This window comes from Synechococcus sp. CBW1108, assembly GCF_015840335.1.
GTDB lineage: Bacteria > Cyanobacteriota > Cyanobacteriia > PCC-6307 > Cyanobiaceae > Cyanobium_A.
The window spans coordinates 2,071,542-2,183,421 of record NZ_CP060395.1 but is presented as its reverse complement, the minus strand read 5'-3'; the positions used below and the strand labels follow the sequence as shown (position 1 = coordinate 2,183,421).

Sequence of the window (111,880 nt, the reverse complement as noted above, 5' to 3'; positions counted from 1 at the left end):
GCTGGCGGCAGAAAAACGGCCATTTGACCGCGATGCTCACCATCACGCAACAAATCGGCTACAATATGAAAAATTAAAGCGCCATGATCACTGGTTTCCTGGGAGTTCTGTTCGCAATGCTTTCCTTTGTTCAGGTGCCGCAATGGAGCAACGATTGGACCAAGTGTTCTGTAGCCGTGCCTGACACCGCCTGTCACTGGTATGTAGTGAATCCCGACAACACTTTTGGCAAGGGATTTAGCTGGATCACCGCCCCTGAATATGATGTCACCGCTCTGCGAGATATCGGCATTCAGCACGAGGTAACCGTGGCCCAGGGATACCAAACGACAGTGGAATTGATGAACTCCAAATCAGACCTAAAATACGGTGACGACTACTAAGTTTAAAACTCCTTTCTAGCTAAATTTTTCCTATATTTGCCAAAATGTTATCCACACTAGGGCTGATATTCTCTTCAGGTTGTGTATTTCAAGGTAAGCGTAATATTTGCACTCCTTCTGCTAACTAAAGCACCGAAACCTTGAGCACATAGTTTCCCCAGGTTATTTCGTTCTTAGTATTTTCATGAGGGAAGCGCGAAATCTTTCCCCATATTTGCGGAGATCAGAGACTGAGGCAAGTTCTACGAATGTTGGATCTGCGCCGTCATGGATCTCAACTTTTTTACTGCCACCAAAAAAGTGAAATCTCACAATAGTTTTCAGCCCGTCTTGGTCCACTAAAATATCAAAGTGGGTTTTCGTATCCCTGCCGATGAGTGTAGCTGGATCAATAACGCTCCAACATATTTCTCTCACGATGCGCAAGCCTTCAACCTCGTCTGAAGTGGTATCTACCCTTAGATCCATAATCGTCAAAGCCAATACAGAAACATTATCAGTCCATGCGGTGTCAGAGGGCGCAGAAGTCTAGGCAGCAATCTACTGACAACTACCTGAAAGCAAACCAGTCCAGTCTTTGACTTGCTCCATCCTCGGCATTCTGAACCAACTCCACGCCCTTGACGCCTCCATCTTGTTGATACCAAGGATCACAGCAGACTGCGGAGAAAACCTGTTGCGCCTCGCCCAGGGTCGTAAATGAAGCAACCTTGACGACGCCCCAGGAGTCGTGGGTGTAGATCGCAAAGGGCATTCCATCCACCAAAAGGGACTGCTAATTTATCATTTTTGTGTTCCAGCTGGGGTTCCTCTAAGGGGTTGGATCATTCATTGGCAAAGCACAGAAATACAACGAGCAGACTGACAACGAACAGGTCACCACCTCAGATGTTATTGATTTTCTTCCCTGAATTGTGAATTGAAGGCAATGCCTGGATGGATCTGAGCATTCGTCAGAAGTTTGTAAGCATCATGGAAGCAAATCTCCCAAAAATTATCTGCGGCCAATCGGCACATCGAGGGCCTCCCTGAGGCAAGGAAGGCCCTGAAATTCCCAGCTACAGGAACGATTCATAACAGTCTGAACCGTCTCAAGATTTGTCAAAAGCGGAGAGGGTGGGATTCGACTTGAAAACAAGAAGGTTCTTGCCGGAATGATTTGGGACAGTTTCGGTTCAGTCTCACAATGATATCTCACATAATATCTCACACAATGCATCGAGATTCAATGAAACCGCAAGGGATAAGCAGGGACATCTGATCCAGACCAACGGATGTTAAATCGAAAACAATTTCGGATCCGTCGGTATGGCATGTGGTCTGTCACCCACCCTCAGGACACCACCCCTGGCGAACCTCCCGCCGTGCCACCCACTGAGCGCATCGCTTGGTCAGGTGCTCGCCTTGAGGAATCAGACCCTGGTGAATCGGACAGGTCAGCAAGGTGACGCAGTGCCTTCCCACCTCGTAACGGAAGTGCTGACAGGTGATGCAGACGCTTGAGGAGCGGGATGGTTTGAGGACATCCCACTCCAGGAACTCCCACTCCTCAGCGGGGGTCGCAGGTGGCACAGGGCGGACAGCAGGCATCACACAAGAGCGGATACACCTGTACTACTCGCAATGTGGCGGGATGGTCAAGGAGTCCATTGAGACCCTTGGCGCCCCAGTTCGCTTCAACACCTTTTTGCCGTATCGCTTCTGAACCGCAGGCAAAAGCGACTGCTGGACCTGCCACATAAATGCATCCACACGCTCCCGCCGTTCAGCAGAAGAGGCGATGTGCTCAGAGAAGGCACCTGCGTGGCACAGATCAACCAGCAGTCCTACCTCTTCATCGCTGAGGCAGAGGAGGTGGTTGGTGCCGACTGATGAAACCCGCATGGTTCTTGCTTCAGTTGAACTCAGGCGTCCTGCCGCGGCGCAGTGACGGCAGTAGACACCTTGAGTCCTTCAAAGAGTTCTCCCAGCACAGTTGCCATCCTTGGTGGCAGTGCTGCCCCAGGAACGGACTGGGAAGCGACCACCAGAAGAGCAGTCGCATCAACAAGCGCTGACGCTTCTGCGTCACTCAACATAACCAGATGCTCACCGTCAGAATGCGAAATCCTCATCCCGTTGCGTTGGCGCGGGGATGACAATAGAGGGAGATGCCAATTTTTTGACACGTCCCAGTCCAATTAGGGCAGTGGCATAGACACCTCACGCAGAGAACTGGTGGGTGAGCGACCTGCCAACTGGGATAAAGAAGTGCCTATAACGGTCTGTGAGCACTGCGGAATAGTCGTGAAGGGCACCCAGTGTGCACTGAAGCAGCACCAGCAGGGCAAGGAATGCCAAGGGGCACAAAGCGCCCTGAGGTGCCCAAGCAGATAGAAGCAGTAGACCAAAGAGGAGATCGGAACTGGCGACACAGCAGGGGTTTCAACTCGTTGTGTTCACAGAGAGCAGTTTCACCATTTCTTCACAAGAAAAATGTCCACGAGGACAACTGGCGCCAAGTCAAATTGGTTAGATTTGTGAAACTCAAGCATCATGCCTCAAGGAAAGGCAGACTTTCAGTATCGTGTCTTCGTCAATTCTGTTTTCACTCAACTGGAACCAAACAGGTGATCTGGAGAGCGAAGATCTTGAATACGTGCTGTCGGCATTGACGAATGAGGCAGAAGCGGGAAGCGATGAATTGTCTTCCCTCCTGAAAAGACAGACTTCGCGCCAGTAGAATTAACGACGCGGATCAAGTTGCTTTACCCAGGCAATATAAGTTGATTGAATATCTGAACTCTGGATACATCCAACTGGGACTGGTCGCCCTTGTCTTTGGCGGTCTTCAGGTCTGGTGGATCAGTAGCGTTACTCTGGATACATCTTTAGTAGGCGAGACCTGGCACGACCCTTGAGCGAGGGCGAGTTCCGCAAGACCCTGGAGCGGATTTGGAGGAAGAAACGCTGATCAGGCAGGACCGCTCGCATTCGGTTACAGAACTTCATAGAATGTCGCTATGGTCATCGAGTGGTCCTGGACGGGTCCGCTTTTTTTTGGCAAAACGGTTGTGACCGCATAGAGGCGCAACCGTTGCGCTGCTATGAGAATTGAGATGGACTATGCGAGAACCGCATAACGGGCAAAACCCAGTCCAGCAGGCGAGAATGGGCGGAAGTGACCAGACCGAGTGACCGACTCAGCGAACTTCACGACACCCGAAGCAGACGGCGAGGATCTGAGTGACCTGCTCCTGGAGGTGCTCCCTGGTGATGGCAGCACGATGGGCAACCAGTCAGCACGGGAGGCGCTGAGTGGGGCAGCAGAGCGCCAGATCAGCGAAGAGGAATATTCAGCAGTCAAAGACCGCCTGGTGGGTCTGGGTCTGATCCTCAAGGGGCAGGGGCGTGGTGGATCCGTGCGCCTGGCAGAAGGCATCGAGGGCGGCAGTCGCTACGAGGCACCCTCAGCACCCAGCACCAATGGCAACGGTCGAGGTAGAGCGAAGAAGGAAGCACCCGCCAAGGATTTCAAGGCAGTGCTCTGGGCGAGTGCCGACAAACTTCGTGCCCAGATGGATGCGGCGGAATACAAGCATCTGGTTCTGGGTCTGATCTTCCTCAAATACATCTCAGACACCTTTGCCGCCCAACAAGGCAAGGTGCTGCTGATGGTCAGCGACCCTGCCTCTGACAACTATGTGGGCGATGACGCTGCCGACCATCAGGCGGCACTGGAAGACCGTGACTACTACACCCAGGAGAACGTGTTCTGGGTTCCTGCTGATGCTCGTTGGGAATCGCTGCGGGCACGGGCAAAGCAACCTGATATTGGTCAACTGATCGATAAGGCACTGGTTGCCATCGAGAACGAGAACCTTCCCTTGAGGGGCAAGTTGGATAAACGGTTTGGCGGTGCCCAACTGGAACCAGGGCGACTGGGTGAACTGGTGGATCTGATCTCCACTATTGGATTTGCTGACGACCAGCGATCAGGTGATGTGCTGGGTGAGGTCTACGAATACTTCCTGGGTCAGTTCGCCAGCGCAGAAGGCAAGAAGGGCGGTCAGTTCTATACACCTGCTCACGTCGTCAAAACGCTGGTTGCTGTGCTGGCACCCCATAAGGGTCGGATCTATGACCCCTGCTGTGGTTCAGGTGGGATGTTCGTTCAGAGCGAGAAGTTCATTCAGGCGCACGGGGGCAAGCGGGATGATGCTTCGATTTACGGGCAGGAGAGCAATCCAACCACCTGGCGGTTGGCAGCGATGAACCTGGCGATTCGTGGTTTTGCTGCTGATCTGGGTCAGGAACCTGCTGACACCTTTGCCAGAGACCAGTTCCCAGATCAGAAGTTTGACTACATCCTTGCTAACCCACCGTTCAACATTTCGGATTGGGGTGGTGAGAAATACGAAAGTGATCCACGCTGGGTTTATGGGAGACCACCTGTAGGCAATGCGAACTATGCCTGGTTACAACATATGCTCTGGAAACTACGCCCTGGTGGTGAAGCAGGTGTAGTGCTGGCAAACGGATCAATGAGTTCCAACCAAAGTGGTGAGGGGCAGATCCGTGAGGCGATGGTGCGTGGTGATGTGGTTGAGGTGATGGTTGCTCTGCCTGGGCAGTTGTTCCTCAACACTCAGATTCCTGTCTGCCTTTGGTTCCTGACGAATGACAAGACCCAGCGTGGTCGAGATCGCCGTGGAGAGACGCTGTTCATTGATGCCCGCCAGATGGGCACGATGAAGACACGGGTTGAGCGAGTGTTGACGAATGAGGATATTGCCAAGATTGGAGACACCGTTCACGCCTGGCGTGGTGATGGTGAGGTGTCTGATGCTTATGAGGATGTCGCTGGTTTCTGCTACAACGCCAAGTTAGAAGAGATCGAGAAGAATGGTTTTGTGCTCACGCCTGGTCGTTATGTGGGTGCAGCGGATGTTGAAGACGATGGTGAGGCATTTGATGAGAAGATGAAGCGCCTAACTGGGTTGCTCAAGCAGCAACAGGAAGAAGGAGCAAGGTTGGATCAGCAGATTTCTGAGAATCTGAGGAGGTTGGGATATGAGTGAACTTAGACAGATTGAGAAGATTGCCCAGATCAAACAAGGTCGCTATACATCACCAAATGAACTCAGCGAAAGACCGACTGAGCACTCAAAAGTGCCCGTCTGGGGTGCCAATGGAATCTTAGGGTATACCCAGAATGCTACATACGAAGAAGCACAACCGCTGGTGACCTGTAGAGGCAATGGATGCGGTCTTGTTCAGTGGTCTGGTGGCAGGGCGCATATTTCAAATAACGCAATGGCGATAGTTCTCCCCAGTCAGAGTCAACAGTCAAGCAAGTATCTCTATTACTCGCTACTTAATACAGATTTTACTGATGTAACGACTGGTTCAGCGCAACCCCAGATAACGATGGGGCACTTGAACAAGAAGGAAATATTTTGGCACTCAAATCCTGAAGAGCGCACGGCAATCGCCCATATCCTCGGCACCCTTGACGGCAAGATCGAACTCAACCGCAAGACCAACGAAACCTTGGAGGCGATGGCAAAGGCGCTCTTCAAGTCGTGGTTTGTGGATTTCGATTCAGTCAGAGCAAAGGCAGAAGGTCGATCCACTGGATTGCCAGCAGAAATCAGCGATCTATTCCCTGATTCATTTGAAGATTCAGAACTGGGTGAGATACCGAGTGGATGGAGAACTGGTTCACTTGACGAGGTCGCACTAAATCCCAGAGAAACAGCGAAACCAGGCGAGATGGATTCAACTGATCGCTATATAGGATTAGAGCATATGCCCCGAGGCAGCATTTGCCTTGGCGAGTCAGGGGAAGCAGAGGAACTGGAGAGTAACAAGAATAGATTCAGAGAAGGCGATATTCTCTACGGGAAACTGCGACCATATTTCAAAAAGACAGGTTACGCTCAGTTTGATGGAGTGTGCTCCACAGACATCGTTGTCACAAGGAAGAAGGGAGACAGTGGCACTGGTTTTATCTGTTGCTTATTGGCAAGTGACCCATTTATTGATTTCACGGTCGCAGCATCCACAGGAACCAGGATGCCGAGAACAAGTTGGGGGGATATGTGCGAGTTCCCAATCGCCATACCTACGCCACGCTTGCTGAAGGAGTTTGACATTCAGTTTTATTCACTCATTGAACGTATAAAGATGGGTTGCGAATATTCGGTTCGTCTCTCTTCCATACGAGACGCCCTCCTCCCCAAACTCATCTCAGGTGAAATCCGAATCCCCGATGCCCAGCGGATGATTGAGGAGGTTGGGGTCTGATGGCACTTATCACAGAAGACCATCTGGAGCAGCAGTGCTGTGAGTGGTTCACGGAACTGGGATACACCCACGTCTTCGCCCCCCAACTCGATAGCGACGGCACCTCCCCAGAACGCACCGACTTCAGGCAGGTCATCCTCACTGGGCGACTCCGTTCAGCACTCCAGCGCCTGAACCCAGAAGTTCCAGAGAGCACCATCGAGTCAGCGGTGCTCCAACTGGCGAATCCCAACGTGCCTGGTCTGCTGGCATCCAACCGTCAGTTCCACCGCTGGATGACCCAGGGTTTGCCCATCACCTATATGGATGGGAACCAGCAGGTTGGCATCCGTCTCAAGGTCATCGGATTCGACGACTCTGCCTCCAACGACTGGTTGGTGGTGAACCAGTTGGCGATCCAGGGCAGCAAGCACAACCGCCGCCCTGATGTGGTGGTCTACCTGAACGGTTTGCCCCTGGCAGTGATCGAACTGAAGAACCCTGCCGATGAGAAAGCAGACATCTGGGCGGCGTTCAACCAACTCCAGACCTACAAGCAAGACATCCCAGACCTCTTCACGCCCAATGTGCTGCTGGTGATCAGCGATGGCATCCAGGCACGGGTCGGTTCGCTGACTGCTGATCGAGAGCGATTCCTGCGGTGGCGCACGATCTCAGGGGAGAACGACCTCGATCCACTGGGTGCTCACCGTGATCTGGAGACCTTGGTGCGAGGGATGTTCGACAAGGGGCGTCTTCTGGATTTCATCCGCTCCTTCTGTCTGTTTGAGGAAGACGGGCAGATCATCAAAAAGATCGCTGCCTACCACCAGTTCCACGCCGTTCAAGCAGCAGTGGAGCGGGTGGTGGAAGCAAGCAAACCTGACGGCGATAAGAAGGGCGGGGTGGTCTGGCACACCCAAGGTGCTGGCAAGAGCATTGAGATGGCGTGTCTGGCGGGCAAGTTGCTCACCGATCCACGCCTGGAGAATCCGACCCTGGTGATGGTCACAGACCGCCAAGACCTGGATGGTCAACTGTTCGGGGTCTTTGCTGGGGCGGGTGACCTATTGGGTGAACCCCCTAAGCAGGCAGACAGTCGCCAAGAACTCAGGGAACTACTGGGCAACCGACCCAGTGGCGGCATCATCTTCACCACCATTCAGAAGTTCGCCACCGACCCTGAAGAAGACAAGTTCCCTGCCCTCACCGACCGCCACAACGTCGTGGTGATCTGCGACGAAGCGCACCGCACCCAATACGGGTTCAAGGGTCGCTTCGACACCAAGACAGGGGAGATCAAATACGGGTTGGCAAAGGCACTCAGAGATGCCCTGCCCCAGGCGACCTTCCTTGCGTTCACGGGAACACCTATCTCCCAAGACGACCGTGACACCCAGGCGGTCTTCGGGCACTACGTCTCCGTCTACGACATTCAGCAGGCAGTGGAAGACGGTGCCACGGTGCCGATCTACTACGAATCCCGCCTGGCAAAACTGGCGCTCAAGGAACCACTGCTCCCCCAGGTGGATGAGCAGGTGAATGAACTCTTCTCAGATGAAGACGACATTCCTGCTGCTGAACGGGCAAAGAGCAGGTGGGCAGCACTGGAAGCACTGGTGGGCGCTGAACCACGCCTACAGCAAGTGGCAGCAGATTTGATTGCCCACTTTGAGCAACGCTCACGCACCCAACCAGGCAAGGCGATGGTGGTGGCGATGAGCAGAGATATCTGTGCCCGCCTCTATGAGGCAATCGTTGCCCTGCGCCCTGACTGGCACGATGACGACCCCAAAAAAGGTGCCATCAAGGTGGTGATGACGGCATCGGCATCGGATGAGCAATATCTCCAACCCCACCACACCACCAAGCAGCAGAAGAAAGATCTGGAGAAACGGTTCAAGGATCCTGCCGACCCGCTCAAGATCGTGCTGGTGCGGGATATGTGGTTGACGGGGTTTGACGCTCCCTGTCTGGCGACGATGTATGTGGATAAACCGATGAAGGGGGCAAACCTGGCGCAGGCGATTGCCCGAGTCAACAGGGTCTTCAAAGACAAACCCGGCGGTCTGGTGGTCGATTACATCGGCATCGCACCTCAACTCAAGGAAGCACTGGCGACCTACACCGCATCGAAGGGCAAAGGTCTTCCGACCATCGACACCAGTGAGGCGGTGCGGATCCTCAAAGAGAAACTCCAGGTTGCCCGTGACCTGCTCCACCCGATTGATTGGAGTGGGTTCAGGGATCCCAAGACAGCAATGGCACTTCTGCCCAACTGCCTGGATCACATCCTTGAACTACCAGATGGCAAGCAGCGGTATTGCGACACCGTGCTGGCGATGACCAAAGCATTTGCCCTGTGCGGAACGCTTGATGAAGCGATGGCGCTCAATGATGAGGTGACTTTCCTTCAGGCGATCCGAGCACCACTGGTCAAAGGTGATGGCACAGATGGCGGTGATGGTGGTGCCCCCAAGAATGTTGATTTTCAGTTGCGGCAACTAATGTCTGATGCCCTGGTGGCAGATGGAATCACTGATGTCTTCAAGGTCGCAGGTCTACAAAAACCTGATCTCAGCATCCTGTCGGATCAGTTTTTGGCAGAGGTCAGCAAGATCCCCCAGAAGAACCTGGCGGTTGAACTGCTCCAGCGGTTCCCCCGGTTTCAGGAAAGATGTCACCCCTTTGATCCATCCATCCGGGGGCTTGAGGACATGACCAATGCGCCGATACAGCGAGGCCGTTAAGGCTGATGTGAGGAGACGGATGCACCCGCCCCACAGGCAGAGCGTTGCCCGGATTTCAGAGGAGCTGGGCATCCACGTGATGACCCTCTACAAATGGAGGAAGGCCTGGCGGTTGCAGGGAGAGGTGGTGCCGGCATCCGAGAAGGAACCAGAGGGCTGGAACGCCGCCGACAAGTTCACGGTGGTGCTGGAAAGCGCCGGGCTCAATGCCACCGAACTCAGCGCCTACTGCCGCGAGCGGGGCCTGTTCCCTGAGCAGGTGAGCCGTTGGCGGCAGGCGGCCCAGGATGCCAACGCCAAGCCGGTGCTGACGATGGCCGAACAGAAGGAGCTCGAGAAGCTCCGCGCCCAGGACCAGCGGGAGATCAAAGCCCTAAAAAAGGAGCTGCAGCGCAAGGAGAAGGCCATGGCGGAGATGGCGGCTTTGCTGGTGCTGCAAAAAAAGTGGGATGCCTTCTGTTCGGAGGACGCGGAAGGCTGACCAGCGCCGTGCACCGGCGGAAGGTGATCGAGCTGATCGGGGAGGCCAATGCTGCGGGCGCCGGCCTGGTGAGGGCCTGTGGTGTGATCGGCATCTGCCTGCGCACCCTCAAACGCTGGCGGAAAGCCTTCCTGGGTGATGGGGACGGCGTGGATCGCCGTAAAGGCAGTGCTCGCCTGGTGGGTCACCGCCTGAGCGAGGAAGAGCGCCAGCGAATCCTGCTGACGTGCAACCAGCCGGAGTACGCCGCGCTGCCGCCAGGGCAGATCGTGCCGGCACTGTCCGATCAAAAGCTCTTTATTGCTTCAGAGAGCAGCTTCTATCGGGTGCTGCACCAGGCGGGTCAGTGCCACCGCCGGGGGAGGGCCAGGCTGCCTCAAGAACCGCGCTCGGTGCCGCGCCTCAGGGCGGATGGCCCGAACCAGGTTTGGAGCTGGGACATCACCTTTCTGCCGACCACGGTGCGAGGTGTGTGGCTCTACCTCTATTTGGTGGTCGATGTCTGGAGCCGCAAAGTGGTGGCATGGGATGTGGCCGAGGTGGAATCGGCCCAGATCGCAGCGGATCTGGTGCAGCGGGCCTGCCTCAAGGAGCGCTACCACCGCCCCAGCGGCTTTGGCAGCCGCCAGTGCCAGCAGCAGCCCCTAATACTCCACGCCGACAACGGCAATGCAATGCGTGGGGCCACGCTGGAATCACGGCTCGAGGAGATGGGCGTGCTCAGATCCTTCTCCCGGCCAAGGGTCTCAAACGACAACCCGTACTCGGAATCCCTGTTCCGTACGGTCAAATACCGGCCTGATTACCCGAGCCGGCCCTTTGCCAGCAAGGGCGAGGCCTGTGAATGGGTGGCAGCATTTGTGGATTGGTACAACCACCGGCACCACCACAGCGCGATCAAATTCGTGACGCCCCACCAGCGCCACAGTGGGGCTGCCGCGGCAATTTGCCAGCAGCGCACTGATGTCTACGAGGCCGCCCGCCGTGCCAATCCAACGCGCTGGAGCGGTGCCACCCGCTGCTGGAATCAACCGGCAGAAGTGTGGATAAACAAGCCAACAGAAGAGCCCGATCCGGTCCTGGCGCTACCCTTAATCAAGGCCGCCTGAATGGCAGCCAAGGAGTGACAACTTTCCTGAAAGTCACCGTTGCTGAGGGAAGAGGTTCAGACCCGCTTCAAGACCAATGTGGTGAAGCAGAAGCGATTTAGTGAACTGCTCCAGGCATCCCTGAACAAATACGCCAACCGTTCGATTGAAGCGGCACAGGTGATTGAGGAACTGATTGCGATGGCAAAGCAGTTCCGTGATGAAGCAGAAAAAGTGGCGGCGATGGGGTTGTCGGTTGCTGAGGTTGCCTTCTACGACGCCCTGGCGAACAACCAGTCAGCACACGATCTGATGGGCGATAAGGTGCTGATGAAGATGGCACGGGAACTGGCAGAAAAACTCAGGGGCAACCTCAGCATCGACTGGCAATACAAAGAGAACGTTCGGGCACGACTGCGAACGACGATTAAGGCACTGCTCAAACGCTACAAGTATCCGCCTGATCAGGAGGCAGCAGCGATTGACTTGGTGCTCCAGCAGACCGAGATGATTTCTGAGGAGTGGTCGAAAGAGGATTTGGGGAACAAGATTCAGGCGGTTGTTGCCGATGCTTTGGAAAAGCAATTCTGAACGGGCACTACGCCTCTACAACTTCCAATAAATCCTCAATCCCACAATCCAGCACCGTCACGATCTTCCCCGCCAAATCCAAGGAAAGTGCTGATGCCGCCTTGTGATCGTTCCGTGCCAGTCGGGTGATGGTGGTCGCTGCCACGCCTGCCGCCACTGCCAGCGAGTTCATTGTGATTGCCTTCTCACCTGCCTCCGCACGGTGCAGATTTGCCTTGGCGAGTGCTTTGGCGAGTGTCAGACGAACTTGCTTTGCCATAAGGTGCACAATACCTCAAGCACCATGAAAGGGCAAAGCAGTGCTTGCTGCCTATGCTCTCGTGCCTGACACAGAGAGCAGAGCGTTAGGCGCCAAACATAAGCACTGCTTCCACCACGACAAACCCCACCAGAGCGACCAAGGCAAGAAGCGATGGAAAACCAGTTGTAACCATAACGACTCCGCTTAACACCCCATTTCTAAAGCAAACCTAAAGAGAGGCGTGAGGCAGGAAGCACAGCAGAACCAAATGGAACATTCCGCAATCTAAAAGCACTTGGCACACTATGCTCAGTCCCCTGTGCTATGATTTCAGTGCTGAGGGCAAGAGGTTCATTAGAAACCCGCCCTCTCAACCCACTCCAGAAACCCACAGAGGTTCCAAATGCCGACCGACTTCTCCGCCATTGACCTGGGCACCATCAACGCCGCTCACGAGGTCATCGTTGCCTCCATCCGCCACAAGGTATGTGAGTGGGAGCAAAAATCTTCTGATCTCGCTACCGACGGCAACCTCACCAATGCTGTGATGGTCAAGCACTGGGCGTTTGCTGCTGACCTGCTTTCCACCACGATCAGCACCGAGTTCACGAATCTGTTCTCCAAGGCACTCAATGCCCGCTTTGGCGACCTGACCCACACCACTCACCGCTCAGTTGCCGATCAGGTGCTGGATGCGGTTGCTCTGGAGGTGGCGGCAGCACAGGAGGTGCCTGAACTGGTTGCGGTTTGATGACTTTTCAGCACTTGGCACCACATCCTGCTGCTTTGGCGCTATAATTCCAGTGTTGAGGGGCAAGAAACTCATAGCAGTTCGCCCCTCCAACCCTTTTCCCAGAAACCCACAGAGGTTCAATCCGATGCGCTTCCTTGTTCCTGCTGGTGCTGGCGGAATCCCCTGCCACACTCAAACCACTCGCTTCAGCAGCAATGAACGACCATCCCGATGCTCCAAAGCAGTTCGGCATCCGCCTCAGTGAAGAGACGATGAAACTGGTTTCCCATATCCAGCATTTCCGCCAGCGCACCAATCAACCCATCACCCTCTCCTCAATCGTGGAGGACGCCATCCAGTGTCACTACAACCGATTGGTGAATGAGGGCGCAATCAAAAATGACTGATGACTCAACCAATCTCCCCATCTGATCTTCAGCGGGTTCTCAAGACCCTGCCACCAGAGGCACCAGACCCTGTCCCGCGTCAACCCCCTTGGCCGATTGGCGTCAATCAAGTTGGCCGGTGAGGGGAACTGATCGCCCCCCAGTTGTCGCCGGCGACAACTGGGGGGCGATGACGCTGGAGGCGACACGAAAACTGAGCCACACATCAGTCCGAGCCATTGCCAGCACTGACTTCCTCTGATCGGCACCAGGCGACAACCACGTTGGCCGGTTAGGCGCCGAGACCTCTGCTGAGCCTTGCCCTGGAGCGCACGAGCCGGCGGACCGCACAGTCCGCCGGCAGCGCGGAGCTCCCCGCCGGGGTCTGGCACCATCGGCACCAGGTTGTCGCCGGACGACAATCTCCCGGGCTGTTCTCCGCTTCTCTACGGCTGCTGTGGCTATTTGCTGCCGCTGCGCCGGCTTGCTTGGGCGCGGCGGTGGCTGTCGCCGCTGATCTCGACGATGTGGCAGTGGTGCACCAGCCGGTCCACCGCCGCCACGGTCATTGAGCTGCTGGGGAAGATCTCATCCCAGGCGGTGAACGGCTGATTGGCGGTGATCAGCAGCGATCGGCGCTCGTAGCGGTGGCAGATCAGCTCAAACAGCACGCTGCTCTCCTGTTCATCCCGCCGCACATAGCCAATGTCATCGATCAGCAGCAGCGGGTAGCGATCCAGCCGCTCCAGCGCTGCCGGCAGGTTGTATTCGGCGCGGGCCTTCTGCAGCTCCTGCACCAGGCTCGTGGCGGGATAGAAGCGGCAGGCCTGATCCAGGCCGATCTGCGCCAAGGCGATGCCGACCGCCAGGTGCGTCTTGCCCACACCGCTGGGGCCGAACAGCAGCACGTTCTCGCCCCGCTGCAGCCACTCGCTCTGGCGGCTCAAGGCCTCCAGTTCCTGCCATCGGTGCGCCTCGATCCGGCCGCCATGGTCGTAGTCCGCCAGCGCTTTGCTCCAGGGCAGCTGGGCCGCGCGCAGCAGCCGGTGCTGGCGGGCCTGCTGGCGTTGCTCCATTTCCTGCTCGCACAGGGCATAGAGAAACTGACTGGGGCTCCAGCCCTCGCCCTCAGCCTGCGAGGCGATGCTCTGCCAGTGGCAGCGGATCCATGCCAACCGCAGCTGTCGCAGCAGGATCGGCAGGGCGGCTTCCGCCGCCTGGGGCCGCGGGATGGAGGGCAAGGAGGTCGTCATAGCTCTGCAGCGTGTGTTGGGAAATGCGTTGCGGCGGGTGGGGGCGATGGGGCGGCAGCCGGAAGCGTTGCTGCAGCGCCGCCAGCGACAGCCCCTGCCGTTGATGGGCCTTCTCGAGCCAAACCAGCACTGGCTCGTAGCCCGCCAGGCGGCAGCCCACATACAGCGCCTCGACCATCAATCGGGCGGCGGCGTCACGGTCACCGCCATTGCGCAGCTGCTGCCACAGCTGCCACCAGCGCTCATCGGGGAACAGCTCCCGCTGGTAACTGCAGTGCAGCAATGCCCGGGGTTTTCGCCTGAGCGCATCGATCAGGTGCTCCAGATCGATGCTCCACGCCCGCCCATGACGCTCGACACCGCCGTGGCGCCGCTCCAGTTCGCAGGCGATCTGCCGGCCCAGAAGCAGCTGCAGCCGGTCGTGGAAGATCCGCACCGTCAGCCGCTGGTCGATCAGCCGCGGCGGCACCGAATACACGACTCTGCGTACCTCGATCGTGCTGGTGCGCCGCACCGTGAGCTGTTCAATGTCGTAGTCGGCAAAACGAAACCGCGGTAGTGGCCGCAGCGCCGCCTGCTCCTGCTCCAGCCGGATCAGGCGCGGCCTGTTGTACTGGTCAATCACCGCGGCCAGAAAAGCCTGGTATTCAGCCAGCGACTCGAAATCACTGCTGCCGCGCAGCAGCAACGCCTGCTCGATCCGCCGCTTGAGATGGCCATGGGGACTCTCCACACGGCCGTTCTCATGCGCCACCCCCAGGTTGTTGCGGCTGTAGGCCAGGCTGTAGTGGCTGCAGAGGGCGTGATAACGGCGGGTGATGTCGGAGCTGAAACTGCCGTTGCGGTTACGGCACGCTGCTGATAACCGGTCGGTGCGCAGTTCACCTGGCACCCCGCCGCAGGCAGCCAGAGCGTTCTGCAGACCCTCGGAGAGGGCTGCAAAACTCTCGCCGCCCTGGACCACCTGCGCATAGCTCCAGCCGCTCCAGGCCAGGCGGTAGTGGAACAGCAGATGGGGGAACACCTGGCCGGCGATCGTCACCTCCACCCCCTTGAGCTGGGTGAAGTCACAGAAGGCAATTTCGCCAGGCTCATAGCTCAAAGGGAAGATCACCTCCGGCGCCGGGCCGTGCAGTGCCTTCCACTCCCGCACCCGGCGCTGCAGGGTGCGCTGTAGCGGAATCCAGTCCACATCAGGTTTCTGCTGCTGCAGATGCTCCAGGAGCGTGATCGGCGTCAGCGCGGGTGAGCGCTGCAGCAACGGCACCAGCTCCTCCTCCCATACCCCTACCAGCGGATCGGGGCGGGTGCGGCCACGGGGCTGGTTCGCCCGCGGCTGCAGCTGATTGCATTCAATCCGGCGAGCACTGCGCACTGAGATGCCCGCCGCCGCGGCAGCAGCCTCCTGGCTGCTGCCGCCTCGTCGTTTCGTCATGAACAGATTGCGTTGGTGGCTTGTCAGTGGTGCCGGCATCACCTGGTCCCTGCGCATCGGCACCAGGGTCTCCAGCACTCACCCCACCGGCCAACGAGCTTGTCGCCGACCGGCCAACTTCATTGTCGGCGGACAAGACCCATACCCGCATCTGGCAGACCTCAATGCCGACCAACTGATTCAGCGGCGGGTGGAGGTCACAGGCACCATCAAGACCCTGGAGCAGGAAAGGCAGGTAATTGACGCCGAACTACTGACCACCTTTGGCGATGCTGAACTACGCTTTGGTGTTCGTGCCCCTGGTGGTTGGGTCCTCAAGCAACGATCAAGAACTAGTTGGGAATACAACCCAGAAGTTCGTGATGCCATCAAGGGTCTTCAGGGTCAGGCACAACGGGATGGGAGAGCACAACCACTGGTGAGCACATATCTGTGTTTGACACAGGAGACCTGATACTCCCCCTCCAGCATCAGACGCTAAAGACCTGCTGTAGGTGGGCGATGGGATTGGCACTCTCCTCACCACGAACCAACCAAAACTCAGTGCTGCCGCTTCTCAGCAGAGCACGGAAATCATCTGCGTCAATCAAGATGCCGCCATCCACTGCCAGGGTGACCATCTCATCAGGCGTTGAGGCGGCATAGAACTCCTTCTCAAACTCTGGATCACCTTCTACCAAGTGACAGAGGTGATCCAGAGCATCCAGGAGTGGCGGCGAGGAGTTCTCCAGGCAGAGCGACCAAGCGGAACCAAACCTACTCAAGCGTCAGGGCGCAGAGCACATAACTTCACACCAGCAGCATTAAGCACTATAATTTACTCACTGAACTCCACAGAGGGTCAATCAAATGCTCAAGACATCCAACAACGGCACTCAGGCAACCACTGCCATCAAGTTTTCCTTGCGACCTACTGCCGAAACGCTGGCAGATCTGTCTCGTCCCATTGACCCTCGGCACCTCAAGACCAGGAAGCAGGGAACCGCGACCCTGACCTACTGCCCTTGGAACACCATTGCCCGTCACCTTCACCACCGTGCCCCTGGTTGGTGTTGGGAGGTTCAGTCGGTTCAGGAGGTTGGCGGTGCCGTTGTAGTCACGGGGCGTTTGACCATCCCTACCGCAGATGGAGACCTGCTCCACTACTCAGCGGTGGCATCAGAACCGCTGGAGTCGGCATCCAAGGCACCTGCTGCTGAGGTTGCCGCTTCCTCTTGCTTGAGGAGGGCGGCAGCGTTGGCAGGTCTTGGGTTGGAGTTGTGGGGATGATCCGATGACCATCAACATTGAATGGCAAGACCAAAACGGCAACTGGCATCACTACCAGAGCAAGCAGAATCAGGCAGACGCCTATCGGGTTGCTCAGCGTCGTGCTGAGTCAACAAAAAAGCGCCACCGCCTGGTAGGTGACAATGGAAATCTGATGGATATCCTGAACCCATAAGACCTCTGTCCTGCTGATGCCCGAACCACTTCCAGAGAAACGAGAGAACTATTACACCATTGGTGGCAGCGGCAAACTTGAGGACTACACCGCAATCGCTCTCTTTGAAGGAAAAGACGGCAAGCGGGAAGCAGTGATCGGAATCACACTCAAAAACATTCCAGAGGTCTCAGGGTTCGTTGCGTTCATCGCTGAAAAGTTCGGAACCGAGCATCAATACAAACCAGCGATGCTGGAATTGCCGATGATTTACTGGAAGGGCAGCACCCTAGAAATAGAAGCACTGGTGATTGAGGCAGTCAACAAGTGGATAGACACCGATGAAGATCCCTGCGAGGTCTTCTATGACACCCTTGAGGATCTTGAGTATCTGTCGTTTTATTCAGACTATGAGGATTCGCTGATCCATAATAGACCTATTATCAAATACAATCCACGTGGCACAAATAGAAGTGGCAAAGGATTTGGTTGAGTCAGTCAATATCGTGATAGTTGCCCTGTGCATCCGTATATCCTCTGAATCTGCGACCCTTTGATGGGTTGTAGTGCCTGGCATAATCCACCCTGCCACTCTGACCAGAAGTATTGGTGAAGGTTTTGCCATCTTGATTCACCCCAAACCGCTTCTTGGATGCTGCTGCTGTTGACCCACCAGACTCGCCACTGCTTTGGTTCCCACGCTCTGATTTGAACTTCACCTGGTCCCATTTCAATCCATATTGCTTACGCAAATCATTTGCCCTTGTCTTCGCTGCTTCATAACCATCAATGCCCCGAGCGAGGACCGCATTAGTATCAGTGCGGTAGACATAAAAAGAGAGGTTCTCAAGCAGATTTAAGCGAACTCGAAAACGCTGCTCCCTGAGCACTCTTTGTATGGTATTCCAGATATGGCGGTTCTTGCTGTATGTCAAATTGGCAATAGATGGATACTCCAGAATTATTTATTGAGTCTCTTGAGAACCCAAATCACGCTGTGGCATCTTTATTCTCCCTACCCCAGAATAACCCTTAGATAGTGCTGTAATCCCCTGTGGTGCCCTACAGTTATGTCCTTTCCCAGTGGTGCCCGAATGGTATCTCTCCTGCCTGTATGCCTCTCCAAGAGCAGGATTAAGAGCACTGATGAGATTGCTAAAGTTCATTACTGAACTACACTGGGCAGACTTCTTTCTGGCACAGGAGAATAACCAGGAGTTCTGAGTGGTATTCCAAAGAAGTGCTGCCTTACGATGCTTCTTCTTATATTCCTTGCTGGTGATAGATCCACAGAATGGGCAAATAAACTGCCACTTTGGACTGCCATTACCAGAGATACCATAGAGCGGATTCCGTAGATAATACGCAAATAATCTCAACCTGTATCTCTCGTCAATTGGTGACTCTGAAATATTCATACAATCGCTATTGATAAACCTACAGGTGTAATTATAAGGCATATCTGCGTATAAGTCAACTTGACAGAATGGTAGAATAGGAGTAGAATAACTACGACAGTGTTTCAGAGACTGGTTTAAGTGTAAATATTGAATCTTATAAATAACTACGTAGGGCTTGCTGAGGAACCGATATCCATTGCGCCGCAGTTGATTCCAGGGATGGTCTCACGTTAAAATGAGCCAAATGGAGCCATTCCTGGCTTAGAATAATCTGCTGACACGCCAATGTACGTTTTTCAGCACGCAGGTCAGCTATCGATCGAGGAGTTTTACACGCCCTTCGGCGGCAAACTAGATCCTAATAATCGCTGGGTTCTGCTTCGTAACCTGATTCCATGGATGCCGCTGGAAAGCCAGTATGCACCCCAATTCAGTGCCAAGACAGGAGCACCGGCCAAGCCGTTTCAGATAGCGTTCGGTGCGCTGTACATCCAGCAACGCCTGGGAGTGACAGACCGCGAAACAGTTCAGCTGATCACGGAATCACCGTATCTACAATTTTTCATTGGCTTGAGTGCATACCAGGCAATGCCCCCGTTTGATCCATCGATGATGGTGCATTTTCGTAAGCGCATTGGCCCTGATCTGATCAAGATCTGCAATGACATGACCAAGGCCAATGGCATTGCGATGATTAAAGAGATGCTGGTTTCGGCGGAGGAGGATGATAGCGAACAAGAAGAGGAGCAACAGCTTGCTGCCATCGACGAAGCGCTAGGGGTGAAGCCTGCAACGTTGGATCCTGAAAGTAACTGGGGTACTCTGATTCTTGATGCAACCTGCGTGCCTGATGACATTCCCTACCCAGTAGATCTGAGGTTGCTCAACGAAGCGAGAGAGGCCACTGAGAAGATCATCGACGAACTGTTCAAGCAGTTGCAGGGAAAGATCAATCGTAAACCCCGCTGCAACCGGGATAAAGCTCGGAATCGGTTTCTGGCGATCATCAAGAAGAAAAAGCCCAAATGCGCCGAGATCCGTGAGGTCAAGCGCTTTAAGCTCAACGAGATTCGGAGAAACCTCAGAGCAATTGATCAGATGATCCACTGCGGTGCCATGCTTTTGGAGCTTGGAACCCAGCTCTACCGCAAGCTGCTGATCACCAGTGAACTGTACCGGAAGCAGCAGGAGATGTATGACGCTGATAGCCGGCGCATCGACGATCGGATTGTCAATTTGTCAAAACCACACGTGCGGCCGATCGTGAGGGGCAAGGCGGGAAGGCGAACAGAGTTCGGTGCGAAGATCTCAATATCAGATGATAATGGCTTTGTCGATGTGGATCGAATCAGCTGGGACAACTACAATGAAGCCAACGACCTGATCGCACGTGCCAAGCAATACAAGGAAGAGCGAGGGTACTATCCAGCACGAATCTGTGCCGATTCAATCTATATGACATTAGGCAACAAGAAGTTCTGCGCAGAAAATAACATCAGACTCAGTGGCCGTCCACGCAAGAAGCAGGTAGAGGCCGAGGTGCAGACAGCAGAGCAACAAGAGCTTTTTAAATCAGACTTGAGAAAGCGTTCCGTGATCGAGGGAAGAATCGGAACGAGCAAACGGAAATATGGACTGGATCGGATCATGACCAAGCTGATTGAAACATCAAGAACGGTGATCACGATGGCGTTCTTTGTGATGAATGCCGAGAAGGTTCTCAGGCTACTGCGCCTCTTATTCTCTATTCTTGTCTCTGTGTACATCCTGATGCTCTATTTGCTCGCCTCCTGGCGCCGTCCAGCGCTTCTGTGGGCTGCTTAGTCAGCTTCTAGGAGAAAATTGAGGTCACCAGCGCTTGGCGCTGCAGGCTGAGATCGCGGCCCTTGGCGCGGACGAAAAACCCGCGAATGAAATTCAGCAAGCCCTACGTAGTAGTTTCAACCAAGGTTTAAGGTTCTATAAGACTCCACTAACGCAAACCAGATTCACAATTCCCAGACACAAGAGTTGCCGCAGGCAATGTCCGAAGGACATTCCACCTGAAACTGATCTGAAACTTAATTAGAAACATCTAAAGAAACATATATGAGACCTCTATTGAACCCACCTAAGGCAGCACATCATAAGAACCCCAACAAGATCACCAGCATTCATCTACACCACTAAATACCAATAGCAATACAGAGAACCCAATGAGAGATCAATCCAACTCAATTCGTGAACAGGTCTCCTTTAAGCAACGCGAAGGTCACATTCGGGAATCCTGGAACTTCCTATGTACTCACTACAACCTCAATAAGTCTGATCTGGTAAAGTTCCTGATTAAAAAGGAAGAATACTTTCTAAGAAAACCAGAAACTATTCCCGCTGCCTTCGTCAAGGACTGGTTATGAGCACTCAATGGCAGATTCAGCAACGCATCAACTTTCTCCAGAAGGAACTGGATTCACTGGAGCACTACCTGCCTGATACCTACCAGTTCCTGATGGCAGAGATGGATAATCAACAAAGAGAACTGGTCGCAAGTAAGATTCAAGACTTTTATCAGGAACTAAACAATGAACACCAAAACCAGAACCCTCCTGCGGGAAATCCAACTTAAAATCAAAAGTCCCATTACCGGTCAAAAGGAGTTTATCAATGAGAATGCCGTCATAGATTATGCGGTAAAGACCGTATATGATCTGATGAAGCAGCAGAAAATAATTTAATACACCAAAATGAAGAAACAGAATGCGGATATTGTCAAAACCAAGTTCTCGATTGAGCACCAATACGAGGATGCCCTTGTATACCTTACATTAGAAGAACTTATCGCCTCCCTGAATTGCCTGGATGGGATTCAGGCAGCACTGGAGCGCCAAATCAGTGACTATGCCTTGGACCTGGTTCACGACCTCCTCGATGATGAGACCCCACAGATCATCAGAACTTTTTGGTTCAGTAAGGGAATGGCAGATTTCTATCTCTGCGTTGATGGTCGCGGTTTGATTCGCTTGCTGGATGACGAGATGCCAGAGCAACTCCTGGACCAGGTGCTGGGTGCTCTGATGCGTGAGTATCCCGGCAGTTAAAAACCATTGGGTCCCCCATAATCTATAAAGTGTTACCCTTGCCCACAAAAAAATCCGCCAGATATTCAGGCAGTCATATAGGTCGCAAGAACGTCTTCAATAAGTTCCTTAAGGTCAGGTTGCTTTTCTGCGAGATCACGTAAGCGCCGTTTGCAATTGAAACGCTGAGACCTCGAATCAGTCACCTGGAACTGTAGGGCAAGTTTATAAACATATGGGGGTGTATATGGACGACCCTTTCCTATCTTTGTTTTCGAGTCGGGACGCGTTACCCAACCAAATGTCGTTATGTCCAGATGAAGCAGGTTTTCCAATTGGATCACGCCCGCTTGCTGCTTTTCCTCATCTGACATCCGATCATAAAAAGGTCTGGAGATTTCAAGAATCTTCTTTTCCAATTCAGAAATTACTTGCTGCTTGCTTTCGTCACTGGCAGAATCATTCTTTATATAGTCCCATTCACTCATCAAAGATGCTCCATATTCCCTGGCAATCTCATTGAGTCGAAAGCGCATTATTGAAAACTCTTTCTTCTCAATCTCCCTATCAAACACCAGCAGGCAGCGCCATGGTGGAACACCATTACCAGAACGTTGTCGGTTTTGCTTTGACCACGACAAGATCGCGTGACTGGATGCTTTGAGGTGAATGACGCCCTGTTGGACTGCTGCGTCAATCTCCTCATCGCTCATTCGATGAATGGCATACAGCGTTGTATAGGAAGCAGGTAGATGCTCCAGGCACTTCCGTAATCGCTCATCACGGTGAAGAGCGAGAAGACGCAACCACACCTGTGGGTTGATCTCGACCTTCTCCTGAAATGCCTTGACCTGATCGGGCGTGTGCTCCTGCGCGTACTGCGCCACCAGGGCACAGGTCTCCAGAACCTCCTTGGCAGAGGACCCATACCGTGCCGCCTTGAGGGAGGACTCCAGTCGTTGAAAGCGCGTGTCCTTATCCATTTGCCTACTATACGACACTGGATGCGTATGGCGCTTTGCGAACTGGCACAGCAGGGGACGACAGGATGCGTACAGCGTCGTATTCTGCATTTGTCGAACGGAAGCGCATCGTCGCCAAGTCGTCCATAAAACCGAATACACATAATGCGGTCCAGCGAAATGTCCGCAATTGCTTAACTCTATTTCTTTTAACCCATTATTACAGGAGAATCACAATGCTCAAGGATCAAACAAACCCAACAACGACCGACATAAGCGATTTATTAATTTCTTGGCGTGAAGCAATTGATTTGCTTGAAAACTACAACAAGAGTGCCTTTGAGCACTTCTATGATTTTCATTCGATTCACGGGATTAGAGACAAAAATCTTTCGCCCTTCGAACGCCTTGCTGACATTAGCGATAACTGCGAATCTACCGCGGAGAATCTAACATGTGACTTCATTTCGGCGATTATCAATGCAAGTAAACGCGATGAAGAAGACTTTGATTCCTACACAATAGACGAAGAGGGATTTCACTTTTGAGGAGTTACATTAATGAGCGATACCTAGATCAAGTCTCATTTGCACCCTTTAGCGTGATAAACCGCGTCGCTTCGGCGAATAAATGAACGCCTGAGTCCAAGCACTTTATTAAAAATCTCTTATTTTATTATGTCTTCCACTTTTTCGAAAACATTTTCTCGTATTTCCATTCCTAACAAGATCTCTGCAGAAAATAAGTACGCAGAAATTATTGAACGCATCACAACTGAGTCCTTGAAAACCTGGTTCTCTGGGCATCACCATTTAGATGGAGATTGCAACTGGGACGATATCGCAGATACGTACGGTAACGAAGACCAAACTGCTTTCGCTGATTCTGATGGTGCCAAAGGTGCGATTCAATCCATGATTGAAGAGTGCCTTTCTATTCGACTTGGTATCAACGAAGGTCTTGATTTCCAGGTCTACCGTGATTCAGATACATATGGCGACGAAGTTCATGATCTCATCCTCATTGACCTCCTCCAAGATCAAGACTTTGACTTGAAGACTATCCAGACATACCGAGTCGTCGAGGACTCTCGTGAAGGAATTAGTGCCGACTGGTATCTAAATTATCTGAGCAACGATGGGGAACTTAAGTTTCAATTCGCCGAATGATAGTGATGTACCTCTTCAATCTTGAGGCGCTTCTTTAATCTCTATTTTCTGAGGTTTATTTCCGAATGAGAGGGGTTAACGTCCCTCTTTTATTATGTCTTCAGACCTATCTGCTGAACCATCGACCAATCGCCTGGGCGAATCTGTGCCCGTGCCCGCTTGGCAGTTGCTTCTTCTTCGATGAAGCGCAGGCAGGTTCGCTGGAGCATCTCTGCTGAGGGTCTCAAGAATCACTCTATAGCAAGGAGAAGATTATGATCCTCACGAAATTAAGGATTGCTTGGATTGCAGGAAGTGCAGCATCGGAAGGAAAAGCGCCTCAATAAGTAGTTATCCCAGCGACATCCATACCCTTGACTATCATCCAATTCCGTCCTATAATATCAAAGCAATTATCGTTACAACCTATACATGGAACCAATGCTACTAAGGATCTGCGATGTCGTCAAACTGACATCACTTTCGCGCTCCTCTATCTATCGGATGATAAATGATGGCGGATTTCCCAAGCAACTCACTATCGGCAATCGTCAAGCACGATGGTCACGCATCGAAATTGAAGAGTGGTATCAAGAGCAGGTTTTGGCAAATCAATCTGCCTGAACAATTTGCTGGGACGAGGCAAGAGACTCGCATCACGGTATAGCGAGTCCTTGCTTAATACACCAGTTTGACCAATCTTCCATAAACTCCCGCCTCTTATCCAGCAGTTCAGAATTATCGTAGTGACCGCGAACACCTTTCTTGTGATGAAGGTGACCTAACTGTCGATCAGGAACTTCCCACTGATACCCCAATAAATCCTGTCCCACTGTTTGCACAACCGCTCTCCAACCCTGTGCTGTCAGGATCCCGCCCATTTGCAGTTGATCCTTCAAGAAATTATTCAATGCAGAAGGAGTGATGTGAGATTCCTTTCTACCTCTTGGACTATGAAGCAGGTGCTTTCTTTTGCCATTGACTTTTTTGAGTAGATCAAAGATTTCTTTAGCGGCATCAGAGATTGGAATCAGATGATCAACATGTTTCTGGTCGGATGGACGCTTTAGACCTGGGGTAGCACCAGGGATCGTAATCAGAGAATCCGTTTCGTCTATCCAAGACCATTCCAGAGCGACGAGTGCTCCAGGTCGTGTGCATAGCAGCAGATGCAACTTCAGTGCCGTAGGAACAAGATCAAACTGACCATCCCCATACCCACATAATTTCTGAAAAAATCCTGGAACCTCTTCGGCAGTAATTGTCGGATTTCCTTTGGGGACATGCTGAGCGCGATCATCAGGTGAAATCGTGCAGGGATTTTGCCCCCTCCGCATCCAACCCTTTTCAATGGCATAGTCGCAAACTTGCCCCAAAGTCCTGATGACACGATTCGCCATGTCATGAGACTTCCTTGCGTCAATGATTTTGCGCACCTTCTCAACGAATTGTCTTCCACCAGTGCCATCGCCTGAATCCCATTCCAACTCCTTGATGGGAAGATCAGGAGAAAGAACTGGAAAGACATGATTTTCAAGATGGCGCTGGCACTCTTTCTGAGTGCTCGGCGCTTTTTTTTGTCGTGAGGGTGACGTCAACCAGGCATCGCAAACTTGCTTGAGAGTCGGAGCAGAAAGCGTGTCTTTTGGACGGTTCAGCGCCAACCACTGATCGTGGTGGGCATCCAGTCCAATTCCTTTGCGCCATTCCTTGAACGCTTGCACCTTCTGACGCGCTTGTACCAGCGTCAGACGCCCTCCTCCTTTGCCGTAGGTGCCGAGGGGCAGTTCCTGTTGCTTGCGGACGCCATTCGGTAGTTTTTGGGAGTATGGGTGGACGAATCGCCTGCAAGGGACGTTGCCGACCACTGGTTCGTTGACGATACGCAAACCGTTTCCGCAGGGATCCGAGGTTTTTTTACCTCCCTTGGGAATGGCAGGCAAAGCGCGGATTTGAGCGTCAGTCAGCGGTTTGGACATCCCCAAGACCCATCTCACATAACGATTCTATCTCACATAAAACCGCTTTTCATCTCACATAATCTCTCCCATAAAAAATCTGGATCTGATGGCATCGGTGGCGCCCTCATGAGACAGCGACCAACCCAGAAACCCAGTCAATGAGACAATTGCGGACGATCTGAACCGTCTCAAGATTTGTCAAAAGCGGAGAGGGTGGGATTCGAACCCACGGAAGGTTTCCCTTCAAACGATTTCGAGTCGTTCGCTTTCGACCACTCAGCCACCTCTCCAGCGGCCCCTCGGGCCTTGTGCACTTTAAGGATCGATTATCCCCGCACGGCCTGGAGGGATCCACTGGGGCCGCTGGCCGCCCAGGTTTCTGGCCAGCCCGAGGGGAAGGCTCCGCTCAACCAGATCCGCTTGGCCCCAAGCCGCTGCAGCTGGGTGCGCTCCCGCTGCGAAGGGCGAAAACCCAGCCACAGGCCATCAAAACCGCCGCGGCCAGGGCCGTAGCGCTCCTGCCAGGCCCAGAGCGCCTGGCGATCGGGCAACAGCAACCAGCGCCAGCGCCCCAACTGCAACTCCATCGCCCGGCTTTCGATCGCCACGGGCGCAGCACTCAGCCCCTCGCTGGCCAGCCGTTGACCCGGCTGAAGGGGCAGGCTGCCATCGGCGCTGGCGAGCACCAGGCCTGCCTGGGCCCGCCAGCAGTCGGGCTGCTCGGGCGCCAGCGGATCCAGCAGCAGGGCCCAGTCGAAGCGCTGCACCCCCAGACCCCGGGCTAGCTGGCTGGCCTGACTGCAACTGAAGCCATCGGCGGAGCTACTCACCAGTGCCGCCCGGCCCCGGTGCCGTGCCACCAGCAGGTCGAGCCGCCCCTGGTGCACCAGCAGCAGCTGGTCCGCACCCAGCAGGCTGAGGTGGACGGCCACGGCCACTACCAGCAAGCCAAGCCCCAGCAGGCGCCAGCGCCGGCCCAGGGCCGGCAGAACCAAGGCCAACAGGGCCAGGCTGAGCAGCAGCACCAAAACGGGCGTCGGCCGGCCCAGTTGCCACTGGGCCATGGGCAGCTCAGCAAAGGCCTGCACCACCAGCACCAACAGCCGGCACAGCCAGTCGACGGGCACGGTGGCCAAGGGCAGCAGCGGCGGCAGCAGCACCGCCAGACAGGCCAGGGCCATGGCCCCCAGGGTGAGGGGTGTCAGCAGCGGCGCCACCACCAGGTTGGCGGGCACCGCATAGAGGGGCACCACGCCGAAGTGCAACAGCTGCAGCGGCAGGGTGTACAGCGAGGCCGCCAGGGGCACCGCGGTGGCCGCTGCCAACCAACCTGGAAGCCAGCCGGGCAGCCAGCGGCGCAGGCCCAGCTCCAGCGGCCGGGCCGAAAGCACCAGGGCTGCGGTGGCCACCACACTCAGCTGAAAGCCAACGTCCAACAGCCAATCGGGCCGTGCCAGCAACAGGACCAGGGCACTGGCGGCCAGGATTCCCAGGGGCCGACTGCGGTGGCCACTCTCGAGCACCGCCAGGGCCAGCGCCCCCATCAGCACCGCCCGCACCACCGATGGCTGGGGCCCGGCCAGCAACACGAACAGGCCCATCGCTGCTGCGGCCAGGCCCAGCCGCGCCGGCTGGGGCAAGCGGGCGCCAAGGGGCAGCACCACACCCAGCAACACCGAGAGATGGAAGCCCGAGGCCGCCAGGGCATGGGAGAGGCCCGACGCCCGGAAGGCCTCGCGCAGCTCGGCCGGCACCGGCACCACCGCACTGCCCAGCACCAGGGCCGCCAGCACCCCGCCGCGCTCGGGGCCTGCCTGCCGCACCAGGGCCTGGGCCATGCGACGACGCAGATCGGCCACCGGCGTGGCGGGCCGCTCCAGCACATTGAAGTCCTGCACCTGCAGCTGGCTGAAGGCGCCCTGGCGGGCCAGCCGTTCGGCGGGGGCTGCCAGCAGCGGATGGGGCGAGGCCAGCGGCCGGCGCAGGCGGCCCCGCACCCGCAGGCGCCAGCCCTCCTGTAGGGGCGGACAGTCGCCAAAGCGCAGCTCGGTGCGCCCCACCGGCAACTGCAGCAGGGCCCGGCAACTGCCGGTGCCAACGCTTGAGCGCGGATCGCCCAGCAGGGTGCCCGTGAGCTCGAGCGGCAACTCTGCGCTGCTGGCGGCCGCCAGCAGCAGCACCGGGTCAGCCCCAGCGGGCTGGAGCGGCATGCAGGCAACCAGCACCACCCGCATCAGCAGCAGGGCCAGCAGCAGGCCCCACACCAGCGGTTTCAGCCTGCCCCCGCTGCCGCTCGCCACCACTGCCCCCTGCCGGTTAGTTAGGGAGCCAGGGTTCCCACACCCCTACAGGCTGGGGATCTTGAGCAGCAGGTCACAGGCCTGGCGGCTGGGTATCTGCTGACCCAGCAGCGGTGCCACCAGCGCCGCCACCGGCCGCAGCCGGCAGGGCCACACCGCCCGCTCACTCAGGCGCCCCAACTGGAAGCTGCCGCCAGCCAGCACCAGCAGCAACAGGCCTCGCTGCAGCGCAAGCTTCATGGCGCCACGGCCGCAGGCTGGCGCCTGGCCGAATCCAGCAGCGGAAAGCCCAGCGCTTCCCGCTCGGCCAGCCAGGCCTCAGCCACCTGGCGGGCCAGGGTGCGGATGCGGCCGATGGTGGCGGTGCGCTCAGTCACCGAGATCACACCGCGGGCCTCGAGCAAATTGAAGGTGTGGCTGCACTTGAGCACGAAGTCGAGGGCTGGGGCCGGCAGCTTGGCCGCCACCAGATCGGCGGCCTCAGCTTCATAGATGGCAAACAGCTGCTTGAGCCGCTCCGGGTTGGAGGCCTCGAAGTTGTAGGTGCAGTGGCCCTTCTCAAAGGGCAGCCAGATATCCCCGTAGGAGCGGTTGCCGTCCCAGGCGAGATCCCAGATGCTCTCCACATCCTGCAGATACATGGCCAGGCGTTCGAGGCCATAGGTGATCTCGATCGACACGGGCCGGCAGTCGAGGCCGCCGCACTGCTGGAAGTAGGTGAACTGGGTCACCTCCATGCCGTCGAGCCACACCTCCCAGCCCACGCCCCAGGCCCCCAGCGTCGGCGATTCCCAGTTGTCTTCTACGAAGCGAATGTCGTGGTCTTTGGCGCAGATGCCCAGGGCCTCCAGGGAGGCCAGGTAGGTCTCCTGGATGCCATCGGGCGACGGCTTGATCAGCACCTGGTACTGGAAGTAGTGCTGGGCCCGGTTGGGGTTGTCGCCGTAGCGGCCGTCGGTGGGGCGGCGACAGGGTTCGGGGTAGGCCACGGCCCAGGGCTCCGGCCCGATTGCCCTAAGCACCGTGTGGGGGCTCATGGTGCCGGCGCCCTTCTCGGTGTCGTAGGGCTGCAGGATCAGGCAGCCCCGCTCAGCCCAGAATTTGTTCAGGGTCGCGGTGATGTCCTGGAAGTGCACGGGCTGGGCTGGGGGTGGGTGGGTGGATGAGTTGAGGTAGCTACCGATACGGCCTGCGGGGGCAAACCAAATAATGTTGCTGAAACAACGGCAAATTTTGGCGCTTTTTCAGTGGATCGTCGAAGCGGATCATACAGATCTACTGGCGCGCATGAATTTCCTGGTTGACTGCCTGGGCCTTCAAATAGACCAGAAGTATTCAAGCGGTGTGATGATCTTTGCGAGGGACAAAGAAAAGGCCAGGCTCCCCTTACCCGCCCGAGTCACCGTAATCATATCTGCCAACAATGGTTCAGATAATGAGTTCCAGGTAGAGGTCAGAAGCTCCGAGCCCATGCTGCGCAGCGAGACCAGATGCGAGCTAATAGCAGGAGAATTACAAAAAGCCCTTAGCCGAGCTGAATAGAAAATCGCGCACCCCGTATACAAAGATTTACCCCCGCCCAAATTCAACTATTCCCAAGTCAACTGCCCAATACAACCACCGGCAACCTTCAGCCCAGCTTGGAACCTTTGGCACCTGAGCTGACCGCAAGCAGATCCTCAAACTCCCCAGCGGGCATGGCCCTGCTCCAGAGCCAGCCCTGGCCCTGGTTAACCCCGCTGCGGCGCAGGAAAGTGGCCTCCGATTCCGTTTCCACTCCCTCAGCGATGACCTCAACATCAATGGCATGGCAGCCCGCCACCAGCCACTTGACAAACCGCTGACGGAAGCAATCAGCATCCACGCCAGAAACAATCGAACGATCCAGCTTCACCTTGCTGAAGTCGAGATTAAGCATGTGGGAGAGGGGCGCATCTCCGCTGCCGAAATCATCTACTGCGATGGTGTGAATGGAGGTGAGCTCATGAATGAAGGCCAACTCATGTTCGCCGGCCACCTTGGCCTCGGTGACTTCCACCACCAGGCGGCGGCCCACCCTGCGCCTGAGGCATTCGAGATCCAGCACCTGCTTGGAGATGGGCCTGAAAAACATCTTGCCCGAACCGATGTATTGGCAGGAGAGATTTACAGACAACCACAGATTCGCCGGGATTCGGTCCAGGGCCCGCAGGGCAAAAACAAATGAATCCTGGGTAACGGAGATATTCAGAACCGGATCTTCCTCCAGGGCCTGGATCTCTTCAGCGGTGGGCAGGTCGTCGTTGGGACGCCAGAGCACCTCGCCACCGCAGATGCGCCCGGAAGCCAGATCAAGGATGGGCTGGATGTGGAAGCTTTCCAAAGCCCTCAGGAGTGATACCCCTTTGCTGAGTCAAGCCTAATCACCGCTCCAGGCAAGCCGCAGCAGAGGCACAGCAAAGCCGCAGCAAAACCCCATCCCGGGCCCTTCAAGCCACCAGTTCCAGCAGGCCCATCAGGCCGCCGGCGAGGCTGCGATGGCGCGCAGCACTGAAGCCCGCCTCCAGGGCCAGCTGCTGCTGCTGCGGGGCTGTGGGAAAGCGGGCCAGGCTCTCTTCCAGGTAGGCGTAGTGCTCCTCAATGCCGAACTGCTCGGCAATGGGCACCACAACCCGGCGGAGGTAGAGGCGCTGGAACCCGGCTGCCACCGAACTGGCACGCCCGACGGGCCGATTGAAATCGAGCACGGCCGCCCGAGCAGCCGGGCGCAGCAGCCGCCTCAACTCCCGCAGGCCAGCGGCGGAATCGGCCAGGTTGCGCAGGCCGTAGGCAATCACCGCCCCATCCCAACTTCCACTCGCCAATCCGGTTGCCATGGCGTCGCCCTGCTGCCAGCAGAGCTGCAGCCAGGGCTGCAGAGCGGCCCGCCGCGCCGCCACCGCCAGGGGGGCCGCAGCGGTATCAAGGCCGAGCACGCTGCCGCCTGGTCGCACCCGGGCAGCGAGAACGAGGGCCAGGTCGCCGGTGCCGCAGCACAGATCCAGCAGCTGCTGGCCAGGCCGGGGATGGAGCCAGGTTATGGCCTGGCGTTTCCAGAGGCGATGGAGGCCGAAGCTGAGCAGGTCGTTGAGCTGGTCGTAGCGGGGCGCGATCTGCTCAAACAGGTCTTGAACAGAAGCAGAATTGCCCGGCTTAAAGCTGCCCATCCCAGGGCAGCACGATGGAGTCGAGGCTGATGCCGGCGCCCAGATCCGGCAGCGGCTGCAGGCCCCGGGCCTCGAGGCGGCCGGGCCCGGTGAAGGTGAGCACCATCACCGTGGCCAACCCCACGGCCGCCGAACACACCATGCAGCCGGCCAGCATCAGCGAAAATTCACGCCGATCGCTGGCGGCCTGCATCAGCTGCAGCGCCCAGGCCACCAGGGCCACTACGGCGGCCACCATGCCCAGGGCTATGGCCGTGGAGGCAGGGGCGGAGAGGGCGGGCAGGGCGGAGAGCAAGGGGCGACCGGGTAGTGACCGTTTGGTGAGTAAGCGTGGGATGAGCGAGGGCGGGACTCAAGACCGTGGGTTGCAACAACCCTTTTCGCAATGTAACGACTGTTAACAGGGCAGCGTGGGAGGCCCGGCCAGGGGCCGGATGGACAGCTGACGCGAGATCAGCTCACGCTTGATCTGCTCGAGCGTCAGCACTCCGTCATGGAGCAGGGAAGCCAGCAGAGCTGCTGAAGCATGGCCCCCTTCCGGCCCGGGATCAAGGGCCTGGGCGATGTGGTCGATCGAGCCGGCCCCGCCGGATGCAATCACCGGCACGGACACCGCATCGGCCACCGCCCTGGTGAGCTCAAGGGCGTAGCCGGCCTGGGTGCCATCGCCATCCATCGAGGTGAGCAGGATCTCGCCGGCGCCCAGCGCTACCACCCGGCGGGCCCAGGCGACCGTATCGAGGCCGGTGTTCTCCCGGCCCCCCTTGACGTACACGTCCCAGCCACCGGCAGGGCGGGCCCGGGCGTCGATGGCCACGACGATGCACTGGCAGCCGAAGCGCTCCGCACCGCGGGCCACCAGCTCGGGATCACGCACGGCGGCGGAGTTGAGGCTCACCTTGTCGGCGCCGGCCCGCAGCAGCTCGGTGATGCCCTCCACGCTGCTGATGCCGCCACCCACGGTGAAGGGGATCGTGACGGCCTCGGCGCAGCGACGCACCAGCTCCACCAGGGTGGAGCGCCCCTGGTGGCTGGCGGCGATGTCGAGAAAAACCAGCTCATCGGCCCCTGCGGCGCTGTAGCGACAGGCCAGTTCCACCGGGTCACCGGCATCCCGCAGACCCACGAAGTTCACCCCCTTCACAACCCGGCCATCGGCCACGTCGAGACAGGGGATGATCCGCTTGGCAACCATGGATGGGGCTCCGGTGGGCGCTGTTAATGTTGCGCCACTTTCCAGTCGCGCCGGCCATGTCCCAGGCTGCCACTATCAACGTTGGCTCCAAGGTGCGGATCACCCGGGTGCGCGACCGCATTTCCACGGAGATGGTCGAGGCCCTCAAGGCTGACGCCACCGGCACCGTGACCGGCTTCCGCACCGTGGACGGCAAGGGCATCGGCGTGGTGGTGGCCCTCAGCGGTGGCCAGACAGCCTGGTTCTTTGACGACGAAATCACCCTCTCCTGAGGCCCAGGCCCTTGAGCAACAGCCCCAACCCTGAAGCTGCCAGCGGCGCCGGTGCTCGCCAGCTGCTGGGCATGAAGGGTGCCAGCGGCACCAGCAGCATCTGGAAAATCCGGCTGCAGCTGATGAAGCCGGTCACCTGGATACCTCTTATCTGGGGAGAGCTCTGCGGCGCCGCCGCCTCCGGCAACTTCCACTGGACCTTCAGCGAGGTGGGCGCCTCGATCGCCTGCATGCTGATGAGCGGGCCCCTTTTGGCCGGCTACACCCAAACCCTCAACGACTACTACGACCGCGAGATCGACGCGATCAATGAGCCCTACCGGCCGATTCCCTCAGGGGCGATCCCCCTGGGCCAGGTGAAGGCCCAGATCTGGATCCTGCTGCTGGCGGGCCTCGGCGTGGCCTACGCCCTGGACCTATGGGCGGGCCACGGCACGCCGGTGCTGCTGCTGCTGGCCCTGGGCGGCTCGTTTGTAAGCTTCATCTATTCGGCACCGCCGCTGAAGCTCAAGCAGAACGGCTGGCTCGGCAACTACGCCCTGGGCGCCAGCTACATCGCCCTGCCCTGGTGGGCAGGCCAGGCCCTGTTTGGCCAGCTCACCTGGACCACCGCCATCCTCACCCTGGCCTACTCCCTGGCGGGCCTGGGCATCGCCGTGGTCAACGACTTCAAGAGCGTTGAGGGCGACCGGGCCCTGGGCCTGCAGAGCCTGCCGGTGGCCTTCGGCATCACCAGGGCCAGCTGGATCAGTGCAGGCATGATCGATCTGTTTCAACTGGCGATGGTGGCCGTGCTGATCGCCATCGGTCAGCATTTCGCCGCCGTGTTGCTGGTGCTGCTGATCATTCCCCAGATCACCTTCCAGGACATCTGGCTGCTGCGCGACCCGGTGGCCTTCGACGTCAAATACCAGGCCAGCGCCCAGCCCTTTCTGGTGCTGGGCATGCTGGTGACGGCCCTGGCGATCGGCCACAGCTCCCTGGTTAGCTCCGGCACCCTGGTTAGCTCCGGCTCTCTGGTCAGCTGAAGTGAGCGGCGCAGCCACCCGCCAGGCCCCCAAGCCCCGCCGCCGCCCCAACCTGGTGCAGGCCGGGCTGCTGGCCGCCCTGATCGGGGGCGGTGTGGCCTGCGGCCAGGCGGCCCTGGTGGCTGGCCTCGACAGCCTGCTGCCCGATGCCCGTGGCATCAACCATTTCAACCGCCCAGGCACCCTCACGATCCTCTCGGCGGATGGCCAGGTGGTGCACAAGATCGGGCCGGTGACCCGCGAAAAGCTCACCCCCGAAACCCTGCCCAAACTGGTGGAGCAGGCCTTCATCGCCGCCGAAGACCGGCGCTTCTACCAGCACAACGGCATCGACCCGGTGGGGATCGGCCGCGCCCTGGTGCGCAACATCAGCCAGCGATCGGTGGAGGAGGGGGCCAGCACGATCACCCAGCAGCTGGCCCGCACCGTGTTCCTCAGCCAGGACCGCACCCTGGTGCGCAAGCTGAAGGAGGCCGCCCTGGCCGGCAAGCTCGAACGCCAGCTCAGCAAACCCCAGATCCTCACCGAATACCTCAATGTGGTGTATCTGGGCTCCAGTGCCTACGGCGTGGCCGATGCGGCCTGGGTGTACTTCTCGAAAACCCCCGACCAACTCAACCTCCCCGAAGCTGCCCTGATCGCCGGGCTGCCGCCGGCACCCTCGGTGTATTCCCCCCTGGTGAATCCTGATCTGGCCCTGGAGCGCCGGGCGGTGGTGCTGCGGCGCATGCAGGAGGCCGGCTTCATCAGCAGCAGCGAACAACTACAGGCCGAGGCTTCCCCCCTGGAGCTCAAGCCTGTCGAACCCAAGTATTGGGACAGCCAGGCCCCCTACTTCAGCAGCTGGGTGCAGCAGGAACTGCCCCAGGTGCTCACCCCCGAGCAGCTGGAAGTTGGCGGGTTGACCGTGCGCAGCAGCGTCAACCTGGCCTGGCAGAAGGAGGCGCAGAAGGCGATCAACACCTACGCCACAGGGGATATGGAGGGGGCCCTGGTGGCGATGGAGCCCGGCACCGGCCTGGTGCGGGCGATGGTGGGCGGCACCGATTTTCTCGAAAGCCAGTTCAACCGGGCGGCCCAGGCCCTGCGTTCCCCGGGCTCCACCTTCAAGTTGTTTGTCTATCTCACGGCTCTAAAGGAGGGGATGCTGCCGGAGCGGGTCCTGCGCGATTCAGCCCGCTGCTTCCGCGGCTACTGCCCGAAGAACTTCGGCGGCCGCTACATGGGCTCGGTGTCGATGGTGGTGGCCCTGCAGAACTCGCTCAACACGGTGGCGGTGGCCCTGCTCCAGGAGCTGGGCTTCGACAAGGTGATCGCCACGGCCAAGAGCCTCGGCATCAGCAGGGAGCTGGGGCGGTTCTACCCGATGGCCCTGGGCGCCTACGAGCAAACCGTCCTGGACATGACCGCGGCCTACGCCGCCATCAACAACGGCGGTATCTATGTCAAAGCCACACCGTTTGAGGAAATTCTGGGGCCCAACGGCGAGCTGCTCTGGAGCCGCCGGGTCGATGGCGACCCCGGCCAGCGGGCGGTGAGCAGCGACATCGCCGCCATGATGATGTGGATGTTGCAGCGGGCGGTGCAGTCGGGCACCGGTGGCGGTGCCGCCCTGCCAAACCGACCGGTGGCAGGCAAAACCGGCACCTCCGAGGGGGGCCGGGACCTGTGGTTCATCGGCTCCATTCCCCAGCTCACCACCGGGGTGTGGCTCGGCTTCGACAACAGCCGGGCCACCAAGAACACCAGCGTTGTGGCCACCTACGCCTGGCGGGCCTTCATGGCGCCGATCACCAAAGACCTGCCCGTGCGCCAGTTCCCGCCTCGGCCGCAGCTGGCGGACACCTACCGGGGTGGCAAAAAGCCGCCGGAGCGGGCCAAGCCGGCACCGGTGCCTGCCGATGCCCTGCCCTACCGGGCACCCCAACCGCTGGACCTCGATCCCAGCCCCGGCGTCGAAGCGGAACCGGGCCCGGCCCAGCAGGCACCAGCCGGACTGCCCAGCATCCCGCCAGCCGCACCGCCGAGTGCAGCACCCCCAGCAGCCGCCCCGGCCCCCGAAGCTCCACCACCACCCCCGGCGCCAGCCTCGCCGCCCTAACGCCCCGCCGGCGGGGCCTGCAGCAGGGCGGCAAAAAACCCATCGCCACCGCCGGGGGCGGGCCAGCGCTGCCACTGCCGCAGGCATGGCCAATCGGGATGGTCGCGCCCGAAGGCCTCCAGGAGCTGGCTGTTTTCAGCCGGATGCACCGTGCAGGTGGCATACACCAACTGCCCACCGGGCTTGAGCAGCGGCAATAGGGCCTCCAGGAGCTGGCGCTGCAGCCGCACCAGCTCGCCGATCAGGGCGGGGGTGATCCGCCAGCGGGCATCCGCATGGCGGGCCAGGGTGCCCAGGCCCGAGCAGGGGGCATCGAGCAGAATGCGGTCAAACCAGCCGGCCCACTCGGGTTGTTCGGCCGCCAGCTGGGCCGCATCGGCCACCAGGGTGTGGATGCAGCCCAGGCCAAGCCGGGCAGCGTTGCCCGCCAACCGGCGCAGGCGCGCTTCGGAGCGGTCCACCGCCCACACCTGGCCCTGGTTGCCGATCAGCTCGGCCAGATGGGTGCTCTTGCCGCCGGGGGCAGCGCAAGCATCGAGGATGCGTTCGCCGGGCTGGGGATCGAGCAGCAGCCCCACCGCCTGGGCGGCTCGATCCTGCACGCACCAGTGGCCCTCGGCATAGCCGGGCAGGGCGCGCAGCTCGCCGCTGCGACCACGGAGCGTGAGGCCAGCCGGCAAATCGGCCAGGGGGGCGGCCTCCACCCCGGCGGCGGCGAAGGCCGCCAGCACGGCGGCGGGGGTGCTGCGCAGCGGATTGACGCGCAGGTCCAGGGCGGGGGGCTGGTTGCAGGCGGCCCCGAACAGCTCAGGCTCGGGCCAGTGGCCGGCCAGCTCCGCCAGCCAGGCGGGCAGGGAGTGGCGCAGACCCAGGGAGCCGGCGGGGTCGGCGGGCAGGGGGCCCAGGGAGTCCCAGGGCTCAGGCCCGGCCCCCGCGCGCCGCCGCCCGCAGGCCCTAAGTAAGCCATTGACCACCGGCGCCAGCCGGCCCATGCCGCCCTGCTTGGCCAGCTCCACCGTGGTGCTCACCGCCGCCGAGGCCGGCACCCGGCTGCTGAACAGCAGTTGGTAGAGGCCAAGGTGCAGCAGCCAGCGCAGCTTGGGGGGCTGGCGGGCGGCCGGCACCTTGCCAAGCGCATCGAGCCAGGCATCGAGCAGGCGCCGCTGGCGGATGGCGCCGTAGGCCAGTTCGGTGGCCAGGGCGCGGTCGGACCCTTCGAGGGGATGGCGCTGCAGCTCCCGCTCGAGGGCCAGATCGGCGTAGGCCCCGGCCCCCACCGCCAGCAGCACCTGCCAGGCCAGCTGGCGCGGCGCCAGGCCAATCGCTGCGGAATCTGGGCTGGGCGGCTGGGGCATGGCTCCACACCTAGCGCGGCTGCCAGCGGTGGCGGGCCAGGGGCAGGTTGCCGGCGGCATCGACGAGGATGCCTTCGGCCAGCAGAAGCTTGCGCTGGATCCAGTCGCTGCCCTCGCGGCTGGGGGTGAAGCTGATCTGGCCTTTGGCATTAACAACCCTCTGCCACGGGATCTCCGACGGCAAGGGCAGCCGCCGCAGCGCCCAACCCACCTGGCGCGCCGCGCCATAGGCCCCGATCAGCTCGGCGATCTGGCCGTAGGTGGCCAGCTGACCGCGGGGGATGCGGGCGACGGCGGCATACACCTGCTGGTCGAAGGAGGGGGTGCGGGGCATCGGCAGGGCAGGCTCCCGCCCGAGAGCTTCCTAGGATTGGGTTAAGCGCGATTGCGAACCGTGCGTGGCTCCATGGTGATCAACCCGCTGCAACTCCGGGCCCTGGAACCACTGGCCAGACGATATGTGTGGTGGAAAACACCGAGCGAGAGCCTTGCCAATCCCCACCGCCTGCTGGCCCAGCTGATGAACATAGGGGCCTGGCAGGACGTCGAGCAGCTGCGCGAGGTGGTCGATGACGACATCCTCCGTGACGTGCTGCGCACGGCCCAACCCGGGGAATTCAACCGGCGCTCCTGGAACTTCTGGCACCTATGCCTGGAGATGCCCCACGGGCCCGATCTGCCCCCGCTGCCCCAACGGCAGTTGCCATGAGCCCGACCGATCCGCGCGAATCAGGCGGGGCCCTAAAGCCCCAACTCGACATCCTGCCGGCGGAACAACGGGCGCTCTGGGACGAACTGGCGCCGTTGCGGCAGCTCGGATTCGTGCTTTACGGGGGCACTGCTATCGCCCTGCGTCTGGGACACCGCGTATCAGTGGACTTCGATTTCTTCAGCAATGCCCCGCTCAACCGCGAACAGCTCTGGGCCCAGTTGCCCTGCCTGCGGTCCGGCACCCTGCTGCAGGATGAATACAACTCAATCACTAGTTTAGTTAAAGCTGGGGCACCTAATGCTGGGGCCAAAACTGTGAAGTTGTCCCTATTTGGTGGGTTGCAGCTGGGAAGGATCGCCACGCCCCAGACCACCCAGGATGGGGTGGCTCTGGTCGCTTCGGAGCGGGATCTGTTGGCCACCAAATTGAAAGTTCTGCTGCAACGGGCTGAAAGTAAGGACTACATCGACATCGCAGCATTGACGCCCCATGACTCCGATCTGGCCTGCGGCCTGAGTGGGGCAATGGCCCTCTACGGCTCCACGTTCCAACCGACTGAAGCCCTCAAGGCCCTGGTGTTCTTTGAAGATGGCGACCTCGAATCCCTACCCCAGGCGGTCCGCGCACACCTGCAGACTGCCGTGATCCGCGTGGGGCATCTGCCGGCAGCCCCGGCGATTGTTCCGCTACTGGCTCCGCAGCTCACCTGACGCCATGCCCCTGCTGCCCCGCCGCTTCGAGCGGCTCAAGGCCGTGCTCAATCGGCGCATGGGCGATCTCACCGTGGTGCTCGAGCAGGTGGATAAGCCCCATAACCTCTCGGCGATCCTGCGCAGCTGCGATGCGGTGGGGGTGCTGGAGGCCCATGTGGTGAGCCTGGCGGGCCGAACCCCCACGCTCAATGGCACGGCCAAGGGCAGCGAGAAGTGGGTGCCCCTGCATCGCCACTGCGACGCCGACTGCGGGACGCTGCTGGGCGCCCTCAAGGCCAAAGGCTTTCGGCTCTATGGCACCCACCTTTCGGCCGAGGCGGTGGACTACCGCAGCTGCGACTTCACCGGCCCCTGCGCCTTTGTGCTGGGGGCGGAAAAGTGGGGCCTGAGCGCCGCAGCGGCGGCCCTGGTGGACCAGCCGATCGTGATCCCGATGCAGGGCATGGTGCAGTCGCTGAATGTGAGCGTGGCCTGCGCCACCTTGTTGTTTGAAGCGTTGCGCCAACGCCAGGCGGCCGGGCTACTGCCCAGCCACGGTGAGGGGTTGCCAGCGGAGCGCTACGACCACCTGCTGTTTGAGTGGGCCTACCCGGAGGTGGCCGCCTGGTGCCAAAGGGAGGGGCGGCCCTACCCGGCCCTCGATGGCGAGGGGGCCATCAGCGAAAACCTGCCCCGCAGCCTGAAGATGCGCTACTGAGCTGGGCTACTGAGCTGGGCTACCGAGCTGTGCTGCTGGCGCTGGGGCCACAGGGATCCTGGCTGATTCTTGCCGGGCCTCGGGCAGACGGTCGCCCGAAATTAATGCAAAATGGTGGTCAAAACTCCATTTCGGCTGCGTATATGGCGTCAGTCAGACGATTTTTGCAGCCGCCGCCCGGCAGCTTCTTCCTGTTCGGCCCTCGCGGCACCGGCAAATCCACCTGGCTGCAGCAGGAGTTTCCCGAGGCCCTGCGGGTGGATCTGCTGGCACCGGAGGTGCTGCGCACCTATCAAGCCAAACCAGAGCGACTGGCCGAGCGGATCGCCGCCGCTGGGGCTCGGGCCCACACGGTGGTCATCGACGAAGTGCAGAAAGCGCCCCAGTTGCTCGATGTGGTGCATGGCCTGGTGGAACAACGGCGTGACCTGCGCTTTGTGCTCACCGGTTCGAGTGCCCGCAAGCTGCGCCACGGGGCCGCCAATCTGCTGGGAGGGCGGTTGCTGGCGCTCCCTATGGGGCCGTTCATGGCTGCCGAGCTCGGCCAGGAGTTTGATCTGACGCGGGCCCAGGCCATCGGGCTGGTGCCCCTGGTGTGGCAGGCCGTGGATCCCCAGGCCACTCTGGCGGCCTATGCCTCGCTGTATCTGCAGGAAGAGGTGCAGGCAGAAGCCCTGGTGCGTCAGATCGGCGATTTCGCGAGGTTCCTGGAGGTGATCAGCTTTTCGCAGGGCTCATTACTAAACCTGGCCAACCTGGCCCGAGAAGCCGAGATTCCCCGCAAACGGGCAGAAAGCTATCTGGGAATTCTCGAGGATCTGTTGATCAGCTTCCGGCTGCCGGTGTTTCAACGGCGGGCCCAGCGGCAGCTGGTGCAGCACCAGAAGTTTTTTTACTTCGATGCCGGCGTGTTTCGCTCCCTCAGGCCCTGCGGGCCGCTGGATGCGCCGGAAGAGATTGATGGCATAGCCCTCGAATCCCTGGTGGCGCAACATCTGCGGGCGCTCTGCCAGCTGCGGCCCGGGGGCGCCCAGCTCAGCTTCTGGCGCACCCGATCCGGATTGGAGGTGGATTTCATCGTCTATGGCCCCAATCTGTTTCTGGCCATTGAGGTGAAACGCAGCCGTCGCATCGACCGCAGCGACCTCAAGGCGCTGCGGGCCTTCGGCGAGGACTACCCGGAAGCCGAACGCCTGCTGCTCTCCTTTTGCCCAGAGCCGCTGCTGATCGATGGAATCCGATGTGAACCGCTCGAAACCTGGCTGCGGCAACTGCGCCCCTGAAGGCAGCTTCAGCTGCCAGAGCGCTGGGCATTGCCCCCACTGAGCCAGCTCTCGAGCCCCTCCCCCAGAAACGACAGGCCCAGCACCAGCACAAATAAAGCCACGCCGGGGTAGAGGGCGGTCCACCAGATGCCGGTGGGGAGGGCGGTGAGGGCCTGCTGGAGGTCGCCGCCCCACTCGGGGATGGTTTCCGGCAGGCCAAGGCCGAGGAAACCGAGGCCGCCTAGCACCAGCACCGCATCGGCGGCGTTGAGGGTGAGCAGCACCGGCACCGAGGTGATCACATTGCGCAGCAGGTAGCGGCGGAGGATCCACAGGGGCCCGGCCCCGAGCGACTGGGCCGCCTCTACATAGAGCTCGGCCTTCACCTGGGCGCTCTGATTGCGCACGACGCGGAAATACTGGGGGATGTAGACCACGCAGAGGGCAGCGGCGGCATTGGGCAGGCCGCGGCCGAGCAGAAAGGCCATCACCACGGAAAGCAGTAACACCGGCAGGGTGTAGAGGGTGTCCATCAGCAGCACCAGCAGCCGATCTACCCAGCCGCCGAGGTAGCCGCTCACCATGCCGAGGGGAACGCCGACCACCAGGGCGATCACCAGGGCCAGCAAAACCACCTGCAGAGCCACGCCACTACCGGCGAGGGTGCGCACGCATACATCCCGGCCGAGCCGATCGGTGCCACACCAATGGCCCAGGGAGGGGGCGGCGTAGATGGGGTTCTGCAGGCCGGAATTGGGTTCGGGCACCCAGCCCAGATGCACCAACAGGGGCGTGAGCACTGCCACCAGGGCGTAGACCACCACAATCACCAGACCCCAGCGGGCCATGCGGCCCGAGAGGCTGGTGGCTGGGCGGAGAGTCAGTAGAGGCATGGGGCGACCTTAGGCAGGGCCTCGCTGGCGAGATGCAAATCGGCAGCGAAGAAGCTGCAGCCTGAGTCTCTCAGCAAAATCTCCTGCGATTCTCGGCAAGGGCCCATTGCCCGCCCCATTGGCAGCCGATACCTTGAGCTCAGATGTTTTTCTGGCAAGCAAAAACGATCTATGGCAACCACCATCCTCAGAGCCAGGCTCCGGCACCGGTTGATTCAGCAACTACCGTTCCGACCTAGGAGCTTAAGTTCGGGCATCGATCAAGGCTTCACCCTGATCGAGCTCCTAGTTGTGGTAATTATTGTTGCTGTCTTGGCGGCTATTGCACTACCCTCATTCCTGAACCAAGCCGACAAAGCTAAATCAGCTAGCGCAAAGGCCCTTGCCAGCGCTGGTGGCAAAGAGTGCCAAGTATATATGTTAAGCCCTTCAGACTACGGCGGCGTATTTCCAAATCAAACCGCATCAGGTGACACCTCCAAAATCACATTCTCCAACACTTGTTCCAATGCCGGCACAGGTGGCGTTGCCACAGCCACAGTCGTAGGCGGAGTGCACAATGGCTTAACCGCCACAGCCACAGTTGCAGCAGACGGAAAATTAACGCTTGGAGGCACTTTGCCCTAGAGAAAATATTGGCTCACTATGGACCAACATTCCACCAAAAGAACAATAAACATACAGCCCCCTTTTTTAATTAACCGCAATTTAACACGTCTGCCTACATTTGATTGCCTTAATGGCCCGCCTCAGAAATACATTCTCGTCCGAAATGCAGCCACCTGCTCGTAGAGGCTTTCAGCGTCTGTCAATAATACAAAGGGTCAACTCGCCGGATCGACACAATAAAGGCTTCTCATTGGTCTACGTGCTCAGCGCCACGATGATACTCATCGCTGGCACGGCCGCGCTTCTTAATCAAACAACCAGCACCATGATTGGCTCTATCTTCCAGGGCCAAGGCAGGGAGGCCCGCAATGTGGCAAGAAGCGGAATGAGTTATCTGATAGGCCAAATTAATAAGGAACAAAATCGCCACCTAATAGCAGTACTAGACAGCCAAATACAAGAAGGCCAGGACCGAACAGCCGAAAACACATTATGGAGTGACAGTCAGGCCGTAAATTACCATTTCAATCCATGCATAACCTCTTTAGATAGTGCGGGCAACATAAGGAAAGTTCCCCCAAGGCTAGCAGAAATCAACTTGGGCCTCCGCCAAGAAAACAATGGTTTTTTCTATATCAGCGAAGACGGCGCCATAAGTAAAAATCGAAACGGCGCCACGCGCGCTTTTCGGATTGTCAACAGGGATAGGGCGGATTTCAAACTAGCACGCAAAAACAATTTACGGCTGCTTGATGATGAGGGGACCAGGGGAATTTTCCGGCTTAGTGTTGAATCAGCGATCTACCGTAATGGCCAAAGCAATGAATTGATATCGAGGACAATTCTTCAGGAGGATTTTGCTGTTATCCCCAAATGCTGCAAGGCTTCATTTGGTGGATATCTGGATCCAAGCAGCAATAAACAGCGTGGTCACGGCACCACCAACTATGCGATTACTAGTTCAAGCAATCTCTCAAACAACTTATGCATGCTTCCTGGACTAAGCCCCCACGGATTCGGGATCGTCGTAGGAGCAGGAGGAGTAGGAGGATTTATTAGAGCCACTGGTAGCCCAACCATTCGCGACAGCAATGAGACAACCATAGATCCCATTTATTGCATCTCGACTAATCCTAGCCAATGCACATCTGCATATAACAATTCGACAAATAAAATGGTCCGGTTGGACGTTACTCTACCTCCACCACCCCAATATCCCGGTGGGTTCAACGGCACTCCACCCATCTTGAAGTCTGGCGCGTCTGCCGCCAACCAACTTTGCCAATACAACGATTCAACCAAGCAAACCATCTGCAATGCGGCTGGAGTGACTAGCTCAACGCAACTGCCCAATAACTGCAAGCTCTATCGAGAAGCAGTGCATTGCATTTACAGCAGCATCGAGGTCAACTCCAATGATACCTTGGTTTTTGTCAGTGGCAACAATACTCGCCAGATCAGACTCTACTTTCCAGCTAGCGGCGATGTAATTAAGCAAAAGGGAGGCGGCAGCATTAAGCATTGCAAGGATGGTTGCACTGCACCTGTCACGAATATCACCGACCTTTCATTGTTTGGATGTTCACTCCAACGCAAAGACCCTGGCTGCGGAGCCCAGAACATCGACATCAAGGGATCAGGGAGTGGGGCTGGGTTCTACGTTTTTGCGCCCGAAGCCACAATCAATCAAACAGGCACGGCGGCCTTTCAAGGCGTCATCTGGGCTAAAGGGATTGACATGACTGGCACTACAGCCGCACCAACTGTGCCTGCCAGTGGTGTGGCTGATGTTTTTATTCTGCTTGGCATTCTTCCTGGCGCAGACAACACCTTCAGCAGCAGCATCACTGGCCAGGCGTCCCCCCCCACAGATCTCTTCGCCTGGGATATGAAGGCACGTAGCACCAGTCGATTCCGCTTCTTTGGGAATTATTGAGTCATGCGCTCGGCTCGCCTACCGAGGAAAACCCATCGAGCGGCCGAGGCGGGATTCAGCTTGGCGGAGATGGTCGTTTCTGCTGGCTTACTGACTGTTTCGAGCGTTGCACTGATGAGCGTCCTTAATTCTTCAATCTCATCTGTCAAAAGCATCAGCAGCCGGGACCAGATCTTTGCAGCGGTTAGCGCTGATCTAGCCAGGGCTGAAAAGCTCAATGACTACTTCACCTGCTTCACTGGGAACTGCATCGTACTCGACCTAAACGGCCCTGCTCCCGGTAAATATCAATATGCCCCAAGCTCCAACGACCAAATCAATTATAATAAATTCCTGACTCTCTGCAAAAATAACCCAACCAATCTTTCGACTGGATTAGTTGCTACCATAAATCAACTCCCCCCTATCACGATCAACAATGGTGGAAGCCCTATATCCATAAACCGGACCGCCCGGCTACATCCAAACAATGGGTCAGATCAGTACTTATACATAGTGGAATGGAGCCCACCCCAAGGGCCCAAAACCCAGCTCATCCTCTCTCCAACCGTTGGCCAGTGGTGTCCATGAAATGGAGCCGACCAGGGGGGCATGGCTTCAGTTTGGCTGAACTGCTGGCTGTGGTGGCGATCCTCGGTGTGCTGGCGGGCCTCGGTATCCCAGCCCTGATTCAGAACCACAAAAGGGAGCAGCTCAATGCGCTCACCATAGGGCTGGCCTTCTGGCTTCAAGAGGTGCGACGCTCCGCCCTAAGGGGCAATACCTGCGAGGTGAAGATCAGCACTGGCCTAATCACGGATGGTGGAACTATAGCCAGTATCGTATCCAGTATCGATGGAGAACCCATTCCACAGACATGCGCAATACCCAACAATCCCTACCTACTTACCGAATCAGCTATGGGTGCAGATTATGAAATCTCACCCACCGTGGATACCTTCTCGTTCACCCCGCGTGGCAGCAAGTTTCCGAGCACGGATGTGCTGATCACCATTGCCATGGCCAATGATGGCCCTGCTCGCTGCATCCAACTCAATGGCCTGCTTGGCAATCTGGAAATGGGCAATGCCAGCAATGGCAGCTGCGTTCTGACAAAGTTCTGAAAGATGAAAGCAACGTCAAGACGCCGGCCTACACCATTGCTGCAATCGGATACCGGCTTCTCCCTAGCTGAACTCGCAGTGGGCGTGGCGGTTGGTGCCCTGCTGATTATGATCACAATCACTTTGCTCTCTACACTCCTGCGCACGCATCAGCGCTTGGGAGGGCTAAGCAGACTGCAGGAGCGTTGGTCAAGGGTGCAATTTCTGCTCGACGCCGAAATCCAGGAAGCTCACAACTTGCAAAACATTACCAATGGCCTTCAGCTGATCAGCTGCGAACCTGAATCTGATCAAAATTTCTATAAGAGTAGTGATCGCTGCAGCAACGGAGCAACACCAGCCACAGGTTCGCCTGGGCATGATATAGCTATATGCTATGAACTGACTCCAGATTCGGCGCCAGGCACTTTCCGGCTCCAGCGACGTGGGCCAATGATCGAAATAAACGGATCACTGCGCAACGAGGGCACCAAAAAAACCTGTAATGACTATGGGCCCCAAGTTGTAACAACTGGGGTAGAAGAATTTGAGGTGCTTGAAATCACCGATCAAAACGTCCAATACTCCTTGGCTTTTCGCGATCCCCTCGATCCAAACGGCTCCACTTACAAGAAAGAATCCAGCGCCCGGGTCCGTATCAGGCCTCTATGAATCCAGGAGAAGTTTTTTGAATCCTCAGCCACGGTCAGCCAGCACCCCCTGCACCCGGCTCTGACCCTGCAGGGTTACGCGCACCACAGCGCCACTGATGCGCTCAGCCCTGGTGCCCGCCACCTGCAGCCCATCGAGCACAACCCGATTCAAGCTAGCCCCAGCACTCGGTTCACCATCGAGCCCGAAGGCCGGCCCGCAACGCATCAGCACCGCACCCCGCCAGATGGCACTGGGCGGCTGGCCCAGGGTGTAGGTGATAGGCCCAGTACCCGTTCCCACCCCCGGCTCGAAATGGAGCAGCACCTGGCGGCCCGCCAGGCCGCAGGCTGGGCTGCTGCCGCCGGTGCCACCGATCGTCAGCCGGCTTGCCCGCGCCCCATCGGCACTGATCAGGGCCAGCGCCCGGCCTGCCATGGCACGCTGCCGCAGGCGCTCCCCCAGCTGCTGGTTGCCGCGGGTCTCCGCCAGCACGGCCTGGAGCATCACCCCCACCAGCAGCAGCCCACCGCTCAGCGCCAGCAGCAGCTCCAGCAGCGACATCCCAGCAGCGCCACTGCGGCGCCTGGTGGCTTCAGGCGGGTGCACAGCTGCCCTCCCGCCAGTGGCCCACCCGGGTAACCCCCAGCGGCAACGCCATCACCACGCAGCGCTGCAGCGGTGTGCCCGCCACCGCCAGCACCACCGTGCCGCCATCGAGCAGCAAGCCATTACTACTGAATCGCAGCGCTGCCGGCAGGTTATGGGTCAACTCCAGCGCGCCTGCTCCCACCCCTTCCTGCAGGGGCAGGGGCTGGGCCAGGCAACTGGGCAGTCCGCCCCCATTGGGGCCCTGCCATCCCTGCTGACTCAGGGCGATGGCGCAGGGACGGCCCAGCCGCCCAGCCTGCGCCCGGCCCTGGTCCAGCCCGGCCAACACTAGGCGCGTTGCAGTTTCCAGCTGCTGCTGGGCCAGCCAGCGCCTGCCACTGCCAAAGGCCAGCCCAGCCAACAGGGCCAGCACCGCCACCGCCACCAGCAGCTCCGCCAGGCTCAATCCCGCCGTCGCCCGCTCATCCCGGCGTGCCATCACCGCCTGCCTCCGGGGTTGGGGAACTGCTGCAAAAGCCCATCGCCGCCGCATCGAGCCAACGCTGCCGCTGGGGCAGCCCCGGCGCCTGCAAGCGCAGCCAGAGGCCGCCGACCTGGGGCTCCAGCTGGCGTTCGAGCCCAACTGCCAGGGGCGCCTTGGCCAATTCGGCCGCCATCGCTGCCACCGCCAAGCTGCAATCGCCGGCCAAGGGAGCGGCCAGCGCCTGCTGCAGGCGCTGTTCAGCGGCCAGCAGGGCCCCATCAACCTCCACCAGCTGCTCCAGGCCCAGCTCCGCCCCGCGGCTGGCCGCCACCGCCGCGGCCCAGATCTGCAGGGAACCACTGCTGGCGCCCGCGAGCAGCAGCGCCGCCACCAACACTTCGGCGAAGTTCATGCTGCCCCCGGCTGGGCCGAACGCAGCCCCAGCTCCCGCAGGGCGCCATTCACTAGGGCAAACGCGGCCGTGGGGCCGCCGCTGCTGAGTGCCAGCCGCAGCTCGGCACCCGCCGGCGTGGGCGCCAGGCTCAGCAGCCGGAAGGAATGGCTGCCGATCTGGCCCTGCTGCAAATCCTCGGGCGCCTCAGCCGCCAGGCAGGGAGCCCCGTCCCACTGGGAGCTGGGCAGCTCCAGCAAGCAGGAGTGGTGCAGCTTGAGCCGGCCCACCAGCTGCTGGGCTGCTGAGCTGAGCAGATCCTGCTGCTGACGCAACTGCAGCTGCAACTGCAAATGGCGCCGGGCCTCCAGGGAGGCCGTTTGCAGCGAGAGGCTGCCAACCATAAGAAGCAAGGCTGCCGCCGATGAGAGCGGCAACAAAAAACCCTGCTCTGCTGCCGGATGGCGGCGCTTGAAGCTTGACCATTGTCGGATAGACCAGGAAGCCATGGCTGAAGGGGCTTGCCAACCCCTTCAGCATTCCCACAGGGTCAGCTGGCTAGGCGCTGATCTCTTCTTGCCAGAGGGCGTTAGCTTCGATGTGGCGGCCTTCGTTGGTGAGCTGGCGCACCCGCTGCAGGGCCTGGCGCCTCAGCTGCTGCTTGAGGGCTTGCTGGGCAGCCTGGTGGGCTGAAACGAATTGGGGGAGCTGGGGATTGGCTTGCGGCATGGCTTTAATTACCCTCGCCACTTATATGGGTCTTTCAATCATACACCCTGACGAATGGTTTGGCTGGGGCCCGCTTACTGGTTGAGCTTCAAGACGGCCATGAAGGCCTCCTGGGGCACGTCCACCTTGCCCATGGCCTTCATGCGCTTTTTGCCCTTGGCTTGCTTTTTGAGCAGCTTTTTTTTGCGGGAGATGTCGCCGCCATAGCACTTGGCCAGCACATCCTTACGGATGGCGCTGATGCTCTCACTGGCGATGATGCGGCTACCGATCGATGCCTGGATCGGAATCTTGAATTGCTGCCTGGGGATCAGCTCCTTGAGCTTCTCCACCAGACCCTTGCCCACGTTGTAGGCCTTATCACGGTGCACGATCGTGGTGAGGGGATCGGCTTTTTCGCTGTTGATCAGCACATCGAGGCGCACCAGCTCATTTTTGCGATAGCCGATCAGGCTGTATTCCATCGAGGCATAGCCCTTGGTGCGGCTCTTCATCTGGTCAAAGAAGTCAGTCACCACCTCAGCCAGGGGCATCTCGTAGTGGAGGGTCACCCGGTCTTGGGTGATGTATTTCATGTCGATAAACTCGCCGCGGCGCTCCTGGCAGAGCTCCATCAGGGCGCCGTTGTAGCTGTTGGGGGTGTAGATCTCGAGCTTCACATAGGGCTCTTCGATCGATTCGCGCTTCTGGGGATCCGGCAGGGTGGCCGGGTTGTCGACCATCAAAGTGCTGCCATCGACCATGTTCACCTGGTAGATCACCGAGGGGGCTGTGACGATCAGGTCGAGGTCGTATTCACGCTCGAGCCGCTCCTGCACGATCTCCATGTGCAGCAGCCCCAGGAAGCCGCAGCGGAAGCCAAAGCCCATGGCGCTGCTGGTTTCCGGCTCAAATTTGAGCGCCGCATCGGAGAGCTGCAGCTTGCAGAGGGCGTCACGCAGGTCGGGGTATTGGTCGGCGTCGGTGGGGAACAGCCCACAGAACACCATCGGCTTGGCCTCTGCGTAGCCCGGCAGCGGCTCCGCCGCCGGATTGGCCGCCAGGGTGATCGTGTCTCCCACCCGGGCATCGGCCACTGCCTTAATCGAGGCAGCCATGTAGCCCACCTCGCCGGCATGGAGGCTCTCCACCTGGCGCTGGTCTGGCGCCATCACCCCCACTTCATCGAGCTCCACGGTTTTGCCGCTGGCCATCAGCAGCACCTTGTCCTTGCGGGCAATCACCCCACTGATCACCCGGAAATAGACGATCACGCCCCGGTAGGGGTCGTAGTAGGAATCAAAGATCAGGGCCCGCAGCGGTTCGGACACCCGGTTGGCCGGTGGGGGCACCCGCTCCACCACCGCTTCGAGGATCTCGGGGATGCCCAGGCCCGTTTTGGCGGAGCAGGCAATCGCCTTGGAGGTATCCAGGCCGATGATCGCCTCGATTTCCTCCTTGATCCGCTCAGGATCCGCCCCGGGCAGGTCGATCTTGTTGAGCACCGGGATGATCTCCAGATCATTTTCCAGGGCCAGATAGACATTGGCCAGGGTCTGGGCCTCCACCCCCTGGCTGGCATCCACAACCAGCAGGGCCCCTTCACAGGCCTGGAGGCTGCGGCTCACCTCATAGGAAAAGTCCACATGGCCTGGGGTGTCGATCAGGTTGAGGATGTAGTGCTCACCGTCGGGGGCCGTGTATTCCATGCGGGCCGCCTGGAGCTTGATCGTGATGCCGCGTTCGCGCTCCAGCTCCATGTTGTCGAGGAACTGGGCCTGCATGTCACGGGCAGCGACCGTGCCGGTGTCCTGGAGCAGGCGGTCGGCCAGGGTGGATTTGCCATGGTCGATGTGGGCAATGATGCAGAAATTGCGGATCCGCTGAACGGGAACATCTGTCATGGCGCGATCCTAAGGAGGGGCCCTAGGACGGCGATCCATTCCTAGGCTCGGGGGAGCGAAATGCCGGAGTGCCCGCCATGACCACTGACACCACCACAGCTGAAACCAGCACAGCGCCCGCCGAGAGCAGCGACCCCCACGCCCTCACCCTGGAAAACGTGGAGCGCACCCTCGATGAGCTGCGCCCCTACCTGATGGCCGACGGCGGCAACGTGGAAGTGGTGGAGATCGACGGACCGATCGTGAAGGTGCGCCTCCAGGGCGCTTGCGGCTCCTGCCCCAGCAGCACCATGACCCTCAAGATGGGCATCGAGCGCAAGCTGCGCGAAGCCATCCCCGAGGTGAGTGAAGTGGTGCAGGTGCTCTGAGCCCAAGCCGGCAGAGCCTGAGACAGATCGCGTCAACGGTGGCACTGATGGAAGGGGCGCAGCCGAGCTCCCCATCAGTGCTTTTGTTGTGGTGGGCGGTGATCGACGACTTCTGCAAACAGCTGGTGGCCCGCCACCCCGCCAGCACGGCCGCTGGCTGCTGGGGCTGACCGCAGCTGAGCCGAGCTCCGCGAGGGCCATCGACACCAACCAGACATGGCAGCTGCTGGACCGCGAACTGAGCAGCGATGCCCTCCACGCCGATTCGGTGATCCTGTTGCCCGCTGACCCTGGCCGATCCGGCCCTGCTGCCCCTGGCCGTTTTGGCCCGGCCGCCCTCCAAAACGCCCGAGCAACTGCTCAGCCAAGTGCATCAGCGGCTGCAAACGATTGCCGATCCGAATCAGCGACGTCGCACCACCAGTGGCTGCCAACTACTGGCCGGCCTTAGCTTTTCTCGAGACGTGATTCAGCGTCTCCTCGCCATGAGCATCCTCGAAGACTCCTCCGTTTATCAATACATCGTGCACAAGGGCCTTGAGCAGGGGCGCCAGCAAGAAGCCTGCACCTTGGCTCTGCGCTTGCTCGAGCGCCGCTGCGGGACCCTCCAGCCAGCCCAGCGCGCCACAATCAGCGCCCTGCCTCTGGAGCGCCTAGAAGCGCTGGTGGACGTGGTGCTCGATTTTCAAGGCACGAACGACCTGCTGCGGTGGCTCGAGCAGTCCTGATCGCAGTCGCCCCTTAGGCTTTCGGGCTCCAATCCCCCCTCCGAGCCCGTGCTCGACCAGCGACTGCTGCGCGAAAACCCCGAGCTGATCAGCCAGCAGCTGGCGAGGCGCGGCATTGAGGTGGACCTGGCCAGCCTCCAGGCGATCGCCCTGCAGGAGCGGGACTGCGAACAGCGCCGCAGTGAGCTGCAGGCCGAGGGCAACCGCATCGGCAGGCAGGTGGGCCAACTGATCCAGGCCGGATCGGCCCCTGGCGGCCCCGAGGTGAGGGCCCTGCGCGACCAGGGCAACGCCATCAAGCACAAGGTGGCCGGCCTCGAGGAGCAGGAGAAGGCCTTGGAACAGGAGATCCACGCAGCCCTCAGCGCCCTGCCCAACTTGCCCTCAGCCGACGCCCCGGATGGCCGTTCCGAGGCCGACAACGTGGAGATCAAGCGCTGGGGCAGTCCACGGGTGGAGGAGGGTCTTGAGGAGCACTGGCAGATCGGCGAGCGGCTGGGCCTGTTTGAAACCGAGCGCTCCGTGCGGATCGCCCAGAGCCGCTTCATCACCCTGATCGGAGCTGGCGCCCGGCTGGAGCGGGCCCTGATCAACTTCATGCTCGACCTGCACAGTGCCAAGGGTTACCGCGAGGTGATGCCGCCGATCCTGGTGAACAGTGCCAGCCTCACCGGTTCGGGCCAGCTGCCCAAATTCGCCGAGGAGAGCTTCCGCTGCGCCGACGACGACCTCTGGCTCACCCCCACCGCCGAGGTGCCCATCACCGCGCTGCATCGCGATGAGCTGATCCCCACCGAGCAGCTCCCCCTGCGCTACGCCGCCTACACCCCCTGCTTCCGCCGCGAAGCCGGCAGCTACGGCCGCGACACCCGCGGCCTGATCCGCCTGCACCAGTTCAACAAGGTTGAGCTGTATTGGTTCTGCACACCCGAGCAGTCGGCCGCCGCCCACCAGCAGATCACCGCCGACGCCGAAGCCGTGCTGGAAACCCTCGAGCTGCCCTACCGCCGCATCGATCTCTGCACTGGAGACATGGGCTTCTCCGCCGCCCGCACCTTTGACCTGGAAGTGTGGCTGCCCGGCGCCGTCTCTTACCGCGAGATCTCCAGCTGCTCGGTGTGCAACGACTTCCAGGCGCGCCGCTCCGCCATCCGCTTTAAGGAAGGCAAATCCATCCAGCTGGTGCACACCCTCAACGGCAGCGGCCTGGCCGTGGGCCGCACCATGGCCGCCCTGCTCGAAACCGGCCAGCAAGCCGATGGCTCCGTTCGCCTGCCCGCCGCCCTAGTGCCCTACTTCGGCAGCGACACGATCCCAGCTACCTGAGATCGTTCCCCATGGAGCTCAGCCGCCCCCTGCCCCCAGGCAAACCCAGCACAATGGGCTCATTCACTTCAGGGCCTTAATGGGCGTTCTCACCGCACTGGCGATCCTGGCGGGGCTGATCGTGGTGCACGAGGCGGGGCACTTTTTTGCCGCCACCTGGCAGGGGATCCGCGTCAGCAGCTTCTCGATCGGCTTTGGGCCCGTGCTGATCGAATACAAGCGCCGCGGGGTGCAGTTCGCCCTGCGGGCCATCCCCCTGGGCGGCTTCGTGGCCTTCCCCGATGACGACGACGACAGTCCCATCCCCAAGAACGACCCCAACCTGCTCTCCAATCGGCCCCTGCCCCAGCGCGCCCTGGTGATCGCCGCGGGCGTGCTCGCAAACCTGCTGATCGCCTACACCGTGCTGCTCGGCCAGGGCCTGGTGCTCGGCATCCCCGCCGGTTTCAGCTCCAGCCCCGGCGTGCTGGTGAGCGGCGTGCAGCCCGGCCAGGCAGCCGCCGCCGCCGGCCTCCAGCCCGGCGATCGCATCTTGAGCCTCAATGGCAGCGATCTTGGCGGTGGCCAGAGCGCCGTTGCCGCGTTGGTCGAGCGGATCAAGGCCGCTCCCGACGAGACCCTGCGCCTCGAGGCCGAGCGCAACGGCCAGACCCTCCCCCTGCAACTCACCCCCGCCGACTTGGGCGGGATCGGCCGCATCGGCGCCCAGCTCCAACCCAACGGCACCGAAGCCTTCCGCACCGCCCGCGGCCCCTTCGAGCCCTTCCGCCAGGCCAACCACGACTTCGCCGCCCTCACCAGCCGCACCGTGGCCGGCTTCGTCACCCTGGCCACCCACTTCGGCGAAACCGCCGGCCAGGTATCTGGCCCGGTGAAGATCGTGGAGATGGGGGCGTCCCTGGCCAAGCAGGGTGGCAGCAGCCTGTTCATTTTCACCGCCCTGATCTCGATCAACCTGGCGGTGCTCAATGCCCTGCCCCTGCCCCTGCTCGACGGCGGCCAGCTGGCCCTGTTGCTGCTCGAAGGCTTGCGCGGCAAGCCCCTGCCCGAGCGCTTCCAGATGGCCTTCATGCAGTCGGGTTTTGTGTTTCTGGTGGGGCTGAGCGTGGTGCTGATCGTCAAGGACACCTCCCAGCTGCCGGCCGTGCAACAGCTCCTCGGCCGCTGATGCCCCGCCTGGCCAGTGCCCGCAGGCGCGCACCCGAGTTGCTGGCGCGCCTCGGGGAGCTCTACCCCGAAGCCACCTGCTCGCTCGACTGGCGCAATCCCTACGAGCTGCTGGTGGCCACCATGCTCTCGGCCCAGTGCACTGACGTCAGGGTCAACCTGGTTACGCCAGCCCTGTTTGAACGCTTCCCCGATGCCGCAGCAGCAGCTGCGGTGGAGCCAGGCGAGGTGGAACCCTATGTGCAGTCCACCGGTTTCTTTCGCAACAAGGCCAAAGCGATCGTGGGGGCCTCCCGGCTGCTGGTTGAGCACCATGGCGGCAAAGTGCCGCAAACCATGGAGGAGTTGCTGCTGCTGCCTGGGGTGGCCCGCAAAACCGCCTCGGTGGTGCTGGCCTGGTGCTTTGGCATCAACGCCGGGGTGACCGTGGATACCCACGTGAGCCGACTGGCCCAGCGCCTACAGCTCAGCCGCCACAGGGAGCCCCGGCGAATCGAGCCCGACCTGATGAAACTGGTGGCCCAGGCCGACTGGCAGAACCTCTCAATCCGGCTGATCTTCCACGGCCGGGCCGTGTGCACGGCCCGCAAGCCCCGCTGCGGCGACTGTCCGATCGCCGACCTCTGCCCCATGGGCAGCAGGCCATCAGGGTAAGCTCAGCAATACCTAAATGTTCGAAACCCAGGCCGCATGGCGAAGAAATCGATGATTGCGCGCGATGTGAAGCGCAAGAAGATCGTGGAGCGTTTCGCCGCCAAGCGCGCTGCCCTCAAGGCGGCCTTTGACGCAGCTGCCGATCCGATGGAGCGCCTGGAGATCCACCGCAAGATCCAGGGCCTGCCCCGCAACAGCGCCCCCTCCCGCGTGCGCAACCGCTGCTGGGCCACCGGCAAGCCCAGGGGCTTCTACCGCGATTTCGGCCTCTGCCGCAACCAGTTGCGCGAGCGGGCCCACAAGGGCGAGCTCCCCGGTGTCGTGAAATCCTCCTGGTGAGTCGAGCCCCAGGCGCCGGGCAAAATGCGAGAATGGCTGTTGACAACAACAGGACATAAGCGCAAGTGCAAGGACAAACTCAGTCGATCTCCTTCGATGGTCGGGAGATCCGGCTGACCACCGGTCGTTTTGCCCCCCAAGCCGGGGGCTCGGTGCTGGTCGAATGTGGTGATACCTCAGTTCTGGTAACCGCCACCCGCTCAGGAGGCCGCGAAGGCATCGATTTCCTCCCCCTGATGTGCGACTACGAAGAGCGGCTCTACGCCGCCGGTCGCATCCCTGGCAGCTTCTTCCGGCGCGAAGCGCGCCCCCCCGAGCGGGCGATCCTCACCTGCCGCCTGATCGATCGGCCGATGCGGCCCCTGTTCCCCAGCTGGATGCGGGACGACATCCAGATCGTGGCCACCTGCCTCTCCCTCGATGAGCGGGTGCCGCCCGATGTGCTGGCCGTGACCGGCGCCTCCCTGGCCACCCTGCTGGCCCGCATCCCCTTCCAGGGCCCGATGGCCGCGGTGCGGGTCGGCCTGCTGGGTGACGACTTCGTGCTCAACCCCAGCTTCCGCGAGATCGAGCGCAGCGAGCTGGATCTGGTGGTAGCCGGGACCCCCGAGGGGGTGATCATGGTGGAAGCCGGTGCCAACCAGCTCCCCGAGCAGGATGTGATCGAAGCGATCGACTTCGGCTATGAAGCCGTCGGTGAACTGATCAAGGCCCAACAAAACCTGCTCAAGGAGCTCGGCATCGAGCAGGTGTTCCCCGAGCCCCAGGTCATCGACGCCACCCTGCCAAACTTCCTTGAGCAGGAATGTGCCGGCGGCATCGGGGAGGTGCTCATGCAGTTCTCCCAGACCAAGCCCGAGCGCGACGAAAAGCTCGATGCGATCAAGGCCGGGGTGAAGGAGAAAATCGCCGCCCTGGCCGACGACGACGCGGTGAAGTTGGCGGTGAGCAGCAACAGCAAGGCCCTGGCCAACAGCTACAAGAGCCTCACCAAGAAGCTGATGCGCGCCCAGATCGTCAAGGACGGCAAGCGCGTCGATGGCCGCAACCTCGATGAGGTGCGCCCGATCAGCGCCGCCGCCGGCGTACTGCCCAAGCGGGTGCACGGTTCAGCCCTGTTCCAGCGCGGCCTCACCCAGGTGCTCTCCTGCGCCACCCTCGGCACCCCGAGCGACGCCCAGGAGCTCGATGACCTCAACCCGTCCACCGAGAAGCACTACCTGCACCACTACAACTTCCCGCCCTACTCCACCGGCGAAACCAAGCCGATGCGCTCCCCCGGCCGCCGTGAGGTGGGCCATGGCGCCCTGGCCGAGCGGGCGATCCTGCCGGTGCTGCCCAGCAAGGAATCCTTCCCCTACGTGCTGCGCGTGGTTTCGGAGTGCCTCAGCTCCAACGGCTCCACCTCGATGGGTTCGGTGTGCGGCAGCACCCTGGCCCTGATGGATGCCGGTGTGCCCCTCAAGGCTCCGGTGAGCGGCGCGGCGATGGGCCTGATCAAGGAGGGCGACGAGGTGCGCATCCTTACCGACATCCAGGGCATCGAGGATTTCCTCGGCGATATGGACTTCAAGGTGGCCGGCACCGAGAAGGGCATCACAGCCCTGCAGATGGACATGAAGGTCACGGGCCTCAACGTGAAAACGATTGCCGATGCCATCCAGCAGGCCCGCCCCGCCAGGCTGCATATCCTCGAGAAGATGCTCGAGGCGATCGAGAAGCCCCGCGACACCATGTCGCCCCACGCCCCGCGCCTGCTCAGCTTCCGCATTGATCCGGAGCTGATCGGCACCGTGATCGGCCCCGGCGGCCGCACGATCAAGGGCATCACGGAGCGCACCAACACCAAGATCGACATCGAAGATGGCGGCATCGTCACGATCGCCAGCCACGATGGCACCGCCGCCGAGGAGGCCCAGCGCATCATTGAAGGCCTTACCCGCCGCATCAGCGAGGGAGAGGTGTTCAGCGGTGCTGTCACCCGCGTCATCCCTATCGGTGCCTTCGTTGAGATCCTGCCGGGCAAGGAGGGCATGATCCACATCTCCCAGCTCTCGGAATCCCGGGTGGAGAAGGTGGAAGATGTGGTGAACGTGGGTGATCCGGTCATCGTGCGGGTGCGCGAAATCGACAACCGCGGCCGTATCAACCTCACCCTGCGCGGCGTGCCCCAATCGGAAGAAGCCCCCGTGCCCGTCTGAGGGCTGGTGGATCATCGTTTCAGCGCCTAGCGGCGCCCGCCCGGGCACCGCTAGGAAACTGCTAAGGAACTTCTAAGCAACTGCTGGCAAACCGCTAGAGCCTGAAACCAGGATCAATTGAGGCCATGGCCACAGCCACCTTCTGGCACAGTTCCAGGTGGCTAAGGCCATGGCTTGCCACTAGGCACCCAGCCTGGCGAACGTCACCGCTGTTGTAGGCCAGCGGCCGACCATCGGCATGGCTGAAGGCGCCCCCAGCTGCCCGCAGCACTGCTTCAGGAGCGGCCATATCCCAATCCTTGGGAGCGCTCTTGCCTGAAAGCGAGATGTAGAGGTCTGTTTCGCCGCGCAGGATCGTGGCCACCTTGCCGCCCACACTGCCGATCGCCCTGGTGTCGCCCAGGACTAAAGCGGCCAGCAACTGCTCCAGCCGCTGGTCCCGGTGGTTGCGGCTGGCCACCAGCACCAGTTCGCCCAGGGCCCGCCGACCGCTGAACCGCACCGGCTGGCGATCTCCCGCCCGGTTTTCACACCAGGCCTCGCCAGCGCCTCCACTGAGAGTCGCCATCACACCAAGCCAGAGCTCCTCCATTTCCGGCAGCAGCACCACCCCCAGCACGGGTTCACCGCGATGCACCAACGCCAGATGCACGGCGTACTCACCGGTGCCCTGCAAAAAATCCTTGGTGCCATCTAGGGGATCGAGGATCCACAGCCACTCAGCGGCCAGGGGTTCGCCCGGCGTCAGTTGCTCCTTGGCGGTCTCCTCACTGAGTACGGTCCAAGCGGCCGCAGGGAAGGCACCTGCCAGGCCATCGAGAAGCCAGCGGTTCACCGCCAGATCGGCCGCACTCACCGGACCCTCCCCGCCCTCCTCAACGCTTAGGGCCCGGGCAAAGCCGTAGGGGGGCTGCTCGCCGCGGCCATAGGCCAGCAAAATATCGGCCGCTCCCCAGCTGAGCCGCCGCAACTCCACCAGCAGCGCCTCCAATGCAATCCCTGAAGGCAGGGGCTGGTGAGCCGGCATCATGGGAGCGCAGGGATCAGCATTGTGCAGGAGCACCCCCGGAGCCGTGCAAGCCAGCGAACCAGCCCCAGGTGTGCTCTACCTGGTGGGCACCCCGATCGGCAACCTGGCCGACCTCTCGCCCCGGGCCCGCCAGGTGCTGGTGGGCGTCAGCCGCATCGCCTGTGAAGACACCCGCCGCAGCGGCCTGCTGCTGCACCAACTGGGCCTGCGCCAGAAAGAGCAGGGGCCGAGGCTGGTGAGTTTCCACGCCCACAACCAAGCCGCCCGCATCCCCGAACTGCTCGAGGCCCTGGCCGCCGGCGAAGCCCTGGCGCTGATCAGTGACGCGGGGCTGCCGGGCATCTCCGATCCGGGCGAGGCGCTGGTGGCAGCGGCCCGGCAGGCGGGGCTGGCGGTGATCTGCATCCCCGGCCCCAGCGCTGTCACCACCGCCCTGGTGAGCAGCGGCCTGCCCAGCGGCCGCTTTTGCTTTGAGGGCTTCTTGCCGCCCAAGCCAAACCAGCGTCGCCAGCGACTGCAGGAACTGGCGGAAGAGCAGCGCACCCTGGTGCTGTTTGAAGCGCCCCACCGGCTGCTGGAGCTGCTCACCGATCTGCTGGCGGTGCTGGGCGACCGGCCCCTGCGGGTGGCCCGAGAACTCACCAAAAAACACGAGGAGCAGGTAGGGCCCACGGTTTCAGCGGCCCTCGAGCACTTCCGCCGCACGCCCCCCCAGGGGGAGTGCACCCTGGTGCTGGGCGGTGCCCCAGTGCCGCCGCCACCGTGCTGGGATGCCGCCGCCCTCAGCGCCGAATTGCGGGCCCTGCAGGCTGCTGGCCACAGCAGCAATGCGGCCGCCAAACTGGTGGCGGAGCGCACCGGCCACAGCAAGCGGGAGCTCTACGCCCTGCTGCACCAAGCCAGCTGAGGCGTCAGACTCCCACGAGCTACTAGCCCTTGATGCTTGTGCGCCTGCGTCTGCTGCTGACCAGCCTGCTGGGCGGCAGCCTGCTGCTGCTGATCCTTTGCCTGGGCGCCCAGAACCTCGAACAACGGCCCAGTCTCAACCTCGGCTTCAGCCGCACCGCACCCCTGCCCGCCGGCTTCCTGGTGGGGCTGGCCCTGGTGATCGGGGTGCTCAGCGGCGGCTGCAGCGCGGCACTGGCAGCCCCCCGCAGCGATCAGCTGCCCGGCAGGGAATAGAGACTGCCCTCAATCACCACACGGCTGATGCCCTGGGCGATCAGGTATGGCGCGGTGCGCTCAAGCACCCGGGTATCGGGAACCTTGATCACCCGCTGACTGCGGCCGCAGTGGCGTTTGGCCTGGCGGGGATTGGCAAAAACCAGCAGAGCCTGGCGGTCCCCTTCCCCATCGGGCAACAGGCCCAGCTCTGGAAACTCCTTGAGGGGCCTGGCCTGGAGTTCGACGATCTTGTCGACGAGCATATAGACACTGGCGGGCAGGGGCGCCTCCGCCAGGGGCTGGCAGCGGGCCGGCTCGCCTGGCTGATCGGCCAGAAGCGGGGTCACCTCAACGAACTGATCGGCAAGTTCGTCGTCGCTGAAATCATCGCTGAAGTCATCGCCAAAATCATCCGCATCTTCGATCGCCAGCACGGCAACGCCGTCATCTTCTGCTGCTGTTTCGGGCTGGATTTGCGGGGGTTGGGGCGGGTCCAGCAGCTGCACAGGGGCTGCTTTGGCCGGGCGACTGCGCTGCTGTTTGAGCTGGTCGTATTCGGCGGGTTCGAGGGCAGCCTTGACAGCTCGACTGACGGTGATTGCACTACAGCCAAAAACCCCAGCCAGCTCACTGCTGCCCTCCCCTGCGCGGTATCGCGCCACGATCTCGATTTTCTGGCTGTCGGAAAGCCGGGTGGCAGCCATGGGACAAGACAAGCGCAGCTGTCCACTCTAGGGGCACAGACCTTTGGACTCAAGGCTTGGGCGGCTGGACGTTCGGGCAGGTGGCGCCATTGAAGTTGGCGGCGATGCGCTGGCTGCCCTTCTGATATGTGGTCTGGGCCTGCTGGCTGTCACCTGAGGCCTGGGCAGCAGTGAGTCTGCTGGCAAACCTTTCACAGGCCTGGTCCAGATTCATGGCCCTGGCAGCCAGCGGTGTGCCCATGGCCAGCAGGGAAAGGTGGCAAGCAACAGTTTGGAAGGCATGGGCGGAGCCGAGTAGCCATCAATCTTGCCTGAGCTGGGGAACTTGTGGAGCCGACAGGGGCTGGGCGATCATGGTTCAAGGTCGTGGGGCGGTGACAGCCACCCCTGAACGACCCACCCAGCTCCCTTAGCTCAGCCGGATAGAGCAGCTGCCTTCTAAGCAGCCGGTCGTTGGTTCGAATCCAACAGGGGGCGTTTCCGTCAGGGCCTTGAATTTGGCTCAAATCCCAGTCAGGGCAATGGCTTTCAGGATGAAAGCCGCTGACCGCTCTTGCCCACCCGTGCCAAGCTCTGTGGGCAAATTGCTCATACTTCTGCTCACACTTATGAGCAGTTCCGCCCCTTCCCACGCATGGCCCGCTCGGCGCCCGCCCGAAAGCCCGATCCCGTGAGCGCCCTGCTGGCCCTGAGGATGCAGGCGCGGGGGTTTGCGAGAGGGTGGTCTCTGTCAGTCCCTACAGAGGGAAGGCCAGGTTGCGGGTCACGGCCGGCGCTGGGGATGGAAGGCAGAGCCAGGTGCTGATGGGCTGTCCCTGGTCAGCGGCCCATGCCGAAGACATTGCAGCGGGGGCGGTTGCAGCAAGAGAAGCCTTCGTGGCGGGAACGCCTCTCGACCAGGCCCTGCAGCTGCAGCTGCAGCTCGGCAGCCAGGACACAGAGAAGGACACGATCAATGCAAACTGCCCAGCCGAGAACGAGCCGTCATTAGAACCAGACCCTGATGGTCCGATCAACTAGCCTGCACTGATCGACAGCTACCGCGAACGCAAGATCAGCAGTGGAGAACTGAAGAGCAGCACCTGGGGCAAGATCTGGCAGCCACGGATGCGCTAAGTGATTGCCGTGATGCAGAGGCATCCGGCACCAAGCCAGTCGCGCCAGCTGCTGGACGCCGTGATCAGTCGCTGGTTTCAGCAGCCTGGAGCCCGAGCTCGGCAGATGCAGGTTCAGCAGACCGCGGCGCTGCTCCGCTGGGCCGTTGATGGCGAGCGGTTACCGGACTGTTGGGCACCACCTGGCGTTCCAATTGGTGGCCGCCTTTGGCCTACGTCCCGAGGAGTTGCGTCACCTGGAGCGGCGTGGCGATCAGCCCGAGCCCGCCTATCCAGCAGCCTGGTGGCTAATCCAGCTGGAAGAAGAGCCCCAAGAGCTCGAGCCGCCCCTGCGTTGGTCCGTTTAGCCGGCCAGTTGGCGGTCCAAGAGGCCGCCGGTTAATCCATTGGCGCCAAACAAAAACCCCCAGGCATTACCTAGGGGTCAGAAAACAAAAGGCCTGAAGGTGCTCAGAAGCAGAAAGGCAGGAACTGGGTACGGCAGGCGGCATAGCCATCAAATAAAGCGCCAAGGCCGATCTGATGGGCAATACCAAAACCGGTGAGGCCTTCCACCACGATGCCGATGACGATGCCAAGCATGGCTGCACGGCCGTTAAACAGTTCAACTTGCTTGAGCTGCTCGATGAGGGTCAGCTGTTCGGAGCTGGTATCGAATGATTGGTCGTTAGAAGGAGTGTTGGTCATGGCTTTGGGTGGCGGAACAATTGCTGGAAAGCTGAACAAACAAGAGCTAAATGCTCAATCGGCTAGGTCCGGCTGGTTGAGAGCACCAACAATCCAGGCATCGATAAGGAGTGTGATTGCGGAAATCACTCAACCCTCTTGGCCAGGTCCGTAGGACGGCTCAGCACGTAAATCGTCATTGCCGAGAGCACGGCAGTGATCAGGGCAACGACCGAAATTGCAACGGTGTAGTCGGTTTGCATGGCGTTCAACCCAGGCCAATTTGGGAAAGGATGCCCTGACCTGTCAGGAGCTCGGTGCCAAGACCGATCACAAAACCAAGCATTGCAAAACGGCCATTCCAGGTTTCAGCGAAAGCGACAAACCCGAAGCGAGAAGTGGACTCAGTCATGGTTGTGACGAAGTGTTGACGCCAATGTAACAGGTTGTGAACATGCGGCGCAAGGGGGTGCTCCGCTGTCGTTCGTTCGGCTATTAGCGACGCCTTCTGTCTGCTCCCACTGACAGGAGCAGCAACCGCCAACCGGCGCCAGCAGGGTTGATGCAGAGCGCTTTGCCACAGCCCTTGGCGCCCTTTTGATCTCCATGACATCTGATCAACCAGGCCGCAGGCATCTCGCGCTAGCAGCAGAGCTGGTTTCAGGAGAGCAGCAGTCCATGCAGCCGGACCTTGACTACCGGCTTCTGGAATCCTCCTACCGCCAATCAGCTGAATATGCCGCGATGGTTCAGCGCTACCCGCTGCTGCGTAGCTGGATCACCGCTTGTGAGTCTTCTGAACTGGTGGGCCATCCACCATCCGTGGGCGATGAGCAACAGGCGGCATAGGTGGGCCGGTGCACCAAAGCAACAGCGAGCCCAAGACTTGAGAACTGGAGTTGTGTGATTTCTGCCCGTGATCCAGGCGAAAGGAGCGCCGCCATCGGCGGCGCAACCCCCACATCAGGGGGGACTTGCAGTTACCCCTCAGCTGAATCCTGAGCTGAGAGGGGATCTGGCAGCCCCTGGGTGATCGCCACGGCGCGTTTGTCAATGGCACTTGAGGTTGCGCCAGCAGCTTCCATGGCGATGCGCATGTTCTGCCAGTACTGCAGTGTGTGGTCTTGCGTCATACGAGCTGCTGCTGTGTCAGGCGCAGACGGCCGCTATGCCGCGGCGCCGGCCCAGCGGTTCGATCCATTCGTTCAGCACGAGCTTGTGCTGGACAAGACGACTAGGCAGGCGGCAGCCAAGGTTGATCTGCCCCTCGTCGACCAAGCGCCCCAACCGAAGCGCCAGGGCTTCCTCGTGGCGGGCAAAGGCACCCTGCTGGGAAGCAACCCAGGAGATCTCTCGTTCCGTGATCACGCCGCTGGAGAGGGACTCCAGAAAGACTTCCCCGACAGTCATGAGAGCCATGTAACGAATTCGTTACATGCTGCCGCGCCCGGCCTGGCTCCGTGGCTCGAGCGGGCTCGGGCACTGGCTAGTTCTTGCAGAAGCGTTGAGGCTCAGTAATTGGAGGCTTTATAGGCTGCTTGAACTTCCGCTGCGTTGTGGTGCTCCAGCCAGGCATTCAGCAGATCGCCTTTGGTGACGCGATAGCCCAGGCAACGGGCGGTGTGCAGCAGCTCCTCGCGGCTGCGGCACTGGCTCAGGGTCTGCTGGAGCTCCTGGCTGGTTTCTGCATCAGCCACCAAGCGCTCGAGATCGGACCGTCTCATCTGGCTGCGATTGGCTGGGAGGCACAGTGGCAGATCTGTCCGCAAACGTGTGGTTCGCAGAAGCACCAGCGCGCTTGTCGATGCGCCCCCCCCGGTTTCAGGAAAGATGTCACCCCTTTGATCCATCCATCCGGGGGCTTGAGGACATGACCAATGCGCCGATACAGCGAGGCCGTTAAGGCTGATGTGAGGAGACGGATGCACCCGCCCCACAGGCAGAGCGTGGCCCGGATTTCAGAGGAGCTGGGCATTCACGTGATGACCCTCTACAAATGGAGGAAGGCCTGGCGGTTGCAGGGAGAGGTGGTGCCGGCATCCGAGAAGGAACCAGAGGGCTGGAACGCCGCCGACAAGTTCACGGTGGTGCTGGAAAGCGCCGGGCTCAATGCCACCGAACTCAGCGCCTACTGCCGCGAGCGGGGCCTGTTCCCTGAGCAGGTGAGCCGTTGGCGGCAGGCGGCCCAGGATGCCAACGCCAAGCCGGTGCTGACGATGGCCGAACAGAAGGAGCTCGAGAAGCTCCGCGCCCAGGACCAGCGGGAGATCAAAGCCCTCAGAAAGGAGCTGCAGCGCAAGGAGAAGGCCATGGCGGAGATGGCGGCTTTGCTGGTGCTGCAAAAAAAGTGGGATGCCTTCTGTTCGGAGGAAGAGGAAGGCTGACCAGCGCCGTGCACCGGCGGAAGGTGATCGAGCTGATCGGGGAGGCCAATGCTGCGGGCGCCGGCCTGGTGAGGGCCTGTGGTGTGATCGGCATCTGCCTGCGCACCCTCAAACGCTGGCGGAAGGCCTTCCTGGGTGATGGGGACGGCGTGGATCGCCGTAAAGGCAGTGCTCGGCTGGTGGGTCACCGCCTGAGCGAGGAAGAGCGCCAGCGAATCCTGCTGACGTGCAACCAGCCGGAGTACGCCGCGCTGCCGCCAGGGCAGATCGTGCCGGCACTGTCCGATCAAAAGCTCTTTATTGGTTCAGAGAGCAGCTTCTATCGGGTGCTGCACCAGGCGGGTCAGTGCCACCGCCGGGGGAGGGCCAGGCTGCCTCAAGAACCGCGCTCGGTGCCGCGCCTCAGGGCGGATGGCCCGAACCAGGTTTGGAGCTGGGACATCAGCTTCCTGCCGACCACGGTGCGGGGTGTGTGGCTCTACCTCTACCTGGTGATCGACGTCTGGAGCCGCAAAGTGGTGGCCTGGGATGTGGCCGAGGTGGAGTCGGCTCAGATCGCCGCGGATCTGGTGCAGCGGGCCTGCCTCAAGGAGCGCTACCACCGCCCCAACGGCTTTGGCCGCCGCCAGTGCCAGCAGCAGCCACTAATCCTCCACGCCGACAACGGCAATGCAATGCGCGGGGCGACGCTGGAATCACGGCTCGAGGAGATGGGCGTGCTCAGATCCTTCTCCAGGCCAAGGGTCTCAAACGACAACCCATACTCGGAATCCCTTTTCCGTACGGTCAAATACCGCCCCGACTACCCCAGCCGGCCATTCGCCAACAAAGAGGAGGCCTGTGAATGGGTGGCAGCATTTGTGGATTGGTACAACCACCGGCACCACCACAGCGCGATCAAATTCGTGACGCCCCACCAGCGCCACAGTGGAGCTGCCAAGGCCATTTGCCAGCAGCGCACTGATGTCTACGAGGCCGCCCGCCGTGCCAATCCAACGCGCTGGAGCGGTGCCACCCGCTGCTGGAGTCAACCGGCAGAAGTGTGGATAAACAAGCCAACAGAAGAGCCCGATCCGGTCCTGGCGCTACCCTTAATCAAGGCCGCCTGAATGGCAGCCAAGGAGTGACAACTTTCCTGAAAGTCACCGCGATGGACTACTACCTGGGTTAACAGACGTGGCGACTCCTCACCCGAACCTCTGCCAACAACACAGGCGCTCGACCTGGCACCAGTGCTAAGGCAAGTCTTACGGACTTGCGTGCCTGGGCTCTAGCGCCTCATCTCCGCCTGACATGCCTTTCGGAACATCGGGCCGCATCCGCTACACAAGCCAGACACTCCAGTCGGTACAAGGCTGAGACAAAAGTAAGACTTATCCGATCGAGTGGGCTTGGTGTAACCGCTTCTTAATAGATCAATAACGTTCGAGATGGGGCAGGGACTTGAAATAGCTGAGAATATTTTTTGGACAAATGCGCTTTCGTTCTGCTGCGGTTGGCCTAGCGCTAATTTTGTCGGGGACTGCCGCGCACGCTGAGGATTCAACAGATAGAAGCGTTCCACAAGTAAAGACAAATGGTGGTTTGCGCTTCCAGAGCCAGGGCGCAGGGACATTCAATACTTTGAGTGGCTATATCTACGCGCCCCTCTCCCAGTCAAAAGACGGGAACGTGCTGTTCGTGGATGGTTTTGCCAACTGGAATTTCGGCGGAGATCTCAACGACAGCAACTTCGGTGCCAGCACCCGCCTGGGCTACCGCTGGATGAGTAGTGGTAAGGACTGGATGTTTGGTGTCAACGCCGGTGCCGACACCACCCCTTATGAAGGTGATTACAACTGGCAGGCCGGCGTGGGCCTTGAAGCGCTCAACAAAAACGTTGAGCTGCGCGCCAACGGCTACATCCCCTTGAGCGACAGCAATAAAGAGGTGGGTCGGGGGTATTCAGGCGCCTATCTGAGCAATAACAGTCTGTATCTCAAGAACACCTACCAAGACTGGATCACCAGCTACGGCGGTCTGGACCTGGAAGTCGGCACTCCCGTGGCCAGATGGGACCAGGGTGGCCTGTGGCTCTATGCCGGCTACTACTACCTCGACGCCACAGTGGCCGACGGCCCAGACAGCTCTGGCTTCAGCGCCCGGGCTGAAGCGCGCATCGCCGACAACTTCGCTGTAGGTGCCACCTACAGCTACGACGACATTTTTGAAAGCAAAGCGACCGGCTACATCCGCTACGGCACCCAGCCGCTCAACGGCGATGCTGGAGCGGAAATCTCCCGCGCTGAGCGGGCCCTTCTGGCCCAGCGTGGCCTGCCTGTGGAGCGTGAAATTGACGTGCGCATCAGCCAAGTACGGATCAACAAGGGCACCCAAAAAGCTGATAATCCTGACACCAATGAAGATTGGGTGATCCGTTGCGTCGGCAGCAACGCCAGTGGCAACGATTGCGATTACACCAGCCTCACGGCCGCCGTGAATGCCGGCAACAGCGATGTGATTTTGGTGGCCGATGGCAACGCCACAGACCTAGGCGGCAGCAGCCTGGCCATACCCAAGAGCGCGGTACTGAGCAATGGCCGCAATGCACCCGATCTGGACACCCAATACGGCACGGCAGACCTGCGCGAGATCTATGGCGCCGGCAGCGTCAACCGCACGCCGACCATCAGCAACGGCACCCTGACGGTGGCCAGCGACAGTGCGATCGAAGGCTTCAGCTTCACGAACGCCTCGATCACCAACCGCAGCACCAGCAACGTCAGCATCCGGAACAACACCTTCACCGGCTCGGTGGATGGCGAAGGCGCGATCGTGTTCGACGGTGCCAATGATGTGGTGATTGCTGGCAACACCATCACCAACCCCACCACTAGCGCTCTTGAAGGGGATGCCAACGGCAGCCTGATTGGCCGCGGTATCGCGGTGAAGAACGGAAACAACATCCGCATCACCGGAAACACCGTGAAGGGTGCCACTGGCGAAGGCATCTACATCGAAAACATCGGCACCAACCGCAACAACACGGTGAGCAACAACACCGTGAGCGATATGCGGGTGGATGTCGACACCAACCTCGAAGCCGGCATCTTCGTTCGCAACAACAAAGACGGCTACATCGCCATCACCGGCAACACGGTGAAGGACAACAACCAGGAAAGCGGAGTGGGTGCACCCACCTCACGCGGCCTGAGCGGACAAAACGCCGCTGACGGCATCGAGCTGAACATCTGCCGCGGTGGTGTCAACATTCAAACCAGCAAGGATGGCGGTACCGATGACCGCTTCAGCGATGATCTCGCTGGCGCCTGCACCAGCAACGCCACCCTCACCGCCGTGGTGAACAACAACGTTGTCACCAACCTGCAAGGCAGTGCCGATGGCATCGACACCAATGTGGGCGACAACGGCACCCTGAACCTCACGGTTAAGGGCAATACCGTTACCGGCGCTGGCGATGAAGCCTTCACCCTTGATGTGTTTGGAGCCAAGACCGCTGTCACCGCCGTCATCAGCGACAACGTCTTCAAGACATCAGGCGCGAAGGGGGCTCGTACGGATGCGAACGGCGCCTATGACGAGGACGGCTCCACCGACGGCATCGCCATCACTCTGACGGAATTGCCAGCGACCGATTACACCCCTGATGGTGACTACGACTTCACCATCGCCGGCAACACCATCGTGGTGGATACCGACAACCTGGCAGGAACCAACGAAAAGCCCGAAAAAGCGGAAGGCATCAAGTTCACCGTGGCTGAGGGCCAGCTGAAGGGCAAAATGAAGCTCAAGGCGGTGATCGACAACAACACCATCACCACCCGCTCAGGTGATGGCATTGAGTTCGCCATCAACGAAGATGCGAAAGGCATGCAGGTGGATCTAGATGCAACTGTGACCAGCAACACGATTACCCAAACCAACGATGCCCTCCAGGCCGGAGTTGCTGACACAGGGGATGTTAAAGATGCTATCAAATTTGAATTCAGCACAGGCGGCTCAGCGGATGCGACTGAGAAAACTACAGGCACCATCTTGATCGACAACAACACGATCATTCAGAAGGAAGGTAATGGCGCCCTCGGCGACGCCGTTGACATCAAAAACGATGGTGTCGATGCCAACGCCGAAATCAAGGTGACTGTCAAGAATCAGGTTCAGGATTCAAAGGTCAAGATCACACGTGTGAACGACCAGATTCTTGCCGATACTGTCACCAACCTGGTCATCAAAGACAACACCATCACTAACCCTGAGCTGAGCCTGCTCGAAGGTTCTTCAGTGGAGAGCTACATCGGTCGCGGCATCGATGTGCGGAATAGCAACAAGGTAACGATCGAAGATAACGTAATCACTGGTGCCACAGGCGAAGGCATCTACATCGAAAACATCGGCACAAGCACCGACAACATCATCACCGGCAACACCGTGTCGGGGATGAAGGCCAGTGAAGACTCCAACCTGGAAGCAGGCATCTTCGTTCGCAACAACAAAGACGGTTACATCGCCATCACCGGCAACACCGTGAAAGACAATAACCTCACCTCCGGTGTGGGCTTCCCTGCTGATCGCGGCACCAACGCCACTGATGGCATCGAGGTGAACATCTGCCGCGGCGGTGAGAACCTTGGCTCCGATGCCTTCACCGACGGTGTGGCCGGCGCCTGCGATAGCAACGCCACCCTCACCGCGGTGATTGATCAGAACACCGTTAGCAATCTCCAAGGTGGTGCTGACGGTATCGACGCCAATATCGGCGACAACGGTCGATTGTTTCTCACTGTCGATCAGAACACCGTGACGGGTGCCGGCGATGAAGGCTTCACCCTTGATGCCTTCGGTGCCAACACCCAAGCCACCGTCTCCATCACGAACAACACCCTGAAAACCTCCGGCGCCAAGGGTGCAGCCCCTGGGGAAGACGGCTCCACCGATGGCATCGCCATCACCCTGCAGGAGAATGTGTCTGACACCGACTTCACAGCCTCGGGTGTCTACAACTTCACGATCACCGGCAACACGATCGAAGCCGACACCGACAACCTAGCCGGCACCAACGAGAGCGGCGAAAAGGCGGAGGGCATCAAATTCACCATCAACGAAGGGCTGAAGAACGGCACCACCAAGGTGACCGCTGTGATTGAGAACAACGACATCCAAACCCGCATTGGTGATGGGATCGAGTTTGCGGTGAATGAGAAAGCTGGTGAGGGCGTCGTCTTCGATGCCGACATCACCATCAACAACAACCGCATCGTTCAAACCAACGACAATCCTGTTGGTTCCGACAACAAGGATCCGCGTGATCTGATCAAGGCCACCTTCGGCGAGGAGGCGGAGGCGGAAGGCTCCATCACCACTGGCACCTTCACGATCACCAACAACACGGTGACCAGCGCCGCTGAAGCCGGTGATGCGATCGACTACCAGAGCCTGAGCAAGTCCACCAGCAACAGCTTCAAGTTCAAGATCGAAGGCAATGATTTCTCCGCTGCCGGCGACAAAGACCTGAAGATCATTGTCCCTGCTGGATTCCTTGGCATCTTCGCTCCCGATGGCACCACCGATTTCGACACTTATCTCGACAGCGTTAACACTGGCGCCGAGGCGTCAGTAGATTCACCAGCAGTCGAAGTATTCCGCTTCTAGCTTGGAGTAGATTAATTGCTTAATCTATAGCTGAAGGCTTCGAAGAGCCCCCACTTAGCAATGGGGGCTCTTTATTTCTTTATAGGAACTCACCAGTTCTGATGAGGATCACCTATTGACCCAATTATCAAGAACGCTCCAGGCTCAATCATGGTGAATTGGCCTTGATCACAGCGATCTTGCACTTCCTGGCATGTTCCACCGCTGCTTCCGTGCGGTTACCTCAACCATTACGACAAGCGAGAGGAATCCTCTGGGCTGAGGGGAAGGAATTCGTGGTGGAGTCGCGTGCCACCTAAACTACTTTTCTGTGCCCGGCAGGAGGACTACCCCTAAGAAGTCAATCGGGGCGACAGGATTCGAACCTGCGACCTATTGCTCCCAAGCCACTCGCGACAGCTGGCCACGCCTGTGCATAAGGAAGAGGCCAAATACCAAGAGTTGCTAGAGAAGGCCGAGCGAGAAGTTTCAACTCGCCAGCGAGAAAGACAAGGCCAAGCTCAACTCCAAGATCGAAGAGTTGCAACAGCGGATTGCCGAGATCGAGGAGAAGAAGAGAGCTATCAGCCAGGCGATGCTCACCAAGACCGGCCACGTCTACATCATCAGCAACGTCGGCAGCCTCGGCGAAGACATCTACAAGATCGGGATGACACGCCGGCTGGAGCCAATGGATCGAGTGAAAGAGCTGGGCGATGCCTCAGTCCCTTTTCCGTTTGATGTGCACGCCATGATCCGCACAAGCGATGCGCCAGCTCTAGAGAACGCCCTGCACAAACACTTCGACCTCAGGCGTCTGAACCTGGAGAACCAGCGCAAGGAGTTCTTCCGTGTCTCCATCGACGAGATCAGAGCGGAGCTTGATCAACTAAAGACCGACCTCGGCATTGACTCGGAGCTGCGGCTAACGCTGATAGCAGAGGCCAAGGAGTACCGAATGAGCGAAGCCAAGCGGAAGCACCTGGAGGCATCCTTCCAAGCAGACAGTCGGGTTGTGGCTCCTGCCATTGACCGGAAGCTTGTGCTTCTTCCCAGGCATCAATGAGGGACTGCATGGTGGTGGAGAGCGGGAACTGTCCCGCGTCAACCCCCTTGGCCGATCTTGATTACCCAGCTCGCTCCGCGCACCGCGAGCCTGGGCCGTAGACTGGTACGCACATACCAGTTCAGTCATGGCGCGCAACGTCATCCAGTTCCAGAAAGGCCTTTCACTGCCTGACTTCCAGCGGCTCTACGGCACCGAGGTGCAATGTGAGGCTGCTTTGGAGAAGGCGCGCTGGCCCGGTGGGTTCCGCTGTCCCCGCTGCAATGGCCATGAGCATGGGCTGGTCTATGGCCGCAGGCTCAAGCGCTATCAGTGCCGCAGCTGCGGCCATCAGGCCACGCTCACGGCTGGCACGATCATGCAGGCCACGAAATTGCCTCTGACCACCTGGTTTCTGGCCTTTTACATGATCGGGCAGGCCAAAACAGGGATCTCCTCGCTGGAGCTCAGCCGCCACCTGGGCGTGAACTACGACACCGCCTGGCTGCTGCACCACAAGATTCTGCGGGCGATGGCTGATCGGGAGGAGGCTTACCTGCTGCGGGGAAAAGTCCAGATCGATGATTCCTACCTCGGCGGAGAACTGCCGGGCGGCAAGGCAGGTCGGGGTTCAGAGAACAAGATCCCCATCGTCGCGGCCGTCTCCTTGAATGAGGCGGGCCGGCTGATTCACGCCAGGATCACAGCCGTGAGTGGCTTCAGCTCAGAGGCCATCGCTGAGTGGGCCAAGCGCCATCTGGCGCCCGGCAGTCAGGTGCTCTCCGATGGCCTGGCCTGCTTTCGTGCCGTGACCACGGCAGGCTGCAGCCATCACGCCATCGTCACCGGTGGGAAGCACCCAAACGACTTGCCGCAGTTCCGTTGGATCAACACCGTGCTGGGCAACCTCAAGACCGGCTTCAACGGCACCTTCCACGCTTTCAATTTCGACAAGTACGCCAGGCGCTACCTGGGCGGCTTCTGCTTCCGGTTCAACCGGCGCTTCTCGATGGTTGCGATGACTGATCGCATTGCCAATGCGGTCTGTTGCTGCATGCCCTGCACGGAGCGGGATCTCAGGGTTGCGGAGGCTTATGGGTAATCAAGTGGCCGATTGGCGTCAATCAAGTTGGCCGGTGAGGGGAACTGATCGCCCCCCAGTTGTCGCCGGCGACAACTGGGGGGCGATGACGCTGGAGGCGACACGAAAACTGAGCCACACATCAGTCCGAGCCATTGCCAGCACTGACTTCCTCTGATCGGCACCAGGCGACAACCACGTTGGCCGGTTAGGCGCCGAGACCTCTGCTGAGCCTTGCCCTGGAGCGCACGAGCCGGCGGAACCCACGGTCCGCCGGCAGCGCGGAGCTCCCCGCCGGGATCTGGCACCATCGGCACCAGGTTGTCGCCGGACGACAATCTCCCGGGCTGTTCTCCGCTTCTCTACGGCTGCTGTGGCTATTTGCTGCCGCTGCGCCGGCTTGCTTGGGCGCGGCGGTGGCTGTCGCCGCTGATCTCGACGATGTGGCAGTGGTGCACCAGCCGGTCCACCGCCGCCACGGTCATTGAGCTGCTGGGGAAGATCTCATCCCAGGCGGTGAACGGCTGATTGGCGGTGATCAGCAGCGATCGGCGCTCGTAGCGGTGGCAGATCAGCTCAAACAGCACGCTGCTCTCCTGTTCATCCCGCCGCACGTAGCCGATGTCATCGATCAGCAGCAGCGGGTAGCGATCCAGCCGCTCCAGCGCTGCCGGCAAGTTGTAGTCGGCGCGGGCCTTCTGCAGCTCCTGCACCAGGCTCGTGGCGGGATAGAAGCGGCAGGCCTGATCCAGGCCGATCTGCGCCAGGGCGATGCCGATGGCCAGATGGGTTTTGCCCACACCGCTGGGGCCGAACAAGAGCACGTTTTCACTCCGCTGCAGCCAATCGCTCTGGCGGCTCAGAGCCTCCAGCTCCTGCCATCGGTGCGCCTCGATTCGGCCGCCATGGTCGTAATCCGCCAGCACCTTGCTCCAGGGCAGCTGGGCTGATCGCAGCAACCGTTGCTGGCGGGCCTGCTGGCGCTGCTCCACCTCCTGCTCACAGAGGGCATAGAGAAACTGGCTGGGGCTCCAGCCCTCGGCCTCAGCCTGTAAGGCGAGGCTCTGCCAGTGGGAGCGGAATCGCGCCAGCCGTAGCTGCCGCAGCAGCATCGGCAGGGCCGCCTCCACCGCCTGGGGTCTGGGCACTGAGGACGAGGAGGTCGTCATAGCTCTGCAGGCTGTGTTGGGGAATGCGTTGCGGTGGGTGGGGGCGATGGGGCGGCAGCCGGAAGCGTTGCTGCAGCGCCGCCAGCGACAGCCCTTGCCGTTGATGGGCCTTCTCGAGCCAACCCAGCACTGGCTCGTAGCCCGCCAGGCGGCAGCCCACATACAGCGCCTCGACCATCAATCGGGCGGCGGCGTCACGGTCACCGCCATTGCGCAGCTGCTGCCACAGCTGCCACCAGCGCTCATCGGGGAACAGCTCCCGCTGGTAACTGCAGTGCAGCAATGCCCGGGGTTTTCGCCTGAGCGCATCGATCAGGTGCTCCAGATCGATGCTCCACGCCCGCCCATGACGCTCGACACCGCCGTGGCGCCGCTCCAGTTCGCAGGCGATCTGCCGGCCCAGAAGCAGCTGCAGCCGGTCGTGGAAGATCCGCACCGTCAGCCGCTGGTCGATCAGCCGCGGCGGCACCGAATACACGACTCTGCGTACCTCGATCGTGCTGGTGCGCCGCACCGTGAGCTGTTCAATGTCGTAGTCGGCAAAACGAAACCGCGGTAGTGGCCGCAGCGCCGCCTGCTCCTGCTCCAGCCGGATCAGGCGCGGCCTGTTGTACTGGTCAATCACCGCGGCCAGAAAAGCCTGGTATTCAGCCAGCGACTCGAAATCACTGCTGCCGCGCAGCAGCAACGCCTGCTCGATCCGCCGCTTGAGATGGCCATGGGGACTCTCCACACGGCCGTTCTCATGCGCCACCCCCAGGTTGTTGCGGCTGTAGGCCAGGCTGTAGTGGCTGCAGAGGGCGTGATAACGGCGGGTGATGTCGGAGCTGAAACTGCCGTTGCGGTTACGGCACGCTGCTGATAACCGGTCGGTGCGCAGTTCACCTGGCACCCCGCCGCAGGCAGCCAGAGCGTTCTGCAGACCCTCGGAGAGGGCTGCAAAACTCTCGCCGCCCTGGACCACCTGCGCATAGCTCCAGCCGCTCCAGGCCAGGCGGTAGTGGAACAGCAGATGGGGGAACACCTGGCCGGCGATCGTCACCTCCACCCCCTTGAGCTGGGTGAAGTCACAGAAGGCAATTTCGCCAGGCTCATAGCTCAAAGGGAAGATCACCTCCGGCGCCGGGCCGTGCAGTGCCTTCCACTCCCGCACCCGGCGCTGCAGGGTGCGCTGTAGCGGAATCCAGTCCACATCAGGTTTCTGCTGCTGCAGATGCTCCAGGAGCGTGATCGGCGTCAGCGCGGGTGAGCGCTGCAGCAACGGCACCAGCTCCTCCTCCCATACCCCTACCAGCGGATCGGGGCGGGTGCGGCCACGGGGCTGGTTCGCCCGCGGCTGCAGCTGATTGCATTCAATCCGGCGAGCACTGCGCACTGAGATGCCCGCCGCTGCGGCAGCAGCCTCCTGGCTGCTGCCGCCTCGTCGTTTCGTCATGAACAGATTGCGTTGGTGGCTTGTCAGTGGTGCCGGCATCACCTGGTCCCTGCGCATCGGCACCAGGGTCTCCAGCACTCACCCCACCGGCCAACGAGCTTGTCGCCGACCGGCCAACTTCATTGTCGGCGGACAGGGAACATCGCTGTGATGCAAAGAACGCGCACCTGACTCCCCGAGAAGCGGGAAAAACTGGAGAGCGGTTTTGCAGACCCGATGGTCCCCTCCACCCAGCTGAGGTGCTGAATGGGCGTCTAGGCAAACGGAAGCCCGACCAGGCAGGAGCGGCTGTAGCTGCCGTTCCGCTCTCTGCAGCTGCCAGGTTCCGCAGCGGGCACGGGCCTTTGCGGAATGCCCGAGCGGGAGCGAGCGGCTGGAGCAAGCAGGTCGCTGCTCTACTTCCAGCTGGCAAGCGAGCAGAAGGGGCAATGGAACCCGACCAGGCGGTAGTGGGTGGGGCAAGGCCGCCAGCTACGTGCGGCCTCGAGCTGCGCTGGCCTTAAGAGTTTGCGGAACCGTCAGAAACGCTGCGTTCCGGCCGCGTCCCTTTGCGTGATGTAAAACCGGAGGCCCGAATGCCCTGATCAGAGGGTGAACAGGGTGGAATGAAAAGCTTTCATTCCGGAGGTGCAGATACACCTCGTTGTTTCACGTTGAATCAGGACGATTGACTTGTCAAGTCTTTCGTCCGAGCGCGGATGTGTTGTGAGCTGTGGTGGTTTGTGCTGCCAGTGGTTCAGTGATCGGCCCCCGGGCGGTGATCAAGGCCGCTGCGCCCTATGGGGCGCTGCAGCCTTGATCACCTGGGGCCTTGGGTCCTGCGGCTCTCAGGCGCCGGCGGCCTGCAGTGCAGCGGTGTCGCCCAGCTCGGGGATGGCCGCCATGCTTTCGGCGGAGACCATGCGGCCGCCCTCAAGCTGCCAGTGCTCGTGCTGCTCCAACAGCACCGCACCCACCAGGCGGGTAATGGCGGCGTCATTGGGAAAGATGTCCACGACCCTGGTACGGCGTTTAATTTCTTCATTGACCCGCTCCAGCAGGTTGGTGCTCCAGATCTTGCGCCAGTGGTCCTTGGGGAAGTGGCGGAAGGCCAGCACGTCCTCCTTGGCCTCGTGCATCAGTGCAGCGGCCTTGGGGAAGCGCTCGGCCAACGAGGCGGCCAGATCATCCCAGCGTGACTCGATCTCCTCTGCGCTCTCCTGGGCAAATACCGATCGCAGGGCGGCGGTGACCATGCCCTGGTGAGCTTTTGGCACCTGCTGCAGCAGGTTGCGGGCAAAGTGCACCCGGCAGCGCTGCCAGACGCAGCCCTGCAATTGCCTGCGGATCGCCTTGGTGAGGCCGCTGTGGGCATCAGAGATCACCAGCTTGACGCCACCCAGGCCCCGCTCCTTGAGGTGGGAGATGAACTCTGCCCAGAAGGGCTCGCTCTCGCTGTTGCCTACCTTGAGGCCCAGCAACTCACGGCGCCCGTCCTCGTTCACCCCCATGGCAACGACGACAGCGCGGGAGCAGACCTGCTGAGCCTTGCCCAGCCGACCATTGAGGTAGGTGGCATCGAGGTAGACGTAGGCGTAGCCGCTGCTCTCCAGCGGCCGGTTCAGGAACGCTTGCACCTGCACGTCGATGTCCTGACAGATACGGCTCACCTGGGACTTGGAGATGCCGCTCTGGGAGCCCAACGCCGCCACCAGGGAATCGACCTTGCGGGTGGAGACCCCACCGATGTAGGCCTCCATGATCACCGCATAGAGGGCCTGATCGATCCGGCGGCGGGGCTCGAGGATCGAGGGGATGAAGCTGCCGGCCCGCAGCTTGGGGATCTGCAGCGCCAGATCCCCAAGCTGGGTGGTCAGGGTGCGTGGCCGTTAGCCGTTGCGGTAGTTGGTCCGCTCCTCGCTGCGCTCATGGCGATCGGCACCGACCACAGCGGAGGCCTCCAGTTCGATCAGCTGCTGCAGGCCGTAGCGGGCCAGCTCGGGGATCAGCTCCCCAGCACTGCTGCCGTCCAGTAGCGAGGCCAGTTCAGCTGAGGCAACATGGGTCGTGGGCATGGTTCGTCTGGTTGAGGTGGTACTCGAACCAGGGAAACGGGCCTGCCCACCCGGGGTCCCCACGAATCCAGCGCCCGAGGCGCTGAATTCGCGGGGTGCCCCGCCCCTTGCAACGCCAGCCGCTGAGCCGATCGCTTGAGGTGCGGACGCTCAGCCCCGGCTACGCCGGGGCTGAGGCCCAGGGGAATTACACCACTGCAGGGGACGCAGGCTGCGTTCCTCCCTCTCGCGATCTGATTACTCGCTGTTCGGGCTGGATTTCGCTGATTAAGCGGTTCTGAACGCCAGATTTCAGGCGATTTGCCCCGTTGGGGCTTCCTGGAAGCCGCCTCATTGGCACACCTCTGGGCAACTGCCTGTTCATGCAGCCTCCACCATTGCCGGTTTGAGCAGGTTGCCCAGCCGGATCAGGTTGTAGGCGATCACGTGCAGGCCAAACACCGCGCCGACCTTTTCGGCACCGCGCAGTTTGAACTGGCGCAGACCGCCCCACTGTTTGATCCAGCCGAACACCTTCTCGATGCCGCGGCGGGCGTTGATCGACTTGGCGTAGCCCTCGTGGCGGGTGGTGCGGCCATCGATGGCGGAACCACCAGAGCGGGCGGTGTTCTGCGCCACGTGCGGCGTCACGCCGATGCGGCGCATCTCGGCGACAAAGCCCCTGGTGTCGTAGTTCTTGTCGGCACCGATGGTTTTCTGGTGGGCACCGGGACGATCCGCGGCCATGGCTTTGGCGGCATCCCGCTCCCCGGTGCCCGTGGCTTGCGTGACCTTGCAATCGACGATCAGGGCATGGCGGTTGTCCATAAGCACATGACCCCGGTAGCTCGGTTGAGCCGGGTGGGCGTTGGATTTCCGGGCCAGCAAGGCGTCGGGATCACTGCCGGAGCGGTGGGTCTTGTTGCTGAGCTTGATGCCTCGGAAATCGCCTTTCGCCCGCTTCTTGCCGGGCTTTGGAGCGCCAAAACCCTCGCCCGGGCCTGACGGCGGGGGCGGTGGGTCCTCCTGACCGTCGATCCGCTCCCGCGAGGCATGGGAGGCCCAGGCCTGCAGCAGGGTGCCATCCACTGAGAAGTGCTCGTCGCTGAGCAGCGGCTTGACCTCGGGACCACCCATCAGCTTCTCGAGGAAACGCCCCATGACGTCGTCATTGAGAAGCCGCTCGCGATTCTTGGTAAACGTGGTGGGGTGCCAGATCGGATCGTCCGGACTCAGGCCCACAAACCAGCGGAACAGCAGGTTGTAGTGCAGCTGCTCCAGCAAAAGCCGCTCCGAGCGGATGCCGTAGAACGCCTGCAGCAGCGAGGCCAGCAGCAGTTGCTCAGGCGGCACCGAGGGCCGGCCTTCTGCGGCGTAGAGCGCGCAAAAGGTGGGATTGAGCCGATCGAGCGCCTGATCCGCCAATTTCCGGATCCGCCGCAGCGGATGGCTGGCTGGGATCCGCTCCTCGATCGACACGTAGGAGAACAGGGAGCCGCTGCGCTCCCGGTGACCTCGCATCTGGACTGGGCGGTTTACCCATTTTCGCGCACGCCTGGTTTTTCAGCAAACTCTTAGGAATGCAGTGAGCTTGTCAAAACTCTCAGGTTCTTCAGGACAATCGAGATCGGCACGCCTGTCGCTATCAAGCACTGAGGATTCTCGTTCCCACATGGCTTGCAGCTGCCCGATCCTTTCCTGATCGTTGTTTCGTAGCGCTTCACGTGTCGGTATCAGCCATGCACGCTCGATCATCCGACGGATCTGCCGATGGCAGGCCGCATAGATCGTGGTATGAATGAGCATGCAGCAATGCGACTGCGCTTGCCCGCGGGCTCTTCTTGCTGCAAGGGAAAGCAGAAACCAGTCGCAGGCGTCGCTGAGACTCGACGTCAGCCCTGCGGCGAATGTTTCTCGATCCTTTCGCGAAGGCGGTTGAAGATTGGTACGGTCTTCCTCGGGTACTCTTCGGATATACGGGAGTTCGGTATCTCTTTCGGCATCAGTATCATCGCCAAAGAGCCTCCGTGCGCCGAAATACCCCTCGGGCTCATCCAGTGAAATGATGAACTCACTTGGGTAGAGATCTCGACTTCCATCCACCGAGGTCTCAGCCATCAGCACATTCGCGTATGGCGTCGCTGTGTAACCGACGTAGGTGACCTTAGGTAGTTTTTCGCAGAGATCACGGATCAGCCCGTTGATTCTGGTGACTGAGCTTCGGTAGGCTGCAGTGTTGATACTTGCCAGATCGCACTCGTCGTCGATGATGAGCGTCGGCAGGCTTTTTCGCTCGATCTCAGAAAGCTTGTTGAGTGCTTTCTTGAGTCTTCTGAGAACAGCCGCATTTTTCTTCACCACGAAAAGAGAGCATTTCCCACGTCCGGCTGTTGGCAGCTTCGGAGCGCTTCCAGGCTTGAAGTCACTCTCGACCGTCGTTCCTTCAAGCCACAGCGAAGGATTGTGGCTGACGACGTCAGACAACAACCTGACCTGAGTCTGCTGTCTGAGCACGTTTGTCATGCCTGCTAAAACGATCACCATGCGATAACCGCTGTCTGCGGCCTTTGCAATCGCAGCAGCCATGCTCGCCGTTTTTCCACTCTGGACATACCCCAGAACAAGTCCCTGAAAACGATCCTCTCTCGAGCCATTCGGACAGAGAAGTTCGTTCGTGATCTTCGTTGATGCCCTGTCAATGGATTGAATGACTTCAGTACTCCATCCCTTTCGCCTGAGGTGCTCACGGTATGCATTCCAGTTGGGTGAAGAACTCTCAGTCGGCCCAAGGTACCAACGAACCTGCTTGCCTGCTGTGACTATCGGAGCGGGATAAAGTGTGATGACCTGTTGCTCCTGCCGCTCAAGTTCAGCTACCGCTCTATCTATCCGTCTCTCAAGCTCTTCTGACAGTGGAGAGAGTTGCGCCTTGAATTTCTTACCAGCTGCTTGGACCCCTATGGCCTCAACAGCGTGCATGGATTTGAGATTGTCAACAATCCCCTTGATGTCATCCACCGAGAGTTCCTGCTTTTTTATAAGACTCGCTATTGCTGTACTGACCGCCTTGAGCCCGGCTCATGAGAATCTGTGAAAGGATGTCCAGTCCGTCAGGCCCGGATCGACAGAGACCTTTGGCGATGGGTGCATTCATTGTATTGCGGGCACTATCCTAGCGAATATGGGAGTTCGACTGGTTTGATCCTCATATCTTGCCCCGGAAAAGCTGCGCGGCCATCCCCCATGCCCCCGCATGAGACAGCCGAAGCATGAAATCTGGAATTCATGCAGATACTGCATAGAAGCCTGGCCTCAATGGCTGCCATACGTAATGCCCGCCGCATATCGGCTTTCTCCGGGCACAGTGCATCTGATCCCAATAGCCAGCCTCGGTGCACTGCATCTAGCTCCCAGGCACCATTGGGTGATCCTTCCAGCAGCAGTAGCGGCAACACCTCTCGCCTGCCCCACTGGCGCCGAGGCCACTGGCACACCGTCCTGCATGGCGAGAAACGCCAGAGCCGGCGGATGCAGTGGTTCCAGCCGGTGTATGTGGGGCTCAGCTGAGCCGAGATTCGGCGAGTGGGTGTCCCTCTACGGAGCTCACTGCCCCAGCAGGTCCATTTGCTTTGCCGGCCGCTTGAGGATCTCGATGGATTCCACCGCCACAAGCCTGGGTTGTTCATCAGCAGCGGCCTCGTAGCTACCGCTGACCCGGACGGTGCAGTCCAGAATCTCGCGCGCCTGTCCTTTGTGCTTTTCGTCGTAGATGCAGCGGATCCCGCGCTGATATCGGGCTCCTCGGATCTCGAAGCGCAGGGCATCCAGGTCGATCTCTCGTACCACCCCTTCGAAGGAATCAGTCCCCCGGAAGCGCTGCCCTGAGGCCTGATCCAAGGACCGTTGAAGGATCTTGCCGCTCTCGCGCGTCAGTGCGGCAGGTGTCTCCTGGCTTTGCCCAGGACAGCTGAGGAACAACTCCGTGATGGCCTTGCTTCTGGGAGTGGGAGCAAGTTTCTGAGCTGCCACCATCACGGTGTCACGAACAGCTGGGTCTGGGAACAGGGAATAGACGTCTTCGCTGACGGCTTCATCCTTGATGAGCCTGGGAATCAGAGGAAGGCTGCACACCGCCTCTCGGACAGCTTCGTAGAGCCCATCGGTCACTCCCTCAAGAACCAGTTGCCCCTGGGCGCCAACATCATCTGGCCTCGGGACCCGCATTCCCACGACCAGGCTTCCATAGGCAAGCCCTGAAAGATACGGATCCAGGTCTGCCGGCCAGCGAACTCGCTTCTCCTCGCTGAGGCCAGCGATTGATTTGGCGATCTTCTGGATCTGGGTGCGCAGCTTTGAGAAGGCACCGGTGACAAGAGAAATCGGTGGCTCGTGGGTCATCACACCTGGCCCTGTGAAACGAGCAACCAGATCGGCGTGATCTGCCAGTGATGCGTAGGGGAACTCGTCTCGATAGAGCCTGGCAAGCAGCTCGAAATACGGTGTGCTGATCAGCTCCGGGTCCTTGCCCAGCTCCACCGCCAGCTCTCGCGCTGCCAAGAGCTCGCGGTGGATGATGCGGGCTTTGCCCTCGACAATGTCGATCCAGCTGCTCATGACATCAACCTCAGCAGCCCTTTCTTGACGAGCTTGCAGTCAAGTTCTTTTTCAAGAGCCTTTCTGGGATCCCAGGAGCGGAAATAGCTGACAAAGTCCTGGTCAAGCTTCTCCAGACTGGGCCGCATGTCAATGTTGTAAGCGCCAAAGAGCTCGGCATTGCGCACGTACAGCATTTGGCCCTCCCATTGCTGATCACTTGGTAGGCCCTGCAGCTCAATCACAAGGTTGATATTGGCTGGGTGTTCTTCTGAGGTGACATAGCTGCCATCGAGCACAAGTGGCGGAATGGTTGTGAAGCGATCTATGAGCTCATCTCTGATAAATGCCTGCAGCGACTCTGTCAGTCTGCGGCGTTGTTCATTCCATGCCAGCGCTGCTTCCACTTCTGACATCGTGCATCCGTAAACACCATCAGGTAGCAATCCATACCGATTGAACCCAGGGATTGGCATGCTCACCAGCCTCCGGTTCCCCGTGGGCGCCTCCCTCTGATGCCCCAGGCGTTGATGGGGCCATCGTTGCCACGATGGGAGGCGGCGGTGTAACTGAGCATCGGCCGGAAGGTACTCCCGGTTTATACCCAGTCCGATCGCCAGACGGAACCAGCCGACAGGGTTCCGGGAAATCCCGGCCGGCAGTGCCAGCCGGGAGAGGCACTGAGGCCTTAGAGGACCTGCACCCTGGCCTGGGGCCCAAGCACCCGCTGCTGATTGGAGGCGAGGATCAGGGCCTCGGCCCGGGGCACGTAGTGCGGCTCGGCGCTGATGTGGCCCTCGCGATCGAGGAACAGCACCCGCAGCAGCTGGCCTGCGGCATCGAGCAGGTGCACCGAGATGATGCGGATCGGGCAGGCGCGGACCAGGGGAGTGGCGGCCATGGCTGGGCTGGCGAACGACACCGCCGTTCAGCCCCGGCGCCGCCAGCGCCGCGCAAGGGGCGCGCAGCGCAGCGGAGCGACTCGCGTCAGCCCTTGCGCGGTGCGCAAGCCGGGGCAGGCCGTGTGGCGTGATCGCCAGCCCCGTGGCCTGCCCCACCATGACTGACCACAACGCTTCCCATGGAGTCGAGTTGAGGCCAGGGACGCCGAGATGCCAGTCCGCAACTGAAGGACCAGCAAGACCCTGCTCGATCCGGGGCTTCTTTGACAGAATGGGGGGCTGAGCAGCTTGTAGCCCGTGCGTCTCTACACGGTGGGCCACTCCAACCAGACCCTGAGCCAGCTGGTGGGGCTGCTGCAGCTGCATGGCATCAACGCGGTGGCGGATGTCCGCTCCATGCCTTACAGCCGCCGCCTACCCCAGTTCAACAGGCCTGAGCTTGAGGCGGAGTTTCCCAAGCACGGCATCCGCTATGTGTTTCTGGGAGAGGAGCTGGGCGCTAGGCGGGAGGAGGAATCGGCCTACGACGGGCTGCAGGCTGCCTATGAGCGTGTGGCTCAGTTGCCAGCCTTCCAACAAGGCCTGAGCCGGGTGCTGAAGGGACTTGGACGAGGGCTGACCCTGGCGCTGCTATGCGCAGAGCGGGACCCCTTGACTTGCCATCGGGCGATCCTGGTAAGCCGGCACCTTCAGGCCAGGGGGGTGGACGTGCAGCACATCCTTGGCGATGGATCACTGGAGAGCCATCAGGAGCTTGAGCACCGCATGCGCCGGGCCTTGCAGAGACTCGGCATCTTGGAGGTCTCAGGAGGAGATGTCCAGTTGGATCTTCTAGGTCGCGAGGTCACTCAGGGCCGACTAATCAGCCCAGAGGACGAGCTTGATGAGGCCTACCGCCAACAAGGGCGGCGGATTGCTTACACCAAACCACTGATTGCCGCCTGAGACATTCCCATGAGCAAGAAGATCACGCTCTACACGATTGGGTTCACCAAGAAGAATGCCAAACAGTTCTTTGAATTAATACAGAAGAGTGGCGTAAATAAAGTGCTGGACACGCGACTGAACAATGTTTCGCAGCTAGCGGGATTCACCAAGAAGGATGATCTTGCATTCTTCCTGGAAAAGGTGGCGGGGGTAAGCTATGATCATGCCCTGAAGCTTGCGCCTACTGACGACATTCTAAAGAGCTACAAAAAAGGTGAGATCAGCTGGGATATATATGCCAACGCTTACAACGATCTGATCGACAAGCGCCATGTTGAAGAGCTCTTTCCAGCCGACATGTTGGATGGGGCTTGCTTGCTTTGCAGTGAGCCAACTCCACACCATTGCCACAGAAGGCTGGCAGCAGAGTTCTTCAAGAATCATCTTGGAGGAGGAGTAGAGATCGTGCACCTCTGAGGGATGGAAACTACTGTGCTCTGTCTGGCCAACTCTAAAAAGGAGGGCGAACGCTGCATCGCCGGCATCGACGTGCGTACCGGGCAGTGGGTGCGCCCCGTAAGCCGCCATACCCCAAAAGGGGAGGTGCCGCTTCGCGAACGTCAGGTAAATGGCCAAGAGCCGCAACCCCTGGATCTAATCCAGATGGATCTGGCTCACGATGGTCCTGCTGGGTTTGACTACTGCCACGCGAAAGAAAATCGCTGGATCGAGGCAAAACCCTGGACCAAACTAAGTGTAGCTGGCGTCAAAGATCTTCAACCCTACCTCTGTAACTCAGCCAGGATCCTGCATTCTCACGCCAAGTACACACGTCCCGACATTATCGGGGCAAAGCCGCTCGTGGAGCGCACGACTCTTGAGCTGCGCAAGGTGCAGCGCATTAGTTTTGATCAAAGCGGCGGCAAGTGGAAAGCCACGCTGGCCACAGCCGAAGGTATTGAGCTTCGAGGAATCAGCGTCACAGACTGCGTACTTACTGAACAGCTCAATGCTCGAACATTCATTGGACAGCAGGGCTATGCAGTGATCAGTCTCGGTGTACCTTGGGTCCCGCCGATAGAGGAGTGGGCTGAGGGGCCTGTGGGCTGGAAGCTACTTGCTGGTTGGATTCCAATACAAGCTTAAAGAGCAAGCTCTAGATGCCGTAGCAATGCCCACAATAGCCTCAGCAGGATTACGCTGTGCTCATGTATTCATGCACGGAAGAGCAAAGCTATTGGTGGAAGCTAGATTTCTTCCGCGGGCTCTTGTATAATTGCCCTGCCCAGGTGCGGTGCAACTGTCGCAAGACCCGGAAGACTGGAGACATGACTGACGCCAATAGCAACTGGATAAATCGTATCAAAACAAAGATTGAGCGCGAAGTTACCCAAATCGAAATCAGGGAGGACCTTAGCACTGAAGAGAAGATCTCAAGAACAATCCATATATTCTCGGCAACTTGCGCAGCTGCCGCCGCTCAGCCGCTGCCATTCGCCGATATTTTTATCTTGACGCCAATTCAAGCCTATATGGGCTCAAGGTTGAGCGCTATTCGCGGCATGCCCATCACCGAGGCGAAGGCCAATGAGTTGCTTAAGGAAATTCTAGGGACCGTAGGCATGGGAATGTTGGCCCAACAAGCAGCTTTGGGCCTGTACAAGGTGGGGCTGCCATTCTTGGCTGGCTTTACCACGATTCCACTTGTCTACGGACTGACCTACGCGGTGGGGCGGACCATGGACTACTACCTTAAGGAGAAATCAAGAGGCAAGGTTGTCTCTGCACCCGAGTTGAAGAGGATGTGGAGGGAAGCCAAGGCAGAGGGGCGCAAACGTGGAAAAGACTTCAAGCCGGAATCATGAACCGGACTCCAGGGATTCGCTACCTGAGCTGCCGCTTTGATGAAGCTGCCATTTTGGCCGCTCTGGCCAAAATCCTCTTTTCATCCGACTCGCTTGAGGAGCCTGACTATGGGGTTTTGGCTGCGTTAAAGAGGAGCTCACCAGAGTGGGACCTTCCCCTTGAGCAGATCAGTGACAAGCTCGATGGCCTTAGCGATGACCAAGTTGCGGGTTTGGTCAACAATGTGAAAGGAATCCTCCACGAAATGGAGTTCCAGATCATTGAGAACACGGATGGTGACAGTGTCTTTGCGGCGCTGTTCCCGGAAACGAACCACCAATCCGTCGATGTCCAGCTCTTTGATCAGTCAACTAACGAGTCATGGGAGATTCAGCTAAAAGCGACTGACAATCCGAGCCTAATCAATGCCTGGATGGAATCCAATCCAGACACGGAAATTCTCGTCACTGAAGAGCTGGCTGAACGCTTGGATCTGGAATCCTCCGGCATGAGCAATGAGGATCTGACGATACGAGTAGAGGACTTCGTAGACAAGATGCAAGAGCTTAATGATGCAGCTGATGAAACAATCTGGGCCTTCTTCCCGGTTCTGCCACTGCTTTCATCGGGAGTCATCGTCTTTGAGCTCTGGCGGCGCTTTCGTGATGGACGCATCACCTCGGATCAGTTCCGAGACCTCACCTTAAAAACCCTTGGTATCAAGGCAGCCAAATATGCCGCTCTGTTCGCCGCCTTATCGGTGCCAGGGCTGAACATTGTGGTCGCTGCGTATCTCCTGGCTTCCTTGGTGATGTCGAGTACGGCGCTTGTCAATGAGGCGATGGGATTTCGGTCCTTGAAGTGGCTTGGCGCATGAATCGGAATGTGGTTCACCCCGCCCGCGTGTTGCTCAAGCCAGTGGCAGGCCATGCAGGCCTTGCGGCTCCGGGGGCCTTACCTGGCTGGGACGATGAAGCGCTATGGGGCGACCCCATAGAAGTACAGCTGTACTGACAGGGCGCGCGCCGCCGGGCCCCGTCCACTCCCGGTCGTCCGAACGTGCCCAAGGCCAAGCAGTGGAGTTGCGCCGCGCCCCTTTCCTGCCTGAGCGCCGCGCATTGCGCGCCCGCCACCCAGTTTCTCAACTAGCACAAGCCTTTATTGAGAATGGATGAGAAGCGCTGCGGTACAACGGCTCTCAATTTTAGGTTTGGCTGCAGGTTGTGGCGGTTCTCGGGATGCCCAACCGCGAAACTCTCGGAGCCAGATCACCAGGGGGCGATCCTACGGCTGACCACCAAATGTGGCAAGACGTAAAGGCGCGTGACGCTACCGGTGGTGTTGGGCCCCAAAACCCGGTGTTAGACCTTGAAGTCCGCGGGGCGGGCCTTTCGGAACGAGAAAGGCCGGGGGCGTCTGAGCCCTCTGCTTCTACCCATGCGGGCCCTTGTTCATGACTCTGCAGTCAGCCCATGGCCAGTGATTCCGGGCCTTCCATGCCGCCCGACCAGTCCACGTCCTCCCGCCCCTCGCTCTGCCAGAAGCGATCGAGTGAAGACGCGGCCCACCGCTCTGCATCCCCAAGGGTGCGGCTGTTGTGGTGCAGCACCAGCCCCCTCGCTTGAAGAGGACAACCAGCGATGGCGGTGCAACCAACCCGAGCTTTTCTCCACGAGGTGGTGACCAGCGCGATCAGCCCTGACGGGACGTTGTACGTCGTGGGGTATGTCTTTGATGCAGACCACGACAGGCATCTGGTCTTTGCGACCGGCGCCAACTTTGAGGATCCCAGGATTCTGCCGTTGATGAAGGGCCAGGAGATCCAGCTGACGTGTGGGAGTCCGTGCCTGGAGGTGTTGCCCCTGAGTCAGCAGAGCGAGGAAGTTCAGGTCCAGGTGGCTGAGCAACTCAACCAGGTTTTGATCGAGTCCCTGATCTGCGCTGGCTGAGCACGGTGGTCAGGTGATGCGATGAGGCCCCACTCCAGGTGGAGCCTCCTGACGCGGCCATCCATCCACTGCCGAGCACTACTGCTGCACCAAGAAGGCCTCAATCCAGTCGTGATGGCACTTCTGGTTGATCCGATCGGCGATGGTCACCGCCTCCTCGGGCACCTGGAACCGCTTGCGGAAGGCCCGAGTGAGGCTCTCCAGCTGGGGCCGGGGCAGGGCCCGCAGGCCTCTGTGGAGGTGCCGGATCGTTTCAGCATCGAGGGACTGCTGGCCGGGGTCAGCCGGCACTGATGGCGTTGGCCTCGGGGCCGAGGATGCTCCGGCGGCAGCAGTAGCACCAGCTGTCCCGCGTCAACCCCCTTGGCCGATTGGCGTCAATCAAGTTGGCCGGTGAGGGGAACTGATCGCCCCCCAGTTGTCGCCGGCGACAACTGGGGGGCGATGACGCTGGAGGCGACACGAAAACTGAGCCACACATCAGTCCGAGCCATTGCCAGCACTGACTTCCTCTGATCGGCACCAGGCGACAACCACGTTGGCCGGTTAGGCGCCGAGACCTCTGCTGAGCCTTGCCCTGGAGCGCACGAGCCGGCGGACCGCACAGTCCGCCGGCAGCGCGGAGCTCCCCGCCGGGGTCTGGCACCATCGGCACCAGGTTGTCGCCGGACGACAATCTCCCGGGCTGTTCTCCGCTTCTCTACGGCTGCTGTGGCTATTTGCTGCCGCTGCGCCGGCTTGCTTGGGCGCGGCGGTGGCTGTCGCCGCTGATCTCGACGATGTGGCAGTGGTGCACCAGCCGGTCCACCGCCGCCACGGTCATTGAGCTGCTGGGGAAGATCTCATCCCAGGCGGTGAACGGCTGATTGGCGGTGATCAGCAGCGATCGGCGCTCGTAGCGGTGGCAGATCAGCTCAAACAGCACGCTGCTCTCCTGTTCATCCCGCCGCACATAGCCAATGTCATCGATCAGCAGCAGCGGGTAGCGATCCAGCCGCTCCAGCGCTGCCGGCAGGTTGTATTCGGCGCGGGCCTTCTGCAGCTCCTGCACCAGGCTCGTGGCGGGATAGAAGCGGCAGGCCTGATCCAGGCCGATCTGCGCCAAGGCGATGCCGACCGCCAGGTGCGTCTTGCCCACACCGCTGGGGCCGAACAGCAGCACGTTCTCGCCCCGCTGCAGCCACTCGCTCTGGCGGCTCAAGGCCTCCAGTTCCTGCCATCGGTGCGCCTCGATCCGGCCGCCATGGTCGTAGTCCGCCAGCGCTTTGCTCCAGGGCAGCTGGGCCGCGCGCAGCAGCCGGTGCTGGCGGGCCTGCTGGCGTTGCTCCATTTCCTGCTCGCACAGGGCATAGAGAAACTGGCTGGGGCTCCAGCCCTCGCCCTCAGCCTGCGAGGCGATGCTCTGCCAGTGGCAGCGGATCCATGCCAACCGCAGCTGTCGCAGCAGGATCGGCAGGGCGGCTTCCGCCGCCTGGGGCCGCGGGATGGAGGGCAAGGAGGTCGTCATAGCTCTGCAGCGTGTGTTGGGAAATGCGTTGCGGCGGGTGGGGGCGATGGGGCGGCAGCCGGAAGCGTTGCTGCAGCGCCGCCAGCGACAGCCCCTGCCGTTGATGGGCCTTCTCGAGCCAAACCAGCACTGGCTCGTAGCCCGCCAGGCGGCAGCCCACATACAGCGCCTCGACCATCAATCGGGCGGCGGCGTCACGGTCACCGCCATTGCGCAGCTGCTGCCACAGCTGCCACCAGCGCTCATCGGGGAACAGCTCCCGCTGGTAACTGCAGTGCAGCAATGCCCGGGGTTTTCGCCTGAGCGCATCGATCAGGTGCTCCAGATCGATGCTCCACGCCCGCCCATGACGCTCGACACCGCCGTGGCGCCGCTCCAGTTCGCAGGCGATCTGCCGGCCCAGAAGCAGCTGCAGCCGGTCGTGGAAGATCCGCACCGTCAGCCGCTGGTCGATCAGCCGCGGCGGCACCGAATACACGACTCTGCGTACCTCGATCGTGCTGGTGCGCCGCACCGTGAGCTGTTCAATGTCGTAGTCGGCAAAACGAAACCGCGGTAGTGGCCGCAGCGCCGCCTGCTCCTGCTCCAGCCGGATCAGGCGCGGCCTGTTGTACTGGTCAATCACCGCGGCCAGAAAAGCCTGGTATTCAGCCAGCGACTCGAAATCACTGCTGCCGCGCAGCAGCAACGCCTGCTCGATCCGCCGCTTGAGATGGCCATGGGGACTCTCCACACGGCCGTTCTCATGCGCCACCCCCAGGTTGTTGCGGCTGTAGGCCAGGCTGTAGTGGCTGCAGAGGGCGTGATAACGGCGGGTGATGTCGGAGCTGAAACTGCCGTTGCGGTTACGGCACGCTGCTGATAACCGGTCGGTGCGCAGTTCACCTGGCACCCCGCCGCAGGCAGCCAGAGCGTTCTGCAGACCCTCGGAGAGGGCTGCAAAACTCTCGCCGCCCTGGACCACCTGCGCATAGCTCCAGCCGCTCCAGGCCAGGCGGTAGTGGAACAGCAGATGGGGGAACACCTGGCCGGCGATCGTCACCTCCACCCCCTTGAGCTGGGTGAAGTCACAGAAGGCAATTTCGCCAGGCTCATAGCTCAAAGGGAAGATCACCTCCGGCGCCGGGCCGTGCAGTGCCTTCCACTCCCGCACCCGGCGCTGCAGGGTGCGCTGTAGCGGAATCCAGTCCACATCAGGTTTCTGCTGCTGCAGATGCTCCAGGAGCGTGATCGGCGTCAGCGCGGGTGAGCGCTGCAGCAACGGCACCAGCTCCTCCTCCCATACCCCTACCAGCGGATCGGGGCGGGTGCGGCCACGGGGCTGGTTCGCCCGCGGCTGCAGCTGATTGCATTCAATCCGGCGAGCACTGCGCACTGAGATGCCCGCCGCCGCGGCAGCAGCCTCCTGGCTGCTGCCGCCTCGTCGTTTCGTCATGAACAGATTGCGTTGGTGGCTTGTCAGTGGTGCCGGCATCACCTGGTCCCTGCGCATCGGCACCAGGGTCTCCAGCACTCACCCCACCGGCCAACGAGCTTGTCGCCGACCGGCCAACTTCATTGTCGGCGGACAACCAGCTGCCGGCCGGCTCACAGGAGGCCGCTGCCCGCCTGGCCGCTGAGCTCCATCACCCTGGCCCGCTGAGCTGGTCACCTCTCGCTGGCGCTTGTCATAGAGGGCGAGGCCAAACGGGTTCCCGAAGGTCATCAGCGCCCGCTTCATGGCATCGGTTTCGGCCTCCTTGAGAGCCGATTCATGGGCCTGGCCCAGATCCACGTCAATGCCGTGGCCGGCACCACTTCCCTCGCGCACCAGTGGCACCAGGCCACCGGCCGTGACAGTGACGCGCACGCGGGCGGTGTAGGTGACGCCCCAGCCAGGCTTCTGGTCCCGGCCAATCAACCGTTCGGCCTGGGCGACGCAGCGGACGGCAATGGTCTGCCGCTGCCAGCCGTCAAAGCCAAAGATGCGGTTCGCTTCCGCGATCACCTGCCAACCCTCCAGATAGCTCACACGGCTGCGGCCCTGCTCCCGCTGGCGGACGTTGGCCCGATCGAGCGGGGCAGAGAGCGCAGAGAGCTGTTCTGGGGAGAAGCCGGAGGGCTGAGCCTGAGGAGCGGGGCCAGCTTCTGGTGGAGCCTCCACGGCGCGGTCAGCAGAGCGGATCAACTCCAGGGCCGATGGAGGCCTCTGGCTGGGTCGAGGAGGAGCGGGGCGGCTGGTGGTGCGAGCCCCGTTGGTGGAGGGCGCGGCGACGGTCATGGCGTGATGCGGCGATCGGTGTGAGGAGTGAGGAGGAAAGGGGCCCGGCTGCCCAGCCAGGACCCCACCTGTGAAAGGGGGGCTTTGCCCACTCAGCAGATGCGCCAGGAGCGGCGGGAGATCAGCTGGGCGCCGGTGATCTCCTGGCCGGCCTTGAGGGCTGCCTTGATGGCGGTCTTATCGGCCTGGAAGGTGGTCTTGACCGCCAGCCATTCGGGATCGAGCAGGGCCTCGTTGTCGATGGCGACGGCGGTGGAGCGGGTGCTGCGCAGCTCGTGATTCGGGAACGAGAAGCGGGTGGCTGCGGGCTGCAGCCGGGTGAGTACCAGCACCAGTGATTCCTCCAGGGCATCGGCCCGGCCGGCATCGGAGCGGGACAGCTCCGTGAGCCGCTTGGCCTGCTGCTGCCGGTAGGCGGCCTGACCACGCAGGTGCTCGATTACCCAGCAGGTGGCATCGGCCTTGGCGGCGAGAGCCTGCTTGTTGCCTTCATCGGCAAGCAGCGCAGCCTCCAGTTCCGTGATGGCCTGTTGGCGGTCTTCTGGCTCGTCGCCTTCAAGGCGCTGGGCGAGCAGGCCGATGGCAGTGGTGAGCTCCTGGGCCTCGATGCCCAGCTGCCAGAGGGAGCCGGTGCGCTGGAGGGTGCAGGCAGGGCCTGCTGCATTGGGGAGAACTGGGGCGAGAGGAGCGGTGGTGGTGAGAGCAGACATGGGTAGGTGGAGAAGAGGGAACGAGAGGAGCGGGGCGACGAAGGCCGCTCAAGCGGCGAGGGGCTCCGGCGAGAACGGCGGCAGCACTTCCATCACCACCACCGGCACCGGTGAGCGGGTGGCGCAGCGGCGGGCCTGTTGCACCAGCGAGGCCGTGCCTGGCCCACCGGGAAAGGCGATCACCAGCACCGAGGCGCTGAATGCCGGGGAGGTGTGGGCCTGGGCCTCGACCAGGGCCTGCTCGAGCAGGCGCCGATTGCGGATGGGGCCGGCGCAACGGCCATACCGGCGCCACTCGGCATCGAGGGACTGAACGCGCCAGCCGAGCTGGTGGGCAGCGCGGCCGATGGCCTGATCGGCGCCACGGGCACCGCCATGGAGCAGCAGATGGACAGCACGGCCACCGCTGCGCTGGAGCAAGGCAGAGGCGATGCGCTCTTGTGGCCAGGAGAGATCACGACCTCCGGCGGCGACGATGACGACCGAGCGATGGGCCAACGCCGGCGGCGGCAGGAGGCCAGGAAGAGGCAAAGCAGCGGCCTGGGCCACTGCAGCAGAAGACAAGCTCATGGGCTACAGAGCAAACGAACGGGGCAAGTTGTCCGAGGATTTCGTTGCCGCAGGCGATGGGCTCGGGGCCTTTGGCGCAGCCTTTATTCTACCAGTACAAACGCACTGAGCAGCCGGCAGAGCTGCTGCAGGGCAATCGATCTACGCAAAGCAAAGGCATACGCTGACGGATCGGAAAGCTGATAAACAGACCCGCCAGATTCAGCGCTAAACAACCAGCTGGCCGCGCAGCCGCGCGAGGAAACTTGCTGCCTCCCCCTATGACGCGAGCGAAGGCCAGGCCACCGCAGCCGCGGGACAAGCAGCCCTGCCCACCACCCCCACACCGGCCCCGGAGCGGAGGGCGGCGGCGGCTGGCCGATGCACGCCACGGCGCAGCCGTGGCACGCTGAAGGACGGCCGCTGACGACCCGGAGCCCTGGGGTGTCTGTAGACACTGGCGGCACAACCTTCAACAGCAGTGGCGCCAAAGGACGGAAGGATCAGAGCGGCTCGGTGCCTTCGCTGAGGATCGCCAGGTAGGCGTCGTAGGCGAAGAGGCGGTTGCGGCGGGCTCCGGTGACTTCTCGGGCGATGCCCAGCTCCACCAGGGCCTCGATTGCCTTGCTGGCGGTGGGGACACTCAGCCCACTCCGTTGTCCCAGTTGGTTGATGCTGGTCAGAGGCCGCTGACGCAGGGCTGCGTAGCCCTGGCGCACGCTGGGCCCGGAGCGGCCGAGCCCAACCAGCCGTGCTTCATCGGCGCGAAACAGCTCCAGCAGCAGCTGGGCCGTCGCCACGGCCGCTGAGGCTGTGTTCTCCACACCTTCCAGGAAGAAATCAAGCCAGGCCTCCCAGTCCCCGCTGTGTCGCACCCCATCCAGCAGCTCGTAGTAACGGCTGCGGTGTTGCTTGAAAAACAGGCTGAGGTAGAGCAACGGCTGGCTGAGCACCCCGGCGTCGATCAGCATCAACACGATCAGGAGCCGTCCCAGGCGACCGTTGCCATCGAGAAACGGGTGGATGGTCTCGAACTGCACGTGAGCCAGGGCGGCGCGCACCAGCACCGGTAGGGCGTGCTCACCCTTGGGGCCGCCGTGGATGAATTGCTCGAGCTGCCCCATGCACTCCTCCACAATCACCGGTGGCGGCGGCACGAAGCTCGCATTGCCAGGCCGAGTGCCGCCGAGCCAGTTCTGGCTACGCCGGAATTGACCCGGCAGGCGATCAGCGCCCCGTCCCCGGGCCAACAGCCGGCTGTGGATCTCTCGTAGCAGGCGGGAGGAGAGCGGAAAACCTTCCTTCAGCCGGGCCAGGCCGTGCTCCAGTCCGGCCACGTAACTGGAGACCTCCACCACGTCATCGAAGGGAACGCCGGGAGCCTCCTCCAGCTCAAAGAGCAGCAGATCGGAGAGGGACGACTGGGTCCCTTCGATCTGGGAGGAAAGCAGGGCCTCACGCCGCACATAGGCGTAGAGAAACAGCTCGGGGTCAGGGAGCAGGGAGGAGATCCCGTCCAGCCGTCCGCAGGCCAGCAGCGCCCGCTCGTGCAGTGCCTGCAGTGGCCCCGCCAGCTCCAGAGGAGGATCAGGCGGCAGTGGCGCCGGCACGAAGGCCCGCACTGCTTCACCGGCGGTGCTGGTGATCTCGTAGCGCCCGGTGGCATCGCGCCGCATGGAGACCCTGGAGCGAACCTTGAATACCGTTGGATCTTATTCAAGGGAAAGGGCTTTCCTTTGAATAAGGCCGGCCTGGCGCTGGCCCTGGCGGGCATGGAAGCGTCTGTCTCGTCAGTCTCAATCGCTGTCTCGCGGCCTTTCTTGGGTTCGCTCGTCTGATGCCCCTGTCTAGTGCTGATAAGGGGTTGGACGGGAAAACGTCTCACCAAGCATCTCACATGCGGCTTTTCCCTTGTTGAGAAGTCAGCGGTGGCAATGAGACTGGGCGATTTATGGTTCAGCCTTCCAAGCTGATGATGCGGGTTCGATTCCCGCCGCCCGCTTCCTTTTCTCAATAGGGCCGCCCCCTTAGAGCTCCGTTCCCTTGAGCAACGGCGCCGCCACCAGCAGCATCAGGCTGCGGCTTTGTAGGGGGGCGCCGGTGGGCAGCCAGGGCTGGGGCTCGGATGGCAGGTCGTCGCCGGGGGGGAGGGCGGTGTCGATCACCCGCAGCCAGCCGTTGGGACAGGCGGGCAGCTCGAAGTGCATCGCCTTGCTGTAGGAGTTCAGACCACACCAGACCATGGGCCCCTGACGGCTGTCCTGAAGACTCCAGGCCAGGGTGTGGGACCAGCTGGCCCAGTCTGGCTTGTCCAGTTCGACCCCGTGCCACTGGCGCCAGAGGTTGCCGCGATCGCTGCTGCGCCGTTGGGGCGTTTCATCGATGCTTTGCTCCGGGTTGAACAGGGCTGCCAGGTGGGCCCTGAGCTTCAGCAGCCGACGCAGAAACAGCCGCAGGGCCAGGTCGCCCTCGTCGGGCTGCCAATGCATCCAGCCCAGGGGGTTGTTCTGGCACCAGCTGTTGTTATTGCCCCCCTGGCTGCGGCGCACCTCGTCGCCCATCAGCAGCATGGGCACCCCCGGTGCCAGCAGCAGGCTGGTGAGCAGGTTGCGTAGCTGGCGCTCCCGCAGGGCGGTGATGGCTTGGTCGGAACTGGGCCCCTCGATGCCGTGGTTCCAGCTGTTGTTGTGGTTGTCGCCGTCGCGGTTGTCTTCGCCGTTGGCGAGGTTGTGCTTGCCGTTGAAACTCACCAGGTCGGCCAGGGTGAAGCCGTCGTGGGCGGTGAGGAAGGTGATGCACTGGCCCGGGTGCACCGGTGCGTTGGTGAACAGGTCGGGGCTGCCGCTGAGCCGCTGGGCCATGGTCCAGCAGGTTTTCTCATCGCCCTTCCAGAAGCGCCGCAGGTCGTCACGGAAGCGGCCGTTCCAGGTGGCCACCCGGCGGGCTGGAAAGTCAGAGAGGCGGTAGAGGCCGCCACAGTCCCAGGGTTCGCTGATCAATTTGAGGTCGCTGAGGTCGGGATCGGCCTCCATCTCCTCAAACAGTGGCGGTGTGTCCAGCGGTGCCAGGTTGTCGCCCCGGCTGAGGGCAATTCCCAGGTCGAAGCGAAATCCGTCGATGCCCAGTTCGGTGGCCCAGCAGCGCAGGGATTCCAGGATCAGGCGTCGCACCAGCGGGCGATTGGCGGCGATTGTGTTGCCGCAACCGCTGACATCCTGGTAGTCGCCCCTGGCGCTTTGCTGGTAATAGAGGCGATCACAGAAGCCGCGCCAGCTCAGGGTTGGGCCATCCTGATTGCCCTCGGTGGTGTGGTTATACACCACATCGAGCAACACCTCGATGCCGGCCCGGTGGCAGGCGGTCACCAGCTGCCGCACCTGGTTTCGACCGCTGAGCGGGTCGTCGCCCACCAGGTAGTCGGGGTGGGGGGCCATCCAGCTCAGGGGGCTGTAGCCCCAGTAGTTGTGGCGACCAGCCGGTGCGTCATGGGGATCGAAGGCCATCACCGGCAGCAGCTCGATGGTGGTGATGCCGAGCTCGCGCAGGTAGGGCAGGGTGGGGATCAGGCCCAGCAGGCGCCCCTGGTGCTCCTCAGCCACGGGACAGCCCGGCCCCTGGGTAAAGCCGCCAACATGCAACTCGTAGATCACGCTCTTCTGCCAGCTGTGGCGAGGCCTGGGGGCGTGATGGAAATCAAACCGATCCCGCTCGGTCACCACCCCCTTGAGGCATTGGCTGGTATTCGGGGCCGCTCCCACGGCACTGCCTCGCCCATAGCTGCTCCAGCCGGCGATGGCCCTGGCACAGGGGTCGAGCAGCACCTTGGACGGGTTGAAGCCATGGCCGCCGGGCTGCAGCGGTCCGAACACCCGATAGCCGTAGCAGCTCCCCAGCCCGAGACCCTCAACCTCCACGTGCCAGTGGTCGCCGGACCGGTGCCGCTGGTCGAGCTCCACAATCCGGTCCGCTTCGGGGGCGTCGCCGTGGCTGAAGAGCAGCAGTTCGATCCGGGTGGCCAGGGGGGCAACCACGGAGAAATTCACCCCCCTGGCGGTGAGGCTGGCACCCAGGGGCCAGGGATGGCCGATGTGGAGCCCCTTGCCCGGGTGGTGGTTGGCGCTGGGGTCCATGGAGAGCTCAGGACTGTTGAATTGGACCGTCAATGGGCCTGCCTGGATGCGACAACGTTAAGCAGGCCTTTCGCTGGGGGCAGCAGGATCCTGCTGAGGTGCCCGTCTCCGGACCTTCTTCCCCTGCTCTCCCCACCTGCCGCCGCCCCAGCCTTGGCCTTGCTCACCCAGCCCCCCGAACCCGGCCGCCCGCCCCAGCAGGTGATTGCGGGGTTGTGGCTGTTCGCGCCCAGCCGCGAAAGCCAGGGAGGTAGCAGCTGGCTGCTGGAAGGCTCGGCCTATGGCGGCGATGGCGATCTGCTGGTGGATTGTCCCGGATACACCCAGGCCAATCTGGAGATGCTCCAACGGCGCTCGCTCCAGGTGGGTCCAGGCACGATCGTGCTCACCAGCCGCGAGGGGCATGGGCGCTGCCGCCGCTTTCAGGAGGCCATTGGCTGGCCCGTGCTGGTGCAGGAGCAGGAGGCCTACCTCCTGCCCGGGGTGAGGCAATGCACATGCTTTGCGGCGAAATATGCCCTGGCGCCGGGGGTGGAGCTGCTTTGGACGCCGGGTCCGACGCCCGGGGCCTGCGTGTTGCATGTGCGGGCAGGAGGCGTTGATGGCCTTTTCTGCGGGCGTCTGTTGGTGCCAACTGGGCCGGCGGCCCTGGCCCCGTTGGCCACGGCGCGCACTTTCCATTGGCCCCGCCAGCTGCGCAGTCTGGAGTTGCTGCGCGGTTGGTTGCCGGCGGGCTCCCCGGCCTGGATCGCCAGTGGTGGCGGGCTTGGTGCGCTGCGGGGCGAAAAGCTCGTAACTGGGGGCGCTGCCCTGCTGGCGGGCCTCGATTTGTGATGGCGGCAGCCACTCCGATCCGCCCTATGTGCGGAAATTGTCACGAAAACCGTTGCGCCGCCGCACTTTCTTGTTGCAGCAAGGGCTGAGTCCCCATACGATTGCGAGGCTTAACTCCGGGCCGGTCGGCGTTTCCGACTCGCCACCCTCTGTCGGATCCCGACCGTCAACCCCGAGGCTTCTTCCTTCTATGAACAAAGCTGATCTAGTCAACCTCGTTGCCGCCCGCACCGAGCTCACCAAAACCGATGTCTCTTTGGTAGTGGATGCTGCCATCGAAACCATCATTGATTCGGTGGTGGAAGGCAAGAAGGTTTCCATCCTGGGCTTCGGTTCCTTTGAACCCCGGGATCGTTCCGCCCGTCAGGGTCTGAACCCCAAGACCGGCGAGAAAATCGGAATTCCTGCCAAGCGGGTGCCTGCCTTCACCGCCGGCAAGATGTTCAAGGACCGGGTTCAAGGCTGAACCGGGTATCGTTCTAGGACCGGACCACCTACTGCCAGCCCACTTTCAGGCCCTGCTGGAAGCCGGCTTGCTGCGGCGCCGGCAGGGTTACCGGGGGCGATTCGCTCCCTCGCCGACGGGCGCCCTGCACCGGGGCAACCTGCGCACGGCCCTGCTGGGCTGGTTGCACGCCCGCCTGCGCGGTGGGGAATGGCTGCTGCGCCTTGACGATCTCGATACGCCCCGCAATCGCCCTGGCGCGGAGGCTTCGATCCTGGCCGACCTGCGCTGGCTTGGCCTGGATTGGGATGGGCCGCTGCTGCGGCAGAGCCAGCGACGCGGCCTCTACGGCACGGTGCTTTCCGCCCTGCGCAGGCAGGGCCTGCTCTATCCCTGCCGTTGCAGTCGCCGCCTGATGGCCCATATCTCCGCTCCCCATGGAGCCTTGACTGTCTATCCCGGCACCTGTCGCGGCCGGGATGGAGGTTGGGGGCCCTTGCAGGGCCGGCTGCCGAGCTGGCGGTTGCGCTTGGGGCCTGGGGTGCTGCGCTGGCTGGAAAGCTACGGCCCCTCTGGTCAGCTTGACGGCCCCAGCACAGTGGGTGATGTGGTGCTGCGCCGGGCCGATGGCTTCCTCGCTTACCACCTGGTCACGGCGGTAGATGAGCTCAGCCTCGGCATCAGTGATGTGGTGCGCGGCTGTGATCTCTGGAGCGCCACCGGCGCCCAGGTGGCCGTGATGGCAGCCCTGGGGGCAGACCCGCCGCGCTACGGCCACGTGCCGCTCTGGCGAGATGGGCAGGGCCGGCGGCTGAGCAAACGGGAGGGGGGCGAGGGCCTCGCCGCCTACCGCCAGCGAGGGCTCGATGCCGCCTCGGTGGTTGGAGATCTGGCGGCCAGTGCCGGCCTGGTGCCTGCCGGCGGGCGCCTGAGTGCGACCGAGCTGCTGCAGGAGCTGGGGCCATGCCCTGAACGGCTCGAGCAGCTGTTGAGGGCTCCCCAGGCCTGACCAATCTCTGGCAAGGGTGCCGGCAGGGGCCTCATCCTTTCTGCTTCTTTTTCCGCCAGATAAAGAATGCTGCCGTTGCCACCACAACGGCCAGTGGCGCTGCGGTCAACAGCAGCAGAATCACGGCAGTCCAATCGGTGTACATCGCTCAGACGCAAAACCTCAGCCATCATCTCAGTAGACCGACCCCGCCGCCGCTGCCCCAGTGATGAAGCTTCTGCCAATCAGTTCCCTTGCCCTGGCAGGACTCTCCCTGGCCCTGCTGGGACCGTCGCCAGCCCGCGCCGGCGTGGAATTCGACAACTGCCAGCCCACCGCTGACGGCGGCATCAGCTGCGACACCCGGCCCACGGGCAACACCTTGATGGACGATCAGACGGCGCGCTATGGCCTGTTCAACGATGCCAGCCCCGGCTGGAGTGAATTCGATCCAGACGAGGGATTTGAGGATGACCTCGGTGGCAACGAAACCTGAGCAATCGCCATCCCATGATCCGGGCGATTCGTTGATCGAGCGGCTCCACAGCGTGCAGTTGCTCCACGGCTACCTGCCCAGGCAAGAGCTTCAGCAGCTGGCCATCAGCATGGCCCGTCCCCTCAGCGAGGTGATGGGTGTGGCGAGCTTCTACCACCTGTTTCGCCTCGACCCGCCGCCGCCCCATCGCTGCGTTGTCTGCCGGGGTACCGCCTGTTTCGTGCGGGGGGCTGAGCGGCTGGAGGCCGCCCTGCGGCAGCGGGGGGTGGCCTTCGAGACCACAAGCTGCATGGGGGCCTGCGGCCAGGCCCCGGTGCTGGTGGTCGATGGAGCCCTGGCCATGGGCCAGCCGGAGGCGCTGCCATGGGCGTGAGCTGGCGCTGCTGCGATGCCACGGCCTGTCGGGCAGCCGGGGCGGCGGCCCTGAGGCAGCGGCTTGAGGCGGAGGTGGGTGCTGATCGGGTCAAGCCGGTGGGTTGCCTGCGGCTCTGCGGCATGGGCCCCCTGGCGGCGGCCGACCATGCCGATGGCTCCACTGAGCTGGTGGCTGGAGTGGCGGGGGAGCGGCGCCTGGATCTGGCCCATCCGTTTTTTCTTCTGCAGCGATCGGTGGTGTTGGAGCGCTGCGGCCTGGTCAATCCCGATTCGATCGACGATGCGATTGCCCAGGGCGCCTACGCCGCGTTGGATCGCTGCCGGCAGCTGGCGCCGCAAGCGGTGATCGAGCAGGTGGCGCGGAGTGGCCTGCGGGGCCGCGGCGGTGCGGGCTATCCCACCGGCCGCAAGTGGCAGCTGGTGGCCGCCCAGGCCAGCCCCACTAGGGCGGTCGTCTGCAACGCCGATGAGGGAGATCCCGGCGCCTTCATGGACCGGGCGGTGCTGGAGGGGGATCCCCACCGGCTGTTGGAGGGCATGGCGATCGCCGCCCATGCCGTCGGCGCCGCCGAGGCCTTCATCTACGTGCGGGCCGAATATCCGCTGGCGATTGAGCGGTTGCGCACCGCCATCGGTGCCGCCGAGGCCCGTGGGGTGCTGGCGGGCTTGCCGATCCAGCTGCGCATCGGTGCCGGGGCCTACGTGTGTGGCGAGGAAACGGCCCTGCTCCACTCGATTGAGGGGGGGCGGGGCACGCCCCGGCCACGGCCGCCCTACCCGGCGGTGTCGGGCCTGTGGGGCCTGCCCACCCTGATCAACAACGTGGAAACCTTTGCTGCCGTGCCGGCGATCTTGCGGGAGGGCGGTGACTGGTATGCCGCCATGGGCACGGCCACCAGTAAGGGCACCAAGGTTTTCGCCCTTTCCGGCGCCATCCCGCACACGGGCCTGATTGAGGTGGAGATGGGCACCAGCCTGCGCACCATCGTCGAGGCCATGGGCCAGAGCCCACCGGGGCAGGTGAAGGCCGTGCAGACCGGCGGCCCCTCCGGCGGCTGCGTGCCGGCGGCGCTGCTCGACACCCCGGTGGATTACGAGAGCCTGCAGTCGCTGGGCTCGATCATGGGCTCCGGCGGCATGGTGGTGATCGATGGGGCGATGGCGATGCCGGAGCTGGCCCGCTATTTCATGCGTTTCTGCGTCGATGAAAGCTGCGGCAAGTGCCTGCCCTGTCGGGCCGGCACGGTGCAGCTGGCCCAGCTGCTGGATCGTTTTGTCGAGCGCCGGGCGACGGCTGCTGATCTGGTGCAGCTCGAGCAACTCTGCGGCATGGTCAAGGCCACCAGCCTCTGCGGCCTGGGCCAGTCGGCCCCCAATCCGGTGCTGAGCACCCTGCGGTTTTTCCGCGCCGAATACGAGGCTGCTATTTCGGCTCCCGTCGTGCCATGACAACACTGCAGCTCCAGATCAATGGACGCGCCGTGAGCGCCGCCGGGGACGCCACTGTGTTGGAGGCGATCCGCTCGGCGGGCCTGCAGGTGCCCACCCTCTGCCACCTCGATGGCCTCACGCCGGTGGGGGCTTGCCGCCTCTGCTTGGTGGTGATCGAGGGCCATCCCAAGTTGGAGCCCGCCTGCGTCACCGCCGTGGCCGATGGGATGGTGGTCCACACCCATACCCCCGAGCTGGACACCTACCGGCGCATGGCGGTGGAGCTGTTCTTCGCCGAAGGCAACCATGTGTGCGCCGTCTGCGTCGCCAACGGCGCCTGCGAGCTCCAGGCCGTGGCGGTGGAGGTGGGCATGGACCACTCCCGTTTCCCCTACCAGTACCCCCGGCGCCAGGTGGACGCTTCCCACCCCCTGTTCAGCCTGGATCACCATCGCTGCATCCTCTGCACCCGCTGCGTGCGGGTCTGCGATGAGATCGAGGCAGTCCACGTGTGGGATGTGGGCTATCGGGGCAGCTCCTGCTCGATCATCGCCGGCCTCGATCAGCCCTGGGGGGAGGTGGCGGCCTGCACCAACTGCGGCAAGTGCGTCGATGTGTGCCCCACCGGCGCCCTGTTTCGCAAGGAGGATGGCAGCGGCGAGAAGCAGCCCCACCCCGAGCGGGCCCACCAGCTGGTCGAGGCGCGCACCGAGCACCACTGGCACAACCAATGACCCTTGGCATAACCAATGACCCTTGCCACACCCCCAAAGCTGCGATTCGCCACGGTGTGGCTGGCGGGCTGCAGCGGCTGCCACATGTCGTTCCTCGATCTGGACGAATGGCTCTTTGAGCTCGCCGAGCGGGTGGAGATCGTCTACTCGCCGGTGGCCAGTGACATCAAGGTGTTTCCCGAGGGTGTGGATCTGTGTCTGGTGGAGGGGGCGGTGGCCAACGCCGACAACCTTGAACTCGCCCTGCAGCTGCGGGCCCGCAGCAAGGTGGTGGTCTCCTTCGGCGACTGCGCCGTCAGTGCCAACGTGCCGGGCATGCGCAACCTCTGGGCCGGCGTCGAGGGCGGCAGCCGCCAGAGCGTGCTGAAGCGCGGCTATGTGGAGCTGGCCGACACCGGCGCCCAGCATCCCCATGCTCCGGGCATCGTGCCTGAGTTGCTGGAGCGGGTGCTGCCCCTGCATGAGTTGATCCCGGTGGATCATTTCCTGCCGGGCTGCCCGCCTTCGGCTGAGCGGATCCGGACCTTTCTCGAGGCCCTGCTGCGTGGCGAGGCGCCACCGATGGAAGGCCCGGCCATGCTGGGTTTTGGCTGAGGGCGGGCCGGGATCAGCCCGCCGGGCTGCCCGCCGATGGGTCGTCCACCAGGCCAGTTTCCAATTCCAGTCCAGCCCGACTCAGGTTCCAGCGGTAGATCGCCAGGGCCTCAGCTGAGCGGGCCACCTGCAGGTTGCGCTGGGCGACCAACAGCTCGGTCAGAGAGGAGAGGCCGGCCCGATAGCGCAGAAGGGCATCCTGCACCGACCGTTCTCCCGCCACGATGGCCGCCCGCGCGGCAGCGGTCTGGGCGGCCGCTGCTCGGTGGGTGGCGAACCAGGTTTCCACGTTTTGGATGATGGCCTGCTGGGCCTGCTGAAGGGCGATCTCCGCCTGGGCCGCACGGCGCTGGGCCAGGGCAATCGACTCGCGGCTGAGGCCTCCGTCAAAGATGGGCTGGCGCACGCTGATGGCGGCCCCCCAGTCGACGAAGCTGCCCGAGGCATTGCCGCTCGTGTTGACGGTTGGCAAAGTCACGCCAGCGCCACTGCTGCTGACAGAGGGGGTAGTGCTGAGATTTGGAACATTGAGCCAGTTGCCGCTGATGCCCCCTCCCACCAGAAGGCCGACGCTGGGCAACCGTCCAGCTCGGGCCAATTGCACGTTGGCTTGCTGGGCCTGCTGGAGTTGCGAAAGGCTTTCCAGGGCAGGGCGCTGCTCCACGGCTTTGCTGAGGCTGTCGCCCAAGCTGTGGCCCCAAGCCGGATCCGTCTGGAGGGGGTCAGCGGGTTCGACGCGGGATTCGGCCGCCAGATTCAGCACGCGGGCCAGTGCACTGAGGGCGATTTCATGCTGGGCCTGGGCCTCTGCCAATCCCTGCAGGTCGGCTTGCAGCAGGGCTTCGGCCTGATAGGTAGGGCTTGCTGAGGAACCGATATCCATTGCGCCGCAGTTGATTCCAGGGATGGTCTCACGTTAAAATGAGCCTAATGGAGCCATTCCTGGCTTAGAACAATCTGCTGACACGCCAATGTACGTTTTTCAGCACGCAGGTCAGCTATCGATCGAGGAGTTTTACACGCCCTTCGGCGGCAAACTAGATCCTAATAATCGCTGGCTTCTGCTTCGTAACCTGATTCCATGGATGCCGCTGGAAAGCCAGTATGCACCCCAATTCAGTGCCAAGACAGGAGCACCGGCCAAGCCGTTTCAGATGGCGTTCGGTGCGCTGTACATCCAGCAACGCCTGGGAGTGACAGACCGCGAAACAGTTCAGCTGATCACGGAATCACCGTATCTACAATTTTTCATTGGCTTGAGTGCATACCAGGCAATGCCCCCGTTTGATCCATCGATGATGGTGCATTTTCGTAAGCGCATTGGCCCTGATCTGATCAAGATCTGCAATGACATGACCAAGGCCAATGGCATTGCGATGATTAAAGAGATGCTGGTTTCGGCGGAGGAGGATGATAGCGAACAAGAAGAGGAGCAACAGCTTGCTGCCATCGACGAAGCGCTAGGGGTGAAGCCTGCAACGTTGGATCCTGAAAGTAACTGGGGTACTCTGATTCTTGATGCAACCTGCGTGCCTGATGACATTCCCTACCCAGTAGATCTGAGGTTGCTCAACGAAGCGAGAGAGGCCACTGAGAAGATCATCGACGAACTGTTCAAGCAGTTGCAGGGAAAGATCAATCGTAAACCCCGCTGCAACCGGGATAAAGCTCGGAATCGGTTTCTGGCGATCATCAAGAAGAAAAAGCCCAAATGCGCCGAGATCCGTGAAGTCAAGCGCTTTCAGCTCAACGAGATCCGGAGAAACCTCAGAGCAATTGATCAGATGATCCATTGCGGTGCCATGCTTTTGGAGCTTGGAACCCAGCTCTACCGCAAGCTGCTGATCACCAGTGAACTGTACCGGCAGCAGCAGGAGATGTATGACGCTGATAGCCGGCGCATCGACGATCGGATTGTCAATTTGTCAAAACCACACGTGCGGCCGATCGTGAGGGGCAAGGCGGGAAGGCGAACAGAGTTCGGTGCGAAGATCTCAATATCAGATGATAATGGCTTTGTCGATGTGGATCGAATCAGCTGGGACAACTACAATGAAGCCAACGACCTGATCGCACGTACCAAGCAATACAAGGAAGAGCGAGGGTACTATCCAGCACGAATCTGTGCCGATTCAATCTATATGACATCTTGATTACCCATAAGCCTCCGCAACCCTGAGATCCCGCTCCGTGCAGGGCATGCAGCAACAGACCGCATTGGCAATGCGATCAGTCATCGCAACCATCGAGAAGCGCCGGTTGAACCGGAAGCAGAAGCCGCCCAGGTAGCGCCTGGCGTACTTGTCGAAATTGAAAGCGTGGAAGGTGCCGTTGAAGCCGGTCTTGAGGTTGCCCAGCACGGTGTTGATCCAACGGAACTGCGGCAAGTCGTTTGGGTGCTTCCCACCGGTGACGATGGCGTGATGGCTGCAGCCTGCCGTGGTCACGGCACGAAAGCAGGCCAGGCCATCGGAGAGCACCTGACTGCCGGGCGCCAGATGGCGCTTGGCCCACTCAGCGATGGCCTCTGAGCTGAAGCCACTCACGGCTGTGATCCTGGCGTGAATCAGCCGGCCCGCCTCATTCAAGGAGACGGCCGCGACGATGGGGATCTTGTTCTCTGAACCCCGACCTGCCTTGCCGCCCGGCAGTTCTCCGCCGAGGTAGGAATCATCGATCTGGACTTTTCCCCGCAGCAGGTAAGCCTCCTCCCGATCAGCCATCGCCCGCAGAATCTTGTGGTGCAGCAGCCAGGCGGTGTCGTAGTTCACGCCCAGGTGGCGGCTGAGCTCCAGCGAGGAGATCCCTGTTTTGGCCTGCCCGATCATGTAAAAGGCCAGAAACCAGGTGGTCAGAGGCAATTTCGTGGCCTGCATGATCGTGCCAGCCGTGAGCGTGGCCTGATGGCCGCAGCTGCGGCACTGATAGCGCTTGAGCCTGCGGCCATAGACCAGCCCATGCTCATGGCCATTGCAGCGGGGACAGCGGAACCCACCGGGCCAGCGCGCCTTCTCCAAAGCAGCCTCACATTGCACCTCGGTGCCGTAGAGCCGCTGGAAGTCAGGCAGTGAAAGGCCTTTCTGGAACTGGATGACGTTGCGCGCCATGACTGAACTGGTATGTGCGTACCAGTCTACGGCCCAGGCTCGCGGTGCGCGGAGCGAGCTGGGTAATCAAGTATGACATTAGGCAACAAGAAGTTCTGCGCAGAAAATAACATCAGACTCAGTGGCCGTCCACGCAAGAAGCAGGTAGAGGCCGAGGTGCAGACAGCAGAGCAACAAGAGCTTTTTAAATCAGACTTGAGAAAGCGTTCCGTGATCGAGGGAAGAATCGGAACGAGCAAACGGAAATATGGACTGGATCGGATCATGACCAAGCTGATTGAAACATCAAGAACGGTGATCACGATGGCGTTCTTTGTGATGAATGCCGAGAAGGTTCTCAGGCTACTGCGCCTCTTATTATCTATTCTTGTCTCTGTGTACATCCTGATGCTCTATTTGCTCGCCTCCTGGCGCCGTCCAGCGCTTCTGTGGGCTGCTTAGTCAGCTTCTAGGAGTAAAATTGAGGTCACCAGCGCTTGGCGCTGCAGGCTGAGTCGCGGCCCTTGGCGCGGACGAAAAACCCGCGAATGAAATTCAGCAAGCCCTAGGTATCAATGCGTGGGGCAAGGCCCTCGCGGCGGATTGCATTTACGTCGCGCAGCAACTGGCGGGACAACGCCAGCGAGCTTTCCCATACCGGAATCTGGGCGGCGCTCAATTGGGCAGAGAGATAGCGGCTCAGGATTTCAAAGCGGGCCCGGCGTTGCTGCTCCTCCTGCTCGGCGCGGGCCGCCTGCAGATCGGCCTGGGCAGCCTGCTTTAGTGGGCTGCGGCCAAAATCCAGCAACGGCATCCGCAAGATCAAACCCAGATTCACAAAGGTGTTGTTGATCAGGGCCGAACCGTCGGCACCGAGGTTGAGGCTCAGGTCGCCGATTGTGGGCAGGTTGGAAATGAAGCCGATGTCAGTGTTCACCTGGGCAAAGGTGCCCAGGGCCACCAGATCGAGTTTGGGCAGAAAACGGGTGCGGGCCAACCCAACCAGGGCCTGGTTCTCCTCCACTTTCAGCACCTGGCTGCGCAGGCTCAGGGACGCGCCCAATCCCAGCTCAAGGGCCTGCTGGCGGCTGAGCATCAGGGGAGGGGTGGCTGCTAGAGCCCCCTGGCCCGGCGCCAGCCCCAGGATCACCGCTGCGAGCGCACTCATCCAGCAGGATCGCCGACGCAAAGCTGCAACAGGAACAATTGCCGGTACGGTAAGGCCACTTCTTCCGTGGCAGCGCAGTAGGGCGGCATGGCAGCAATGGACCGGGCCCTGAGCCTGCTGCCGATGGCTCTGGTGACGGCGATCAGTGGAGCCTGGGCCCTCTCTCCGGGCGTGGCCGTGAAGGTGGAGGGCAGTGCGGTGCTGCTCCAACCGGACAGCCGCGTCGGGTTTTATGCGCGATCGGCAGGCCAGGTACAGGCCTTGCCCCGCCGGGTCGGCGATGCAGTGCGTCAGGGCGAAGTGTTGGCCACGCTGAATCGGGTGGACCAGGCGGCGCCGGGCGCTGGGGCGGTGGGCGCGAACCCCGATGCCCTGGTGCGACAGGGGCAGGCCATCGACCGGCAGCAGCAGGCGATCCGGGCCCAGATCGCCACCCTGCGCACCACCAACCAGCCGGTGCAGAAGCAGTTGCAGGCGCTCGAAACCCTGCGCCGCGATGAGGTGATCCCCCGTTACAGCCCGCTGTGGGTGGGAGCCCAGGATCTCTACCTGCGCAACCAAAGTCAGATTAAAGCCCTGGAGGGTCAGCTGGCCCAGCTCGATGCCAACCGGGCCGAACTGGAGGGTCAGGAGGATGCCCAAGCGGTGCTGGCGCCGCGCGCGGGCCGGCTGTTGAGCCTGGCCGTCAGTCCTGGTCAGGCGGTGCTGCCGGGCCAGCGGCTGGGCACCCTGGGCCCCGGGCCCCTGCAATCCAGCCGCCCGCGCCTGGCGACCGCCCTGTTCAGTGATGCCGATGCGGTGCGCCTGCGGCTGGGCGAGTCGATCCAGCTCGATCCGCTGCTGCAGACCCGCGAGCGCTATGGCGGCACGGCCGAGCGCTACGGCTCTGTGGAGGGAAAAATTGTGGCCATCTCGCCCGCCACAGCCGATCTGGCCGAGGTGAGCCGGGTGGTGGGGGATCCAGACGTGGCGATGAGTCTGATTGCCCGCAGCCGCCAGGCGGCCTTTGGTGAGGGCGGTGACCCCCTGGCCACCGCCGCCGACAAGATCAGTTCACCGGTGCAACTGGTGACCGTGGAACTGGAGCCGGCCGACAACCCGAGTGGACTCCGCTGGAGCAGCGGCCGGGGGCCCGATCTACCGCTGGAGAACGGCACGCCCGCGCGGGCCAAGGTGGAGGTGGAGCGGCGCTCCCTGGTGAGCTTTGTGTTGCCGTTCCTGCGCTGGCTGGGTGGTGCGGAGCGATGAGAGGTGCGGAGCGATGAGCAAGCTTGAGCGTTGGTTGAAGCCCTGGCGGCAGCCGGCCCCCTGGATCGCGCTGCTGCTGCTGGTAATCGCCGCCATCAGCTCGCCGCCGCGGCTGTGGTTTTGGGTGGCGCTGCTGCTGGTGGTGTTGCTGGTGGGCTGGGCCCGGGCGTTGCGGCCCCCCCGGGCCTGAATGGTGCAGCTGCGCGGGGCTCTGGTGATCGCTCTGGCGGTTGGCCTTACCAGTGCTGTCTGCGATGGCATTGGCCTCAGCGGTGAGGCCATCGCCTACGGCGCGGTGATCGCGGCCCTGATCGTGCGACCGGATTTCAGCCGCTGGCCCCTGGCGATCTATCCGGTATTGCTGGTAGTGGTGGGGGTCTGCATGGCGGTGGGCGTCGTGCTGGCGCTTGCCCTGAGCGCGGTGCCCCAGGTGTTCCTGTTCGGGTTGGTGGCGGCGTTGATGCAGCTGTTCGCTCTGCTGCTGCCCGGCAAATTGCGGATGCTTTCGGGCGTTGTGGCGGTGGCTGGCGTGCTGCCGCTGCTGAGCAGCGCCCCCAGCTGGCGTGACTGGGGCCAGCAGCTCCTGGCCATTGGCCTGGGCATGGTGATCGCCACGGCGCTGCAGCTGGCCTTCTCCCCTGCCGTGATCACCGCCTCTGAGAGCCCAGCAGCGGGCCCCGGCTCGGAGCAGGCTGAGCCGCCGCTGGCTGAGCGGGTGATCGCAGGCCTGCAGTCGGCGTTTTTTTGGCGCAAGCTCGTGTTTGCCAGCTTGGCCCTGGCCATCGGCCAGGGGGTGGGAGCGGTGACCCCGAAATATCTCTATTTCGGGGTGGTGTTGTTGCTGAACGACAGCATCGGCGACACCCTCGGCCGGGTGCGCGACCGGATGGTGGGTGTGTCGTTCGGCATCCTGATGCCGTTGTTGGTGTTCAATACCCTGGGGATCGGGGCGCTGCAGAACGGCCTGGTGATGGGCGGCACCGCCGCGTTGCTGATGGCGTTGAACAAGGCGAGTTATCTGCGCACGGCGTTGATCTCGAGCGGGGTGGCGTTTGTGGGCTACGGGCCGCTGGTGGCCTGGTACATCCCCAACCGTTGGATGGATTACCTGATGGGCTGTGGCCTGGCGCTGGCGGTGGGGCTGCTGCTGTTTCCCAACAGTGCGCTGCGTCGCTACAACCAGCTCAGAGCAGATCCAGCAGCCAGCCGCGAGCAGCTGCAACGGCTGCTGCCGGCGGCGCGGGAGGAAGCGCGCTGGCTCGGGGTGCCCTTGGCCGAGCCGCTCCCGCCGGAGTTGTCGCGGGCGGAGGCTTCCTGATGGCCTGGATCCCGCTGCTGCAGCGCCATCGCCGGCTTGCGGCTGCCGTTGCCTTGGGCGTGCTGGCCGCGGCCGCACCTGCCTGGGGCCAGGGCAGGCCGCCCCAGCCCCCTGGAGTGTGCCTGGGGTTGCCGGCGCAGCTGGGCATCGCGGTGGGCATGCTGATCCTCACCGCCATCATTCACACATTGGTGACGGTGGTCCAGGCAGAGCTCACCCACCGGCAACGGCTGGATGCCTGGTGCGCGCCGCGCAGTCGGCGGCGCCTGTTGATGATCCTGGCCATGGCCCTGCTCACGGCCCTGGCGCTGTGGGTGGAGATCCTGCTCTGGGCCCTGCTGTATCAGGGGCTGGGCCTGTTTTCGGGGTTGGAGGGCAGCCTCTATTTCTCCGGCATCACCTTCACCACCGTTGGCTATGGCGACATGACCCTGCCGGTGTGCTGGCGCCTGCTCAGCGTTGCCGAGGCGGTGAATGGTGTGTTGATGGCCGGCTGGAGCACGGCCCAGCTGGTGTACGTGGTGCAGCGGATCATCACCATGCGGCTCGAAGTGGAAGGCCGTCTCCCCAGCCCGTCTGGCTCCCTGGGGGGTGCGCCGGACTGAGGTGCACCTCTGGCGCGGATCGCGGCCATGCTGGGATTTGATTGATCGGCATTCGGCAGAGGGAGATCGCTGTGAGCTCGGATCCCACGCCCCGCATGATCACGATCGACCCGGTGACCCGGATCGAGGGCCACGCCAAGATCACCCTGCACCTCGATGGGGCCGGCCGGATCGCCGACGCTCGCTTCCACGTGGTGGAGTATCGCGGCTTCGAGACCTTCTGTGAGGGCCGGCCCTTCACGGAGATGGCGGGCATCACCGCCCGCATCTGCGGCATCTGCCCGGTGAGCCACCTGCTGGCCGCGGCCAAAACCGGCGACAAGCTGCTGGGGGTGCAGCCGCCACCGGCGGCCCGCCAGCTGCGGCGGCTTCTCAATCTGGCCCAAATCTGCCAGAGCCATGCCCTCTCCTTTTTCCACCTCAGCAGCCCCGATTTCCTGCTGGGTTGGGAGAGCGATCCGGCCAAGCGCAATGTGTTTGGCCTGATGGCGGCCGATCCCGAGCTGGCTCGCGCCGGCATCCGCCTGCGCCAGTTTGGCCAGCAGATCATTGAGCTGCTGGCGGGCCGCAAGATCCACTCGGCCTGGGCCGTGCCCGGTGGGGTGCGCTCGCCCCTCAGCGCCATAGCCCGCGATTGGATCCTGGAACGGCTACCGGAGGCCAGGGCCACCGCGGCCGCGGCGCTGGAGCTCTACAAAAAATTGCTGGATGGGCCACTGCAGCGTGAGCAGCTCACTTTTGGCGACTTCCCGTCGCTGTTCATGGGCCTGGTGACACCCGATGGCGGCTGGGAGTGCATTGAGGGGGCGATCCGCTTCATCGACAGCCACGGCCGGATCGTGGCCGATGGCCTCTCGGAAGACGATTACGCCAGCTTCCTGGGCGAGGCGGTGGAGAGCTGGAGCTATCTCAAGTTCCCCTACTACAAGCCGCTCGGCTATCCGGAGGGGATGTATCGGGTGGGTCCGCTGGCGCGGCTGAATGTGTGCGAGCGGATCGGCACCGCCTGGGCTGATGCGGAGCTGGCCGAGCTGCGCCAGCGCAGCGGCACCCCTGGGAGTGGCGGCCGCATCATCACCTCCTCGTTTGCCTATCACCACGCCCGGCTGGTGGAAATCGTGGCCTGCCTGGAGGGGATCGAGCAGCTGGTGGCCGGCGACGCGTTGATGGGTGGCCGCATCCGCGCCCATGCCAGCCTCAACGCCAATGGGGCGGTGGGGGTGAGCGAGGCGCCGCGGGGCACGTTGTTTCACCACTACTGCGTCAACGACGACAGCCTGATCACCCGCGTCAACCTGATCATTGCCACGGGCCAGAACAACCTGGCCATGAACCGCACCGTGGCCCAGATCGCCCGCGAATTCATTCCCGCCCCGGTGGCCGCGGGCGCCGAGATCCCCGAGCCCCTGCTCAACCGTGTGGAGGCGGGCATCCGCTGCTTCGATCCCTGTCTCTCCTGCTCCACCCATGCGGCCGGCGAGATGCCGCTGCGGATTGCTTTGGTGGATGCGTCCGGCCGGGTGCTGGCGGAGCGGGTAAGGGATTGAGGGGGGCTGTGTATGCCATCGAACGGCGTTATGCGGACCGGCATAACACTCCCCATCTCGGCGGCAAGGGCACAGAAGTAACTGCGAGAACTGGGGTATTAGCCAATTGCTAGGAGGGGCAGATCGTTCTTATGCTTGTCAAAGAGCCAGGAAGGGGGATTTATGCGGATCCGCCCAATAATAAGGGCTTGCTGAATTTCGTTTTCGGGATTTTCGGGCGCGCAAATGGCCGCGATCTCAGCCTGCAGCGCCAAGCGCTGGTGACCTCAGTTTTACTCCCAGAAGCTGACTAAGCAGCCCACAGAGGCGCTGGACGGCGCCAGGATGCAAACAAATAGAGCATCAGGATGTACACAGAAACAAGAATAGAGAACAAGAAGCGCAGTAGCCTCAGAATCTTCTCGGCATTCATCACAAAGAACGCCATAGTGATCACCGTTCTTGATGTTTCAATCAGCTTGGTCATTATCTGATCCAGTCCATATTTCCGTTTGCTCGTTCCGATTCTTCCCTCGATCACGGAACGCTTTCTCAAGTCTGATTTAAAAAGCTCTTGTTGCTCTGCTGTCTGCACCTCGGCCTCGACCTGCTTCTTGCGTGGACGACCACTGAGTCTGATGTTATTTTCTGCGCAGAACTTCTTGTTGCCTAATGTCATATAGATTGAATCGGCACAGATTCGCGCTGGATAGTACCCTCGCTCTTCCTTGTATTGCTTGGCACGTGCGATTAGGTCGTTGGCTTCATTGTAGTTGTCCCAGCTTATGCGATCAACATCTACAAAACCATTATCATCTGATATTGAGATCTTCGCACCGAACTCTGTTCGCCTTCCCGCCTTGCCCCTCACGATCGGCCGCACGTGTGGTTTTGACAAATTGACAATCCGATCGTCGATGCGCCGGCTATCAGCGTCATACATCTCCTGCTGCTTCCGGTACAGTTCACTGGTGATCAGCAGCTTGCGGTAGAGCTGGGTTCCAAGCTCCAAAAGCATGACACCGCAGTGGATCATCTGATCAATTGCTCTGAGGTTTCTCCGGATCTCGGCGGATTTGGGCTTTTTCTTCTTGATGATCGCCAGAAACCGATTCCGAGCTTTATCCCGGTTGCAGCGGGGTTTACGATTGATCTTTCCCTGCAACTGCTTGAACAGTTCGTCGATGATCTTCTCAGTAGCCTCTCTCGCTTCGTTGAGCAACCTCAGATCTACTGGGTAGGGAATGTCATCAGGCACGCAGGTTGCATCAAGAATCAGAGTACCCCAGTTACTTTCAGGATCCAACGTTGCAGGCTTCACCCCTAGCGCTTCGTCGATGGCAGCAAGCTGTTGCTCCTCTTCTTCTTCGCTAGCATCTTCCTCAGCCGAAACCAGCATCTCTTTAATCATCGCAATGCCATTGGCCTTGGTCATGTCATTGCAGATCTTGATCAGATCAGGGCCAATGCGCTTACGAAAATGCACCATCATTGATGGATCAAACGGCGGCATTGCCTGGTACGCACTCAAGCCAATGAAAAATTGTAGATACGGTGATTCCGTGATCAGCTGAACCGTTTCGCGGTCTGTCACTCCCAGGCGTTGCTGGATGTACAGCGCACCGAACGCCATCTGAAACGGCTTGGCCGGTGCTCCTGTCTTGGCACTGAATCGGGGTGCATACTGGCTTTCCAGTGGCATCCATGGAATCAGGTTACGAAGCAGAACCCAGCGATTATTGGCATCCAGCTTGCCGCCGAAGGGCGTGTAAAACTCCTCGATTGATAGCTGA

At 61.1% G+C, this 111,880-nt stretch carries 116 protein-coding genes, 3 tRNA genes and 3 pseudogenes (2 of these 122 only partly in view); 69 read left to right on the top strand and 53 right to left on the bottom strand.

The genetic code is table 11. From position 1 onward, the window contains the following. Together H8F27_RS18050 and H8F27_RS11880 are read left to right on the top strand one after the other, a co-directional pair. On the top strand, nt 1-77 hold the 3' portion of the coding sequence (locus tag H8F27_RS18050; protein ID WP_255517695.1) for a hypothetical protein. The gene continues 46 nt to the left of window position 1, outside the view; 77 of the gene's 123 nt are visible here — the last part of the coding sequence; the start codon falls outside the window, past its left edge; the stop codon is at nt 75-77. 6 nt (nt 78-83) lie between these two features. Then, complete coding sequence (locus tag H8F27_RS11880) at nt 84-383, top strand: hypothetical protein (protein WP_197148266.1); 300 nt, start codon at nt 84-86, stop codon at nt 381-383. A 550-nt stretch (nt 384-933) separates the two neighbouring features. Here the strand turns inward: H8F27_RS11880 and H8F27_RS11875 are convergent. Then, nucleotides 934-1,137 (bottom strand): hypothetical protein, encoded by a 204-nt coding sequence (locus H8F27_RS11875; protein WP_197148265.1) that lies wholly within the window; start codon nt 1,135-1,137, stop codon nt 934-936. A gap of 2,419 nt (nt 1,138-3,556) precedes the next feature. On the opposite strand from H8F27_RS11875, the gene H8F27_RS11870 reads away from it, so the two are divergent. From H8F27_RS11870 to H8F27_RS11850, 5 genes and pseudogenes are all read left to right on the top strand, one after another. Next, nucleotides 3,557-5,443 carry a class I SAM-dependent DNA methyltransferase gene (locus H8F27_RS11870; protein WP_231596237.1) on the top strand — a complete coding sequence of 629 codons (1,887 nt, stop codon included), beginning with the start codon at nt 3,557-3,559 and terminating at the stop codon, nt 5,441-5,443. Further along, the gene (locus H8F27_RS11865) at nt 5,436-6,671 is read left to right on the top strand and encodes a restriction endonuclease subunit S (protein WP_197148264.1); all 1,236 of its coding nucleotides are present in this window, start codon (nt 5,436-5,438) and stop codon (nt 6,669-6,671) included. The genes H8F27_RS11870 and H8F27_RS11865 overlap by 8 nt, the downstream gene beginning before the upstream one ends. Further along, entirely contained in the window at nt 6,671-9,400 is a 2,730-nt protein-coding gene (locus H8F27_RS11860; RefSeq protein ID WP_197148263.1) for a type I restriction endonuclease subunit R, read from the top strand. Before H8F27_RS11865 ends, H8F27_RS11860 begins: the two co-directional genes overlap by 1 nt. Beyond that, nucleotides 9,375-10,990, top strand: a pseudogene (locus H8F27_RS11855) (IS3 family transposase). The gene H8F27_RS11860 and the pseudogene H8F27_RS11855 overlap by 26 nt, the downstream one beginning before the upstream one ends. A gap of 39 nt (nt 10,991-11,029) precedes the next feature. Continuing rightward, nucleotides 11,030-11,560 carry a type I restriction enzyme endonuclease domain-containing protein gene (locus H8F27_RS11850; protein ID WP_197148262.1) on the top strand — a complete coding sequence of 177 codons (531 nt, stop codon included), beginning with the start codon at nt 11,030-11,032 and terminating at the stop codon, nt 11,558-11,560. Nucleotides 11,561-11,567: 7 nt separating this feature from the next. Here H8F27_RS11850 and H8F27_RS11845 read toward each other — a convergent pair whose 3' ends face one another. Continuing rightward, nucleotides 11,568-11,819, bottom strand: coding sequence for a helix-turn-helix domain-containing protein (locus tag H8F27_RS11845; RefSeq protein ID WP_197148261.1), 252 nt, complete (start codon nt 11,817-11,819; stop codon nt 11,568-11,570). Between the two features lie 385 nt (nt 11,820-12,204). Here H8F27_RS11845 and H8F27_RS11840 point away from each other — a divergent pair, with 385 nt between their 5' ends. Both H8F27_RS11840 and H8F27_RS11835 read left to right on the top strand, forming a co-directional pair. Continuing rightward, entirely contained in the window at nt 12,205-12,552 is a 348-nt protein-coding gene (locus H8F27_RS11840) for a hypothetical protein (protein WP_197148260.1), read from the top strand. Between the two features lie 137 nt (nt 12,553-12,689). Then, nucleotides 12,690-12,941, top strand: a complete 252-nt coding sequence (locus H8F27_RS11835) for a hypothetical protein (RefSeq protein WP_197148259.1) — start codon at nt 12,690-12,692, stop codon at nt 12,939-12,941. Between the two features lie 440 nt (nt 12,942-13,381). On the opposite strand, the gene istB (H8F27_RS11830) is transcribed toward H8F27_RS11835, so the two are convergent. The 3 genes from istB (H8F27_RS11830) to H8F27_RS17650 form a co-directional block, all read right to left on the bottom strand. Next, nucleotides 13,382-14,095, bottom strand: a complete 714-nt coding sequence (istB, locus tag H8F27_RS11830) for an IS21-like element helper ATPase IstB (RefSeq protein ID WP_231596186.1) — start codon at nt 14,093-14,095, stop codon at nt 13,382-13,384. After that, complete coding sequence (gene istA, locus H8F27_RS17655; RefSeq protein ID WP_231596227.1) at nt 14,049-15,686, bottom strand: IS21 family transposase; 1,638 nt, start codon at nt 15,684-15,686, stop codon at nt 14,049-14,051. Before istA (H8F27_RS17655) ends, istB (H8F27_RS11830) begins: the two co-directional genes overlap by 47 nt. 392 nt (nt 15,687-16,078) lie before the next feature. Beyond that, complete coding sequence (locus tag H8F27_RS17650; RefSeq protein WP_231596236.1) at nt 16,079-16,228, bottom strand: hypothetical protein; 150 nt, start codon at nt 16,226-16,228, stop codon at nt 16,079-16,081. Between the two features lie 653 nt (nt 16,229-16,881). Here H8F27_RS17650 and H8F27_RS11820 point away from each other — a divergent pair. Further along, nucleotides 16,882-17,052: a hypothetical protein gene (locus H8F27_RS11820; protein WP_197148258.1), complete on the top strand. Its 171-nt coding sequence runs from the start codon at nt 16,882-16,884 to the stop codon at nt 17,050-17,052. Nucleotides 17,053-17,068: 16 nt separating this feature from the next. Continuing rightward, nucleotides 17,069-17,524 carry a hypothetical protein gene (locus tag H8F27_RS11815; RefSeq protein WP_197148257.1) on the top strand — a complete coding sequence of 152 codons (456 nt, stop codon included), beginning with the start codon at nt 17,069-17,071 and terminating at the stop codon, nt 17,522-17,524. A 1-nt stretch (nt 17,525) separates the two neighbouring features. Here H8F27_RS11815 and H8F27_RS11810 read toward each other — a convergent pair whose 3' ends face one another. Then, entirely contained in the window at nt 17,526-17,966 is a 441-nt protein-coding gene (locus H8F27_RS11810) for a hypothetical protein (RefSeq protein ID WP_197148256.1), read from the bottom strand. Between the two features lie 750 nt (nt 17,967-18,716). Here H8F27_RS11810 and H8F27_RS11805 point away from each other — a divergent pair. The 3 genes from H8F27_RS11805 (at nt 18,717) to H8F27_RS11795 (ending at nt 21,508) form a co-directional block, all read left to right on the top strand. Next, nucleotides 18,717-20,255, top strand: coding sequence for an IS5 family transposase (locus tag H8F27_RS11805; RefSeq protein ID WP_197148255.1), 1,539 nt, complete (start codon nt 18,717-18,719; stop codon nt 20,253-20,255). A 568-nt stretch (nt 20,256-20,823) separates the two neighbouring features. Beyond that, nucleotides 20,824-21,036, top strand: a complete 213-nt coding sequence (locus H8F27_RS11800) for a hypothetical protein (RefSeq protein WP_197148254.1) — start codon at nt 20,824-20,826, stop codon at nt 21,034-21,036. 118 nt (nt 21,037-21,154) lie between these two features. After that, nucleotides 21,155-21,508, top strand: a complete 354-nt coding sequence (locus H8F27_RS11795) for a hypothetical protein (RefSeq protein ID WP_197148253.1) — start codon at nt 21,155-21,157, stop codon at nt 21,506-21,508. A gap of 65 nt (nt 21,509-21,573) precedes the next feature. On the opposite strand, the gene H8F27_RS11790 is transcribed toward H8F27_RS11795, so the two are convergent. After that, entirely contained in the window at nt 21,574-22,374 is an 801-nt protein-coding gene (locus H8F27_RS11790) for a hypothetical protein (protein ID WP_231596235.1), read from the bottom strand. 311 nt (nt 22,375-22,685) lie between these two features. Here H8F27_RS11790 and H8F27_RS11785 point away from each other — a divergent pair, with 311 nt between their 5' ends. The 3 genes from H8F27_RS11785 (at nt 22,686) to H8F27_RS11775 (ending at nt 24,221) form a co-directional block, all read left to right on the top strand. Beyond that, on the top strand, nt 22,686-22,997 hold the full coding sequence (locus H8F27_RS11785) for a hypothetical protein (RefSeq protein ID WP_197148251.1): 312 nt from the start codon (nt 22,686-22,688) through the stop codon (nt 22,995-22,997). Nucleotides 22,998-23,126: 129 nt separating this feature from the next. Further along, a complete protein-coding gene (locus H8F27_RS11780; protein WP_197148250.1) occupies nt 23,127-23,618 on the top strand; it encodes a hypothetical protein in 492 nt (163 codons plus the stop codon). A 411-nt stretch (nt 23,619-24,029) separates the two neighbouring features. Beyond that, nucleotides 24,030-24,221 carry a helix-turn-helix transcriptional regulator gene (locus H8F27_RS11775; protein ID WP_370594411.1) on the top strand — a complete coding sequence of 64 codons (192 nt, stop codon included), beginning with the start codon at nt 24,030-24,032 and terminating at the stop codon, nt 24,219-24,221. A 32-nt stretch (nt 24,222-24,253) separates the two neighbouring features. On the opposite strand, the gene H8F27_RS11770 is transcribed toward H8F27_RS11775, so the two are convergent. From H8F27_RS11770 to hisF, 9 genes are all read right to left on the bottom strand, one after another. Further along, the gene (locus H8F27_RS11770) at nt 24,254-25,576 is read right to left on the bottom strand and encodes a hypothetical protein (protein ID WP_197148249.1); all 1,323 of its coding nucleotides are present in this window, start codon (nt 25,574-25,576) and stop codon (nt 24,254-24,256) included. 187 nt (nt 25,577-25,763) lie between these two features. Beyond that, a tRNA-Ser gene (locus H8F27_RS11765) sits at nt 25,764-25,848 on the bottom strand. A gap of 36 nt (nt 25,849-25,884) precedes the next feature. Then, nucleotides 25,885-27,858 carry a ComEC/Rec2 family competence protein gene (locus H8F27_RS11760; RefSeq protein ID WP_231596234.1) on the bottom strand — a complete coding sequence of 658 codons (1,974 nt, stop codon included), beginning with the start codon at nt 27,856-27,858 and terminating at the stop codon, nt 25,885-25,887. 45 nt (nt 27,859-27,903) lie between these two features. Beyond that, entirely contained in the window at nt 27,904-28,098 is a 195-nt protein-coding gene (locus tag H8F27_RS11755; RefSeq protein WP_231596233.1) for a hypothetical protein, read from the bottom strand. Then, the gene (gene glyQ, locus H8F27_RS11750) at nt 28,095-28,994 is read right to left on the bottom strand and encodes a glycine--tRNA ligase subunit alpha (RefSeq protein ID WP_197148248.1); all 900 of its coding nucleotides are present in this window, start codon (nt 28,992-28,994) and stop codon (nt 28,095-28,097) included. The genes H8F27_RS11755 and glyQ overlap by 4 nt, the downstream gene beginning before the upstream one ends. Before the next feature lie 494 nt (nt 28,995-29,488). Beyond that, the gene (locus H8F27_RS11745) at nt 29,489-30,220 is read right to left on the bottom strand and encodes an EAL domain-containing protein (protein ID WP_197148247.1); all 732 of its coding nucleotides are present in this window, start codon (nt 30,218-30,220) and stop codon (nt 29,489-29,491) included. A 106-nt stretch (nt 30,221-30,326) separates the two neighbouring features. After that, nucleotides 30,327-31,043, bottom strand: a complete 717-nt coding sequence (ubiE, locus tag H8F27_RS11740) for a bifunctional demethylmenaquinone methyltransferase/2-methoxy-6-polyprenyl-1,4-benzoquinol methylase UbiE (protein WP_197148246.1) — start codon at nt 31,041-31,043, stop codon at nt 30,327-30,329. Next, entirely contained in the window at nt 31,030-31,338 is a 309-nt protein-coding gene (locus H8F27_RS11735; RefSeq protein WP_231596232.1) for a hypothetical protein, read from the bottom strand. Before H8F27_RS11735 ends, ubiE begins: the two co-directional genes overlap by 14 nt. A gap of 102 nt (nt 31,339-31,440) precedes the next feature. Beyond that, entirely contained in the window at nt 31,441-32,238 is a 798-nt protein-coding gene (gene hisF, locus H8F27_RS11730) for an imidazole glycerol phosphate synthase subunit HisF (protein ID WP_197148245.1), read from the bottom strand. 56 nt (nt 32,239-32,294) lie between these two features. Here hisF and H8F27_RS11725 point away from each other — a divergent pair, with 56 nt between their 5' ends. Genes H8F27_RS11725 through H8F27_RS11715 form a run of 3 tightly spaced genes read left to right on the top strand, consistent with a single transcriptional unit; the run spans nt 32,295 to nt 35,639 of the window. Further along, entirely contained in the window at nt 32,295-32,510 is a 216-nt protein-coding gene (locus H8F27_RS11725; RefSeq protein ID WP_197148244.1) for a DUF2862 domain-containing protein, read from the top strand. 11 nt (nt 32,511-32,521) lie between these two features. After that, the gene (gene chlG / locus H8F27_RS11720) at nt 32,522-33,538 is read left to right on the top strand and encodes a chlorophyll synthase ChlG (RefSeq protein WP_197148243.1); all 1,017 of its coding nucleotides are present in this window, start codon (nt 32,522-32,524) and stop codon (nt 33,536-33,538) included. A gap of 1 nt (nt 33,539) precedes the next feature. After that, complete coding sequence (locus H8F27_RS11715) at nt 33,540-35,639, top strand: transglycosylase domain-containing protein (RefSeq protein WP_370594410.1); 2,100 nt, start codon at nt 33,540-33,542, stop codon at nt 35,637-35,639. Here the strand turns inward: H8F27_RS11715 and H8F27_RS11710 are convergent. Continuing rightward, nucleotides 35,636-36,994, bottom strand: a complete 1,359-nt coding sequence (locus tag H8F27_RS11710; protein WP_197148242.1) for a 16S rRNA (cytosine(967)-C(5))-methyltransferase — start codon at nt 36,992-36,994, stop codon at nt 35,636-35,638. The genes H8F27_RS11715 and H8F27_RS11710 overlap by 4 nt on opposite strands. A gap of 10 nt (nt 36,995-37,004) precedes the next feature. After that, nucleotides 37,005-37,328, bottom strand: a complete 324-nt coding sequence (locus H8F27_RS11705) for an MGMT family protein (protein WP_197148241.1) — start codon at nt 37,326-37,328, stop codon at nt 37,005-37,007. 72 nt (nt 37,329-37,400) lie between these two features. On the opposite strand from H8F27_RS11705, the gene H8F27_RS11700 reads away from it, so the two are divergent. The 4 genes from H8F27_RS11700 to H8F27_RS11685 all read left to right on the top strand — a co-directional run bounded on the left by H8F27_RS11700 (nt 37,401) and on the right by H8F27_RS11685 (nt 40,399). Then, nucleotides 37,401-37,703 (top strand): hypothetical protein, encoded by a 303-nt coding sequence (locus H8F27_RS11700; protein WP_231596231.1) that lies wholly within the window; start codon nt 37,401-37,403, stop codon nt 37,701-37,703. Next, nucleotides 37,700-38,416, top strand: a complete 717-nt coding sequence (locus tag H8F27_RS11695) for a nucleotidyl transferase AbiEii/AbiGii toxin family protein (RefSeq protein ID WP_197148239.1) — start codon at nt 37,700-37,702, stop codon at nt 38,414-38,416. The genes H8F27_RS11700 and H8F27_RS11695 overlap by 4 nt, the downstream gene beginning before the upstream one ends. Nucleotides 38,417-38,420: 4 nt before the next feature. Continuing rightward, entirely contained in the window at nt 38,421-39,116 is a 696-nt protein-coding gene (trmH, locus tag H8F27_RS11690; RefSeq protein WP_197148238.1) for a tRNA (guanosine(18)-2'-O)-methyltransferase TrmH, read from the top strand. A 143-nt stretch (nt 39,117-39,259) separates the two neighbouring features. Next, nucleotides 39,260-40,399 carry an ATP-binding protein gene (locus tag H8F27_RS11685; protein ID WP_197148237.1) on the top strand — a complete coding sequence of 380 codons (1,140 nt, stop codon included), beginning with the start codon at nt 39,260-39,262 and terminating at the stop codon, nt 40,397-40,399. An 8-nt stretch (nt 40,400-40,407) separates the two neighbouring features. Here H8F27_RS11685 and H8F27_RS11680 read toward each other — a convergent pair whose 3' ends face one another. Further along, complete coding sequence (locus H8F27_RS11680; RefSeq protein WP_197153531.1) at nt 40,408-41,229, bottom strand: ABC transporter permease; 822 nt, start codon at nt 41,227-41,229, stop codon at nt 40,408-40,410. Nucleotides 41,230-41,445: 216 nt separating this feature from the next. On the opposite strand from H8F27_RS11680, the gene H8F27_RS18300 reads away from it, so the two are divergent. The 4 genes from H8F27_RS18300 to H8F27_RS11660 all read left to right on the top strand — a co-directional run bounded on the left by H8F27_RS18300 (nt 41,446) and on the right by H8F27_RS11660 (nt 45,573). Beyond that, complete coding sequence (locus tag H8F27_RS18300; protein ID WP_197148236.1) at nt 41,446-41,901, top strand: prepilin-type N-terminal cleavage/methylation domain-containing protein; 456 nt, start codon at nt 41,446-41,448, stop codon at nt 41,899-41,901. 241 nt (nt 41,902-42,142) lie between these two features. Continuing rightward, nucleotides 42,143-43,819 (top strand): hypothetical protein, encoded by a 1,677-nt coding sequence (locus H8F27_RS11670; protein ID WP_197148235.1) that lies wholly within the window; start codon nt 42,143-42,145, stop codon nt 43,817-43,819. 500 nt (nt 43,820-44,319) lie between these two features. Beyond that, nucleotides 44,320-44,922, top strand: a complete 603-nt coding sequence (locus tag H8F27_RS11665; protein WP_370594409.1) for a Tfp pilus assembly protein FimT/FimU — start codon at nt 44,320-44,322, stop codon at nt 44,920-44,922. A gap of 36 nt (nt 44,923-44,958) precedes the next feature. Beyond that, nucleotides 44,959-45,573 (top strand): hypothetical protein, encoded by a 615-nt coding sequence (locus tag H8F27_RS11660; RefSeq protein ID WP_197148233.1) that lies wholly within the window; start codon nt 44,959-44,961, stop codon nt 45,571-45,573. A 24-nt stretch (nt 45,574-45,597) separates the two neighbouring features. Here H8F27_RS11660 and H8F27_RS11655 read toward each other — a convergent pair whose 3' ends face one another. The 6 genes from H8F27_RS11655 to lepA form a co-directional block, all read right to left on the bottom strand. After that, entirely contained in the window at nt 45,598-46,116 is a 519-nt protein-coding gene (locus H8F27_RS11655; RefSeq protein ID WP_197148232.1) for a prepilin-type cleavage/methylation domain-containing protein, read from the bottom strand. A 31-nt stretch (nt 46,117-46,147) separates the two neighbouring features. Continuing rightward, nucleotides 46,148-46,642 carry a GspH/FimT family protein gene (locus H8F27_RS11650; protein WP_197148231.1) on the bottom strand — a complete coding sequence of 165 codons (495 nt, stop codon included), beginning with the start codon at nt 46,640-46,642 and terminating at the stop codon, nt 46,148-46,150. After that, nucleotides 46,626-47,039 (bottom strand): hypothetical protein, encoded by a 414-nt coding sequence (locus H8F27_RS18125; protein WP_197148230.1) that lies wholly within the window; start codon nt 47,037-47,039, stop codon nt 46,626-46,628. The genes H8F27_RS11650 and H8F27_RS18125 overlap by 17 nt, the downstream gene beginning before the upstream one ends. After that, nucleotides 47,036-47,431: a hypothetical protein gene (locus tag H8F27_RS11640; protein WP_197148229.1), complete on the bottom strand. Its 396-nt coding sequence runs from the start codon at nt 47,429-47,431 to the stop codon at nt 47,036-47,038. Before H8F27_RS11640 ends, H8F27_RS18125 begins: the two co-directional genes overlap by 4 nt. A gap of 145 nt (nt 47,432-47,576) precedes the next feature. Beyond that, nucleotides 47,577-47,747, bottom strand: coding sequence for a hypothetical protein (locus H8F27_RS11635; RefSeq protein WP_197148228.1), 171 nt, complete (start codon nt 47,745-47,747; stop codon nt 47,577-47,579). A gap of 74 nt (nt 47,748-47,821) precedes the next feature. Then, nucleotides 47,822-49,630 (bottom strand): translation elongation factor 4, encoded by a 1,809-nt coding sequence (gene lepA / locus H8F27_RS11630; RefSeq protein ID WP_197148227.1) that lies wholly within the window; start codon nt 49,628-49,630, stop codon nt 47,822-47,824. 77 nt (nt 49,631-49,707) lie between these two features. Here lepA and H8F27_RS11625 point away from each other — a divergent pair, with 77 nt between their 5' ends. From H8F27_RS11625 to H8F27_RS11595, 8 genes are all read left to right on the top strand, one after another. After that, nucleotides 49,708-49,998, top strand: coding sequence for a NifU family protein (locus H8F27_RS11625; RefSeq protein WP_197148226.1), 291 nt, complete (start codon nt 49,708-49,710; stop codon nt 49,996-49,998). Between the two features lie 47 nt (nt 49,999-50,045). Next, nucleotides 50,046-50,168, top strand: coding sequence for a hypothetical protein (locus H8F27_RS18045; protein ID WP_255517693.1), 123 nt, complete (start codon nt 50,046-50,048; stop codon nt 50,166-50,168). 153 nt (nt 50,169-50,321) lie between these two features. Next, nucleotides 50,322-50,726 carry a DUF4351 domain-containing protein gene (locus tag H8F27_RS11620; protein ID WP_197148225.1) on the top strand — a complete coding sequence of 135 codons (405 nt, stop codon included), beginning with the start codon at nt 50,322-50,324 and terminating at the stop codon, nt 50,724-50,726. Nucleotides 50,727-50,774: 48 nt separating this feature from the next. Continuing rightward, entirely contained in the window at nt 50,775-52,052 is a 1,278-nt protein-coding gene (serS, locus tag H8F27_RS11615; protein WP_197148224.1) for a serine--tRNA ligase, read from the top strand. 79 nt (nt 52,053-52,131) lie between these two features. Continuing rightward, nucleotides 52,132-53,220: an RIP metalloprotease RseP gene (gene rseP, locus H8F27_RS11610; protein ID WP_197148223.1), complete on the top strand. Its 1,089-nt coding sequence runs from the start codon at nt 52,132-52,134 to the stop codon at nt 53,218-53,220. Next, entirely contained in the window at nt 53,220-53,873 is a 654-nt protein-coding gene (nth, locus tag H8F27_RS11605) for an endonuclease III (RefSeq protein ID WP_197148222.1), read from the top strand. Before rseP ends, nth begins: the two co-directional genes overlap by 1 nt. Before the next feature lie 36 nt (nt 53,874-53,909). Beyond that, nucleotides 53,910-54,212 carry a 30S ribosomal protein S14 gene (gene rpsN, locus H8F27_RS11600; protein ID WP_197148221.1) on the top strand — a complete coding sequence of 101 codons (303 nt, stop codon included), beginning with the start codon at nt 53,910-53,912 and terminating at the stop codon, nt 54,210-54,212. 65 nt (nt 54,213-54,277) lie between these two features. Continuing rightward, nucleotides 54,278-56,413: a polyribonucleotide nucleotidyltransferase gene (locus H8F27_RS11595; RefSeq protein ID WP_197148220.1), complete on the top strand. Its 2,136-nt coding sequence runs from the start codon at nt 54,278-54,280 to the stop codon at nt 56,411-56,413. Between the two features lie 94 nt (nt 56,414-56,507). On the opposite strand, the gene H8F27_RS11590 is transcribed toward H8F27_RS11595, so the two are convergent. Beyond that, a complete protein-coding gene (locus tag H8F27_RS11590; protein ID WP_197148219.1) occupies nt 56,508-57,443 on the bottom strand; it encodes a 3'(2'),5'-bisphosphate nucleotidase CysQ in 936 nt (311 codons plus the stop codon). Between H8F27_RS11590 and rsmI the strand changes: the two genes are divergently transcribed. Together rsmI and H8F27_RS11580 are read left to right on the top strand one after the other, a co-directional pair. Then, nucleotides 57,442-58,350, top strand: coding sequence for a 16S rRNA (cytidine(1402)-2'-O)-methyltransferase (gene rsmI / locus H8F27_RS11585; RefSeq protein ID WP_197148218.1), 909 nt, complete (start codon nt 57,442-57,444; stop codon nt 58,348-58,350). The genes H8F27_RS11590 and rsmI overlap by 2 nt on opposite strands. A 32-nt stretch (nt 58,351-58,382) precedes the next feature. Continuing rightward, nucleotides 58,383-58,625, top strand: a complete 243-nt coding sequence (locus H8F27_RS11580) for a hypothetical protein (RefSeq protein ID WP_197148217.1) — start codon at nt 58,383-58,385, stop codon at nt 58,623-58,625. Here H8F27_RS11580 and H8F27_RS11575 read toward each other — a convergent pair. Then, a complete protein-coding gene (locus H8F27_RS11575; protein WP_197148216.1) occupies nt 58,604-59,311 on the bottom strand; it encodes a helix-turn-helix domain-containing protein in 708 nt (235 codons plus the stop codon). The two genes, H8F27_RS11580 and H8F27_RS11575, sit on opposite strands and share 22 nt — an antisense overlap. 49 nt (nt 59,312-59,360) lie before the next feature. Beyond that, complete coding sequence (locus H8F27_RS11570; protein WP_197148215.1) at nt 59,361-59,552, bottom strand: hypothetical protein; 192 nt, start codon at nt 59,550-59,552, stop codon at nt 59,361-59,363. Between the two features lie 162 nt (nt 59,553-59,714). Here H8F27_RS11570 and H8F27_RS11565 point away from each other — a divergent pair. From H8F27_RS11565 to H8F27_RS11555, 3 genes are all read left to right on the top strand, one after another. Next, a tRNA-Arg gene (locus H8F27_RS11565) sits at nt 59,715-59,788 on the top strand. Nucleotides 59,789-60,031: 243 nt separating this feature from the next. Then, nucleotides 60,032-60,331 carry a hypothetical protein gene (locus H8F27_RS11560; protein WP_197148214.1) on the top strand — a complete coding sequence of 100 codons (300 nt, stop codon included), beginning with the start codon at nt 60,032-60,034 and terminating at the stop codon, nt 60,329-60,331. A gap of 244 nt (nt 60,332-60,575) precedes the next feature. Next, complete coding sequence (locus H8F27_RS11555) at nt 60,576-60,773, top strand: hypothetical protein (RefSeq protein WP_197148213.1); 198 nt, start codon at nt 60,576-60,578, stop codon at nt 60,771-60,773. A 103-nt stretch (nt 60,774-60,876) separates the two neighbouring features. On the opposite strand, the gene H8F27_RS11550 is transcribed toward H8F27_RS11555, so the two are convergent. Together H8F27_RS11550 and H8F27_RS11545 are read right to left on the bottom strand one after the other, a co-directional pair. After that, nucleotides 60,877-61,113, bottom strand: coding sequence for a chlorophyll a/b-binding protein (locus tag H8F27_RS11550; RefSeq protein ID WP_197148212.1), 237 nt, complete (start codon nt 61,111-61,113; stop codon nt 60,877-60,879). A 247-nt stretch (nt 61,114-61,360) separates the two neighbouring features. Then, nucleotides 61,361-61,504, bottom strand: a complete 144-nt coding sequence (locus H8F27_RS11545) for a chlorophyll a/b-binding protein (RefSeq protein ID WP_197148211.1) — start codon at nt 61,502-61,504, stop codon at nt 61,361-61,363. 266 nt (nt 61,505-61,770) lie between these two features. Here H8F27_RS11545 and H8F27_RS11540 point away from each other — a divergent pair, with 266 nt between their 5' ends. Then, nucleotides 61,771-61,941 (top strand): hypothetical protein, encoded by a 171-nt coding sequence (locus H8F27_RS11540; RefSeq protein WP_197148210.1) that lies wholly within the window; start codon nt 61,771-61,773, stop codon nt 61,939-61,941. Nucleotides 61,942-62,241: 300 nt separating this feature from the next. Here H8F27_RS11540 and H8F27_RS11535 read toward each other — a convergent pair whose 3' ends face one another. Both H8F27_RS11535 and H8F27_RS11530 read right to left on the bottom strand, forming a co-directional pair. Further along, nucleotides 62,242-62,502, bottom strand: a complete 261-nt coding sequence (locus tag H8F27_RS11535) for a hypothetical protein (protein WP_094560470.1) — start codon at nt 62,500-62,502, stop codon at nt 62,242-62,244. A 101-nt stretch (nt 62,503-62,603) separates the two neighbouring features. Further along, the gene (locus H8F27_RS11530) at nt 62,604-62,816 is read right to left on the bottom strand and encodes a Nif11-like leader peptide family natural product precursor (RefSeq protein WP_197148209.1); all 213 of its coding nucleotides are present in this window, start codon (nt 62,814-62,816) and stop codon (nt 62,604-62,606) included. A 153-nt stretch (nt 62,817-62,969) separates the two neighbouring features. Between H8F27_RS11530 and H8F27_RS11525 the strand changes: the two are divergent. From H8F27_RS11525 to H8F27_RS11510, 4 genes and pseudogenes are all read left to right on the top strand, one after another. Then, nucleotides 62,970-64,585: pseudogene (locus H8F27_RS11525) on the top strand (IS3 family transposase). A gap of 475 nt (nt 64,586-65,060) precedes the next feature. Next, on the top strand, nt 65,061-69,125 hold the full coding sequence (locus H8F27_RS11520; protein WP_197148208.1) for a right-handed parallel beta-helix repeat-containing protein: 4,065 nt from the start codon (nt 65,061-65,063) through the stop codon (nt 69,123-69,125). 520 nt (nt 69,126-69,645) lie between these two features. Beyond that, the gene (locus H8F27_RS11515) at nt 69,646-70,170 is read left to right on the top strand and encodes a GIY-YIG nuclease family protein (protein ID WP_231596229.1); all 525 of its coding nucleotides are present in this window, start codon (nt 69,646-69,648) and stop codon (nt 70,168-70,170) included. Nucleotides 70,171-70,297: 127 nt separating this feature from the next. After that, nucleotides 70,298-71,251, top strand: a complete 954-nt coding sequence (locus tag H8F27_RS11510) for an IS1595 family transposase (RefSeq protein ID WP_197147974.1) — start codon at nt 70,298-70,300, stop codon at nt 71,249-71,251. A 356-nt stretch (nt 71,252-71,607) separates the two neighbouring features. Here H8F27_RS11510 and istB (H8F27_RS11505) read toward each other — a convergent pair whose 3' ends face one another. From istB (H8F27_RS11505) to H8F27_RS11490, 5 genes and pseudogenes are all read right to left on the bottom strand, one after another. Continuing rightward, nucleotides 71,608-72,378: an IS21-like element helper ATPase IstB gene (gene istB, locus H8F27_RS11505; protein ID WP_231596206.1), complete on the bottom strand. Its 771-nt coding sequence runs from the start codon at nt 72,376-72,378 to the stop codon at nt 71,608-71,610. Beyond that, nucleotides 72,275-73,912 carry an IS21 family transposase gene (gene istA / locus H8F27_RS17640; RefSeq protein ID WP_231596205.1) on the bottom strand — a complete coding sequence of 546 codons (1,638 nt, stop codon included), beginning with the start codon at nt 73,910-73,912 and terminating at the stop codon, nt 72,275-72,277. Before istA (H8F27_RS17640) ends, istB (H8F27_RS11505) begins: the two co-directional genes overlap by 104 nt. 749 nt (nt 73,913-74,661) lie before the next feature. Beyond that, nucleotides 74,662-75,888 (bottom strand): annotated as a pseudogene (locus tag H8F27_RS11500) (IS256 family transposase). A gap of 360 nt (nt 75,889-76,248) precedes the next feature. Further along, complete coding sequence (locus tag H8F27_RS11495) at nt 76,249-77,388, bottom strand: IS5 family transposase (RefSeq protein WP_197148207.1); 1,140 nt, start codon at nt 77,386-77,388, stop codon at nt 76,249-76,251. Between the two features lie 42 nt (nt 77,389-77,430). After that, complete coding sequence (locus H8F27_RS11490; RefSeq protein WP_197148206.1) at nt 77,431-78,885, bottom strand: Z1 domain-containing protein; 1,455 nt, start codon at nt 78,883-78,885, stop codon at nt 77,431-77,433. A gap of 402 nt (nt 78,886-79,287) precedes the next feature. On the opposite strand from H8F27_RS11490, the gene H8F27_RS11485 reads away from it, so the two are divergent. Continuing rightward, a complete protein-coding gene (locus H8F27_RS11485; protein WP_197148205.1) occupies nt 79,288-79,434 on the top strand; it encodes a hypothetical protein in 147 nt (48 codons plus the stop codon). 36 nt (nt 79,435-79,470) lie between these two features. Here H8F27_RS11485 and H8F27_RS11480 read toward each other — a convergent pair whose 3' ends face one another. The 3 genes from H8F27_RS11480 to H8F27_RS11470 all read right to left on the bottom strand — a co-directional run bounded on the left by H8F27_RS11480 (nt 79,471) and on the right by H8F27_RS11470 (nt 81,361). Continuing rightward, nucleotides 79,471-80,481 (bottom strand): hypothetical protein, encoded by a 1,011-nt coding sequence (locus H8F27_RS11480; protein ID WP_197148204.1) that lies wholly within the window; start codon nt 80,479-80,481, stop codon nt 79,471-79,473. Beyond that, the gene (locus tag H8F27_RS11475; RefSeq protein ID WP_197148203.1) at nt 80,478-80,876 is read right to left on the bottom strand and encodes a hypothetical protein; all 399 of its coding nucleotides are present in this window, start codon (nt 80,874-80,876) and stop codon (nt 80,478-80,480) included. Before H8F27_RS11475 ends, H8F27_RS11480 begins: the two co-directional genes overlap by 4 nt. A 272-nt stretch (nt 80,877-81,148) precedes the next feature. Next, entirely contained in the window at nt 81,149-81,361 is a 213-nt protein-coding gene (locus H8F27_RS11470) for a hypothetical protein (RefSeq protein WP_231596228.1), read from the bottom strand. Nucleotides 81,362-81,659: 298 nt separating this feature from the next. Between H8F27_RS11470 and H8F27_RS11465 the strand changes: the two genes are divergently transcribed. The 5 genes from H8F27_RS11465 to H8F27_RS11445 all read left to right on the top strand — a co-directional run bounded on the left by H8F27_RS11465 (nt 81,660) and on the right by H8F27_RS11445 (nt 85,011). After that, nucleotides 81,660-82,307 (top strand): DUF488 family protein, encoded by a 648-nt coding sequence (locus tag H8F27_RS11465; protein ID WP_197148201.1) that lies wholly within the window; start codon nt 81,660-81,662, stop codon nt 82,305-82,307. A gap of 9 nt (nt 82,308-82,316) precedes the next feature. Continuing rightward, complete coding sequence (locus H8F27_RS11460; RefSeq protein WP_197148200.1) at nt 82,317-82,766, top strand: DUF488 family protein; 450 nt, start codon at nt 82,317-82,319, stop codon at nt 82,764-82,766. A gap of 3 nt (nt 82,767-82,769) precedes the next feature. After that, the gene (locus tag H8F27_RS11455; RefSeq protein WP_197148199.1) at nt 82,770-83,435 is read left to right on the top strand and encodes a hypothetical protein; all 666 of its coding nucleotides are present in this window, start codon (nt 82,770-82,772) and stop codon (nt 83,433-83,435) included. A gap of 182 nt (nt 83,436-83,617) precedes the next feature. Continuing rightward, nucleotides 83,618-84,154, top strand: a complete 537-nt coding sequence (locus tag H8F27_RS11450; RefSeq protein WP_197148198.1) for a YcjF family protein — start codon at nt 83,618-83,620, stop codon at nt 84,152-84,154. Further along, entirely contained in the window at nt 84,151-85,011 is an 861-nt protein-coding gene (locus H8F27_RS11445) for a hypothetical protein (protein WP_197148197.1), read from the top strand. Before H8F27_RS11450 ends, H8F27_RS11445 begins: the two co-directional genes overlap by 4 nt. Nucleotides 85,012-85,599: 588 nt before the next feature. Here the strand turns inward: H8F27_RS11445 and H8F27_RS11440 are convergent. Next, nucleotides 85,600-85,743, bottom strand: a complete 144-nt coding sequence (locus H8F27_RS11440) for a hypothetical protein (protein WP_197148196.1) — start codon at nt 85,741-85,743, stop codon at nt 85,600-85,602. A 31-nt stretch (nt 85,744-85,774) separates the two neighbouring features. Between H8F27_RS11440 and H8F27_RS11435 the strand changes: the two genes are divergently transcribed. Beyond that, a complete protein-coding gene (locus tag H8F27_RS11435; protein ID WP_197148195.1) occupies nt 85,775-86,083 on the top strand; it encodes a hypothetical protein in 309 nt (102 codons plus the stop codon). A 78-nt stretch (nt 86,084-86,161) separates the two neighbouring features. Here the strand turns inward: H8F27_RS11435 and H8F27_RS11430 are convergent, their stop codons facing one another. The 7 genes from H8F27_RS11430 to H8F27_RS11405 all read right to left on the bottom strand — a co-directional run bounded on the left by H8F27_RS11430 (nt 86,162) and on the right by H8F27_RS11405 (nt 92,785). Next, nucleotides 86,162-86,374, bottom strand: coding sequence for a hypothetical protein (locus H8F27_RS11430; protein ID WP_197148194.1), 213 nt, complete (start codon nt 86,372-86,374; stop codon nt 86,162-86,164). Nucleotides 86,375-86,798: 424 nt separating this feature from the next. Beyond that, nucleotides 86,799-87,512, bottom strand: coding sequence for an IS21-like element helper ATPase IstB (gene istB / locus H8F27_RS11425; protein WP_231596186.1), 714 nt, complete (start codon nt 87,510-87,512; stop codon nt 86,799-86,801). After that, entirely contained in the window at nt 87,466-89,103 is a 1,638-nt protein-coding gene (gene istA, locus H8F27_RS17635) for an IS21 family transposase (RefSeq protein ID WP_231596227.1), read from the bottom strand. The genes istB (H8F27_RS11425) and istA (H8F27_RS17635) overlap by 47 nt, the downstream gene beginning before the upstream one ends. Beyond that, on the bottom strand, nt 89,104-89,850 hold the full coding sequence (locus H8F27_RS11420; protein ID WP_231596226.1) for an RAD52 family DNA repair protein: 747 nt from the start codon (nt 89,848-89,850) through the stop codon (nt 89,104-89,106). Nucleotides 89,851-89,942: 92 nt separating this feature from the next. Next, nucleotides 89,943-90,560, bottom strand: coding sequence for a siphovirus Gp157 family protein (locus H8F27_RS11415; protein WP_197148193.1), 618 nt, complete (start codon nt 90,558-90,560; stop codon nt 89,943-89,945). Between the two features lie 48 nt (nt 90,561-90,608). Then, nucleotides 90,609-91,130, bottom strand: a complete 522-nt coding sequence (locus tag H8F27_RS11410; protein ID WP_197148192.1) for a hypothetical protein — start codon at nt 91,128-91,130, stop codon at nt 90,609-90,611. Nucleotides 91,131-91,612: 482 nt separating this feature from the next. Beyond that, complete coding sequence (locus H8F27_RS11405) at nt 91,613-92,785, bottom strand: Fic family protein (protein WP_197148191.1); 1,173 nt, start codon at nt 92,783-92,785, stop codon at nt 91,613-91,615. 249 nt (nt 92,786-93,034) lie between these two features. On the opposite strand from H8F27_RS11405, the gene H8F27_RS11400 reads away from it, so the two are divergent. After that, nucleotides 93,035-93,111: transfer RNA gene (locus H8F27_RS11400), tRNA-Gly, on the top strand. 25 nt (nt 93,112-93,136) lie between these two features. On the opposite strand, the gene H8F27_RS11395 is transcribed toward H8F27_RS11400, so the two are convergent. Next, nucleotides 93,137-95,239 (bottom strand): glycogen-debranching protein, encoded by a 2,103-nt coding sequence (locus tag H8F27_RS11395; protein ID WP_197148190.1) that lies wholly within the window; start codon nt 95,237-95,239, stop codon nt 93,137-93,139. 153 nt (nt 95,240-95,392) lie between these two features. On the opposite strand from H8F27_RS11395, the gene H8F27_RS11390 reads away from it, so the two are divergent. The 8 genes from H8F27_RS11390 (at nt 95,393) to H8F27_RS11355 (ending at nt 101,136) form a co-directional block, all read left to right on the top strand. After that, complete coding sequence (locus H8F27_RS11390; protein ID WP_197148189.1) at nt 95,393-96,073, top strand: MBL fold metallo-hydrolase; 681 nt, start codon at nt 95,393-95,395, stop codon at nt 96,071-96,073. A gap of 190 nt (nt 96,074-96,263) precedes the next feature. Beyond that, on the top strand, nt 96,264-96,539 hold the full coding sequence (locus H8F27_RS11385; protein WP_197148188.1) for an HU family DNA-binding protein: 276 nt from the start codon (nt 96,264-96,266) through the stop codon (nt 96,537-96,539). A 67-nt stretch (nt 96,540-96,606) separates the two neighbouring features. Further along, complete coding sequence (gene gluQRS / locus H8F27_RS11380) at nt 96,607-97,527, top strand: tRNA glutamyl-Q(34) synthetase GluQRS (RefSeq protein WP_231596225.1); 921 nt, start codon at nt 96,607-96,609, stop codon at nt 97,525-97,527. A gap of 208 nt (nt 97,528-97,735) precedes the next feature. Then, a complete protein-coding gene (locus H8F27_RS11375) occupies nt 97,736-98,002 on the top strand; it encodes a hypothetical protein (protein ID WP_231596224.1) in 267 nt (88 codons plus the stop codon). A gap of 31 nt (nt 98,003-98,033) precedes the next feature. Further along, the gene (locus H8F27_RS11370) at nt 98,034-98,375 is read left to right on the top strand and encodes an NAD(P)H-dependent oxidoreductase subunit E (RefSeq protein WP_231596223.1); all 342 of its coding nucleotides are present in this window, start codon (nt 98,034-98,036) and stop codon (nt 98,373-98,375) included. Next, entirely contained in the window at nt 98,366-99,826 is a 1,461-nt protein-coding gene (locus tag H8F27_RS11365) for an NADH-quinone oxidoreductase subunit F (protein WP_197148186.1), read from the top strand. Before H8F27_RS11370 ends, H8F27_RS11365 begins: the two co-directional genes overlap by 10 nt. Further along, nucleotides 99,823-100,542, top strand: a complete 720-nt coding sequence (gene hoxU, locus H8F27_RS11360) for a bidirectional hydrogenase complex protein HoxU (protein WP_197148185.1) — start codon at nt 99,823-99,825, stop codon at nt 100,540-100,542. Before H8F27_RS11365 ends, hoxU begins: the two co-directional genes overlap by 4 nt. Nucleotides 100,543-100,557: 15 nt before the next feature. Beyond that, on the top strand, nt 100,558-101,136 hold the full coding sequence (locus H8F27_RS11355; RefSeq protein WP_197148184.1) for an oxidoreductase: 579 nt from the start codon (nt 100,558-100,560) through the stop codon (nt 101,134-101,136). Between the two features lie 13 nt (nt 101,137-101,149). On the opposite strand, the gene H8F27_RS11350 is transcribed toward H8F27_RS11355, so the two are convergent. Beyond that, nucleotides 101,150-102,019, bottom strand: coding sequence for a TolC family protein (locus tag H8F27_RS11350; protein WP_197148183.1), 870 nt, complete (start codon nt 102,017-102,019; stop codon nt 101,150-101,152). Nucleotides 102,020-102,107: 88 nt separating this feature from the next. On the opposite strand from H8F27_RS11350, the gene H8F27_RS11345 reads away from it, so the two are divergent. Continuing rightward, nucleotides 102,108-103,289 carry an IS5 family transposase gene (locus tag H8F27_RS11345; protein ID WP_197148182.1) on the top strand — a complete coding sequence of 394 codons (1,182 nt, stop codon included), beginning with the start codon at nt 102,108-102,110 and terminating at the stop codon, nt 103,287-103,289. Here the strand turns inward: H8F27_RS11345 and H8F27_RS11340 are convergent, their stop codons facing one another. Next, nucleotides 103,290-104,243 (bottom strand): IS1595 family transposase, encoded by a 954-nt coding sequence (locus H8F27_RS11340; protein WP_197147974.1) that lies wholly within the window; start codon nt 104,241-104,243, stop codon nt 103,290-103,292. It abuts the gene before it with no gap. Between the two features lie 72 nt (nt 104,244-104,315). Here H8F27_RS11340 and H8F27_RS11335 point away from each other — a divergent pair, with 72 nt between their 5' ends. Continuing rightward, a complete protein-coding gene (locus H8F27_RS11335; RefSeq protein WP_197148181.1) occupies nt 104,316-104,684 on the top strand; it encodes a transposase in 369 nt (122 codons plus the stop codon). 103 nt (nt 104,685-104,787) lie between these two features. On the opposite strand, the gene H8F27_RS11330 is transcribed toward H8F27_RS11335, so the two are convergent. Continuing rightward, nucleotides 104,788-105,390 carry a TolC family protein gene (locus tag H8F27_RS11330; protein ID WP_197148180.1) on the bottom strand — a complete coding sequence of 201 codons (603 nt, stop codon included), beginning with the start codon at nt 105,388-105,390 and terminating at the stop codon, nt 104,788-104,790. A gap of 87 nt (nt 105,391-105,477) precedes the next feature. Here H8F27_RS11330 and H8F27_RS11325 point away from each other — a divergent pair, with 87 nt between their 5' ends. From H8F27_RS11325 to H8F27_RS11305, 5 genes are all read left to right on the top strand, one after another. After that, nucleotides 105,478-106,638 carry a hypothetical protein gene (locus H8F27_RS11325; protein ID WP_197148179.1) on the top strand — a complete coding sequence of 387 codons (1,161 nt, stop codon included), beginning with the start codon at nt 105,478-105,480 and terminating at the stop codon, nt 106,636-106,638. A 13-nt stretch (nt 106,639-106,651) separates the two neighbouring features. Beyond that, nucleotides 106,652-106,828 (top strand): hypothetical protein, encoded by a 177-nt coding sequence (locus H8F27_RS11320; RefSeq protein WP_197148178.1) that lies wholly within the window; start codon nt 106,652-106,654, stop codon nt 106,826-106,828. Continuing rightward, the gene (locus tag H8F27_RS11315) at nt 106,829-107,956 is read left to right on the top strand and encodes an FUSC family protein (protein ID WP_197148177.1); all 1,128 of its coding nucleotides are present in this window, start codon (nt 106,829-106,831) and stop codon (nt 107,954-107,956) included. Next, entirely contained in the window at nt 107,956-108,561 is a 606-nt protein-coding gene (locus H8F27_RS11310; RefSeq protein ID WP_197148176.1) for a potassium channel family protein, read from the top strand. Before H8F27_RS11315 ends, H8F27_RS11310 begins: the two co-directional genes overlap by 1 nt. Nucleotides 108,562-108,656: 95 nt before the next feature. After that, a complete protein-coding gene (locus H8F27_RS11305) occupies nt 108,657-110,108 on the top strand; it encodes a Ni/Fe hydrogenase subunit alpha (RefSeq protein WP_197153527.1) in 1,452 nt (483 codons plus the stop codon). Between the two features lie 289 nt (nt 110,109-110,397). On the opposite strand, the gene H8F27_RS11300 is transcribed toward H8F27_RS11305, so the two are convergent. Beyond that, nucleotides 110,398-111,880 carry the 3' portion of an IS5 family transposase gene (locus H8F27_RS11300; protein WP_197148175.1) on the bottom strand. It continues 23 nt past the right edge of the window, so only the last 1,483 of its 1,506 coding nucleotides appear in the window; the start codon falls outside the window, past its right edge — the gene reads right to left on this strand; it ends in the stop codon at nt 110,398-110,400.

Bases quoted from the DNA above. Each gene is read 5' to 3' on its own strand.
- H8F27_RS11880 (WP_197148266.1), top strand. From the start codon at position 84: ATGATCACTGGTTTCCTGGGAGTTCTGTTCGCAATGCTTTCCTTTGTT.
- H8F27_RS11875 (WP_197148265.1), bottom strand. From the start codon at position 1,137: ATGCCCTTTGCGATCTACACCCACGACTCCTGGGGCGTCGTCAAGGTT.
- H8F27_RS11865 (WP_197148264.1), top strand. From the start codon at position 5,436: ATGAGTGAACTTAGACAGATTGAGAAGATTGCCCAGATCAAACAAGGT.
- H8F27_RS11860 (WP_197148263.1), top strand. From the start codon at position 6,671: ATGGCACTTATCACAGAAGACCATCTGGAGCAGCAGTGCTGTGAGTGG.
- H8F27_RS11845 (WP_197148261.1), bottom strand. From the start codon at position 11,819: ATGGCAAAGCAAGTTCGTCTGACACTCGCCAAAGCACTCGCCAAGGCA.
- H8F27_RS11840 (WP_197148260.1), top strand. From the start codon at position 12,205: ATGCCGACCGACTTCTCCGCCATTGACCTGGGCACCATCAACGCCGCT.
- H8F27_RS17650 (WP_231596236.1), bottom strand. From the start codon at position 16,228: ATGGTCACCCTGGCAGTGGATGGCGGCATCTTGATTGACGCAGATGAT.
- H8F27_RS11820 (WP_197148258.1), top strand. From the start codon at position 16,882: ATGACCATCAACATTGAATGGCAAGACCAAAACGGCAACTGGCATCAC.
- H8F27_RS11815 (WP_197148257.1), top strand. From the start codon at position 17,069: ATGCCCGAACCACTTCCAGAGAAACGAGAGAACTATTACACCATTGGT.
- H8F27_RS11805 (WP_197148255.1), top strand. From the start codon at position 18,717: ATGTACGTTTTTCAGCACGCAGGTCAGCTATCGATCGAGGAGTTTTAC.
- H8F27_RS11800 (WP_197148254.1), top strand. From the start codon at position 20,824: ATGAGCACTCAATGGCAGATTCAGCAACGCATCAACTTTCTCCAGAAG.
- H8F27_RS11795 (WP_197148253.1), top strand. From the start codon at position 21,155: ATGAAGAAACAGAATGCGGATATTGTCAAAACCAAGTTCTCGATTGAG.
- H8F27_RS11785 (WP_197148251.1), top strand. From the start codon at position 22,686: ATGCTCAAGGATCAAACAAACCCAACAACGACCGACATAAGCGATTTA.
- H8F27_RS11780 (WP_197148250.1), top strand. From the start codon at position 23,127: ATGTCTTCCACTTTTTCGAAAACATTTTCTCGTATTTCCATTCCTAAC.
- H8F27_RS11775 (WP_370594411.1), top strand. From the start codon at position 24,030: ATGGAACCAATGCTACTAAGGATCTGCGATGTCGTCAAACTGACATCA.
- H8F27_RS11770 (WP_197148249.1), bottom strand. From the start codon at position 25,576: ATGTCCAAACCGCTGACTGACGCTCAAATCCGCGCTTTGCCTGCCATT.
- H8F27_RS11755 (WP_231596233.1), bottom strand. From the start codon at position 28,098: ATGAAGCTTGCGCTGCAGCGAGGCCTGTTGCTGCTGGTGCTGGCTGGC.
- ubiE (WP_197148246.1), bottom strand. From the start codon at position 31,043: ATGGGCAGCTTTAAGCCGGGCAATTCTGCTTCTGTTCAAGACCTGTTT.
- hisF (WP_197148245.1), bottom strand. From the start codon at position 32,238: ATGGTTGCCAAGCGGATCATCCCCTGTCTCGACGTGGCCGATGGCCGG.
- H8F27_RS11725 (WP_197148244.1), top strand. From the start codon at position 32,295: ATGTCCCAGGCTGCCACTATCAACGTTGGCTCCAAGGTGCGGATCACC.
- H8F27_RS11710 (WP_197148242.1), bottom strand. From the start codon at position 36,994: ATGCCCCAGCCGCCCAGCCCAGATTCCGCAGCGATTGGCCTGGCGCCG.
- H8F27_RS11705 (WP_197148241.1), bottom strand. From the start codon at position 37,328: ATGCCCCGCACCCCCTCCTTCGACCAGCAGGTGTATGCCGCCGTCGCC.
- H8F27_RS11700 (WP_231596231.1), top strand. From the start codon at position 37,401: ATGGTGATCAACCCGCTGCAACTCCGGGCCCTGGAACCACTGGCCAGA.
- H8F27_RS11695 (WP_197148239.1), top strand. From the start codon at position 37,700: ATGAGCCCGACCGATCCGCGCGAATCAGGCGGGGCCCTAAAGCCCCAA.
- trmH (WP_197148238.1), top strand. From the start codon at position 38,421: ATGCCCCTGCTGCCCCGCCGCTTCGAGCGGCTCAAGGCCGTGCTCAAT.
- H8F27_RS11685 (WP_197148237.1), top strand. From the start codon at position 39,260: ATGGCGTCAGTCAGACGATTTTTGCAGCCGCCGCCCGGCAGCTTCTTC.
- H8F27_RS11680 (WP_197153531.1), bottom strand. From the start codon at position 41,229: ATGGCCCGCTGGGGTCTGGTGATTGTGGTGGTCTACGCCCTGGTGGCA.
- H8F27_RS18300 (WP_197148236.1), top strand. From the start codon at position 41,446: ATGGCAACCACCATCCTCAGAGCCAGGCTCCGGCACCGGTTGATTCAG.
- H8F27_RS11665 (WP_370594409.1), top strand. From the start codon at position 44,320: ATGGAGCCCACCCCAAGGGCCCAAAACCCAGCTCATCCTCTCTCCAAC.
- H8F27_RS11655 (WP_197148232.1), bottom strand. From the start codon at position 46,116: ATGTCGCTGCTGGAGCTGCTGCTGGCGCTGAGCGGTGGGCTGCTGCTG.
- H8F27_RS11650 (WP_197148231.1), bottom strand. From the start codon at position 46,642: ATGGCACGCCGGGATGAGCGGGCGACGGCGGGATTGAGCCTGGCGGAG.
- H8F27_RS18125 (WP_197148230.1), bottom strand. From the start codon at position 47,039: ATGAACTTCGCCGAAGTGTTGGTGGCGGCGCTGCTGCTCGCGGGCGCC.
- H8F27_RS11635 (WP_197148228.1), bottom strand. From the start codon at position 47,747: ATGCCGCAAGCCAATCCCCAGCTCCCCCAATTCGTTTCAGCCCACCAG.
- lepA (WP_197148227.1), bottom strand. From the start codon at position 49,630: ATGACAGATGTTCCCGTTCAGCGGATCCGCAATTTCTGCATCATTGCC.
- H8F27_RS11625 (WP_197148226.1), top strand. From the start codon at position 49,708: ATGACCACTGACACCACCACAGCTGAAACCAGCACAGCGCCCGCCGAG.
- H8F27_RS18045 (WP_255517693.1), top strand. From the start codon at position 50,046: ATGGAAGGGGCGCAGCCGAGCTCCCCATCAGTGCTTTTGTTGTGGTGG.
- rseP (WP_197148223.1), top strand. From the start codon at position 52,132: ATGGGCGTTCTCACCGCACTGGCGATCCTGGCGGGGCTGATCGTGGTG.
- nth (WP_197148222.1), top strand. From the start codon at position 53,220: ATGCCCCGCCTGGCCAGTGCCCGCAGGCGCGCACCCGAGTTGCTGGCG.
- rpsN (WP_197148221.1), top strand. From the start codon at position 53,910: ATGGCGAAGAAATCGATGATTGCGCGCGATGTGAAGCGCAAGAAGATC.
- rsmI (WP_197148218.1), top strand. From the start codon at position 57,442: ATGGGAGCGCAGGGATCAGCATTGTGCAGGAGCACCCCCGGAGCCGTG.
- H8F27_RS11590 (WP_197148219.1), bottom strand. From the start codon at position 57,443: ATGATGCCGGCTCACCAGCCCCTGCCTTCAGGGATTGCATTGGAGGCG.
- H8F27_RS11580 (WP_197148217.1), top strand. From the start codon at position 58,383: ATGCTTGTGCGCCTGCGTCTGCTGCTGACCAGCCTGCTGGGCGGCAGC.
- H8F27_RS11575 (WP_197148216.1), bottom strand. From the start codon at position 59,311: ATGGCTGCCACCCGGCTTTCCGACAGCCAGAAAATCGAGATCGTGGCG.
- H8F27_RS11570 (WP_197148215.1), bottom strand. From the start codon at position 59,552: ATGGGCACACCGCTGGCTGCCAGGGCCATGAATCTGGACCAGGCCTGT.
- H8F27_RS11555 (WP_197148213.1), top strand. From the start codon at position 60,576: ATGGCGAGCGGTTACCGGACTGTTGGGCACCACCTGGCGTTCCAATTG.
- H8F27_RS11550 (WP_197148212.1), bottom strand. From the start codon at position 61,113: ATGACCAACACTCCTTCTAACGACCAATCATTCGATACCAGCTCCGAA.
- H8F27_RS11545 (WP_197148211.1), bottom strand. From the start codon at position 61,504: ATGACTGAGTCCACTTCTCGCTTCGGGTTTGTCGCTTTCGCTGAAACC.
- H8F27_RS11540 (WP_197148210.1), top strand. From the start codon at position 61,771: ATGCAGCCGGACCTTGACTACCGGCTTCTGGAATCCTCCTACCGCCAA.
- H8F27_RS11535 (WP_094560470.1), bottom strand. From the start codon at position 62,502: ATGACTGTCGGGGAAGTCTTTCTGGAGTCCCTCTCCAGCGGCGTGATC.
- H8F27_RS11530 (WP_197148209.1), bottom strand. From the start codon at position 62,816: ATGAGACGGTCCGATCTCGAGCGCTTGGTGGCTGATGCAGAAACCAGC.
- H8F27_RS11510 (WP_197147974.1), top strand. From the start codon at position 70,298: ATGGCGCGCAACGTCATCCAGTTCCAGAAAGGCCTTTCACTGCCTGAC.
- H8F27_RS11495 (WP_197148207.1), bottom strand. From the start codon at position 77,388: ATGCGAGGTCACCGGGAGCGCAGCGGCTCCCTGTTCTCCTACGTGTCG.
- H8F27_RS11480 (WP_197148204.1), bottom strand. From the start codon at position 80,481: ATGAGCAGCTGGATCGACATTGTCGAGGGCAAAGCCCGCATCATCCAC.
- H8F27_RS11475 (WP_197148203.1), bottom strand. From the start codon at position 80,876: ATGTCAGAAGTGGAAGCAGCGCTGGCATGGAATGAACAACGCCGCAGA.
- H8F27_RS11470 (WP_231596228.1), bottom strand. From the start codon at position 81,361: ATGGCCGCCACTCCCCTGGTCCGCGCCTGCCCGATCCGCATCATCTCG.
- H8F27_RS11460 (WP_197148200.1), top strand. From the start codon at position 82,317: ATGAGCAAGAAGATCACGCTCTACACGATTGGGTTCACCAAGAAGAAT.
- H8F27_RS11455 (WP_197148199.1), top strand. From the start codon at position 82,770: ATGGAAACTACTGTGCTCTGTCTGGCCAACTCTAAAAAGGAGGGCGAA.
- H8F27_RS11450 (WP_197148198.1), top strand. From the start codon at position 83,618: ATGACTGACGCCAATAGCAACTGGATAAATCGTATCAAAACAAAGATT.
- H8F27_RS11445 (WP_197148197.1), top strand. From the start codon at position 84,151: ATGAACCGGACTCCAGGGATTCGCTACCTGAGCTGCCGCTTTGATGAA.
- H8F27_RS11435 (WP_197148195.1), top strand. From the start codon at position 85,775: ATGGCGGTGCAACCAACCCGAGCTTTTCTCCACGAGGTGGTGACCAGC.
- H8F27_RS11420 (WP_231596226.1), bottom strand. From the start codon at position 89,850: ATGACCGTCGCCGCGCCCTCCACCAACGGGGCTCGCACCACCAGCCGC.
- H8F27_RS11415 (WP_197148193.1), bottom strand. From the start codon at position 90,560: ATGTCTGCTCTCACCACCACCGCTCCTCTCGCCCCAGTTCTCCCCAAT.
- H8F27_RS11410 (WP_197148192.1), bottom strand. From the start codon at position 91,130: ATGAGCTTGTCTTCTGCTGCAGTGGCCCAGGCCGCTGCTTTGCCTCTT.
- H8F27_RS11405 (WP_197148191.1), bottom strand. From the start codon at position 92,785: ATGCGGCGCGATGCCACCGGGCGCTACGAGATCACCAGCACCGCCGGT.
- H8F27_RS11395 (WP_197148190.1), bottom strand. From the start codon at position 95,239: ATGGACCCCAGCGCCAACCACCACCCGGGCAAGGGGCTCCACATCGGC.
- H8F27_RS11385 (WP_197148188.1), top strand. From the start codon at position 96,264: ATGAACAAAGCTGATCTAGTCAACCTCGTTGCCGCCCGCACCGAGCTC.
- H8F27_RS11375 (WP_231596224.1), top strand. From the start codon at position 97,736: ATGAAGCTTCTGCCAATCAGTTCCCTTGCCCTGGCAGGACTCTCCCTG.
- H8F27_RS11365 (WP_197148186.1), top strand. From the start codon at position 98,366: ATGGGCGTGAGCTGGCGCTGCTGCGATGCCACGGCCTGTCGGGCAGCC.
- hoxU (WP_197148185.1), top strand. From the start codon at position 99,823: ATGACAACACTGCAGCTCCAGATCAATGGACGCGCCGTGAGCGCCGCC.
- H8F27_RS11355 (WP_197148184.1), top strand. From the start codon at position 100,558: ATGACCCTTGCCACACCCCCAAAGCTGCGATTCGCCACGGTGTGGCTG.
- H8F27_RS11350 (WP_197148183.1), bottom strand. From the start codon at position 102,019: ATGGATATCGGTTCCTCAGCAAGCCCTACCTATCAGGCCGAAGCCCTG.
- H8F27_RS11345 (WP_197148182.1), top strand. From the start codon at position 102,108: ATGTACGTTTTTCAGCACGCAGGTCAGCTATCGATCGAGGAGTTTTAC.
- H8F27_RS11340 (WP_197147974.1), bottom strand. From the start codon at position 104,243: ATGGCGCGCAACGTCATCCAGTTCCAGAAAGGCCTTTCACTGCCTGAC.
- H8F27_RS11335 (WP_197148181.1), top strand. From the start codon at position 104,316: ATGACATTAGGCAACAAGAAGTTCTGCGCAGAAAATAACATCAGACTC.
- H8F27_RS11330 (WP_197148180.1), bottom strand. From the start codon at position 105,390: ATGAGTGCGCTCGCAGCGGTGATCCTGGGGCTGGCGCCGGGCCAGGGG.
- H8F27_RS11325 (WP_197148179.1), top strand. From the start codon at position 105,478: ATGGCAGCAATGGACCGGGCCCTGAGCCTGCTGCCGATGGCTCTGGTG.
- H8F27_RS11320 (WP_197148178.1), top strand. From the start codon at position 106,652: ATGAGCAAGCTTGAGCGTTGGTTGAAGCCCTGGCGGCAGCCGGCCCCC.
- H8F27_RS11315 (WP_197148177.1), top strand. From the start codon at position 106,829: ATGGTGCAGCTGCGCGGGGCTCTGGTGATCGCTCTGGCGGTTGGCCTT.
- H8F27_RS11310 (WP_197148176.1), top strand. From the start codon at position 107,956: ATGGCCTGGATCCCGCTGCTGCAGCGCCATCGCCGGCTTGCGGCTGCC.
- H8F27_RS11305 (WP_197153527.1), top strand. From the start codon at position 108,657: ATGATCACGATCGACCCGGTGACCCGGATCGAGGGCCACGCCAAGATC.